We start from the raw sequence: 115343 nt of genomic DNA, 5'->3' as shown, positions 1-115343 counted from the left end.
ATAGTCTATTTTTCTGTCTCTGATTTCAGACCCTATAATTGCGTTTAAGTTGTGTTTTTCTCCAAAGGTTTTATCGACATTGAACTGCTGCCTGAAAACGTAGGAATTACTGAATTGATTTTCAGCATAATTGATGTTTCCGTAAGGGAGATTAAAAGTGGCAGTTCCGCCCGCATTTACAGAGACAAAACTGTTTACCCGGTTTCGTACATAATAAGAATTTTTATCATTCAATTGCTCAAGTCTCCTGGTTGAATATTCGTATTGGAAGGTTGATTTATAAGAAAGCCAATCAGTAATTTTTGCCCCAAGCCTGATAAATGACCTATTGGTGAAATTCTTTGTTTTGCCAAGGTTCATTGCCTGCTCATCCAATGGAGTAATGTCCATATTGTATAAACGGTTGTTATTGATTATCGCCATGGTATTCGCAGATAAACGTGATGCTGCAGTAGAAGTAAAGTTACTTCCATCGGCATTCACCAAACGGTCGTAAGGTAAATAGGCATATCCTGGTGATAAGGTATTGTAGGGCTGGGTAGTTCCATTAGCATAAGACAGGAAAGTACTCAGTTCCATACTCAACCACTTGGTGAGCTGAGTGGTGTTGTTGATGTTAATACCAAGGGATTCATCGCCCGCAAATTTATCCTGTGTTTTATTGTTACGGTAGGTTACCGAAGAATATAAAGCATTTTTCTCGGTTGCGCTTGCGGCACTCAGGTTATATTGCTGATAAAATGGATTACGCTTGCTGTACTTTTCTACATCGTCATAGTACTGGTATCCACCAGCCGCCAGTTGCTCCAATTTTGCGTTAAGATCTGCCTGTGAAAGGGTGCCTGCAGCATTTCTTAAAATTGCATTTATCCCTTGGCTTGGGTAGGCCATATTCTGCAGTACGTTTGCTGCGTAAGTGGCCGCATTTGCACCGCGTAAATTCGGGTTATTAGCAGCCCATTCTTTTTCCAGCGCTACGATATCCGATGAATTAGTCAGGTTATCGGTGTAAAATCTGTATGGGGATAGGGTGAATGTACTGGAGGCAGAAATTTGCGGCTTGCCAATTTTTGCTTTCTTGGTCACAATAACAATTACACCGTTAGCAGCACGCGCACCATAAATAGAAGCCGCAGCAGCATCTTTTAATACCGTAATGCTTGCGATATCCTCAAGATTTAACCCTAGTATGCCTTCAGCTACATTTTTGTTATTTGGATTTAAGTTCAGGTTTTCTACAGGAAAGCCATCGATCACATATAAAGGCTGCACCAATCCATTCATAGAAGTGGTACCTCTAATTAAACCATTATTGTAACCTGGTATTCTACCTTCAAGCAGCGACTGTAAACTGCTTAAACGCTGTTGATCCAGTTGTTTGGACGATACCGTAGAAAATGATCCGGTAACGCGCTCTTTCGAAAGGGTTTGGTATCCTGTGGAAACGGTCACTTCATCCAACTGACTGGTTTGAATGGTGAGGATAATATTGCCAAGATTTTGTGAGGCCTTAATTTCCCTGGTCTGATAGCCCAGATAGGCAACGACAAGTATGGCATCTTCATCCACATTTTCCAATTTAAACTCGCCATCACTATTGGTCAATACCTGTTTTTTCAATCCCTTTACACTTACAGTAGCTCCGGGAAGAGGTATGTTCTTTTCGCTGAGCACTCTACCAGAGATATCGATCGACTGAAATTGCCTGAGTATTTTATCAAATAATGCAGGCTCTTTCTTTTTTACAAGTACAGATTTATTGGTAATCGTAAATTCCAGCGATTGATTTTTGAATATCTGATCAAGAACGTCGTTCAGTTCAGCATTTTTAACGTCTATCGAAACTTTTCTTGAATTCTTTAATACCGAATTTGTAATAACAAAATCGTAACCGGTCTGCTCGCTGATCTGATCAAAAATAGTGTATAGTCCGGCGTTTTTGGCCGATAAGGTAATTTTTTGTGCGTAGGTGCCCGCACTTACCTGCATAAATAAAGCAAGTATGAGTAAAGTGGTTAGCTTCATAACTCTCCATAGTTTGTGTTGCGCGCTAAAAAAGCGCACTGGTTTAGTGCAAATTTGGTACATTTGATAAGTTTGGTTGTAGCTTCAAGCCTTGTATTTCGAGTTCGCGGCTTTTAGCGGTTAGTTAACTGTTTGGTTGATTACCGGCCATTTTACCAGTTCGATTAGCGTCGGACTGGTACTTTAGTTTCATTCTATGTTACGGCCCCTAGTGGTTCGGGGGATGAACTTGAATATCCGATAGATTAAATAAAGTAGATTTCTATTGTATAACGGTCACCCTCCTTCCTTCAACTTTAAATTTTACATCATTGGAATAGCTGAGCATATTCAGTACTTCACTTATATTTTTATGAAGCGAAATGTTACCATTGAAGAGCTCACCAGATCCTTTCCCCGTATATACGACCTCAATATCGTACCACCGCATAATTTTTGACATCACCTCCTCAATCGGCTCATTTCTGAAACGGAAATAGCCATTTTTCCAGGCCATTACATTTTTAATGTCAGCAGGCGCAATGGCGATATCCTGCCCATTTTGCACTGTCGATTGCTCTCCAGGTTTAATGGTTTTTGTTTGTTGTGATAGATTTGATACCCGCACACTTCCTTCAACTAGCGTAGTTACTGCTTTATCATGATCTGGATAGCTGTTCACATTAAAATGTGTGCCTAGTACCTGTACTTCCTGAAGGTTTGTTTTTACTATAAAAGGATGTAATTTATCTTTTGCGATCTGAAAATAGGCTTCACCTGTAAGTTCTACCTCGCGCAATTTCGCCGATGCAAATGATGCCGGGAATTTAAGGGAGGAAGCCGAGTTCAACCATACCTCACTTTGATCTGGCAAACGGAGACGGTACGTTTCACCCCTTGCAGTAGATAGGGTATTAATATGTACACCTGTAGATGTTTGACCATCTTTCACGGAATAAATCAGTTGCCCATCGGCAGTTTTAGTGATCACAATCCCTGCTTCGCTGGCCAGCTGACCATTACCGGCAGCAGACAAGATGATCTTTTTACCGTTCTCTAAAGTAAGTGTAGCGGTATTTTTTCCAGGAGGAATATCATTTTTGATCATGTTGCCCAGATTTTGTGGCTGTTGTTGCTGCTGCTGATATCGGTAATAAATAACACTAATGCCGATAATAAATAAAACTGCCGCTGCGGCGATGCTGAACCAAAGTCTCCGCAGCTTACCATTACGCGGTAAAGTAGCTTTTGGCTCAATCTGCGCTTTTAATTCAGCCCATTTTGCATTGGTATTGGAAAATGAATAAGTTTTCAGTGCATCAGCAGATTCCTCCCTGAGGGCACGAAGCTCTGCTAAAAGTACCTGTTCATCGGCACTAAGGGCGTTTACCAACTTTTCATCTGCTTCCAGTTGATCTAAAAGCTTATTCCAGTCGGGAGTAAATGTGCTGATTTTTTTATCCATATTAAAACACTGTCGTATATATATGGAAAATGGGTGACAGCAAATGAGAAAATTTCTATTTTTTTTCTAAAATAAATTTAAAAATGCTCTGATAATGGATAAAAGAGATACAAATAAGAATTAAATGATTACGAAGTGCTGAATAGGCCCTGCTTAATTGTGTTTTAACCGTATTAATGGAGATATTTTGCTTCTTAGCAATTTCTGCGTAGCTCATTTTGTCTACCGCATGCATAATAAAAATATTTTGTCTGCTTTCAGGTAGTTTTTGAATTAATTCGACAATTTTTGTATAGCGCTGATGCCTGATTTCATTATTTTCCAACTCATCCGCATCCTCTTGTTCCTTTTCCAGAACGGCCAGCATCAAATTCCTTTTTTCAGTCACTGCACTTTTGCGCAGGAAATCAATACATTTATATTTTACTGCCCGGCGTGCGTAGGCTTCGAAACTTGTGGTTAGTTGAATAGTATTACGCCTCTGCCAGAAGTCTATGAAAAAGTCTTGCACCATATCTTCCGCTGTAAACTGATCATGAACGTATTGCATAGCCACAGCACACAGAAATTGATGGTTCCTGCGAAACATTGTTTCGAATTCGTTAATATGAAGTGTTTTACTAGCTTCTTCTTCCATTAAATAATTTAATGAATGACATAGTTAGTCAAAAGCTATGAATTTACGAAATGAAAGTACCGTCAAAAAAGCGTGTCTTATTTATCGTTGGGACGATCTTTTGATTGAATAGCCATGTACTTAATAATAAAGCGTATACCGTAGCGATAGTCACAGTACAAAAAAGTATTTCTTTGTCAAAAAAAAGACTGGCACAATCAGATAGAAAAACATTTAGATTCTAATCGCGACTGTCGCTACTTATTGTCACCATAGTAAGCACAGCTAATAAATACTCAAACACGATGGTTACCAGAATGGTAACAATTAATTTTCTGAAAATATCGTTTCTGCTAATAGCAGCTAATAAAACATAGGTCCAAATAATAAAAACACAAATAAATATTGGGCTTGAAGCAATGAAAAACAATCCTGCATATCCCGAATTATTTGGTAATGCCACAAAAGAAGCAATTAAAGCCACTAATGTTGTAAGTACAGCTATCAGTAATACCCGTTTAAATTTTATTTTCATTAAAAAAAGCTATTTATTTAGCCTGTTTTGTTCTATTAAGGTTAAACATCAATAATCTGCCCATTTACGGGAATTGAAATTTAGCCGGCATTTGCAATGTAAAGGCTTAGCTTTACAATTGCACTCATCATTAAGTTTGCAGTTAATATAAGTTAATTTTTTTCTTTTTCAGCGGCGTTCTGTGGATGTTACTGAAAGCGTTTCTGGGCTTTGCGATAGTAGGTAATAGAGACCTGTGAGCCTAACCCTTGCACAAAGCTTATTGGAATACCGAGCTTTGGACTTTGCACATCGGACCGCTATTGCCAAACCCCACTGGCCGTTCGCCTTTCTTATGCCTTTTTTGCTTGCTTTATTTCTTCAAAAGTCCGATTGTATTTATCGTAAATGACTTTCTCCCTTTGATAATTATTATTTGGTTTCCAATATTCTTCTGTCTTAATTGTATTGTTTTTAACTGTAGTTTTTGAACGTATCAATCTTGCTTCTCTATAATCTGCCGTCAGGTTGACTGGATTTGTATTTGCTAAATATGTTTGCAACTTCTCCGGAAGTTCCTGAAAATTCTTACAATCATCCATTATGGTAACTTGTTGCTTATTTCTTAACGCAAAAGGAAATATTCTATTTATCCATAACGGGTTTTCTGTCATCAATTGAATTGGGGGTTTTGTCAGATAGAAAATAAATTGTGCATTGTCGTCAGATTGATAGTTTGTGTAAACTACTGTTTCAATCGTTTTCCAGCCAATAAATTCGGTTGTATCAAAAAGTGGTAGTTTATAAATTATTCCATTATTATCAAATGATAGACTTTCTTGCGTTTCGGCTTGTTTCTTGATCGTTTTTTCAGAAATGCTAAAACCAAAAATCAATCCATATAAAATAATTCCCGGACCTAAAATAAAACTTGTTGATACTATATATGCTCCAATAATTTTCACGTCTTGTTTCATCATAAAAAGTGTTAACCCTAAGCCAACACTTATAAAAAGTATTAGAATTGATTTAATTATTATTAACGGATTTAACTTCATATTTCAATTCTGTTGGATTACGGTGGTTCTTAATATGACAGGCAATTTGTAAATATATACAATTGCCCATCATAAAATATGCCTCTTTTATATCTTAAGTGTCGTTTCTTTTACTAAAGTTCAGTATATAACCGGTTATGCATGCCTAGTTACGTTATTTACTATATGACTAAATTTAACTTCGAAAGCACCTATTCTCTGATCAATTAATAAAGGGAATAATGAGAATAAGTCATCATTCCATTAGCGCAACTTTAATCTTGTCGCTTAAAATGGATATGTTGTCTTGACTAAGATTATCATTAACAAGTATCATGATCCCCATTTTGTCTTCGGGATAGGCGATACAAAGTGTGCTAAATCCAATACCTGTTCGGCCACTGTGGTAAACAAAGCGTTTTCCATCATCATTGCCAATCATCCAACCTAAACCTACCCCCGTACCGTCTGTTTGGTGGTAAGTTTCCTTGTGTGATAATCTTATAGCTGGATTGGTTTCTTCAACATTAGCGATTACATATTTAAGCATATCTGCCATGGTTGAATTCATACTTGGCCCACCAGGGTAAAAAAAGTTAGTATTAATCTCATTTGTTTTTTTATTTGTGAGATCATACCATTGTACAGGACGTGATGCATCTTTATATCCCTGAATAAAACGGCTTAACTGGTTCACAGGAATTTTCGTTCTTGTATCGTAAAGACCAAGGTGATTTTTAAGGTAGTTTGTCACTAACAGCTCATATGGTTGATGATATATGCGTTCAAGTAAAAGAATAAGGATTGTCATGGCGTTGCCGTTATATTCGTACTTAGTACCGGGCAAGGTGTCAAGCTTGAATTTATGCATATCCTTCATTAAAGTATCTTGATTATACTTAACGAAGAAATCAAGCTGTTTAGGAAGACTAATGTTCTTTATGCTATCCATAATTTTTGCAGGAAAATTTCAGGATGATTTCGGTAGACCAGACGTATGATTGGCTATGTCAACCAATCTTACGGGGCGACCTTGGTATTGCAAGTTAGGATACTTTCCTGGGAGATATTTACGAATATCGTCTTGTAAGTTTGCTTTTTTATCTATTACAGCTTGTGCAAGCATAATTCCAATGAATGTCTTTGCTACAGAACCTAAATTAAATAATTGAGTTGCTTTAATTAGTTTGGCTGTCCCTTTTGTTGATTCGCCATAGTTGTAGATTGCACTGCGTCCATCTTGATAAATAGCGATTGAAAGACCAACCGTACCAGGATTAGCCATATAATCTGCAGCAGCTACCTGGACAGCCCTATCTAATTTGTCTCTGAGGGGATTATCTGTAAGCAATTTTTCTGTTTGTGACCAGCAAGGAATAGAAATTAAACAAAGCATTATAGCCCTGAATATAAAAAAGCATTTTTTCATGGTAAATATTTATGTTATGATGCATAAACATAGTGCCTTGTTACATAAAAGAATTTCATTAAGATAATGGATAGTTATCTATTATATAAAGAATTTTTCCTTCAATATCTTAGATATGCTGATATACTGGCGAGCGGGAATAATTGATTAACATTGTGCTTCAATAAAATTTAATCAACATTCACACGGTATTTAGGTTTATGTCATTCCAGATCCAAACAGATAGATTAAAATTGCTGCCGTTTACTATACAGATTTGCAAGGAAGCACTGTCTTGTTCAACTTCGTTTCTAGCAGATTTAGGTATTACACCCGGGTATGGATGGCCAGATTTGGAGACTTTGGATACTTTACCCAGAATTTTAAATCATTTGAATAAAGTAAAATATCCTTCTGGATTTGAGTCCTGGATGGTGCTCAATAAAAGCACAAATACATTAATTGGAGACATTGGATTTAAGGGGCTTCCTAATGAACATGGTGAAATTGATCTTAGGTATGGGATTATTAAAAGCGAAACTCAAAAAGGATATGCTAAGGAAGCAGCTTCAGGGCTAATAGATTGGGCATTTAAGCAAACCGGAATCAAAGCCATTACTGCGAGTTGTTCAAAGGAAAATTTGGCTTCACAACAAATATTAACCTTCCTTAATTTTAAGAAAGTTGGGGAAGATCAAGAGATGTTCTATTGGAAATTGATGAAGTAACCTTTTCACAGCTTACAGCCTATTGCTTTACAAATAAATAACTTGATCCCAACCGCCCTATTATGAGGCAAAATGTATTGTTTGTAATTCATTCAAAATTTTCCGACATGCTTTGTTATGTTTAACCCTCCATAAATCATCTTAAACATCCTTATCCTAGCACTAAGCCTTTCTTTTTAATACCAAAAAAGTAAACGTCCTTACCGCTTATTCCGTAAAGCCTGTTATCAACAATCTTTACTGAAAAGTTAGAAGGCTTTACACCAGCCAGCCTCTTTATGGCTTTGCCTATGGTATTTATAAAATAAACATTGTTTCGGTCGGCGGCATAATAAGTGTGGCTTTGGTTAAGATGATCAGCATCAAAACAGCCAGGTACGGTCTTAAAAGTTTCAACATCAACTTCAGGCACAATTATCCCCTTAAAAAACAGGCTTTTACTGTCCCGGGCAACATTCTGCCAGATAATGTTGAAGGTATTTGCATCAGCTCCTTCCACAATAGACGTAAGAAAATAGACTTTATCGCCTGCCCGAACATAATACTCATTATATTTTACCGCCTTGCTGTAATCATATGGCAGGCATGTGTCGTACCAATAATAATTGTTACCATCATAACCAATGCCATCTTCGGCATTTATAACTTTAAATGATTCAGGCTTTGCTCCCTCAATAACAGAAGCATTGCACATATAACTGGTGACATATACCCTATTTTTATCCCTGAAATAAAAATTTTTGTCCTCAAAAGCTTTGATCATCTCAAACGAATCGTAATCGATTGTCTTTTTAAGTCTGGTGAATTTTTCCGAATCATACAGATAAATGCTCCTGTCTACAAGGGTGAAGCCGTGTCCCATATCTTTCATACGTCAGGCATTTAAGTTAAACGCATACAAGTTACAAGGTTAAATTTTAAATATAACCTTCTTAAAAAAATTAAAGCAACGACAAGATACAAACACTTAAACTCACCTTGCAAAATTGCCACAAATCCTCCACTTAATATTTATTTCAGTAGCAATGACATCGTATTTATATGGTTTCCCGGCTATATATTCTTTGGGAAAGACTTTGATATCTTCAAAATTTAATGTTTTAATCCTTAAGATCCTCTGTTGCAGAACATAATCCTTGAAGTTCAAGAATGTTATCGTTTTACTGCTTAATTGAATCCTGCCTTTTTTTCCAGTTGCGGTCAAACTTCATTCCATTTGGCGCTACAGGCCACTTCTCCTGCTCGCGGGGCGTGTATTGTATAGCGCGGCTCAACATCGCAGCAATTGAATCACCACTATATTTTTTGATCAAATAAAGCGCGCCATCCATTCCGGAAGTAACACCGGAACATGTCATTACTTTTCCTTCATCTACATACCTTACATCTTTAACCAGTGTTAAAGCAGGAAACTGTGTCTGGAAATCATCTGCTACAAAATAATGGGTTGTTGCTTTATGATGATCTAATATGCCGGCTTTACCGAGCAGGTAAGATGCGGTACAAACAGACATCATCACATCCACTTGATTTTGATATTTTTTAAGCATGCCAATCACTTTAGGATCAAGGCACATTGTATCCATCAGTCCGATACTGCCACCAGGAATAACCAGGATATCCGGTTTTGGCATTTCACTTTCCAGATAGTCTGCGGTGAGTTTCAATCCATTTCCCTGCGTGCGGATTTGTCCCTGCTGCAAGGCAAACGTGTATACCTTATACTGACCCTTAGTTAGCCCGGCGGCTTTCAAAAAAACATCAGCCGGACCGTTCAGATCGCCCAGGCCAACACCCGGATAGATGTATAAGGCTACATTTAATTTTTTAACAGAGCTGGTTTCCTGCTGGGAAAAGGCTAATAAACAACATAAAAGAAAAGGTAATAAAAGTAATTTTTTCATGATTGATAGATTAAAATTTAACAGTTAAGCTGGCTACGAATCTGCGTAAACCGCCTGGGGTAATGATTCCGAAACCACCATTATAAAATCTTTTATTCGTCAAATTGTCTGCGTTCAGACCAAAACAATATCTAGCCTTGCTGTAGAATAAAGCCGCATTGAGCAATGCAAAATACGGCATACCTGCTGTCAGATTCGGCCGGGCATCCTAATACCCGAAAATCTCCTCCAGACTCAATTTAGTCACCTTGCCTAATTGCTGCAAATCTTCCATCTTAATATTTTTCTCAGCAGCGATTATGGCGTATTTATATGGTTTCCCGGCTACATGTTCTTTGTGGAAGACTTTGATATCTTCAAAGGTTAATGGTTTTAATCCCTCATACAGGTCGATTCTGGAATCGTGTGCTAAACCCCTTCTCTTATCCGTAAAATAGGCCGAAATCATCCGTTCGTCAGTTATCCTGCTGGTTTCAATCCCATTCAATACATTTCTTTTAGAAACTTCAAAAGATTGATCAACTTCAGGCAAATCAGCCAGCAACTCGTTCATACTTTTTACTGCATCGTTCATTTTATCTGCCTGACTTCCTACATAAGCCGTCATCACATTTAACCTGCCTTTTTGGTTTGAAGAGAGGTAATACGCATCGGTTGAATAAGCCAGTCCTTTGGATTCCCGGATAGACTGTGCGACGACCGACTCCATTCCCCCGCCAAAATAACTGTTAAACAAGTCAATCTTCGGCTGCAATTTCGAATCGTAGTTTTCACTATTGCGAAACCAGGAAACTTCAGCCTGCACCATTTCGTAATCGACAAAGTAAACCTCACTCGTATCGGTTGGAAGGGGAGCATATTTTCTGACTGCAGGTTCAGCAAGAAACGCTTTTGGCAAATGGTGAAATTTTGTTAAGCCGTCCCTCAATCCAGCCATCGATTTAGGTCCAAAATAGGTGATGGTATGTTTGTAATCGTTAAAACTATGCAGCAGGGACAGCAATTGTGCTGAACTGATTTTTCTTATCTCATCATTACTCAGGTTAGTGTTGAAAGGATTTTTGGGTCCATATTGTGAATAACTGTTGAGTCCCGCCTGGATATAATCTTTATCAGATTTGTTGTTTTCCCTTTCTTGCAAAATCGCATCTTTAAGCTCGGTTAAGGCTTGCTCATCGGCTTTGCAGCCTGCAAAAATTTGTTCGGTCAAAGTTATGGCTTTATCAAAATTCTCCTGCAGTCCGCTAATGGTGATGCTGGCATTTTCGGCGTCCACATTAAAGTTATAGTTACAGGCAATCGTATAAAATTGCTTTTTGATTTCCGCTGCACTATATTGATCTGTACTTAGAAATGGAAGGTATTGCGCGGCATAACTTAACAGGGGCAAATTCCAGCTACCGATATCAAATCTATAGGTTAACGTAAACAGGCTGTTGTCTTTATTTTGTACGGTAATTACATCTGCTATACCCGCTTTACCAAAATTGAGATCCTTTTTGTAATCCAGAAATTTTGGTAGAATGGGTTTAACAGGGAGGCCAGATAGTGCTTTAGCAAAGTCTGAGGAAGCCAGTGCGTTGGTTTTTACAGGCGTAATGAGCGGTTTTTCCACCTTCACGATATTTTTATCCACCCCCTGGTGTTTATAGGTTAGCACATAATTGTCGCGAAAGAATTGTTTTGCAAAATCTGTAACCTGCTTTTTTGTGGTGCCAGCCATGGCATCCAGGCTATTTAATGTATTGTCCCAATTAACACCCCGGCTCAGGATGAACTCACGCATAATGGCATTAACGCGGAAACGATTCTGGCTAGATTCTTTAAGCAACTCCAGCTTTTTGTTGGCAACTGTGGCCTTGATCAGGCTTTCATCAAAATCGCCATTTTTAAGAAGGGTAATTTGATCCAGCAACAATTGCCTGGCCTGGTCCAAAGTCTTGCCCTTTTTAGGCTGGGCAGATAAACTAAAAACCCCATAATCTTTCATCTGCCGATATTCCCCACCAGCGAACTGCACTTTTTGTTGCTGGTTCAGGTTGATGTCGGCCAAACCGGCATTTCCGTTAAAAAGAATGCTGGAAATTAAAGACAGCATCCTGCTTTCTGCTGTAGCCTGGGCAGCTCCGCGATAGGATATTTTCACACTTCCGGCACTCGGACCATATACATCAACCTGTTCAATTTTGGTAATTGGTTTTTCTGGCGCAGGATGGTATAGTTCCAGTGGCTTTGGCTGCATGTAGGCGAAGGAATGATTTATTTTTTTGATGAGTTCATCAGGTACAAAATCACCCGCGAAAACCAGAAGCATGTTATTTGGAACATAATACTTGTTGTAGTATTTTCTAATCTCAACCAGTGATGGGTTTTTCAAATGTGCGATGGTGCCGATAGTGGTTTGCTGCCCATAATTATGTGTCGGAAATAATTTTGCAGCAGATTGTTCCTCCACTTTACGCCCATCATCGTCAAGCCCACGGTTTTTCTCTTCATAAACAGCTTCCAGCTCAGTATGAAAAATACGAAATACCGGATTGCGGAACCGTTCGGCCTGCAGCGCTAGGAACGGGTCGACCGCATTGGAAGGAAAATCCTCATCATAAACAGTTTCTTCATGCCAGGTATGTGCATTACTATTTTTTCCTCCGATAGATTTCATCATTTTCCCATACTCGCCGGCAATAGAATAATTGGAAGCTTCGCCGGAAACCTGATCGATTTCGGCATAAATTGCTTTGCGTTTTAGCGGATCGGTTGTTTGACGATATTGTTCATACAACATTTCTATTCGGTCGAGCAGCGGTTTTTCCTTTGCATAATTTAGCGTACCAAACTTATCGGTACCTTTAAAAAGCATGTGTTCCAGGTAATGCGCCAGACCTGTAGCATTATTAGGATCTGTATTGCTGCCTGCTCTTACGGCTAGTTTAAATTCGATTTTCGGTACCTTTGTATTCTGCGACAGCACCACCGTGAGGCCATTCTTTAAAGTATAAAATCGTGATTTGGTCGGGTCGTTGCTCACATATTTATAAGCGTAACCACCTGAAGATCCGGTTTTCCATTGATAAGTTTTTTGAGCCTTCAGGCTGTTAGCCGTTATCAAAAGGACTAAAATCAGGCACAATTTGTATTTCGCAAGCATTACTATCTTAATCTAATATCCAAAAATCTGTTTCAGGCTCAGTGTAATTACCGGACCTGCTTTCTGCATTTCTTCCATTTTAACATTCTTCTCCGAGGCAACTACACAGTAGTAATAAGGTTTGTTGGCTACCTTTTGCTCATGGAATGCTTTAATGGATGAAAAGGTTAAATCTTTTAATCCGGCATACTCATCTATGCGGGAATCGTAATTAATGCCCAATTGCATATCCTTTAAATAGGCCTGGATGATTCCTTCTTTACTAATTCGGTTGGTCGCTATTTCATTTAAAGCATTGGCTTTAGCAAGTTCAAAAGTGTGACCTTCTTCGGGTAAATTGTTCAGCAATTCATTCATGCTATTGATGGCATCACCCATTTTATCTGCCTGGCAGGTGAGGAAGGCAAACATGGTATATGATTTAGCTTTTTTCTTAGGCGAAGAATATAATGCACCGGTAGAATAGGCCAGTGCTTTAGACCCCCTGATGGTTTGGAACACGACCGAACTCATTCCCTGACCAAAATAACTGTTGAATAAATTAATCTTCGCAGCCTGGGTGGGATCATAAGGTCCGCCATTATTGTGCACCCAGCAAACATCAGCCTGTAACATATCATAAGGTGCAAAATAAACCTGGGCTTTGTCTGCGATTGTATAGGTGAATTTTTTAGCCGGAGGATCTGCCGTGAACTGATTGGGCAAATGATGAAGTTTTCCAATATCAGTTGTAAAACCGGCCAGCGGCTTTGGCCCATAATAGGTAATGGTGTGCCTGTATTGATTAAAGTTATGCAATATAGAGAGCAGTTCTGCTGATGAAATCTTTTGTATCTCCTCATTGCTCAGGTTATCGTTAAAGGGATTGTTTGGGCCATACTGCGCATAGATGCTGATGCCCCTAAAGATGTTTTCTTTACTTAATTTATTGTTTTCCCTTTCTTTAATAACATCATTTTTTAGTTCAGCCAAAGCCTGCTCATTGGCTTTACAATTTGCTAAAATATATTCTACCAGATTTACGGCTTTATCGAAGTTCTCCTGTAAACCGCTTATAAAAATGGAAGCCGTTTCGTTTTCTACAGAAAAACTGTAATCGCATGCAATCTGGTAAAACTGCCGCTTAATTTCTTCTGAGGAATATTTATCCGTACTTAAAAAGTTAAGGTATTGTGCAGCGTAAGGCAGCAGCTTCAGGTTCCGGCTGCCAATATCAAATTTGTAAGACAAACTAAACAGGCTATTTTCTTCATTTTGAACGGTCACTACATCAGCTATTCCCACCTTAGCTAAATTCAAATCTTTTTTATAATCTAAAAACCTGGGCGCAATTGGTTTTAGGGGCATGGCATAAAGCTTTTTCGCAAATGCTGATACTGCTGAAGGATTGGTATGAATTGGTGTAATAATTGGCTTTTCAACTTTGATGGTTTCTTTATCTTCACCCAGGTGTTTATAGGTGACTACATAATTCTCTTTAAAGAATTTGTTGGCAAATTCAACAATTTGTCCTTTTGTAATTTTCCCCATCGCCTGAGGCATATTCAGGGTTTTGTCCCAGTTCAGCCCTCTGTTTAAAATAAATTCCGTTACAATTTTATTCACACGCATGCCGTTATCTCCAAATTCGTATAGTGAATTCAATTTGTCGTTGGCTACGATTGCGGGTATCAGGTTTGCATCGAAATTACCGCGTTTAAGTTGATCAATTTGTTCTAATAACAACCTTTGGGTTTCTTCCAGACTTTGTCCTTGTTTTGGCCCCGCATTTAAATTAAAAACACCATAGTCTTTCATCTGCTGGTAACTTGAACCAGAAGTTTGTACCTTTTGCTGCTGGTTCAAATTGATGTCTAACAGACCAGTTTTACCGTTCGAGAGCATGCTGGCAATCAGTTTAAGAAACAAGCTCTCCCTTGTGTTTTGCGCATAGCCGCGGTAGGAGATGCTTATATTTTCAGCACCCGGCCCATATACATCAATCTTTTGTACTGCGGTTAATGGCTTTTCAGGTGCTGGCTGGTAGAGTCGTATTGGCTTTGCCTTCATATAAGCGAAAGCGCGATCAACTTTCCTGATCATTTCGTCGGGATTGAAATCACCGGCAAAAGCAATTACCATGTTGTTAGGCACATAATACTTATTATAATAGTCCCTGATGGCAATTAATGACGGGTTTTTCAGGTGCGCTATGGTACCGATTACGGTTTGCTGCCCATAATTATGGGTAGGAAACAAGGCGGCTAAAACTTTTTCCCCGACTTTTGAGTAGTCATCATCTAAAAGGCTGTTTTTTTCTTCATAAACAGCCTCCAGTTCAGTATGAAAGAGACGAAATACCGGATTACGGAAACGTTCTGCCTGTAAAGCAAGAAACTGATCTACGGCGTTAGATGGAAAGTCTTCATTATATTCTGTTCCTTCATAGAGCGTATGTGCATTGGTGGTTTTACCACCAATTGATTTCATCATCCGGTCGTATTCATTGGCAATTGCATAATTGGAAGCCTCGTTCGAGATTTTGTCAATTTTTGCATAAATCTCTTTCCGTTTTACCGGATCTACTGTTCCCCGGTATTGTTCATACAGGGATTCAATTTCATCCAGCAGCGGTTTTTCTTTATCATAATCAAGGGTACCGAATTTATCGGTACCCTTAAAAAGTAAATGTTCAAGATAATGTGCTAAACCGGTCGCCGTTTTCGGGTCGGTATTGCTCCCCGCCCGTACGGCTAGCCTGAATTCTATAACAGGATTTTGCGCATTTTGTGACAAGACTACGGTAAGTCCATTCTTCAAAGTGTAAAATCGCGATTTCGTTGGGTCGTTGGTGAGGTATTTGTAGGTGTAACCACCTGACACCGAACTTTTCCATTGAAAGGCAGACTGTGCCATTAAACCCGTATGCATAAGAAATACAATTGAGAATACGGTTAATCGGTAGCTCATCAGCATCTTCTGTGTTTTGTTAATTAAAAATTTTAACTAGTTCTGCGTTTAGCTCTTCACCCCGGAGGTTCTTAGCTACAATCTTTCCACTCGGATCTAAAAGAAGATTTTGAGGAACTGATGTCACCCCATACAATCTGGCTACTGCATTTTTCCAGCCTTTTAAATCGCTTACCTGAATCCATGGCAATCCATCTGCTTCAATCGCTTTTAACCAGGGCTCTTTTTTATCATCGAGTGAAACGGAGATGATCTCAAAATTCCGGTCTTTAAATTTATTGTAAGCCTTTAATACAGATGGGTTTTCTTCCCGGCAAGGTGCACACCAGCTGGCCCAAAAATCGACCAGAACATACTTCCCTCTTAATCCAGATAGGGTTACTGGCTGTCCCTTTGTATCATTCTGCGTAAAATCCATCGCCTGCTGGCCAATACCAGTTTTTTCGGCCATGGCCAATCGTGCCAATAAATTCCTGCCTGTAGGCGTACTCTTCATTCTTGGGCTCAAAAGCTTCAAATCGCTTTTTAGTTTTGCCAGTTCAACCGCGCCTTCGTTTCTTTCATTAATCAAGTCTAAACTAACGTATGAATCGGGATGCTGCTGAATAAAGGCATTGTGTACCTTTCCGATTTCACTATATAATAGCTGTAGTTGCGGTGCAAATTTATTTGGCGCACCTTCACTTGTATCGCCTTCTTTTTTGTTTCTGAAACTGGCCATCACTTGTTCATTCAGGGCCATCTGTTTCGCTTCCAGGGATTTTAACCGGGATTTTAAAATCAGGTAATCTGCTTGTGCAGGTCCGCCTTTAATGGTGGCATTGGCGATTTGTGTACCTACAATGCTAATTTTGGTGTTTTCCAAGAAAAATGTCTGATAATTTCTGGCAGAAAAATCATCATTTATGGCCATTCCTTTTTTTTCTGCTGGTTTTAAATTCAAGTAGGCCTTTACAACGGCATTTACCTTCCCTTTAAAGGAAAAAGTACCGTTTTTAACCACAGCTGAATCTGTAACTTCTCTTTCGGCGGTGCGATATTCCAGCATCACCTTCTGTCCATCGTTTTTTGCTGATATCTTTCCGCTGATGGAAAAGCCAGTCTGTGCGTTTACAGAACAAGCGGACAGTCCAATTACTGCGGTAACTAGTATTTTTAACATTGTCTTTTTAGGATTATTAGTGATTAACTTTAAGGATTGTTTTCCATACCTGGATTTTCATTGATTACTTTCTGAGGAAAACGGAGCGCAAAACGGTTTGGCTTTAAGGTAAATGTATTAGTAACCGTACCTGTTGCCGAGTATAATGTATGGGTATAGGTATTGGAACTAAAGAGCGGATCGACAGAAAGCCTCCTCATGTCAAACCATCGGTAACCCATGGCTGAAAATTCTCTGATGCGTTCATCAAGGATATATTTCAACAAGGGCAGCTGCTGATTGGCAATGGAAGCCGGTACCTCGTAGCTGTCTGACGGCAATCTTCTGATACGCAGGTATTCCAAATCCGTTTTTGCGCCAGACAAATCGTTGGTACGTGCCTTACATTCTGCACTTAGAAGATACAAATCCGGAACAACCACCCCAAATTGAATCGTGCTTGGGCTGGTCCTTCTGAGAAAACCCTCCGGGTACGCAGGACCAAAGACGGCATTTGATGAATAAAAATTCAGCCTAAAATCTGATGATTGGTATAAATCGATGGTTTTTTTATCGATTACAAGCGCATTCCCAAAAGGCAGGTCGTTATAACACTGTTTTCCATATATGTTTTCCTGAATTCCATCCAGGTTTGGATATGGAACTCCGAAATCATCAATTGGCGTAAATTGTCCTCCCGGTGCGAATGTTACGTTATAATCATAAAGCCCTACCGGGATGGATGCATTGGCCAAACCTTGTATTGATGCATTTAAATGGGGTAAAGCATCACTGTATTTACCCATAAAAACGTATACTTTTCCAAGTATTCCTTCAGCTGCCGGCCTCGACATCCGGACGCGGGAACTTACTTTTTGAGGCAGGTTCGGAATGGCGCTAACCAGGTCGCTTATAATAAAATCATAGACTTCTTTTACCGTTGCTCTTGTAAACTTGGTCTGCGTTACATCTGGTGCAGTCACAATCGGAAAACCCGGATCGGTAGCAGAAGTGCTTGCATTGTAAGGTTTTCCAAAATAATTAATCAGTAGAAAATAAGTCCATGCCCTACCTGCCATAGCTTCAGCCTTTATGGACGATTTTTGCTGTTCGGTTCCATCTGTGGCATTGGGCAATTCGGTAATAATTTTATTATAGGTGTAAATGTTTTTTAACGGGGCAGAAAGTTCGCCCGCATCTTCATTCGGTTCGTAGGTTACATCATCCCATCTGAACAATCGTTGTGTTCTTAAACTTTGCCCGCTAAAATAAGGTTCAATGGCAACCATTTCATCGCCCAGGGTTATTTGTGCGTTTGAAGAAATTTGATTGACCAAATCCACATTATTCAGTAGCAAGTTATAATCTGATACCGTTTGTGCAATCAGCTTGCCTTTCGGAGTTACTTCCAGAAAGGACTTTTTACAGGATAAAAAAACGGTCGTAGTTAAGGCAAAAATAACCGCTATTCTTATATTTTTAGATGTCTTGTTCATGTTTTTAGAATTTTACGTTTAAACCAAATGATACGGAGCCTTGGTTAATCCGCAGGTTCCTGAAGGCTAAACTCGCTTCCTGAAATTCCGGATCAATACCGTCTTTATTCGCTTTCCATAACATCAGGTTAGAAACCTGCGCACGTAAAGTAACCTGATCGGCTTTCAGCTTTCTAATCCATAAGGAAGGCAGGCTGTAGGAAAGCGTAATGTCGCGCATTTTAATATAAGATGCACTCACCACATTAATGTCTGCACGGCTGTAATAAGTAACGTCTCTGCGACTTTGAGCATCAGATGAATTGGCATCATACGAAGGGACGTTGGTAAACTTTTCATCCCCTGGATTTCTCCAGCGATCGGCAAAGTCGGCCAGCAGGTTACCGGTTTTAAACCCAAACCCAGTTCCCGCTTCATTTACATGCGTAATTCTCCCGGAAAAGGACTCCGATACGTCTTTTCGCATCACATGCCCAAGGCTGTACACGATGTTTGCACTTAAACTCAAACCACCATAAGTGAATACGTTAGATAAGCCTCCGTTCCAAACGGGCTGGTAAGTACCCATAAATTTTACATCTTCCGGTTTTCCAACGTAAGGTGCTTTAGTTACCGTTCCATCCGCTAGCCTGATTTGAGGATCCCCCATGTTGTCCAGACCAGCATACTGATAAGCGAAAATGGCAAACGCAGGGTAACCAGCCACATAATCCTGAGCTACTCTATCGTTCGCAGACGTAATAGGATATTGTTCATTTAGATTGGTAATGGTATTTTTATTATAGGCAATATTAAACGAAGTAGACCAGCTGAAACGGCCTCTGAGGTTTGAGCTGTTGATGCTCAATTCTATACCCTTGTTCTGTAAATCGCCAAGGTTTCCGATAATACTGGTGTAACCCGTAAATGTATTCGTGGGCAGGTTACCCAGTAAATTGCTCGTTTTCTTTTGATAAGCATCTATTGAACCACTGATCCGGTTGTTCAAAATCGCAAAATCCATACCCAGGTTGATTGTCCTGGTACTCTCCCAGGTTAGTTTGGGATTGGATGCCGTTGCAATGATCAATCCGGTTCCGCCTGGTAACCAGGGGCTTTCATAGCCCTGTAGAATATCATACGAAGAAGCTGTGCCGGGAGAAGGCGCGTTCCCTGTTAATCCATAGGTTGCCCTGACCGCTAAAGAGTTTAACCAGGTGGCCGGAGCCATAAACTTTTCACCGCTTGCCAGCCATTTTCCGCCCACACTCCAAACCGGTTTATTCTGTGCTGATCTATCCAGACCAAACAAGTTACTCTTATCCATACGTAAGCTTCCGTTTACCGAGTATTTCCGGTCATAGGTATAAGCGATGTTTGAATAATAGGATGAAAACCTGCTTCGATATTCACCCTGGGTAAAATAGTCACTAGGCAAAATACTACCAAAATAATCGTTTGGCATCACAGTTCCGGAAATACCACTCCTGGAAAGGGTCGCATAATCAATTGGAACGGAAGTCAGCAGTTTATCATTATAACCCCTCACCTTGCTGCCGTTTGTCATCGTTAACTGTTCTTGTGCTTCCTGCCCAATTAAAACGTTTAATTGATGCATATCCTGGTTCCAGCTATTGCTGTAATTCAACTGGTTTCTAATGGTCCAGTCCTGCTGACTGGTATTTCCTATTGAATATATACCACCTGTATTTGGCAAATAATAAATCGGTGTATCATCTACAGTTGGTGCAACTGTAAACTGGACAACTTCACTTCTTGCTCTATAGCTTCTTGCATCATCATAAATTTCAGATTTGCTGTTGCCTTTGTTAAAGCTGTAAGTACCCTCAAATTTTAAACCCTTAATCAGGTTTACATTAAGGCCCAAAATGTTCCTGCTAAAAAAGCTGTTGTTTTTAGTGGTGCCATAATTGAATTCATCAAGCGGATTGTAATCCAGGTTAATGCGGCTCCTGTTTTGAAAGTCAGTCCTCACATCTTCGCTAAGCGCTTGCACGTAGGGCATGGAAATGTTTCTGCCTGCGCCATCCTGAAACAACTGATAAGGGTAAAATTTATTATTGATGTCTATGGTCCGTTTGGCACTACTGACGTTATTGTTCAAATCGGTAATTAAGCTTAGCTGAACACGCTTGCCAAGTGAAAATTCCTGGCGCACATTTATTTTATAACTATTGTTTTCTTCACCCGGGCGATTGCTCATGGTGTTGGTATAAGCCGCAGAGCCATAAAAAGCATAATTGGTACTGCCGCCGGATAAGGTAACTGTATGATTCATTAATGAAGCATTACGGTACCATAGGTCTTTAATTTGCTGGCGATTATCGATATTAGCAAGGCTATCCAAGCTCGCTGAGGCCTGACCTGCAGAGATCAGTCCACGGTATTTATTGTATAAAATCACTTCGTGTGGCGCAATTCCGGTACCCAATGGTGCATATGCGGTCACCGATTCCCAGGGATTTAACACGGGATCAAAATATTGAGTAGCGGCGTCTATAAACTGCCTGCTGTTTAACGTAGGCAGATAATTCAGGTCAGGCTTGCCCTGGAAGTTGAAAAATGCATCGTAAGTTATCCGTATGCGATCACCTTTCACGCCTTTTTTTGTGGTAATAACAATTACGCCATTGGATGCCCTTGCGCCCCAGATCGAAGCAGCAGTTGCATCTTTTAATACCGTTACATCAGCTACATCTTGCGGATTAATCGTTGATACATCATTCAATGGAATACCATCTACTACAAACAAAGGGTTACGGTTGGTGCCAACATAGGCATCATTGGTCTGGTTAGCATTGCCCGGAATACCAATCGTCGATAAACCACGTATTAAAAATGGACTCTGACGTGCGCCTGGTGAATTGTTTACGGTTAAACCCGGCACTAATCCATCCAGCCGTTGCAAAATATTCATGCTACCGGTACGGGCACTTACTACAGCCATATCGGGCTTAGCAAAAGACCCTGCACTGCGCTCTTTTGAAATGGTCTGATAACCGGTACTTACCGTAACATTAACTTCGGCCAGGTTTTTTGAGTCAGGTTCCAATCGTATTACGCCCAAATCTGCTGCTGCTTTGACAACCTTTGTCTTATATCCCATGTATGAAAAAATGAGGTAGGCATCCTCATCTATGCGTTTAACTGAAAATTCTCCGTCCGGGTCAGTTAAGGCTGCAACCGTTACACCCTTAAAATCACGAATGGGGTCGTCATTATCATGAAAATTGCCCTGCTTAATTGGAAAACCTGCAGAAATGGTTACGCCAATTACAGGAACTCCTCTTTCATCTACCACTTTCCCACTAACCGTGATACTGGAAAAATAATCAGCAAGACCACTGATTGCGGATTTTCTGTTCTTTTCCTTTAATGTGATGATTTTCCCCTCTATGGAATACTCCACATTTAGTTCTTTTAGAACTGCTGACAGGGCATTGTCCAAACTTTCGTTGTTTAGATTAACACTGACTTTTTGATTCTGGGAAAGTTTATTGAAGTCGTAATAGAAGTCGAATCCGCTTTGTTTTCTGATTTCCTTAAGAACAGCAGAAAGCGGTGCATTAGTTTTGTTTAAAGTAATGCGCTGGCCAAATGTTGCGGCACTGACCTGCATTAAGCTTGCTATTAATATAACGGTGGTTAAGCGCATAGTTAACAGAATTTTACGGTATAGCCTTTTAGGTATACCAAATTTTTTAGTAGAAATTTGATACATTTACGTTTAGTTTGGTTGTAGCAGTTTGCCTCTCGTCGTCGAAAACTATCGGCATGCTGCTGTTAGGAGTTGATTTCTTAATAAATTGTGCCAAACACAGACCAGGAGTAGCTATACTTCTGGTTTGCTTATTCCTTTAATTTTGCCGTCGTAAAAATAGATTCATGTTTGTTGGGTTTAAAACGAATGTGCCGATTGCGTGTCATCCGTTAGTGAATGAATTGTTAATTATTATATTTTAAGGTCTATTGTAATTGATAATTGAATTATTTTGTGATAAAAATCTGCTTTCCTTTTATAATGAAATGTACCTGACCCGACGCTTCAATGGATTTGAGGACTGCTGATAACGAATTCTTTCTCGAAACCCAGCCCCCCGAACGAACATTATCAGAAATAGCATCCTCATAAATTACCTCCACATTATACCACCTGGCGATTTTACGCATGGCGATTTTAAATTCCACCCCATCAAGGTTGAAATCGCCATTTTTCCAATCGATGCTGCTGTCCACGTCAATCTGGTTAACTTTGATGGTCTTCCCATCGTTTACAGATTGTTCACCCGGCTTGAGCATTTGTTCCTTTTTTCCAGTCCTCACTTTTACCGATCCCTGGAGCAAAGTTGTCGACACCGCAGCTTCATCGCTATAACTGTTGATGTTAAAATGAGTTCCCAGAACTTCTACTTCCTGTTTTTCTGTTTTTACAATAAACGGATGCTTCTTATCCTTGTGAATTTCAAAATAGCCTTCACCATGAAGGGTAACCACACGACGCCCATTTTCAATAAGAGAGGTGGCGTAAGTCAAACTTGACGCTGCATTTAAATAAACCATGGATCCATCTGGTAAGCGAACCTGGTAGGTTTCTCCATTTGCGGTAGATAAAGTATTTTTTGTTCCGGAAGGGGAAGTTCCATCTTTGATTTCATATACCAGACTGCCATTGGAAGATTTGGTAATGGTAACACCTGCCTCCTGGGCAAGCTTGCCGCTCGCAGCCCCCGCCAGTTGGATTTTTTTACCGTTTGCCAAAGTTAGTGTTGCACCGACCGTTCCGGGAGCCACATCATGCACAACCGCATTAGTATCCTTTACATCGACTCCCCGATTACGATTTAAAAAGTAAATTGCTAAAAATACAATGACAACAGATGCTGCAACAGTAAGAATACGCGGCCAAAGATTTGAGTGTTTTGCACCTGCCTCGTCGATCTGTTCCATCAAGTCTTCCCAACTTTTCATGCCAATACCATGAATACGGGTAGCATGGGCATCAGAAATATCTTTTTCTGACATTCTCGCCGAAGCTTTTCCATAGGATTGCTCCAATAAATTTCTTTCCTCGTAAGTCGCTTCTCCCGAAAGATATTTATCAATTAAGTGGTCTAGGTCTTGTTTGGAATTTTCCATAGTCTGGTTCTAATTACAAGACGCAAACATTTACCTCAGGGGGACATTTTTAATAAAGATTAATTAACAGAAAATTAACAACGAATAATTATGCTCTCCTAAATCCTGTGGTGTATCACTGAAATCAACGCCATTGAGATTCCGGCGTAATTTCCAAGCTTCAGTTTTAAGACCTTAATCGACCTGTGAATTTGCTTTTTTACGGCTTCTTCACTCATATTCAACTTCATGGCGATTTCTTTATTTGTCAGAAATTCTTTCCGGCTCAGGTTGAATACTTCTTTCATTTTTTTGGGTAGTTGCTCAATTTCCAGATCAATTAACCGGATTAATTCCCGTTCGTCGATGTGTTCGACTGTTGCATTATCCAATTGATTTAATTCTGTTATGAGAATGTCGACAAAATCAGGATTCGCCTTTTTCTTACGTATTAAACTAAAAATTCTATTCCGGACAGCAACAAAGAGATAACCATTTAAATTTGTTTTGATTTCTAAATCACTTGCTTTTGCCCAGATAGAGAAAAAAGTGTCCTGAACCAAATCTTTTGCTTCATCCTCATTTCCCAAAATTTTAAAAGCATGCAGGTAAAGTATGTGCCAGTTTCGCCTGTAAACTTCAGTAAACGCGAGTTTATCCCGTTCCTTTAATAAAAGAATTAATTCTTCATCAACAAGTTCGCTGTAATTATACATTTCATTCACACCCACGCTTAATTCGATTGGCTTTTATTCTTTGGTGATGGTTTCAGGATAAGTGTGGTTTAAAGTTAAACAAAATCTGCCACCAATGATAACCAATTCTTTTGTAATACTAGGTGTTATTCATATTTTGCACCATTTAACGGTTTTTGTATTGTCCAGATTGTGGCCGCACGTTAACTGGAAGTGCTTCTAAAGGCAGGCCCGGATATTATTATTACTACCATTGTAAGCCTCCATATAAAGCTAGGTTTAAAGCTGATGGAGTATAAAGACTTCGTTCGTGAGTTACAAAAATTTGTTCCGAAACCAGGAATGGCAGAATTATACAAACAAATGGTCTGTGATACCTTTGGTGATAATAAAAGAATTTTGATGAAAACAGAAAGCAACTAGTTGCCGAGATTGTAGATCAGAATAACATGCTGACCAAAATCAGGTCTTTGTTATTATTTGATGATATTGATGTGGCTGATTATAAAATCATGAAATCTAAGTGTGAAGAGAAGATTGTAAGACTTGAAGCACAGTTAAAAGGATTAAAAGATCAAGCCAATGCAAAAACAGAGGTAAGCAATATAGTTGATGAAGCTTTAAAAAGGTTCAAAAAGCTCGCTGAATTGTATTCAAACGGCGATATTGAAGCAAAACGTTATATTATCGGTTCGATCTTTCCCGAAAAATGGACTATTTCAGAAATAAAGGTCGAACCAGTAAGGCCAATCTTGCTGCGCAACTTATCTACCAGATTAACAACTGATTATCACATAAAAAAGCCGAAGTTAGAACTAACTCCGGCTTGGTACCCAGCGCCGGAGTCGAACCGGCACGGTTTCCCACAGGTGTTTGAGACCAGCGCGTCTACCAATTCCGCCAGCTGGGCATTCGTGTTGGACGGGGTTGCAAATGTAGATAACGAAAGCCTAAATCACAAAATTATTTTCAATTAATTTTAACTAACTGAAAAACAATTATTTTGGCCTCTCGTCTTTTAATTTTCGATCAACTACAAAGGGCATAAATGGTAAAAGTGATGCTAAAAAGATCAAAACAGCTTTACCAAACTTCCATTTCTGCTCTTGCCAGGCTAGAACTAAGGTAGCAGCATATAATACAAATAACAAGCCATGCGCCCATCCTGTATATTTTACATATAAAGGAAGGTTGACAAAGTATTTTAGCGGCATGGCTACAAATAATAAAAGCAGGTAAGATATTCCTTCTGCTACGGCCACTTTACGAAAAATAGAAAGGGAACTGTTCATTGATCTGATTGTTTTATCCGAAAGTAAAACAAAGCTTTTGCCTCACAAAAACTAAAAAATGATTTTACAATAGAGTGTTTTACATGATAGAGGTGAAAGGTTAGGGTTTTAGAGGTTAAGATTTCAACAGTAGCAATTCGAAATCTGTTAAGTATCTTTCTGCATCAACTACAGAGGCTGCAGAAGTAAAGACACAAAGGACACAGCGTCGTCATTCGGGTATTGCGACATATCTTCGGACCTCAGACCTCGCCCCCCTGACTTTCTAACCAGTCTCATTTTTTACCACAGAGCGCACTGAGTGAAAGCACAAAGGAAGCTGAGTTATCATTCAGGTATTGCAACATATCTTCGGACCTCAGACCTCGGATCCCGGACTTTCTAACCAGTCTCAGTTTTTACTACAGCGCGCACTGAGTGAAAGCACAAAGGAAGCTGAGTTATCATTCAGGTATTGCAACATATCTTCGGACCTCAGACCCCGGACTTTCTAACCAGTCTCATTTTTTACTACAGAGCGCACTGAGTGAAAGCACAAAGGAAGCTGAGTTATCATTCAGGTATTGCAACATATCTTCGGACCTCATACCTAGGACCCCTGACTTTAAATCATTACCCTTAAGCCAATTTCTCCCTGATTCGGTCGATATACTTCTGACGATAAAAATTATCCTTTATAGCAGGCAACAGCGCATCAGACTCCTCTGGATTACTGTCGAACTGCTTTGTGAGATCAAGTAATTCGTTAGTTAAATCCTTTTCTATCGCTTCAACATCGAGTTTTACCTGCGTGCTCTTTTCTACATCAGGCTCAAATTCCAAGTCCATTAAAGCTTCATTAATATCCATCATGTCCATTAAAAAAGATTGCGGCAATTGATAAGCTTCATCAGCTTCTACAATTCCTTTTAATTCCAATACATATTTTAAGCGTTTTTTAGCATTGCTCAACGTTTGGTAAGCCTTATTGTTCAATGTAGATAGATCCAATACTTCCTGCTGCTTCTCTGCGCTTTCATTGGCATAAAAATCGGGGTGAAACTGTTTGCTTAAAGCGTAAAACTTTGCTTTTACCGCATTTTGATCTGGATAAAATTGAACCGGTAATTCGTAAAAATCGAAATAGTTGGTATCTGATGCTGCTACACTCATGATGTATATTAAATTAAAAAGCCGCAGATGTACAGATCAACTAATCAGACCTGCGCATCTGCGGCAATAATATAAATTTGGTTTTACTTACCGAAAGATTTTAAAATATCATTACCAAAAGCAAACACCATTAAACAGATCAGGATCACAAAACCTACAATCTGTGCCTTTTCCAGTACTTTTTCGCTTACAGGTTTGCGTTGGATCATTTCAATTAAAAGAAATACAACATGGCCACCATCTAAACCAGGGATAGGCAATAAATTCATAAAAGCCAAAGCCATCGAGATCAATCCCGTCAATGTCCAGAATTTAACCCAGTCGAAAGTGCTGCCATATACTTTTGCAATACCAATCGGACTGCTGATGTTACGCGCACTTAATTTACCGGTAATCATTTTTCCAATACCTTTAGCATTATCTACAAAAGTACTCCAGGCCATGTTAGCGCCTACAGGAAACGATTCTATAAAGCCAAAATCTACATGTGCAGTTTCAGGCATTTTCAGGTTAGGAATAATTCCAATTGTACCGTCTTTACTTACTTTAAGATCGAACGTTACCTCTTTTCCCTTGCGTAATGCTTTAACAGTAATGGGTTTTAACTTATTTGTAGAAACCTCTTCCTTAAACTGATCGAAAAAAGTGATTGGTTTTCCATTAACTGATAAAATACTATCACCTGGTTTAATACCAGCTGAATAAGCCGGATATACTGGTTTCTCAAATTTTCTACCAAATAGATTATCAAAAAATGATGGTTTATCTGCTTTTTCATCGGGCGCACTTACCTTTTCCACACGCTCCATGATGTATCGTGGAGAGATAAAATTTTCCTTATCGTTTTTCGATATTTTATTTAGAATGGTATCGGGAACAGAAATATAAAGGGTTTTATTTTCTCTTAAAATAGTCAATTGCGCACCATCAAACAATACTTTGCTTGATATCGCATCTTCAAAACGGATCAGTTTATTGCCATTGATGGCCAAAATCTTGTCTCCGTTTTTCAGTCCTATTTCCTTACCAATTGTACCTACAGAAATACCATCGTTCAGTTTACTGTTAACGGTATAATTTTGCCCAATGTTGAAGGTTAACATCCAGAAGATGAAAATACCTACAATTACGTTTACGATAATCCCCCCGAGCATGACGATTAGACGTTGCCAGGCTGGTTTAGAACGGAATTCCCAAGGTTGCGCAGGCTGTGCCATTTGCTCGGTATCCATACTCTCATCAATCATCCCTGCAATTTTCACATAACCGCCAAGTGGCAACCATCCCACCCCATATTCAACATCACCTTTTTTGAAACTGAAAAGTTTGAAACCCCATGCATCAAAAAATAAATAAAACTTTTCTACTTTAATACCAAATGCTCTGGCTGCCAAGAAATGTCCTAATTCGTGTAATATTACCAATAAAGACAATCCGAGCAGCAGTTGCCCCGCCATAATCAATCCATTCATATTCGCTTATAAAATTTTTATGTTAGATGTTAAACTTTACTTTTTGTTACTAATCTGCCGGCTAAGATACGGCTATGTTTGTCAGTTTCTAAAAAATCGTTCAATTGTGGTTTTTCAACAAAACCGATTTCTTCCATACACTGTTCGATCACCTCGCTCATTTGCAGGAAACCAATTTTATCTTCCAAAAATGCCGCAACCACAATTTCATTTGCCGCATTTAAAATACAGGGCATATTCCCGCCCTTTCTTAAGGAAGTGAATGCCAGGTCTAGATTTCTGAATGTTGTCAGATCTGCCTTTTCAAAGCTGAAACTCGGATAATCTAAGAAGTTAAAACGCTTAAAATTGTTTTTTAGCCTATCGGGATAATTTAATGCGTACTGGATAGGCAATTTCATGTCAGGAACACCCATCTGTGCTTTCATAGAACCATCGGTAAACTGAACGATGGAGTGAATGATTGATTGAGGGTGGACAATTACATCAATCTGATCAACATCGAGGTTAAATAGCCATTTTGCCTCGATTACTTCCAAACCTTTATTCATTAACGATGCCGAATCGATCGTAATTTTTGCACCCATTACCCAGTTGGGATGTTTTAGAGCCTGTTCTTTTTTTACGTTTGAGAGGAAATCTTTTGTTTTACCTAAGAATGGTCCGCCGGAAGCCGTTAAATAAATTTTCTCGATCTCATTTTGCTCCTCGCCAACCAGACATTGAAATATGGCCGAGTGTTCAGAATCAACCGGTAAAATTTTAACCTGATGTTCAGCCGCCAGTTGCGTAATCAGTTCGCCTGCAACCACCAGGGTTTCTTTATTGGCTAAAGCAATGTTTTTCCCTGCTTTTATGGCTGCAATGGTTGGTTTTAATCCTACCGAACCCATTAATGCAGTAAGCACCACATCGCTATCCGGATAAGCTGCAACTTCAGCTAAAGCAGTTTCGCCAGCCAAAACTTTTATATCAAGGCCAAACAAAGCCTCTTTAACTTCGTTATATTTGCTTTCATCACAAATTACAACAATCGCAGGCTTAAATTCCTTCGCTTGCTGAATGAGTAATGCAGAATTCTTCAGTGCTGATAACACAGCTACTTTAAAAACTCCAGGATGATCCCTGACCACTTCAAGTGCTTGTGTACCTATGCTCCCTGTTGAACCTAATATGGTTATTCTTTTCAAATCTTTTTAATATCGTTTGCTTAATTAATTAAGCTTTATTTATCGCGCCATGGTTTGTGTCCTCACGAACCATTCTAGTTTCGTTTCGTGAGGACACGAACCGATGCGGTATTTATTTATTTTATTGAACTTCTATTTCTGTCATTCTGAACGCAGTGAAGAACCCGGAGGCTCTGCGAAGCAAATCTTTAATCAATAAAAGTCCTTTACTGCTGCCATGGTTCGTGTCCTCACGAACCACTATTCGCATTTCGTTTCGTGAGGACACGAATCGAGGCAGTTGAGATCTATCTAGATAGATTTCTCGACTGCGTTACACTTCGCCCGAAATGACTACTCGTTGTTAAACAATATATTTCTCCAACCCATCCACCAGTTTCCTATCATTACTCAATCGCGGCACTTTATTCTGTCCACCTAGTTTCCCTTCACTTTTCATATAATTTACAAAGGCATCTTTTTGCAAAGTACGTATAATCAACGGCTGCAAGATATTTCCTTCAATCAGGTCAAAGTAATAAATATTTTTCTTTTGCAAAGCCTCATCCACCTTTTTACTAAAATTGGTCAGATTTTTCGGTGGAGATGAAAACTCCACAAACCATTCGTGATAAGGCAGTTGACCTTCTTCGGGATTAACCTGTGGCGCTACGGTAAATTCTGTAATTTCTACCTGCTCATCATTGGCCACACTCAAAATGGCCTGTTCCACCTCTTCCCCTATTACATGCTCGCCAAAAGCAGAAATAAAATGTTTAATCCGCCCGGTAACTACGATTTTATATGGATTTTTTGAAACAAACTTAACGGTATCACCAATACTATAACCCCACAAACCGGCATTCGTATTTAAAATTAGGGCGTAGTTGGTATCCAGCTCAATCTCTGCAAGCGATAACCTTGTTGCCTGATCATTATAATATTCATCTGCTGGTACAAATTCGTAGAAAATACCTGCATCAGCCAATAACAATAAACCTTTATCTTTTTGCGAATCCTGATAAGCGATAAATCCCTCTGAGGCGGGATAGGTTTCGATGGCATCAACTTTTCTACCGATACTCTGCTCAATTTTTGCCCGGTAAGGCTCAAAATTCACTCCACCGTAAATAAAGAGACTAAAATTCCTGAATATTTCAGAAATTTTCTTTCCTCCCGATTTTTCTGAAAGCTTATCGAAATACATCTGTACCCAGGGTGGAATACCAGAAATCAGGGTCATGTTTTCATTGATGGTTTCCTCTACAATGGCATCTACCTTTTGTTCCCAATCTTCAATGATATTGGTTTCATAAGAAGGTAACCGGTTTTTTTGCAGATATGCAGGTACATGGTGCGCTACAATACCTGATAAACGGCCCACATTGATTCCATTTTTCACGCTCAACACCGGACTTCCTTGCAAAAAGATCATCTTTCCGTTTACAAAATCAGCCTTCCCGGTCTCATTGATATAGGTTAAAATGGCATTCCGGGCAGCTTTGATATGCTCAGGCATCGATTCTTTAGAAAGCGGAATATATTTTACACCTGACGTAGTACCTGATGTTTTGGCAAAATAAAGTGGCTTGCCTTTCCAAAGCACATCGGCTTCACCGGCTACCACCCGGTCTACATAGGTCTTTAATCCTTCATAATCCTGAACCGGGACATATTTTTTAAAATCAGCATAAGTTTTGATATCAACAAAATGATGATCTTTCCCAAACGCCGTATTTTCAGCCGCTTTAACGAGCCGCCTTAATATTTTATTTTGAGCATCAACGGCATTATATTTCCATTTGCTGATCTGCCAGACTGCAAATGCCGCAAAGGGTTTACTTAACGCTGCTTTTAATCCCATTTTTATTTACTTAATCTTAAAGTTGTCGTTTTTAATAATAATCTGATATGCTTCTTCACTTAATTTATCATTTTTAAATGAAAATTTAGCAAATGCTTCGATAAATCTATAGAAATTGGATTGGTAAGATTGAACATCTAAGCCTACCAGTGTCATCACATTTTGATTTTCGCCTTTAATCCCGGTATATATAAAATCAACTCTATCAAAATAAAAATGATAAAAAGCTACATTTTTAAAGTTCTCATTAAAATTGATTTCAACATTGACCTTTGAAATTTCTAATCCGTCTTGTTCTAAGAATCTGGTGACAACCCTATTAGGAGACTGCTTTGGACTATCTAAAAACAATACAATTAAGTTTGTTTTGTAACCGGCCTTTTTTGCTATCTCTATAAAAGTTTTGAATGAAGAATTATTAAAAACAGTTTCGAATACGATATTTTTACGTTCAATGATTGCCTGATCGAATACACTTTTAGTTCTATCTTTATAGACATCGGTCATAATTACCTCAAATCCTGCGAAATCATTCAACCTAGATCTTATGAAACTAGATTTTCCAGCTGCATTCGGACCGGTAATTACAAAAAATTCAGGTTGGGGCATATTTAAGAAATCCTTTCCTGAAAAGTATCTACGATTTTTATTGGATGCCCATCCTGATCGTATTTAACTTCGAAAAGCACTAAAAAAGTTTCTCCTGTAGGCATTTCCTTTCTCCAGTATTCACTGTCATTCGCCGCTTGATAATAATATGGATTACCAAGCTCAAATGCTTTTTGCCTACCTAAATCGGCAAAATTGTTTAGATTACTTAGTATTTTATCTATTAGCATATCTCTCAGTTTAAACTATATTATGTAAAATATCAGGATGCTGATCGCCTTTATATTCGCTTGAGATTTTGCGATATGCAACCGTTAAAGCCACACTAGAAAGTGGAACAATAATAAATGAACTTAAAATATTCACAATAAAGGCAATTAAAGGCCATTGCAAATAGTTTAATAATAGGTAAATTAGATATCCTCCACCTAAAACAACCAATAACAGTAATATCTTAGTGAAGTTTCCTTTGGTAGTGGCCAAACTCAATTTAATCGAATCAAATGGCGTAGCACCTTTATCGATAATAAAAAATGGAAAAAATGAAATCCTTAACCAGGTGATAAAAATGGCAATAATGCCCACAGAAATGGCGACATTTTTAACAATCGATAAATTAATTCCGGTGTAAATAAAAGGAAAAGCAACCAAAATTACGACCAGATAAACACCTAAAATACAACCTACAAAATAAAGGGTAGCAACCAGAAACCTGATAATCTGTTGTCTGGTTGGAAGTGTATCAACAATCTTGACATCATTTTCTTCATCGTCCATTAAATGGAAGATATACTTAAACAGCGAAAGATTTATGGTGAAATAAAGCAACACGAAAATAATCACCATGATCACGCTTAAAGCCTTGCTCACATCCTTAATAAAGAAGGCCATCAAACTTGATGCGCTAGCAGTGATAAACATCAGAAAACATAATGTAGCAATCGAGAAATAGTGTTTTCTGGTAATGCCCCATGCTTTTTGTATGACATCGTTAACGGCAAAAGTACTTTCTTTTAAATAATTGATCATTGTTATTTGAATACCACACGTTTAAATAAATCCTGTATAAATCCTAAACCATAAGCAGTTAATTGGATAAACGAAGATATAATGCTCAAAAATGCAACTTTTAACGATTTATTTACAGACCATGAATGAAAAAATATCAACATAAAGTAAATCAATAAGAAGAAGTTACAAACATATGCCAATGGAGGATAGATAAAGTTACATAAAATAGTGAAACCAAAACCCAAAGTAAACAAGGCAGGAAAAAAGTGGACAGGTTTTAATTCTTTAGGAAAGTGTTTATAAATATTGATTCTGGCCCTGCCAAAAAAGTGCAGTTGTTTATAAAACTGGCTGAAACTCGTTCTACGTTTATGGTAAACCTTTGCATCTGGAATTAGCCCGATTTTAAAACCATTTTCATGGATGCGGATGCTGTATTCAATATCTTCGCCCAAACGGGTTAAAATAAAGCCACCAACCTTTTCCCAGGCCTGGCGTGAAACGCCCATGTTAAAGCTGCGCGGATGGAACTGCCCCACATGTTGTTTGTTTCCACGGATGCCGCCGGTGGTGAAAGGTGAAGTCATGGCATAGCTGATTGCTTTTTGCACAGGCGTAAAACTATCATGTGCCGCATCTGGACCACCATAAGCATCTAAATGGTGCTCATACAGATAGTTTTTAACAATCTCTAAGTAATTAGCCGGAACGAGAATGTCTGAATCAAAGATAACGAAATAATCACCTTTGGCCCTTTCAAAACCAAAGTTACGGGCGAAACCTTGTCCGGCATTTTCCTTGAAATAATATTTAACATCCAGTTTATCTGCATAAGAAGCCACAATTGCCTTTGCATCGTTTTTCGAACCATCTTCAATCACCAACACTTCAAACTGTAAATAAGTCTGTTTGGTTAAGGTGTTTAACAGTTCGTCAATTTCCTGTGGACGATTGTAAAGGGGAATAATGATGGAGAAAAACATGCTTTGGAGGTTGAAGGTTGAGGGTTTAACGGTTTAGGGTTTAGGGCGTATAATAAAACCTTACGCCTTAGATCTTTCGCCTTATACCTTCTTTTCTATCAAATATTGATTTCTTTCTGGCGCATTGCGGGTTACCAATTCGGCGACAAAACCTGTTAAGAACATTTGAGAGCCTACTATAATAGCAACCAATGCAATATAAAATAACGGTTGGTCAGTAATTTCTCTCTTGTAAGGAACGTGAGCAGCAAGGTGATAGAGTTTTTCACCGATCATCCATAGCGCCATAAAAGTACCAATAAGAAAACTTAAAACACCCAGCGAGCCAAAAAAGTGCATCGGGCGTTTACCAAATTTACCCACAAAGAAAATCGAGAGTAAATCTAAAAAGCCATTGATAAACCTGCTGAAACCAAATTTGGTTGTGCCATATTTACGTGCACGGTGCTCAACCACCTGCTCGGCTATTTTGCTAAATCCGGCCCATTTGGCAATTACCGGGATGTAGCGGTGCATTTCGCCATATACCTCTATGGTTTTAATTACATCGCTCCGGTAAGCCTTTAAACCACAGTTAAAATCGTTCAGTTCGATACCACTCATTTTACGTGTAGCAGCGTTGAAGAGTTTAGTCGGTATGGTTTTGGTAATCGGATCGTAACGTTTTTTCTTCCAGCCCGAAATGAGGTCTAACTTTTCTTCTTTAATGCGGCGGTATAATTCCGGAATTTCATCAGGGCTATCCTGAAGATCGGCATCCATGGTAATGACCACATTGCCCTGCGTAGCCTCGAAACCCACGTTCAAAGCTGCTGATTTGCCGTAGTTACGCCTAAATTTGATGCCTTTTATAGCAGAGTTTTGAAGCCTTAATTCTTCAATTACCGCCCAGGATCTATCGGTGCTACCATCATCAACCAAAATAATCTCATAGCTGAAATTATTTTCGTTCATCACTTTATCAATCCAGGCCGTTAATTCCGGCAGGGATTCATCTTCATTAAATAAGGGTACTACAACTGATATATCCATTTAGTGATTTGAGACTTGAGATTTGAGATTTGAGATTTTCCCAACCAAATCCTTTACAAAATTAAAACGTGCAAATTTCATCAAATTAAATGATAAAACCTGCACGTTAAAAATTTTACAGAAGAAATTAGTCTTCTTTTGGAAACGAGTTTAATGTAACTGGTGATTTTCTTTTTAAAATAGCAGCCAGTATTAGCGAAAGTACGCCATACAACGCAAGTGAAACACCAAAACTGGTAAATATATTTTTAAAAGTCGGCTCAAGTTTTTCCTGCATATTACCTGCTTTAGCCATCGCTTCATCAATTTGTTCGCTGGCCATTCCAAATTTCTCCATCATTGCTCTTTGTGCAGTTTCAATAGCATCTGCAGCCTTCGCCGGAAGATCAGGATCAATAAATTTCATTAATACTACGTTGTAAAGTGTAGCCGTTAATGCCAAAATTAATGAAACGATTAAAAAAGCTTTGAAAGCTTCACCAAATGTCCAAAAACCACCAATTTCTTTACGAATGTTAATTCCTACTACAACCAACAAGGCAATAAACAAAACAAATATTAATATTTGCGCCACAAAACTGGTGTAAATTAATACGGGATCGATAAAATGTAAGGTTAAAGATAAAATGATTGAAACCGCAGCCAGCATCAATCCATTTTTCAAAGCAAGTTTGGTAATAAGAGCACTCTTGTCCATTTTTTTTGTTTTTTTAGTTATTGATTGTTGTGATCAATGTATAAGATGCAGCATCGAAAGCTTTGTTACGGCTAAACTGAATTAATTCTTTTTCAGTTTCCTTACTACCTTCTACATCCAGGAAGAAAGCCATAAAAGGCACAAACAATTCCTGCATTTCTTCGCTGATATTTAATTTTTCAGCCGCTTTACAAATCTCTTCCACACTACTTTCGGCCAGTTGCTGGTTGCTGATCAGTTCTTCGTAAATTTCAAATTCATCCTGAAACTCATCGTCTTCTACCAACAAAAATTCTTTTAAGAAATCGCCCAGTTCAGGATCTAAATCTTCATCCTTGCACTCTTTAATATAAAGCAAAAGATTTAAAAGTTCGGTTCCCCTATCGATAGTTTCTTCTTCAATATTTGCCCATTCATCGCTCTCCAGATAGTCATCTTCCAGTTTCTGTACATCGCTACTGAAGAAATTCACCATCAGTAAATCGAAAAATACTTCGCGTAACTCTTCAAATTTCGGATGAGAATCGAAAACCGCATCAAAAGCAGTAGCCTTATCTAAAAAGTTAACATCAAGCTCAAAAGCAGCCAGTAATTCTGTTTCAAAACCTTCCACATTGATGGCAGAAACCTCAGCATATTTATTAATTGAAGCGCTTAGCGCTTGTTTTACTCTATTATCCATGATTAAGATTTTTAAGATTATGGGATTTTAAGATCATTAAATCAATCCGTCATGCTGATCCGATAGCTATCGGATTTATTTCAGCATCTATATACAATAGCAGTTAAGCTCTTTTCAGTTAACTTTCCGAATACTGATTATTATTACAAACCAATTTTACCTTACCGGTAAGTTTCGTACCCAATAACGGATTATTTGCCGATTTAGAATAGTTGCTGGCTGAATTATACAACCATTTTTCGCTTGTATTTACTACCGTGAAATTAGCCTCTGCCCCCTCTTCGATTACCGGAACGGTTAAATTTAACAATTTACGTGGATTAATGGATAATTTCTCTGCAATTAAGGCAATATCCAATCCGGCTTTTAACAACAATGGCAATACGGTTTGCAAAGCAATAATGCCATAATGGGCAATTTCGAACTCTACATTTTTAAATTCTATCTCCTCTGGACGGTGCTGAGAAGTAATGGCATCAATAGTTCCATCTTTTAAACCGGCAATTAATGCTTTTACATCTGCTTTTCCACGCAATGGCGGTTTAACCTTATAATTGCTGTCAAAATCGCTTAAAAGTTCTTCTGTAAACACCAGGTGATGCGCGGTTACATCGCATGAAACCTGTACACCATCTTTCTTTGCCTTACGGATTAAAGCCACAGCACCTGCAGTTGAAATATTGCTGATGTGGATTTTGGTTTCGTTATAGGAAGCCAGGAAAATATCGCGTGCGATGTGCATTTCTTCGGCTAATGCCGGCAAACCTTTCATCCCCAGAAGCACTGAATTTTTACTTTCGTTAATCTGCGATTTACCTGCGATTGATTTATTTTCGGGATAAACCATTAACAAGGCATCAAATACTTTAGCATATTGTAAGGCCCTGCTCATAAAACCATCGTCCTGCAAGGCTTTATCGCCATCAGAAAAGGCCACGGCACCTGCTTGCTGCATATCGAAAAGTTCAGCCAGTTCTTTTGCCTCCCGGTTCTGACTAATGGCTCCAACCGGAAAAACATCAACCAGATTGTTTTTGGCTTTGTTTACGATATATTCTACCTGAGATTTCGACTGCACCACCGGACTGGTTTGCGGTAATAAGGCCAAACCTGTAAAACCGCCGGCTTTTGCGGTTTGAGTTAACGTTTCTATATCTTCCTTCGTCTCAAAACCCGGATCGCCTGCTACACAGTTTAAATCGAAAAACCCAGGTGTTAAAAAAGCATCCTGACCATCAAAAACGGTTTCATCTTTATTGGCAGTTAATTTACCTATGTTTTTAATTTTACCATTTTCTACCCTGACATCGCATTGTTGACTGTTAAATTTACTTTGCGGATCGGCAATGGTCACATTTTTAACCAGGAGATTCATATTGTTTTTTTTGTGTTGTTAAAAAATCGGATGAGCAAAATTTCTGCTGCAATAAAAATCAGCGACAAAATTAGACAAAGTTTCCATAAAGTTTGTCCGATTTTATGGCTACCGGCAATTAATTTAACGGCGTCTTTATCGGTATCAAATATTTTCAGATTACTTTTACCAGCTAATTGTTCCAATTCTGATTTGCTTAAGTAATGTAAATCAGATTCGGTACGTCCATTGTTAAAGCTATAAACCGCAAGCAGCGAATCTGCAAGTTTTAAATTGTAAAAGCCAGCATTTTTAATCTGATCGGCAATATAGATCAATGTTTTGCCATCTGCCTGACGTATTTCAGGGATCGCTTCAAAATAATCAGCTGTAATTTTTAAACTCTGGTTTTTACCTATAGCGATTTTTTTACTGGCTAATGTATTATCGTTGCCAATATGATAATATAGCGGTACTTCATTTCCCGCACTTAGGGCTAAACGATAAACTAAAGGAACAAAAACCGGGTGACGTGCCAGATTTCCATCATTAGCATTCAAGCCAGTGGCTGATAAATAAACCTGACCGTTTCCTACCCCATATTTAGAGAAAAAAGCCTTTCTGCCCGGCAACAACATGATATCTTCTTTGTTCGATGTATTTTTCTCCACAAAAGAATAATAACGAGAAACAGTTGGGAGATCCAGATTTTTGGGAATGTCTTCAAAAACAGTTTTGAAAATCGGGTTTTGCAGGTCAATATGGTCAACCTTATTTGGAGTAGTATTTAAACCTTGGATAGTAGGAAGCGATAATCCGCTCAAAAATGAATTATAAGTCTGAATATCGGCATCTAAATCGGGAAAAAGCACTACTGTACCACCTGCGTTTAGATAGGTCTTTAGCTGTTGTGCCAATCCGCTTGAAGGATTTTTTAATCCATTCAATACAATTAAGCCATAATTACTAAAATTATTGTAGTTGACGTTGCTTTCGGCATTTTCAGCTAATTGATAGTATGCGTCGGCCGCAAATAAGGCTTTAATGTAATGACCAGCATTTGGTCCGTTAATACTTAAAACCGGGAAATTTTTATCTACTTTAAAACTGAACGAAAGGGTATCATCAAAGGTTACCGGAAAATCCTTAATGCTCACCAAACCTTTTTGCCATCCGGCATTAAGTCCTGAGAAATTTAAGGTATCTTTCACTGTTTTACCTGCAGGAATGGACACGGAACCCAATCCTTTTTGCTGGTTATTAATGCTTAGTTTTAAGGGAATATTTATAGCTTCTTCTTCTGAATAATTTTTTAGCTGTACCACTAAACGTTCATTCGCACCAGGCTGATGATTTGGTGACAGTGTCCAAACGCTGTCTACCGCAACATTCGGTAAGGTATTGGCATTCAATTTCAAAAATGAATATTGAATATCGGCTTTGGTTTCGAGTTTTTTGGTGGAGGAAATATTTTTTTGAAAATCGGAGATGAGGAAGCTGTATTTATTTTCGCCCCCAGATAAAACATTTCCCTGCCTGTTTAAGATCTGTTGGAGATTTCGGTTTGCTGCTGAGATTTTTACATCATCCAGTGCCTTTAAAAATCCTTCTTCATTTAATAAACGTTGTTGTTTCCCTTCAAAATCGTTCGTCAACAGCTGAAAACGGTCGGTCATCCCGAAACCTCTAACCAGTTCCTTTGCCTTACGTTTGGCCTCGTCTAACAGACTGCCATCTTTATTAACGGCCTCCATACTGTAAGAGTTATCAATATAAATACTGACGATATTATTTAAAGCCGTAGTTTTTTGGTTGTGTGCAGGAATGTATGGCTGAGCAAATGCCAGCGCCAAAAAAATGATCGCCAAAATCCGCGATGCAAGAATAAGCAGGTTTTTAAGTTTTTCTTTTGAAGAATTTTGCTGTTCTACTTCCTTTAGGAGCTGAACGTTAGAGAAATAAACCTTTTTAAATTTTCTGAAATTGAATAAATGAATGATAACCGGAATGGCAACCGATATTAGTGCAAAAAGAAAGCCCGGATAAAGGAAATTCATTAAAAACCAAAGATAGAAAAATTATGGAATTGGGTATAATATTCTGCATTTATTATCAAGTTGTATCATCTCGACTGGAACACCGCGAAATGCCTGCCCGTACAGGCGGGGATAGATCTAATGAGATAGATTTCTCGACTGCGTTGCACTCCGCTCGAAATGACGTCACTTACGAGCGTTTATGGGATTAACTATCCCTTAAGATGAAGTTTCGTGGAATAAAATATTCTTAACTTTTTAACCTAATAACTAAACCCCGGAAATTCGATATTTACAATTTTCCAACTGCCATTATATAGCGCGAAATACAGCTTAAAAGGTCCGCTTACAATTTTAGATTGTTTTTGAATCACATCCCGGTAACCGGCAACGCCTTCTACGAAGCCCATACCCTTACCATCATCAAATAATTCAAAATTAACATCTATAATATCATAACGGCCGCCCACATACTCATCAGATTTACCGAATATACCTTTCAACCGCCCAATGATCACGTCTTTGCCGATAATTTTATTTCCAGGCAGAATAAAAAAATCGTTCAGCTCACTCGTAATTGCCTTCGATTGTTTAAACCATGCGTTCATAAATCTAATGGCACTATTTACGATATCGGCCTGATGGTTAAAAGTAGGTGTTTCCTGCATTTTTTGATGTCTTTAATTAATTGAGGTGTACCTAAAAACTAATGTCACGTTGAGCCTGTCGAAACGTGTTTATTTACCTTCGACAGGCTCAGGATGACAGTTTGAGATCATGATACAGTCTCAAAAACCTGGCGAAGTTAACTATTCTTTAGTCTTTCTCTAATTTCGGCAAGAGAATAATCGATTAACAGCTTGCCATCTCTGAAAACTTCTTTTAATTCACCTTGTGCTTCTTCTTCCCAGGTACATTGATCTTTGAGTTCATATTCTCCTTCTGCATTTTTAAAAATCTGCAGTAAACCTTTTGCCGATTTTTTGGTGCCATCATCGGTAATGGGATCTTTAAATATTTCACGACCTACGCCATCCACTTCGCCGTAAGTCGCTTTCATCGCGAAACCGAAGGTATCACGCGTATTGTATTGGTAGGTGAAAGATCCGATACCGAACACGACATTGGTAGAAGCGAAACCTTTTGCTTTTAAACGCTCACAGATCTGTGTAGCCCTTTCGGTAGTGATGCTATCACCATAAATGGCACCAATCTGTGGAACCAGTTCTTTAAAACCCTTATCGTTGGTTTTTCCACCAAAAACATCCCAAAGCAGCTCAATTACACCCTTTTTCTCATTTTCGTTTTTGCCATTGGGGTTTCCGCAAATGATATCAACAGGATCTCCAGAATCAGGCCTGATAACTACCTTACCAGCACGGGCAACAATATCATCTTTCAAAACAGGCAGATATTCTGTTAATACTTTCCATAAATCCCAGGTATCAGAAACGATAGAAACTATCCCTTTTGGATAAACCTCGAGAATGAGACGTTTAAAAGTTTCGAGTTCTCCGGTATTCGTCCCCATACACATTACCGAATGTTCTGTAGCCGCTACAGAGCCGCCAATTAATTCCTGATCTGAATCTGCTTTATAATATTCTTCCAAAAAATCGATCGCCGGAATGGTATCTGTACCGGCAAAACTCAGTAAGTGACCAGCTGCTGAAGTTACTGCTGCTTCTATCCCACCCATGCCGCGCATAGAAAAATCGTGACCTTGCCAATCTACAAATTCTGGAACAGATGAAGTTTCTGCTGCATATTGATCTAAAATGATACGGTACTGTTTGGCAATGGTGGCCGAATTACATGGCAACCAAACAACAGCCGACAGTAAAGTTTCAAAATAATTGGTTAACCAGAAAAATTCAGGTTTGGTATTGTACATGGTAAACATCGGCACGCGCAATGGTACTTCAGCACCTTCCGGAAGCGATTTAAAAACCATCGGAATATAACCCAGATCGTGTAAATCAGCAATGTGCTGCGTACCCACCAGGTTTTCGCCGAGGTAATTATTAATTCTACGCGCATATTTCTTCAAAATTTCATCTTTAGGCTGTTTGAAGAAATTTTGGTTAAAATCTTCCATAATGTATTTTTTAATAAAATACTGCAAACCAAAAAGCACTATATGGTTTACGTTTTTTAGCCTGCTTTTTCTTGGTGTCCAGTTAGAATAAACCAATGTGGTATTTTCAGGGTACTGTCTACGGTGGTCAACTTTATAACCGTCTGTTAATAATAATGGATTCATGGTTTTGATGTATTTAAATATTATTTATTTCTTCCTTTTTCGTTTGGATACAGGCTTTGTAAGGTATCACTTTGCCAGAATTGTTTAGTTTCAATATCCAAACAGCTTAATTTTCCGGTAAATGCAGCACCGGTGTCAATATTCCAAACATTACAGCCCTGCATGGGCAAGTCTGTGTTATAATAGAGCGTTGGCGTATGGCCGATGTAGATTTCGTGATAGAGCAATAAACGTTTCGGATAAATTGCCGCATCTTTTTTAATCCGGTTATCCATGGTCAAGGCCATTTCCCAAAGCGTGCGGTCCCAAGAATAATTTGATGAATAAGGTTCCCTCTCTGGTCCGTGCATGGATGAAAAACCGGCATGGATAAAAAGATTGTTCTGCCCGTCCACATCATAATCTCTCATTCGTTTAAAGAAATTTAAGTGTTCTTCCTTTGCCTCATCAGCTAAATTTTGATAGCTCTCCATGGTTGATTTACCTCCATGTACAAACCAAACGTCATTTACAATGCCTTTTTCGAGCCAATCTATACACCAGGCATCATGATTGCCTTTGATAAAGATGCATTGATGACTTTCATCCAGGCGCATAAGGTAATCAATTACCTGTGCCGATTCACTCCAACCATCTACATAATCACCAAGAAAGATGAGCTTATCTTCCGTTGAAACCTCTGCACGCTCGAATAACTGGATCAGGCCTTTTAATCCGCCATGAATATCGCCTATTACTAATGTTCTGCCCATTTTAAAACGTTATATATTCAGCAGGCACAACAGCTGTAAGCCATACATTGTTGGCCGATAAATAAAATTTAAATCCAGCCTGGTGCATCGTTGCGCTGTTAATGATGAGGATAATCGGTTTTCCCCTTCTCCCACCTACTTTATTCGCCGTTTCCCTGTCGGCACTTAAATGCACATGCTGTCTGCCCATCTTTTGCAATCCCTGCGTTTTAATGTCTGGCAGAAATTTTTCAACTGTACCATGATACAGGTATGCTGGCGGTTCCGCCTCATCAAGGTTTAGTTCTATTGAAATGGAATGTCCTTGATTCGCCCTTATTTTCGTTTTATCTGCGTTAAATGCAAACCTTTTTTTGTCATTATTTTCAACCACGTATTCAAGCAGCTCAAAATCTAATTCTAGATCATAAAGGTCGAATTTAGCAATCAGCTCATTCACATCTGCCCAGCCATTTGCATCAAGTTCTAGCTTTATCGTTTCCGGCGAATGCCTTAAAATATAGCTGAGCAATTTACTTATGCCTTTTGTTACTTTAGTGTCCATAACTATTAAGTTATTACCTCCCCAATCTTTGTAGGTATAAATCGTAATTCTCCTCGTCAAAACAAACGAAGATTACTTTTTCTATTCTTTCTTTCTGAGCAAAATTATTTACCGTATTAATGGCAATATCTGCTGCTTTATCTTTAGGAAAATGATAAATACCGGTGCTGATGTTCGGGAAAGCAATGATTTTAACATCATTTTCTATTGCTAGGATTAGGCTATTTCGGTAACAATCTGCAAGCAATGCACTATTTTGCTCACTTTCACCGGTCCAAACCGGCCCAACAGTGTGGATCACATATTTTGCCGGTAAATTGCCTGCCGTAGTGATCACTGCATTTCCGGTTTTGCATTGCCCTTGTTTATTCCTGATGGCTACACATGCCGCTAGAATTGCTTTACCACCTTTCCGGTGTATAGCACCATCAACCCCACCACCACCTAATAACGAACTATTCGCAGCATTAACAATAGCATCTGCTTTAATTGTTGTGATATCGCCTTTAATTAATTCTATGGTCATTTTTTAAATTTTTATTTATAAACTGTTTCAATGCTAACAAAATGCGGTCCTTAAGCTTATTGATCAGCATCTTTTCTGTAACAGACCCCGAAGTAAATCCGATAACTATCGGATCAGGGTGATGGCTGCAAGAAAGATTAATAAATCTATCTCTCTGACAGCTCATCCCTGACTTCCATTAATGCAAATCCTAAAAGATTTAAGCCCTTCCAATACTTTGGTGTTTTTGCATCAAAATGGTCTTCTGCCAAACCGATTCCCCAAATTCCATCAGCAGGACTGGCCTCTACCAGTATTTTACTCTTGGTTTGCAAAAGGAATGCTTTCAACGCTTTATTCTGAGAGAATTTAAGCAGGTTTCCCTGTTTTACCATGTCAAATTTATGAGCATCCCATTTTTTTACATCAAAACTTTTGATCTGCCTGCCCAAATCTTTTACATCTTTCGGCGATTCTGTTGTTAATATTTTTTCAAAAACCTCCTGATCATTAAACAACAGTGCTTTTTTTGCCATCATATAATGTTCTGCCGTTTGGTAGGTAATGTCATCTTCTACGAAAGTAGATGGCCACCACTGACTTAAACAAGCCTTAGTCAGAATTTCCTTTTTCGGAGAATGATGTCCCCAAAAGAATAAAAATTCATCATTTTCATTTAAATCGGCAATATTATACCGCTGCTTTTTAATCAGTACAGCATTCATTTTTTCACAAAGTTTTTCAATTTCAACTTTCTTTACAATAGAGTTGACCCAATTTTCAGGAATAGATTCCAAACCATAGATTAAGCCGGCTAACCCACCGGTAATTGCACCTGTTGTATCTGTATCATCACCCAAATTAACCGCTTTTAGAACAGCATCTTTATAAGATCCAGTTGTTAGGATAGACCATAAGCTCGCTTCTAAGCTATGCAAAACATAACCAGAAGAGTAAATATCATTTTCACTAACAGCTGAAATATCATCTATCAAAATCCTCTCAAACAAATCAATTTCCTTTTGTTCAAAATCATGATCTGCAATAAAATCTTTAAGTGTAAGCTGCATATTAGCGTAAGCTTCTCTTTTATCAATTCCTTTTAATAATTCTAAACCATAAACAATATAGATAAAGCAGGAAAAAACTGAACGGAAATGTGCATGGGTTATAGATGAAACCTCTTTTACGGATTTAAAAACAATCTTCAGATCTTTTTCATCCTTCAGATAAAACAATAAGGGCAAAATCCTCATTAAAGACCCGTTTCCATTATCCATTTCTGATGCCCCACCACATAAAACGGGATCTGTCCCATGCTTTATCATCTTAATTGCCTCAGTCGTCGCAATTCCTATATCAAAAACTTCTCTATGAGGCGTCCAAATTTCAGCATTAAACCATTGAAGAAATTTTTGTGAGATATCTTTCAAATCATAACCATCGCAAAGGCTATCGGCCAAACAAAGCGTTAGCGAACTATCATCGCTCCAGGTGCCTGCGGGCTGATGATGCGTACCATAGCCCATCATATCCACAACTGGATTCAGTTTTAAATATGCCCTACTTTTAAATTCGACCGGCACACCTAACGCATCGCCAACTACCAGTCCGAACATTGCGTTATGAATAATCATGTCTTTCATCTTTTTTTGCTTTTATTTACTTTCTACCAAATCTTTAAGCTTTGCGATTACGGCAGCACTAAGTTCATCGAATGTGCGGTACTGATGTATTTCTTTTCTTTTGCAAACGATATCGATATTGCCCTTTCTCCAAAACCCCTCCTCACAGCAGACCATTAGCTTTCCTGAATCGGCAAATAACCCCAGCTCCATCATCGAAATGGGTGATTTGGAATTGGCTTCCAGAAATAACAAAATCACATCAGCACTTTCCATCGCGTCCAGTTCCCAGTTTACCTGCTCGCTGAACCATATATTTTCGATCGACTGCGTCCAGTTATGATCCCAGGATTTTCTTCGTGGATTGAAAACAACTACATCATCTAAGGTTTCTTCCTTATTTGCCTGATTGATGAATGTTTGTTGCCAATCAACCGAATGCCCCATATCGATGGTTCCGGCAAGGAATACTGATACATCAGATGGTAAAATAATCTCTGGCGGAAGTATCGTTCTCATCGTGTTCTATAAAATATCCATTAATTTAATCTGCGTTACACCGGCATGATCAACGTCTTTGATCGAATCTGTTGTAAATATCTGCTCAAAATACTGATCAAACACTTCAAAGCCTTTGCTGAATATGCCATGACTAATCGCCAGATATAATTTTCCTGCATTTTTAGCCTTTAACGCTTCGGCCAAACCGATAAATGTTCCACCACCATCACAGATATCATCTACAATTAAACAGTCGGCACCAGCCAGATCTTCGCTATACACCTTAAATCCGGATAGTTTTCCCGTTTTTACATCACGGCTTTTTGAGCATTCTACCACTTCGGCTCCACCTAAAAATTCAGAAACTTTATAAATTTTCTTTAAAGCCCCTCCATCCGGAGAAATCAGCTTTACCTCATTTCCAATTTTTGCGATAACCTGTTTTATAAATTCGTGATTAGAAATGGTAAAACAGTTATTCAGTAATGCGGGTGTTACTTCACTATGTGGATCGAAAATGGTCACACTTGCCAAAGACAAGGCATTAATCATATCTGCATATACTTTTACTGATAGTGGCTCGCCAGGAACCATCACCCGATCTTGCCTGGCTGCAGGGAAATATGGAATAAAAAGATTAATTTCCTTTGCGTCCATTCTTTTCAAAGCATCAACGGTAATGCAGATCAGTCCTAAATCATTAAAGGAATTTATTCGATGTGTAATGGTAACCGGTTTGGTAACGTTAAAATTATTTGAAATTTTTATATGCGGTTCGCCACCTGCAAATAAGAAAGATTTGTGCTCGATTAAGTTATTCTCGCCTAGCGGAGTGAAACTTGGATTAAGATTTAACATATATTTGCGTATTATTTACACAAATATAAAAATCATTTTTGAAATGCAAAGAATAATTTGTGTTTATTTTACGCAAACCTAATATCAAACTGGAAGTTTTCCTTTAAAAGTTGGTGATATTTTGGTTTATCAAACACGAAAAGCTTTCCTGGACGGCCACTAGAACCTATTTTAACCACTTTATCCGTTTCTTTAACAATTCCAAAACTTAATATTTTTTTCCTAAAATTCCTTCTGTCAATATCCCGTTCTAAAATAGAACAGTATAAATTCTCAAGATCTGAAAAGAGAAATTCATGGTCCAAGAGATCGAAACCAATGGGCTGATAGGTAAGTTTACTTTTTAAACGTTGATGAGCCAATTTAACCATTTCATTATGGTCGTAACCCAATGTCGGCACCTGTGCTACCGGGAACCATTTTGCATCTTTGGCATCAGTATCTGCTTTCAATACAAAATTCTTAGGATTTACCAGGGCAAAATATGCTACCGAGATGACCCTAAACCGATCATCGCGCTTAATGTCATCTCCAAAAGTTGCTAATTGTTCCAGATAACTGACTGTAATCCCTGCCTCTTCCTTAAGCTCGCGCTCTACAGCAGTTATTAACGGTTCATCATCCAAAATAAATCCGCCGGGCAACACCCACCGGTCGGCCAGTTTACCAAAGCGCTGTTGAACGGCCAATACGTAGAGTGTTCCTTTTTCATAGCCAAATACAATGGCATCAACAGCAATTTTAATATTTTGATCGATCATTCTTTAATTTGTGTAAAAACAACACAAAATTAATGCTTTTAAGCTAAAAGATTAAATATTACAGCTTAATTTCTTATCTAAACTTCTTCATTGCAGCCCAAAGTTTTTCATCCATTCCATAGATATCAGGCCGGTATTCGATTTTATCATTTTGAGACCAGGCCGTTATATAGGTAATAATTAATGGAACAGGTTTCTTGGGTCCGAACCAGGCTGGTTTTAATTGAAAGGCCTTGGTTGTATCTGCCTTTTGCGCCATGCGTTTTTTATACCATTTTATATGTGTACTATCTATTGGCGGCAAATCTACCTCTGCCCTAAGCTTATCATAGGTGTAAGAATCTTTCACCAAAAGTTTAGCGAAGTCAAGTGGTTTTTCAATGCGTACACAACCATGGCTGATAGCCCTATTGGTTAAATTAAATCCGTTCTTGTTATTGGTATCGTGCAGGTAAATACTCGAGCTATTATCGAAGATAAATTTAAACTTTCCTAAGGCATTTCCACCACCCGATCCCTGCTTAAATTTAAAAGGTAATTTATCACGGGAATACCTGTTCCAATTGATGGTATCCGGCTCACCAATCAGCTTATCTTTATAGTACACTTTAATGTTACTGTTCGACAAATAAAAGGGATCTTTTCTGGCCATCCAATAGATCTCACTTTGGGCAATACTTACCGGAATATTCCACACCGGATTGGCCTGAATGGAATTGATTTTACTGAACAATAATGGCGTCTCATGGTTCTTCGGTTTATCATCTAAATTACCCGATTTTGCGAACGCTTTAAGTTTTGCTTCGTAACCATTTTCACGCTTACCACCTACACAAACTTTCATCGCAATTACGGTATCTTTTTTATCAAACCAGGTTAATCTAAAATCCGGAATATTTACCTGCACATAATTGTCTCCAGTCTCCGGCATTTGCCAACGGAAACGTTCCATGTTTAATGATAAAATCCGCTTTTCACTTTCAGAACCTGCATGTAAGTAGGCCGCTTGCAAAGCCTTGTATTGAGCAGACTTTGGCTGAACGGATCTTAAGGTATCTGAAAGGCTTTTACCATTTAAAAGATTAATCATTCCTACACTATCCGGTCGCTTAACTTTAATATAATAACGCGAAAAAATTGACCTGGGATTTATTACTCCATGTTTGAGGTAATTATTATAATTTAGGTAAGCATTTGCAGATAACAGCTCCAATTTGGCTATTATAGGATAACTTTCCGCTACTTTCTTAAACTTATTGGCTGTTAATACTGCCAGCAAACCTTTAATTTCATCTCCTTTAAAGATTTTTGGATTAAAACCATGCACCTCGCTTTGATCTAAATAACTCACTAACGTATCTAACTGGCCATTGATGTAGAATTGGGTAACCAATTTAGGTTGGGCATTATTATTCGCATAAAACGCTTTTATGGTTTTAGGATTTACGAATTTACCCGAAAGACTGTCCATTGTTTTCACAAAAACACTATCGTAAGCTACAGTATCAAAGTCTTTATAGATTTTATTCTTAAAATGTTCAGATAGTACTTTGCCAATCTCGGGTGGGCTTTTAAACCACCCACAAGCAGATATAAATAAAATAAAGGGTAGAATAAGAAACTGAAACTTTTTCAAAAGCGTAAAATTTTAATATAAAATAATAGTTAATGATAATAAAAACAGCATAATGGCAAATTAAGTGCCATTATTTTTTGTTTTCCCAAATCAAACACTATATTTGCCAGCGCTTATCAGCTAAAGTATTGATATTGGCAGAAATAATTTATGAATTTAACTTTGAACCATCACTTACATTTACACCATCGCCGATAGGCGATATGATATGTTTGTTTTGTACTTCAAAACTTTTTTCCGTAAAATAATTTCTTGTTCACTCTATATTCAATACTTTGAAAACACTTAAAATCGCTATCCAGAAGTCGGGTAGGTTAAACGAAAAATCTGTAGAAATACTAAAAAACTGTGGTTTATCTTTCGAAAACTACAAAAGTTCCCTGATCTCCACCGTTACCAATTTTCCTTTAGAAATCCTTTTTCTGCGGGACGATGATATCCCCGAATATGTACAGGATGGCATTGCCGACCTGGGTATAGTTGGTGAAAATGTGATTGTAGAAACCAAAGCCGAAGTAGATTATCTACAAAAATTGGGTTTCGGAAAATGCACCTTAAAAATTGCTGTTCAGGCCACCAGTAACATCCAAAAATTGGAAGAGTTAAATGGTAAAGCAATTGCAACTTCTTATCCGGTAATCCTCGAAAAATTTTTACGGGAAAAAGGCATAAAGTCGGACATCAGAACCATTTCAGGATCGGTAGAAATTGGACCGGGTTTAGGATTAAGTGATGCTATTTTTGATATCGTTTCAACAGGCGGAACATTAAAAAGTAATGGGCTAAAACCATTTGCCGATGTGATGCAATCTGAAGCCGTTTTAATCGGAAACAAATCTATAGCCGACAATCCGGAGGTAGCAGAATTATTGCAACGCATCCGCTCTGTACTTAGCGCAAAATCAAACAAATACGTGGTACTAAATGTATCGAAAGATAACCTCCAAAAAGTAGTTAATTTATTGCCTGGCGTTAAAAGCCCTACGGTAGTTCCACTCTTCGAACCGAACTGGGTAGCCGTTCATTCTGTAATTGCTGAAGAAGATTTCTGGGACAAAATAAACAGTTTGAAAGCAGCCGGAGCCGAGGGTATTTTGGTGATGCCAATTGAGAAAATAATCAAATAAATTCGTAAAATCACATATTAACTATTAGTTAATTTTAAAACATAAGACATTGAAAATCTACAATTATACAGATTTATCTAAATCAAAAATTGAAGAACTTTGTTCAAGACAGATTGAAGACGATAAATTGGTTGAAAGCCGGGTTGCTGACATTATAAAATCAGTAAAAACGGATGGAGACAAAGCCCTTTTTGATTTCGCCAAAACCTTTGATAAAGTTGAACTGGAAAAACTTTTTTTAGACGGGGAAGAGTTAAAAACTATTGCAGCAACTATCCCGGCTGAAGCAAAAAAAGCGATTGATATCGCGTATGAAAACATCAAAAATTTTCACCTGTCGCAACTAAACAAAGAAGATAAAATAGAGACGATGCCAGGTGTAGTTTGCTGGCGCGAAAGCAGGGCAATTGAGAAGGTTGGACTTTATATCCCGGGAGGAACCGCAGTATTACCAAGCACCTTTCTAATGCTGGCAACACCGGCACGTATTGCAGGCTGTAAAGAGATTATAGTATGCTCGCCTCCGCAAAGTGATGCACGCCTGCCGGACGGGCAGGGTAAAACCAATTGTTACCTGGCTTACTGTGCAGTACTATTGGGCATTGAAAAAGTATTCCTGATTGGAGGTGCACAGGCTGTAGCTGCCATGGCTTTCGGAACGGAAAGCGTACCACAGGTATATAAGATCTTCGGCCCCGGCAACCGCTATGTAACTACAGCTAAGACTATGGTTCAAAATAAAGTAGCAATAGATATGCCTGCCGGGCCATCAGAAGTATTGGTTATCGCAGACGAGACTGCCAATCCGTCATTTATTGCTGCCGACCTACTTGCACAGGCAGAACATGGAACTGATAGTCAGGCTATTTTGGTTTCTACCTCTAATCATATCATAACTGAAACCTTAAAAGAAATTGATAATCAACTAGCTATTCTTCCTAGAAAAGACATTGCAGCTAAAGCCATAGCCAATTCTTATGCCGTATTAGCTAAAAACCTGGACGAGGCTATGCAGTTTTCAAATGAGTATGCACCAGAACATTTAATATTGGCTACTGAAAACTTCGAAAGCCTTATTCCATTGATAATCAATGCAGGATCGGTATTTTTAGGCAATCTCACACCAGAAAGTGTGGGCGATTATGCCTCTGGAACTAACCATACCTTACCAACCAGTGGCTTCGCAAAAGCTTATTCAGGCGTATCAACCGATGCTTTTTTGAAAAAAATCACTTTTCAGCATTTATCTCGGGAAGGTTTAAACAATATTGGCGCCACAGTTGAAATACTTGCTGCTGCCGAAGGTTTAGAAGCACATAAAAATGCAGTGAGTATTAGATTGAATTTTGAGTCAGAAGACTGAAGTCAGAAGATAAATAGGCATACAACAAAACCGAAAATAAGATTAAATCATATCAATAAATCCTGTAGAAAGTATAACGTCTAAAGCTTTAGGCTACTCGCCAATCCCTTTTACCTTTACCTTTTACCTTTTACCTCAAACAATGGACATTAACGATTTAGTAAGAGAAAATATAAAAAACCTTCGCCCCTACTCTACCGCAAGGGACGAATTTAAAGGTCAGGCATCTATTTTTTTGGATGCTAACGAGAACAGCTATGGCTCACCTTTACCTGCCAATTATAACCGCTACCCGGATCCTTTACAGCTGGACTTGAAAGATGCCATCAGTAAAATAAAAGGTGTGCCGATTGAGAATACTTTTTTAGGAAATGGCAGCGATGAAGCAATAGATCTGTTATTCCGCGCTTTCTGTAATCCTGGAAAAGACAACGTAATTGTACTGCCTCCAACCTATGGAATGTATGAAGTTTCTGCCAATATAAATGATGTAGAAATACGCAAAGTAAGCCTGCTTCCAAACTTCCAGCTGGACATGGAAAAGATCGCAGAAACGATTGACAAAAACACCAAATTAATCTTCATTTGCTCGCCAAATAATCCAACTGGGAATTCGATAAACCGGGAAGATATTGAAACCATTTTAGCCAACTTTAATGGTATCGTTGCAGTGGATGAAGCTTACATTAATTACGCCCGTCAGAAGACCTTTATCCAGGAGCTAACCGAGTACGCAAACCTCGTAGTTTTGCAAACTTTTTCGAAGGCCTGGGGACTCGCCGCTTTACGTTTAGGCATGGCTTTTTCTTCAACAAAAGTGATCGATGTTTTGAACAAAATAAAGCCTCCTTACAACATCAATCAGGCCACTCAGGATTTAGCATTTGAAGCCCTAAAAAACATCGCTCAGGTGAACGATTGGATTAAAGAATCTGTAGCAGAAAGAGACCGTTTAAGTAAGGCATTAAATGCAATAAATATCGTAAAAAAAGTATATCCTTCTGATGCGAATTTTATTCTCACAGAAGTTACTGATGCCGTAAAAATTTATGATACTTTAGTAGCGCAAGGTATCATTGTAAGAGACCGTTCTAAAGTAACTTTGTGCGAAGGTTGTTTACGCATTACCGTGGGCACAAAAGAAGAAAACGACAAGCTGTTAAATGTTCTAGAAAAATTTTAAGATGAAAAAAGTATTATTTATAGATCGGGACGGCACTTTAAATATTGAGCCTGATGATGAACAGGTAGATAGTTTTGCAAAGCTTAAATTTTATCCGCGTTCGTTATATTATTTATCGAAAATTGCAGCCGAACTGGATTACGAATTCGTAATGGTTACCAATCAGGATGGATTAGGCACGCTTTCAAATCCGGAAGAAAATTTCTGGCCAATCCATAATTTCATGTTGGATACTTTTGCAGGTGAAGGGGTAAATTTTAGCGAGATTGTGATCGACAGAACGTTTGCCAAAGACAATGCGCCAACACGTAAACCTGGCACAGCTTTATTGACGAAATATTTTAGCGAAGATTATGACCTCAAAAACTCTTTCGTCATCGGCGATCGTTTGAATGATGTGGTATTGGCCAAAAATTTAGGGGCGAAAGCAATCTTTCTTCGCCAGAATGATGCATTAGGTTCAACAGAAGCACTGGATAAGCATGAAACCTTATTGGATGTAATTATTCTGGAAACCAGGAAATGGGAAGATATCTACAACTTACTTAAAGCAGGAAGCCGGAAAATTCATCATGAGCGCAAGACCAATGAAACCGACATCACCATTAACCTTGACCTGGATGGAACAGGAAAGACAAAAATCGAAACCGGTTTAAACTTTTTTGATCATATGCTTGATCAGATCGCCAGACATGGAAGCGTAGATTTAGAGATAACTGCAAAAGGTGATTTACATATTGATGAACACCACACGATAGAAGATACCGGTATTGCACTGGGAGAAGCCTTTGCTAAAGGATTAGGCAATAAACTAGGTATTGAAAGGTATGGTTTTTGCTTACCCATGGACGATTGCTTGGCACAGGTAGCCATTGATTTTGGAGGAAGAAACTGGATAGTTTGGGATGCTGAATTTAAACGCGAAAAAGTTGGCGATATGCCAACAGAGATGTTTTATCATTTCTTTAAGTCGTTTAGTGATGCTGCAAAATGCAATTTGAACATAAAAGCTGAAGGGGATAACGAACACCATAAAATTGAAGCCATTTTTAAAGCATTTGCCAAAGCCATTAAAATGGCCATTAAACGCGACGCAGAGAAAATGGTATTGCCGAGCACCAAAGGAATGTTGTAATAAAGGTGGAAGGCTGAAAGGTTTAAGGCGGAGGGTTTTAACGCCCATCCGCTGTTAAATAAACCCGATAGAGCGGAATAGCCCGCAGCGTAGCGAGGACTATAAGCGATAGCGGGACTACAGGCCCGATGAAAAACTGACTTTCATTTTCAAACCTATAAAAAAGAAATCTGAACTATTAAACTATGGTTGGAATTATAAACTACGGAGCAGGCAATATTTTCTCTCTTACCGCAGCATTAGACCGCTTAAACGTAACCTACGGCATGGTAAATACAGAAAATGACCTCGAAAAATATAGCCATATCATCATCCCGGGTGTTGGCCATGCCGGTGCTGCCATGGAAAAACTAAAGGGAACAGGCCTTGTTGAAGCGATAAAAAAATTAACTAAACCAGTTCTTGGTATCTGTGTGGGCATGCAGCTCATTACTGAACATTCTGAAGAGGGAGACGCCGCATTATTGAATATTGTTCCCGTGAAAACCAAAAAATTCGACAAGTCACTGAATATCAAGATTCCACACATGGGCTGGAACGCTGTGAAACCAAAAAACAATTCATTATTTGAAGGTGTTGAAGATAATACACAATTTTACTTCGTGCATTCGTACTTTATTGAATATAACCCTACTTTTGATATTGCATCTGCTGATTATGGTTTAAAGTTTTCGGCAGCGGTACAAAAAGATAATTTTTACGGCGTTCAATTTCATCCCGAAAAATCGGGAAAAGCCGGTGAAATAGTATTAAAAAATTTTTCAAACTTAAGCTTATAAAATGTACATAATACCTGCTATTGATATTTTGGATGGAAAAGTTGTCCGTCTTCGTGAAGGCGATTACAACCAAAAAACGGAATATGATGTTTCCATTTCTGAAATGATTGAAAAATACCGTTCAAATGGTACAGATTTTATCCATATTATCGATTTAAATGGAGCTAAAGGTGATTTTAGCAATCAAAAAGCACTCTTCGAGATTATTAAAAAAACCGATATGAAAGTGCAGTATGGTGGTGGGATCAGAACCATTGAGCAGGTTAACAATTTGCTTGATGCCGGTATACACCGTGTAATTGTAGGCACGCAAGCCATTACCAATCCTGATTTTTTATCTCAATTAAGCGAGACTTTTGCAAAAAAAGATGACTACGCCAACCGTATAGTTATTGCTATCGACGTTTTAGATGAAGTAATCAAATATTCGGGCTGGATGGAAAGTTCGCCGATTAAACTGATGGATTACGTGGATAAATGCCTTTCATTGGGATTTTTCCGTTTCTTATGCACCGATATCAGCAAGGATGGAAAATTAGGTGGCGCAGCGATTGAATTATATCAAAAACTACTGGAACACTCACCAATGATCAAGTTAATTGCTTCTGGTGGTGTAAGTTCAATGGAAGATATTTACGAACTGGCTAAATATCCAATTAGAAGTGTAGTGGTGGGCAAAGCCATTTACGAAGACCGGATTACCATCGAAGAAATTAAAGAATGGAATTTGAAAGCCTTGTCTAGTATCTAACCCCCCAGCCCCCTAAAGGGGGGGCTTAGCGTAATTAAATATGACCTATAAAATAAATGAGGATGATTTGATCTTTTAAAAGTCAATGAACCTAATATGTTTTATGGTGCATCGAATATAATTTTTGAAAATGCTAAGCGCCTAAGAAACAATGTCACAGAGGCAGAAAATTTGCTATGGCAAGTTATCAGTAATAAGCAATTAGGATTAAAATTTAGAAGGCAACACCCAATTTCATGTTTTATCGCTGACTTTTACTGTCATGAAGCAAATTAATTATCGAATTAGATGGGAGCATTCATGATCTACCAGAGGTTATTAATAATGATATTGAAAGACAAAAAGTTCTCGAAGGATTTGGATTAAGATAATGAGATTCAAAAACACTGAACTTTACAATAATTTAGACTCAGTTTTGGAAAAGATAAAAGAAGCCATACAGGCTAAGCAGTTTGCATCTCCCCCTTTAGGGGGCAGAGGGCTTTCAAAAAGAATAATTCCTTGTTTAGACGTTAAAGACGGCCGTACGGTAAAAGGTGTAAATTTTGTTGATTTACGCGATGCGGGCGATCCTGTGGAGTTGGCTGCACAATATGCACAGCAAGGCGCGGACGAATTGGTATTTCTGGATATTACGGCCACGCACGAGCGTCGGAAGACTATGATTGTAATGGTGAAATCGGTTGCGCGGCAGTTAAACATTCCATTTACCATTGGTGGTGGAATAACAGAAATTGCCGATGCTGAGGCACTTCTAAATGCTGGTGCCGATAAAATCAGCATTAACTCTGCAGCCGTGCGCAATCCTAAACTGATTGAAGAACTGGCCAAAGCTTTTGGTGTACAGTTTGTGGTTTTAGCTGTTGACACCAAAAATGTAGACGGCAAAAATATGGTCCATTTAAATGGTGGAAGGTTAATTACTGAACTGGAAACAGAAAATTGGATCAAGCAGGCAGAAGATTTAGGTGCTGGTGAGATTTTGTTAACCTCTATGGACCACGATGGTACTAAAGCTGGCTTTGACTGCAGATTATTGGAAAAAGTAAACCAAATGATCAATATCCCGATTATTGCATCTGGTGGCGCCGGCAATATGGATCATTTTACAGAAGTTTTTCATAAAGCCAATGTTGATGCCGCACTCGCAGCCTCGGTATTTCATTATGGCGAAATCCTGATTCCGGATTTAAAACAAGAATTGAAAAGGAATAATATTCCGGTAAGAATATAACCCCTAAATCCCTAAAGGGGACTTAAAATAAAATACTTAAATGATTAAAAAAAATATAGATGTTAGCCAAATTGACTTTGGCAAAACTCCCCCTTCAGGGGGCTGGGGGGTCCCGGTAGTTATTCAAGATTACAAAACTTTAGAGGTTTTAATGCTGGGTTATATGAATGCTGAAGCACTGGAGAAAACACAGGCAGAAGGTAAAGTAACTTTCTTTTCGCGTTCCAAAAACCGCCTTTGGACCAAAGGAGAAACCAGCAACAACTTTCTGTTTGTTAAAGAAATTTTTGTAGACTGTGACAACGATACCATTCTGATCAAAGCTGATGCTGTTGGTCCAACCTGCCATACCGGTAGTCGTAGCTGTTTTAAAACAGATTTCAACCAGAATTTCATTTTCGAACTCGAAAATATCATTAATGATCGTTATGAAAACCCGGTTGAAGGTTCGTACATTAACAAAATGCGTAACAAGGGGCTCAATAAAATTGCGCAAAAAGTTGGCGAAGAGGGTGTTGAAACCGTAATCGCTGCATTGGCAGAATCAGAAGAAGAACTTATTGGCGAAGCATCAGATCTTATCTTCCATCTTTTATTTTTATTAAAAGAAAAGGGATTATCTATTGAAGATATTGCAAAAAATTTAGAAAAAAGGCATAAATAAGGTAGAAGGCTGGAAGGATTTAAGTTCAAGTATCAACACCTTCCATCCAACCTTCCTCCCATCCAACCTCCCCTCATGCTCAAACACTTACACACCTTCCCCGGACATCAAAACCCTGTTTATGCTCTTGCCCACTCGGATCAGGAGGAATTATTTTTTAGTGCGGGTAACGACAAGGGTATTGTAGAATGGTCTTTAGCCAAAATGGCCTTTGTAAAGGTTAAAATGCCGGTACAAAGTTCTGTTTATTGTCTGCATTATTATAACCATCAATTATTTGTTGGCGAAAGAAGTGGTGCTTTTAGTGTTTACGACCTGAAAGAACAAAAGGTAATTATTAGGGTTAATGCACATACCAAACCTATTTTCGATATACAAACAGTAAAAAGTAAAAATGAGCTTTTAACCACGGGCGAAGATGGAACCGTTGCAGTTTGGTCGTTAACTGATTTTAAAGAGATTTACCGCTTTCAGGCAGCTTATGATACCGTGAGGACCATTGCCATCTCTCCGGATGAGACAGAAATTGCATTTGGCTGTAAAGACCACCTGATTAAAATTTACAACCTAAGCGATTATAGCCTGAAGCAAAACCTTGAAGGACATAAACTTCCGGTTACGGCTCTGGCCTATCACCCAACAGGTAAATATTTAATCTCGGGCAGTAGAGATGCGCAGCTAAAAATATGGGATCTTCCCAATTATGCATTGAGGGAAACTGTTCCTGCCCATATGTTTACCGTGTATAATATTGCGTTCCACCCTACCCTGCCCTATTTTGCCACCAGCAGCCAGGATAAAAGTATTAAACTCTGGGATGCAGAAAGTTTTAAACTCTATAAAATATTAAGTCTGGAGAAGGCTGGAATTGGCCACACCCATTCCATTAATAAAATTATATGGAGCCACGATGGCAAATACCTCATTTCTACAGGAGATGACCGGCAGGTAATCGTCTGGGAAATGGAGTAATTTAAGATGTATTTATGTTGGTCATTAATTGTTGTCGTCACCCTGATCCGATAGTTATCGGATTTATTTCAGGGTCTATCTCACAGAAAAGATGCTGAAACAAGTTCAGCAAGACGATTGCAGGGTAATTAAAGCAAAGCGCATCTTGTTTGAATAATATACATTTCGGAAAATTATTCCACAAAACGTTTAATAATTCTCAATTTATGTGAGTATTTACCCAGCTCTTTATTAAAAATCCCCTGGTCATCAATTGGATCAATCTTTACTTTTGCTGAGGAATGAATGATTTCATTCGGGCTCAGCATAATGCCCACGTGAGTGATCCGGCCTTCATCGTTATCAAAAAAGGCGACATCACCGGCTTTGCACTCGGAAAGGAAACCAACAAGTTCACCCTGTTCAGCCTGCTGAGCAGCATCACGGTTTAATTTAATTCCCAGCATTTTAAATACGGTTTGTACAAAACCAGAGCAATCTAAGCCAAACAAATGCCTTCCTCCCCATAAATATGGGATATTTTGAAAAAATTTTGCTGTTTCGGTAACTTTGTCTATAAAATCAACAGCAAGATTATCGTATGCTTCAAAGTTTAATTTAAACTTTTCTTCACCGGCATAACAATATCCATCTTTAAAAAAGGGAAGATTACTTGCCGGACTTAAATGATATAAACTGCCATCATTAGCGGTTAACACATTATTGAAACTTAAAGGGGCTAATAATTTACAATCGTGCATTTCTACAAATTGATCCTGACTGATTGGAGATAACTGCCTGAAATCCATCCAGCCTTCATAACCATCATAACCATTCTGAATCAGCCACCACCGGTCTTCTTTCTGAATAATTTCGACGTGATCGCCGAATAAAAGTTGCGAAACAATTTCAGCTTTATCTGATGCATCAGCTCTTAAGGGGGCTACCGCGACTCTACAAATACCGTATTGATTTTCCATTTAAATCTGCTCGTGAAACTATTGTAAAACTAATAAAATACATCCAATGCCTAACATTTTGAACACAAATTTGTTATTTTTATGCTATTCATTTTTAAATAAACCTGCCATGAATTTTAAAAAAATATTAATTGCCGTTGATAACAGTACTTGCTCGGAAAAAGCAGCAAAAGCCGGTTACGATATGGCTGAAAAATTTGATGCAGAAGTTGCGTTGGTTAACATTATCGAACCTATTCCAGCTAATGTAAACCCTGACTTAACACTGGCCCCGGTTTTCTTAGAAACTTATGATAACAGTGAAGAAAACAGCCACATTTTACTAAAAGAGATAGAGACCAAATACGGAAAAGGGATAACCACCACTTATTTGAGCGTTGTTGATACCGCAGCACATGGTATCATCCAGCAATCAGACGAATGGGGATCTGATCTAATTGTAATAGGTACTTATGGACGTACGGGTTTGTACCACTTTCTAATGGGAAGCGTTGCCGAACATGTGGCCCGAAAATCGGCTTGTCCTGTTTTGATAATCCCTAATAAGAGTGAGGTAGATTAGTTTATTGGTTCAATAGTTAGTGGTTAGCATGATGCAAAATATATCCGTGATAGAAATTATTGGTCAATGAACCGCTATTTTGCTGGTTAATCGATTAACTGTTTAAATTGGTTAATCGTTACAAAAACGCCAATATCAACACCGTTGTCTCGAAGTATTGTCATTTCGACCGAGACAGAAATGTGCTAAATAGATTTCTCCATTCCGCTGAGTTACCGTCGAAATGACGAAACTTAGGATGAGACATCGGTTTTATTTGTGTCTGAAACTTGTTACTTTGTAATTGAAAACTGTCAACTGAAATCCTTTTTAAACAAAAAAGTCTCACTTTAAGTAAGACTTCAATTCTAATATATAGTAAAGGCCTATCCTTCCTGGTGTAACCAGGCTTTCTTAGCCAATAATTCTTCTTCTGTTTCGCGGATATCTTCGTCGTCTACACAACAATCAACCGGACAAACGGCGGCACACTGAGGCTCGTCATGAAAACCTTTACACTCCGTACACTTATCGGATACAATATAATATACCTCATCAGAAACTGCTTCCTGAGCGGCATCAGCTTCTATCTGTTGATTACCAAAATCAATGATACCATTTAAATTCGTACCATCAGAAAAACGCCATGCAGTTCCGGCATCGTAAATTGCGTTATTTGGACATTCTGGTTCGCATGCCCCACAATTTATACACTCATCTGTTATTTTAATTGCCATGTTTTCGTCTAATTCTTTTGCTTAGTTTACCTTTGCGCTGCAAATATAAGATATAATCCATTAATAATAATTCTAAATATGTCAGCATTAACTCAAGAAAAAGCAATAATCGCATTTGGTGAACTCGGCAGAAAGCTTATAAACCCTACTGACATACTAGGAAATACACTTTATAGTGCAGAAAGTGCCAATGCGTGGTTTACTCAGGAAAATATTAAAAAATCTATCTTATCATTTGCCGAGATGCTAAATCAAACTGATTTAGCCCTTTGGTTTCAATCGGTAAAGCTTAGTACATCGCCTAAAAAAGTTGGTTTAATCCTGGCAGGAAACATTCCTTTGGTAGGCTTACACGATGTTTTATGCGTTTTAGCGACAGGAAACATAGCCTTGATCAAGCTTTCTTCATCAGATGACAAACTGATTAAAACTGTTCTGGCCGAATTGATTACTATTGAACCAGCTTTTGCAGATAAAATTGAATATGTAGAACGTTTAAAAGACTTCGATGCTGTAATTGCAACCGGAAGTAACAATTCATCCAGGTATTTTGATTATTATTTCAGTAAAGTACCTAACATTATCCGCAAAAACAGGAATAGTGTGGCCGTGCTAGATGGTTCTGAAAGTTTTGAGGATATCCAAAACCTGGGCAACGATATTTTTGATTATTTTGGCTTGGGCTGTAGAAATGTTTCTAAAATATATCTTCCAAAAGGGTATGACATTGCTAATTTCTATGAAGGTATAGAAAGTTTTCAGCCCATTATTAATCATTTTAAGTACCAGAACAATTACGATTATAATAAATCCATTTACCTGGTTAATGCTGCCAAACATTTTGATAATGGCTTTTTATTGTTAAAAGAAGATGAAAGCTTTACATCGCCCCTGGCTGTCCTATTTTATGAGGAATACAATGATCTTCAGGAAGTAAAAGATAAGTTAGCGGATAAATCGGAAAGTATCCAATGTATCATTACGAAAGCTCCCGTGCATTTAACTACATTCAGCTTTGGCCAAAGCCAGCATCCAAAACTTTGGGATTATGCTGATAATGTAAATACAGTTGATTTCTTAAACAGTCTTAATTAAATTTCTCCACTTTAGTCTTTCAGCTTTCTCCTTTGGTCTTTCAGCTTAAATAGCTATTTTTGGGCACAATGTATATCGTAAAAGTTAAAGGCATAGCCAAAATTCCAGATTACGTACAGTTAAGAGATGACAAGTTTACACTTTTAGCTTATTTTAGGGTAGACAGACCCGATAAATCGCTGGAAAAACTCGGACTTGGCGACAAGCAAGAATACATTATGGAAATGGTTAAAGATTTGCCTTTCGGGCAGATTGCAAAATTAGAAATATAATATGGCAGGCAATTCAGTAATTCATTTAAGCAATGTTGATGTTTTTCAACAGAAACATTTAGTCCTCTCCAATGTAAATTTACACATCGAAAAAGACGAATTTGTATTCCTAATCGGCCAAACTGGGTCAGGTAAGAGCAGCTTGCTTAAAATATTATATGGCGACTTGCATATTGGGAATGGCGATGGCAATATTGCCGGCTTCGACCTTAAAAATCTAAAAGAAAGTCAGGTGCCGTTTTTGCGCCGTAAATTGGGGGTGGTTTTTCAGGATTTTCAATTGCTTACCGATAGGACGATAGAAAAAAACCTCGAGTTTGTGCTTAAAGCAACGGGCTGGAAAGACGAAAAGCTGATTAATGAGCGTATCAAAGATGTTTTAGATAAAGTGGGTTTGCGCTCGAAGATCAAAAAAATGCCACACGAAATTTCGGGTGGCGAGCAGCAGCGTATTGTAATTGCAAGGGCTTTGCTTAACGATCCTGAAATTATCCTGGCAGATGAGCCAACGGGTAACTTAGATCCTGAAACTTCTGAAGAAATTGTAACCCTCCTTAAGCAGATCAGTCAAGCCGGAACGGCAGTTTTAATGGCCACACATGATTACCACATCATCCGTACTTTTCCATCGCGCATTATCAAATGTGAAAATGGCATCGTTCACGAAGATGCACAAATAGCATAAAAATTCTGACATCCGTCAGCTAATCAGCCAATCTGTTCAGATAATCATTCATAAATCTGACAGCTTGGCTGATTTACGTTTATGGCAAAATAGTTGAGATTAACACAAAAAATTCAGCCTTATATTATGTTTAATAAGAAGAAAAATCACGATAAAGAAGAAAATATAATGAATCCTGAAAACACATCAGAAAACACTACTGAAAACGTAGAAAATGCTGATGCCACTGCAAATGAGACTGAGCAAGCACCGGAATTAACTGCCGAAGAGAAATTGCAGGCAGAGGTTCAACAGCTTAACGATAAATATCTGCGTTTATATGCAGAATTCGACAATTACAAACGCCGTACGCAAAAAGAGCGTGTAGAGTTATTACAAACTGCTGGTAAAGATGTGATTGTTTCACTTTTACCGGTTTTAGATGATTTTGACCGTGCGTTAAAAGCAATGGAAAGCGCTACTGAAGTGGCCCCGGTTAAAGAAGGTATTTTATTAGTAAGCAATAAATTAAAAAATACTTTAGCACAAAAAGGTTTAAAAGATGTAGAAAGCATCAACCAGCCTTTTAACACTGATTTCCACGAGGCTATTACCAATATTCCGGCCCCTACCGAAGATTTAAAGGGTAAGGTTATAGACGAGGTTGAAAAAGGTTATACCTTAAATGAGAATGTGATCCGCTTCGCTAAAGTGGTTGTTGGAGCGTAAAAATAATTATTGAATGATTGAATTTTGAATGATTGAATTGATATTCTTTCATCCCATCACTCAATCACGCAATCATTTTATAAAAAAAGATGAGTAAAAGAGATTATTACGACGTATTGGGCGTAACCAAAAGCGCAGGTGCTGACGAGATTAAGAAAGCGTACCGTAAGATGGCGATCAAATATCACCCAGATAAAAATCCGGGAGATAAAGCGGCTGAAGATCAATTTAAAGAAGCTGCCGAAGCTTACGAAGTTTTAAGCAGTCCCGAAAAGAAACAGCGTTACGATCAGTTCGGCCATGCCGGTGTAGGTAGTAGTGCATCAGGTGGCTATGGTGGTGGCAATATGAACATGGATGATATCTTCAGTAATTTTGGAGATATTTTTGGTGGACACAACCCATTCGAAAGCTTTTTTGGCGGCGGTGGTGGTGGCCAGCAACGTGGCGGCCGTCGTGTGGCTAAAGGTACCAACCTACGTATAAAAGTTAAATTAACCCTCGAAGAAATTGCACATGGTGCTGAAAAGAAAATCAAGGTTAATAAACTAATTGTTTGTAAAACCTGTGATGGTTCCGGAGCAAAAGATAAATCATCAGTAAGTACCTGTGGTACCTGTGGTGGTAGCGGCCAGGTACGCCGGGTAACGAATACTATTTTAGGCCAGATGCAAACCGCATCTACCTGCCCTACCTGTAACGGAAGCGGTCAGCAAATTACTGCAAAATGTAATGTATGCCATGGCGATGGTGTTGTGCGCGGCGAAGAAACCATCACCATCAATATTCCTGCAGGTGTAAGTGAAGGTATGCAATTAAGCATGAGCGGCAAAGGAAATGCAGCACCTAACGGAGGCATTCCGGGTGATTTAATTATCTTAATTGAAGAGACTCCGCACGAAACTTTAAAACGTGAAGGCAATAACGTAGTTTACGATTTGCATTTAAGTTTTGTTGATGCTGCTTTAGGGATGAGCATTGAAGTACCAACAATTGATGGTAAAGCTAAAATCAAAATTGAGCCAGGTACGCAAAGTGGAAAATTATTGCGCTTAAAGGGCAAAGGTTTACCAGAGGTAAATTCTTACCATAGAGGTGATGAAATTATCCACATCAACATTTGGACACCAAAAGCTTTAAGTAGCGACGAACGTAATGTTTTGGAGAAATTGCGCGAATCTCCGAACTTTAAGCCTCAACCAGGTAAAAACGATAAGAGCTTTTTCGAAAGAATGAAAGAATACTTTGAGTAAGTAATTCAATATAATTGAAAAGCCGATGTTTTTGACATCGGCTTTTTTGCTTATCATATTAATCTACAAAATTGTTGTAGGCAGAACGCATATTATCTTGGTGGCGAACCAATTCTTCAATATTATAATCAGTTAGTTTACCAGATGTAGAAGCATCCCGCATCATTTTTCTTGCAGCAATTAAATAATCATTTAACCTTTCGTTGAAATTTTTAAAATAGCCGTCTTTGCCAGGATATTTAGTTGCATCTGGTGCAGCCATAGCTTCGTGCTTATGATGCTGATCTTCCAGGGCTTGATAAGCAGCTTTAGCTTTAGCCTCTATTGATTTATAATTTTTATTACTGGCCATTAATTTGGTAAATGCAGCGGTTGCGCTACGGTCATCTTTTAGCGCAAATATGTATTCCTTTAAAGGATGTGTCTTCAAAATTACACGTTCCGCATCATCTCCAATGAGGTTTAATTTGGCCAAAACCAAATCATCATGCGTATAGTATTTTTTACCCATACTATAAATAGAATCTATCAACGCTTTTCCTTTAGTTCCCTTATCATCCTTCCAGTCTTCTGCCTTGATATATTCATCTAAAGATTTATACGTTTCCTTGATTTTATCCAATAAACCAGTCATTGCGGTTACATTCTCCTTAAAAAATTTCTGATCATCTTTATTTAAAGCGTTAGGTGGGGTATCAGGCTTTAGCCCGCTTCTATTAATTGCAGGTATCGAAAAAGGTTGGATTAAACCAATAAAAGCAAAATGATCATTTGGATTTTGTAGTCCTTTTTCAATTTTAATGATGTTATCCTCAATACGTTTGATATAATCGTTGTTTTTATCCGTAAAACCGACCATCACATTATTATATTCAATAATGGTATTTACATCTTTTTCATCTGCTTCGGCATAAGCAGTTTTAGCGTTATCGTCTTTTTTCTTATCGTTTTTACATGCCGTAAAAGATAGTGTAAGCGCAAGGGCCGTTAATTTTAAGATAGTTTTCATAGTATAATAATTTTCATCAATCTGATCTCCGATCAGAGCAATTTTTAAACCAAAAAGTTGTAGCGAGTAAAGTGCTTTATGATTTTGACATCTTTTTAGATGCCTACCAATTAGTCAAATGAATGAAATTAAGGTTACCAAAACGATCAGAGCATATTAACTAATATGGAAGAATTCTTCAAAGCCTTTAAAAAGCATCCCATTGCCTGGACGATATTTATAATTTTTATTGTTGGATGGGCCTTAGCCAGCATTATTTTTTTTTGATGCAGCATCAGAAAAGCCTGCGCATCAAAAAGGTCAACACTCCCCAACTATGGGATTATTTATACTCTCCGTATTTTATTTCCTTATTAATCTTACCTTAGGCTTTACAGGTAAAAGAAATAATATTTATTTAAAGCTATCCGCTTATATTGGTATTTCTCTGATCCTTTTTATAGCTATCTCTAATGGCTCATAAACCTTTCTTCCTAATGCCTGTTTCCTATATATGAAATGGAGAATTGGTTGTTCAGGTTTCTATTACCGGGAATGGAAAGAGGTCTTTTATCCGAAAGGCTTGGCGCAAAAAGATTGGTTCAAATACTATTGCGAACATTTTAACACCATAGAAATTAATTCTACCTTTTACAAAATGCCAACTCAAAAATCGTTCGATAAGTGGTATGATGAGAGTCCGGATGATTTCTTATTTACCATTAAGGCGCCACGGCTTATTACGCATTATAAACAGTTTCACGAATGTGAGCAACTTATAGATGATTTTTATAAGACTATTCAAATCGGATTAAAGGAAAAATTAGGTTGTGTTCTTTTTCAGTTTCCACCGAAGTTTGATTACAGTACTGAAAAGTTAAATCTATTGATTGAAAATTTAAAACCCGATTTCAAAAATGTTGTAGAATTTCGTCACATCAGCTGGTTTGACGAAGAGATTTATAAAACATTGGCTAAAAACAACATCACCTTTAGCGGACAAAGTTATCCTTCCGATCTACCTGATGATGTAATTAGGAATACAGAAACTATTTATTACCGTTTTCATGGAAAACCTATATTGTATAAATCTGAATACGATTTGAAAACGATTCGGAATTTCAAAAATCTGATTGAAGACAGTAAGGAGGTATTTGTTTATTTTAATAATACCTGGGGCGTTGGTGCATTGCATAATGCAAAACAATTGCACGAATTGGAAAAACTTTAATTGGTTGCAATTTTGCAGAAAAGCAATTGCAGTGATTATTTGAATGTTAGCCGGGCTATACGCTGTAGTCCCGATGAAAATTCGGGAGCTGCCGCTACTATCCCGTTTATTAACAGCGGCTTGTTCTACTATTTTGGATCGCAGAACCATATTAGTGCAGAAGACGTTACCATCTGACTACTTTTGGCATTTTAACAAAATGTAAGATGGTTATCTTTGATTTTTCTTCATGTCAGATGATAACATCCGACACCATGGGAATTTTCTTAACCCTTCGCTATCTTGCCAAAACCTACTAACGTAAAAAATAAACCTGATCGCAATGATATTTCGGTACACTAAATTAATTTAGCACTAACATTAACGAAATTTAATGGATAGCAGGACTGCAGCTCCCGAAGCAATACTGTATCTGCTTTCCCAAAAAACATAAAACGAAAAATATGCGTGTTGCCGTTATCGATCTTGGAACCAATACCTTCCACTTACTTATTGCTGAAACAGCAGGAAACCAGCCAGAAATCTTATATAAAACCAATGTACCTGTTAAATTGGGAGAAGGAAGGATTAATGATAACATGATCATTCCGGCAGCCTTTGAAAGAGGAATTAATTGTCTGAAAGATTTTGGCAAAACCATCACTGACTATCAGGTTGATGTGGTTAGGGCCACTGCAACTTCAGCTGTTAGGAGTGCAGAAAATGGGAAAGATTTCGTAAATGCAGTAAATGAAAGAACCGGAATAAAGATCGAAACCATTAGTGGTGATGAGGAAGCTGAACTGATTTATCGGGGTGTGAAATTGAGCGGTGCTATACAGGAACCATCATTAATTATGGATATTGGTGGCGGCAGTGTGGAATTTATCCTTTGCGACACCGAAAAATTAATCTGGAAGAAAAGTTATAACATAGGTGCAGCACGGTTAATGCAAAAATTCTTTAAATCTGATCCGCTTTCCGATTCCGAAAAACAGAACATGCTTTTTCACATCCAAGAACAGTTAGAAGATCTTTTCGAAATCTGTGAAAAATATAAACCACAAATCTTGATTGGCTCGGCTGGTGCATTCGAAACATTTGCCGAATTGGTTACCGGAAAGCATCACCAGAATATAGCCATTGAACAGCTAAAAATGTACCTGTTTAACTATGATGATTATATTGACGTTGCATTGAAACTGATCAATTCTACACACCAGCAGCGCGTAGAAATGCCAGGCATTATTCCGTTACGGGTTGATATGATTGTGATTGCCGCCTTAATTACAAACTACGTATTAGGAAGAGTGAAAATAAACCGGTTAATGCTCTCTACTTATGATTTAAAAATGGGCGTTTTGGCCAGCCTGATGTAAAATAAGGCCGTATCATAAAATGTAATTCCTTTGCATTTGTCACGTTGAGCCTGTCGAAAAGCTATGTAAGACATTTAAAACTGTTCTTTCGACAAACTCAAGGATGACAATTCTATATCATGATACTGCTTCATATAGACCTTGCCTATATTCATTTGAAAATTACTTCTTTTTTGGTGCAATCAACATCCTACCCATAATCATAGGCTCAACTTGCTTAAGCTCAAGGTTATTTTGTTTTTCTTTAGAAAAATCGAGGGTCAAAAATGCTGAATAACGGAGGCTCTCTACCATCAGTTGGTTTTTACTGATATCAAACTTATTATCCAGAACAATTTCGTATCGGCCATTTTTATCAGTTAAGGCAGCATATTTTGTATCTAAAATAGATAACCTAATTCCTGCAACTGGCTTTTTATCTACCCCTATAATATAGCCAAATATTCTTTTAGGTATAATCGGTTTTTTATGGTCTGTTTTAGTGACTATGTTTTTATTTATTTCAATCGGCTCCCTGAAATTTTCAGCCTTGGCATCCATCATAAAAATGCTCATACCGATAGCCAGTACGCCGAGGTATTTCATCCAGTTTCTATTATTTGTTGGCACAATAGTTAAATGATAGTTCAGCTGGTTTAACTGGCTTTGGCTCATTCGACCGCATACAGCAGAACCTGCATTTGCCAATACGTTAATGATTTGGGCATTGGTATAGCCAGAAAAATCGATTACCTTTTTACTGCAAGCTGTACAGAAATTAAAGCCTTCGCCCTTTATCATTTCATCCCAGTTTTGTGCACAGGGTTCGGCTATAGTCACTTCGTTAATTTTATTTTTCATCAGGCTAATTTTCTTAGATGATGAAACTTTCAGCGGGATTCCACAAGAAGCTTTAAATAAACTTCAGCAACTCGTTATAAAGCTTTTCTGTTGGTAAGCCCATTACGTTTGTATAAGAACCTTCTATGCGCTCTACCACAACAATACCCCACCAATCTTGCACACCATAGCTACCTGCCTTGTCAAAGGGTTTATAGTTATCAATATAGAAATCAATTTCTGCTGCTGTAACCGCCTTGCAATAAACAACGGTACGATCATAAAATGAATGTACCTGATCTCCCCTGGCAAGCGTTACCCCTGTAAAAACCTCGTGTTTACTCCCCGATAGCTTTTTCAACATTTCCTGTGCATGTTTCCGATCTTCTGGTTTACCTAAAATTTCTCCGTTTAATGCCACAATGGTATCAGCAGTAATCACTATTTCGCCATCAGCAGTAAAGGCCCTGGCCTTTTTTTCTGAAATATAAACTGCTATTTCTGCCGGACTTAAATCGGATGGATAACTTTCATCCACATCTTTCAACTCGACTTTAAAAGCTAAGCCCATAAGGTTTAAAAGTTCTTGTCGACGGGGCGATTTAGAGGCTAAAATAATGGGAGGAAAATTGGCTGGCATATTTTATTTTTTTGCTAAAATAAGAAAAGCGACATAAAGCCGCTTTCTTATTTTTTATTTTAACAGGATTAGTTATTTCCACCACCCTGTCTACGTTTTTCCATCTCCGCACGTTGCTCTTTTTGCCAAGCTTCGTAAGCTTTTTTCTGATCGTCTGTTAATATTGCAGTTACTTTGGCATCATTATCGGCACGCATTTTTTGTATTTTCTCTCTCATCGCATCTCTATCCCCCCCACCTTGCATCTCTTCACGCATTTTTTTCATGGTTTCGGCCTGTTCGGTAAAAACGGTAGTTAGTTTTGTTTTCTGATCATCAGATAACTTTAATTTTTCGTCTAACAGTTTTACTCTTTCTTCAGGTTTCATCATCATTCTACCTTGTCCACCACCTTGCTGCGCGTTAGCGAAACCAGCTAAGCCTAGCATTAATCCGCAAATCATCATTAACTTTTTCATGTTTTTCTTTGTTGTTTTTGGTCAAAATTGAGTTTGTTGGAGTGCAAAAAGAAATGAAAGTTTAACGTTGCCGTGTAACTTAGCTGTTGCAGAATAAAATAGATCAATCTTTTAATAATAACACCGGAACATGCGATTTAATGGTTAACCTTTGGGATACACTTTCGTGCAGTAAGCGTTCAAAAAAACTATATTTCTTTGGAAGTGCGATAATTAACTGGGCTTCTTCATTTTTGGCAAATTTTACAATTCCTTTAATGGTATCAGGATGATCGACGTAATGATATGAAGGTAAAAAATCTTTGAGCATTTCGTGTAAAATCTGCTCCTCCTGTTGGTTAACTGCATGACCCGAATTGATATTGAGCACCAAAAGTGTTAAAGCGTGTTTGCTTAAAATATTTTTAAGTGCATGCACGGGAATCACCTCCTTAACCTTTTTAAAATCGCAGGCTAAAATAGCTTTACGGATAGATTGATAATCGGCCTTTGGTGGAACAACTAAAACAGGAACCGGACTTGATTTAGAAATTTTAATCGCATTAGAACCAATATCACTTTCGTCTTTTGCTTTTTTACCATTACTACCGATAATAATAACTTCAATCTCTTCCCTGTTTACGCGATCGATGATTGATCTTAATAAGGTTTCCCTACTTAAAGCAACCTCTATTTCGGCCATGGGGTTGATCTCCAACATTTTTGACTTTAGTTTTTCGAGTGCTTCCAGCCTCCTCGTAACTTCATCGGCGATTTGGGCATCTGTGGTAACAATTAAATCGGGTGTTGGCAGGATACTCTCGTATTCTGAAACGTAGTAGGCATTAAGCAGTATAATTTTTGAGTTCGTCATTGCAAAACTCAACCTGGCCGCATATTTCGCTGCATGATCAGCTGTTTTAGAAAAATCGACAGGCACAAGATATGTACTCATATGATTAATATTATGTTTTTTACATCAACAAATTAATCAATCGATTGATTAATTTGTTGATGTAAATTTCGTATATAATTTGATGTATTGCAAATTTTGGAGGCGGAGATTTATAACGTGAACGTCATTCTGGTATGGAGTAACATAGCTAAGATTCTTCGACTACGCTACCATTGACGTTATTTCAAAATCACTTATTAATGATCGACTTATCGAACTATGCATTTCCATCCAGCTAGGCCATGTCACCGAATCTACGTTCTACTTAAATCCGGCCTAATAAATTTTTCGGGTCCCACTGACCAGGCCTTGCCACTGGCTTTGAAAGAAAACGGCGAAGCCTTCATGAATGCCGCTGAAAATGTAACATCCAATGAATAAATTTTCAGCCGGCAGTTTATTAATGGTTGTTGTCTATTGTTTTATTTGTATTAATGAGCTCGGTAATGCCTCGGTTTTGTTACTTTTTGATGTCAAAAAGTAAGAGCCCTTCGGCGGCGAGCAGAGGCAAGACTGCGCCGTAGAACAAAAGAACACAATTGTACGTCACTCATATTGATTTTTACACCATAAATTATCGATCAGGATTGACACTTGTGGTAAGCAAATAACCAATGCTCAATTTGCAACGACCAAGTGGAGAAATCTACGACTAAATTATTTCTTAAAATACTTGTAGAAAGATCTCTCGACTACGCTCAGGATTGACAGCTCGAGAGAAGGAATGAACAATATTCTACTAGCCATACCAATAAACTAATGACAAGTGAACCAATAAACCTATTTCCCAGAATCTGCAGCATTTGGGTTTTCGTCGAACCATCTGCCCTGAACTTTCATTACCTTCTCGATAATATCACGCACAGCAGTTTTGCCCCCGTTATATGGAGAAATGAATGTAGATATCGCTTTTATTTCTTCTACGGCATCGGCTGGGCATGTTGGAAGCCCTACAAGTTTCATCACTTTTAAATCGGGAATATCGTCGCCCATGTAAAGCACTTCTCCTGCAGTGATATTCTTATCCTGAAGATATTGATTAAAAATGGCCACCTTATCTCCTGTTCCCAGGAAAACATCGGTTATACCCAGATTAAAGAAACGCTTCCCCATCGCAATACCATCTCCGCCAGATATAATACAAATATTATAGCCTTTTTTAACCGCCAATTGCATGGCATAACCATCTTTAATGTTAAAAGTGCGCAAAGACTGACCACTATCAGTAACTTGTACCGATCCATCAGTAAGCACACCATCTACATCAAAAATGAACGTGGAAATTTCTTTTAATTTCTGAAGAAACATATTTAGCTGGGAGTTTGGGGTTTGGAGTTGAGAGTAGAATGGAGCCTTTAAACTCCAAACTCTTTACTCCAAACTAAAATTACTGGTTATCTCTCCATTCGTAAACCCAGGCAGATTGAATTTGCTCCAAGTGGCCTTCATTGCTTTCCTCACGGGTTCCTTTAAAATTAGGCAATGATAAAACCCATTCTAAAAGTTCGGTAAAGCGAACGCGGTAGATTTTGGCTTCTGTAAAATCATCGCCAAATTTCTCATATAAAGACATGGCAATATCTTCATAATCGTTCCAGTAAAAAGGTAATGCAAATTTATCGTTATTCATGTTTTGTTGTTGGTTAATTGTTTGAATTGGTTAATCGGTTAACTGTTTAAATCGGCTAATCGACTCCAGACTGAAGACTTCGGACTCCAGACTAACTAGTGGCCCATAAAACCAGACTGATCCGGAATGGTCACTTCGATATCGCCGTTGATTACCACACACTGGCAACCTAAACGCGAAGTAATTTTCGGACGCACAGCCCTATCGATAAAATCTTCTTCTTTATCAGAAATCTCTTCGATATTATCCATCCCCTTGGTTACATATACATGGCAGGTACTGCAACCACAAACACCTCCGCAGTTGTGTTGCAATTCGATTCCATTATCCAGGCAAACATCTAATACAGATTCACCAGCTGCTATTGGCAATTCAATAGATTCGTGATCTGCCTCTTCAAAATTTATTTTTAGTTTAAAAATGCTCATAATTATTTTGCAAAAGTAATAAGCAAAAGCCGTAATTACGCTATTTCAGCGTTAATTTTATGCTATTGCTCAATGTTTGATAAATGTTCTGCAATTCGGGCATATCGGTTAACATGCTCAAATGCGTAGTTAAAGTATTTTCATCAGCCCTGATTGCTGGACCGGTTTGCACATTTTCGGGCAGGTTACTCATTACCTTATCGGCTGTCTCTGCAATTAAAGGCCTGATGATGTCGAAATCTAAACCATTCTGATTTAAAATTTTATTGGCCAAAGCGTACAGGTGATTCGGAAAATTACAGGCAAATACGGCTGCAAGATGTAGTATTTTGCGCTTCTCACCATTTAGCTCATGCACCTTCCGACTCATTTTGGCAGCGAGATTTTTTAAAATCGCTAATTGAATTTCACCGTTTGCTTCGATGCAAATTGGAATATTTTCAAATGAAACCTCTTTATCTTTTGAAAAAGTTTGCAAAGGATAAAAAACGCCTGCTTTCCTAACTTGTGATGATAAAATGTTAATATCGGTAGTGCCAGAAGTATGTACCACCAGACCAGTTACATTGCTTAATGATCTAGCAATGCTTTCAATGGCATCATCCTTTACAGAGATGATATATAAATCAGCATATTGTTCAACTTCATTAAGATCGTTTATACCATCAGCTTCAATCGCTCCAGCCAATAATTTTGCATGATTTAAATTTGGACTGTATACCTGTACCACATCTTCACCTTCGACTTTTAATGCTTTTGCTAAATGTGTGGCAACATTACCCGACCCCAATAAAACGATCTTCATGATTTATGCGGTTTTAGCCTCTTTTCTCCTTCTAAAAATTGAAAGTAAGAAACCCACAACCATTACGATGGTACCAGCCCAGTATAAATTGATGAAAGGAAATTCAATTGCTTTAAAAACTACCCAATCTTTAGCTTGTTGAGGTTTTTCAAAAATCTGAAGCTCTACTTTTTTCTCATCTGGTAAAACCCTAGAAAAGCGGAATTTCAGATCTAATTCATCTATTTTACGAGCAAAATCGAAAGTATTGTTTCCTTTAATTAAGAAAATAGGTTCTGTGTTATAAACTTTACCTGCAGCATTCACCTCTAATGGTAAACCCACAGCATAATCTCCCTGAGCCAGGGCTAAATCTTTGGCGGTAGGTTTTCTATCTAAATCTTTAACGGTGACCACACCGCTTGAAGTATGAATGGTATCGCCTACTGAAACCTTAACAATGCGTGGTGCTTTATAATTTTCATCATCAGAATGTCCTTCATGATCGTCATGAGCGGTTTGTTTAACTGCAGCACTGGTAATATGCGTGTACACATCGTAAGTAAGGTAATGTTTAGTATCAGGAGAAGCAATTAAACCCATTTTTTCATTATCCTGAGTATGAGGGTGCAAATTGAAATCTTCTTTAACCTTACCGTCTTTATCTACAACCTTGAAATTAAGCGTATAAAAAGTATTCGGGGCCTGAGTAGTATCGCTCACATAAGTTACCGTGTACTTACCCATTTGTTTAGGCTCATTTTTATACAACATGATGTTTTCGCCAGGCTTCTCTGTTTTCTCGAAGTCTTTTACCGGGATAAAATTATTTGCATTAATAGATAAAGGTTTGTTGGTAGCGGCAGAAATTAAAGCACCTAAAACTAAGAAAGCAAAACCGATGTGCGCAATTGCCGATCCGGCCAATTTTACCTTTCCGCCAAAAGCCTGGTACAATACGCTGGCATTTGAAAGCACTGCAAACAAACAACTGAAAGTAATCAGGATGTACATGGTATTGGTATAAATATGAGTAACATATACCAAACCTGCTGTTAATACGGTTGTAAAGATAATTACAGATATCAGGCTGCTATAAAATTTGCGCGGATCTGTTCTTTTGTATTTTAAATATTGAGAGAAACCCGAGATCAGGGTGATTAATACGGCAAAAGGTGCCTGCCATTGATTATAGTATTTTACAGCATCGATTGGAGGAGAAAAGTTGGTTCCAAAGGCTTTGTTAAATACAGGAACCGAAGTGGAGAAGATCACCTGGATACAAGCGATGGTTACGACTAAAGCACCAATAAACATCCAGAATTCACGCGAATAGGTTTCTTCATCTTTGGTTGTGATCGGCAATTCTTTCCATCGCTTGATAATCAAAGCAACAGCCAATACCGCGAATACTACATTATATAAAATCAAGTGTCCAAACATGCCCATATCGGTAAATGAGTGAACAGATGTATCACCCAGAATACCACTACGGGTTAAGAATGATGCATAAAGCACCAATAAGAAACTTAAGAATACCAAAGCGATTGCGGTAAAATAAGCATGACCAGTATTTTTATAGGCAATCATCACGTGTACGGCACCAATTAAGGTTAACCACGGAATTAGAGAAGCATTTTCTACCGGATCCCAGGCCCAGAAACCGCCAAAATTTAGTGCCTCGTAAGCCCAGAACGAACCCATGATAATACCGGTACCCAAAACCATTACCGCAAAAAGCGTCCATGGCATAGCAGGCTTAATCCACTCTTTATATCTTTTCTGCCACAAAGCCGCAATCCCGTAAGCAAAAGGAACCACCATACTGGCAAAACCTAAAAACAAGGTTGGTGGGTGAATGACCATCCAATAGTTTTGCAACAACGGATTTAAACCTTTTCCATCGGTTATGAACTTCAGGTAATTTTTGTAATTTTCTGGATTTGCAAAAACAACTGGTGCCTGTGCCTTTAAATCCATTGCATCTCTTAACAGGATAAATGGAGAACTTCCGATGCGCTCGCCAAAAATTTCTACACCTAAAAGCATAGAGGTTAAAAACACCTGAGAGAAGGCCACAACCGTCATCACAGGGCTTTCCCATGATTTAGCTTTCCAGATCAATAATGCACCTAAAAAAGATTGCCAGAAAGCCCAAAGCCAAAAGCTTCCTTCCTGTCCTTCCCAAAATGCGGATATGATATAGTATACCGGAAGTTGTTTCGAAGAATGGGATTGAACGTAATAGTATTCAAAATAATGACCAAGTACGAGGTAGAACAAAATGGCACCAATGCCAATAATACTGGCAAAGTTAACCAGGTATCCAATCCGGCCTAGGTTACGCCAGGATTTATCTTCTAGATTTTTATCGCGACTGGCAAAAAAATACGATATGGTTGATAGTAATGATGCACTAAAAGCCAGAACAATAAAAAACTGTCCGATTTTACCTGGTAACAGGTGTTCGCCTACAAATTGAATATCCATTAAAATTAGTTATATTTTTTCTCGCCGTACTTACCTACAGTATCTACTTTGCCATCTTTATTAATCTCTACCAGATTATCATTATACTTAGAAGGGCATTTCATTAAAATTTTCGATGCGTAGAATTTATCGTTATCCATTTTACCAATAAGCACCAATTTTTCTGATTTTTCGAAATCCTGTGGTTTGGTACCTGCATAAATAACCTCTCTCACTTCTCCTTTTTCGTCTTTCATATGGAATGAAAAATGGTTCGCATCTTTTACGGCATCATAATAAGTACCCATTGATTTTACCCAATAGCCCATAACATGCTCCTCCTTTTCAGAAAGGGTGGCCTGTTTAAAATTAGAATAGGTGTCTGTATTTGCATTTAAGCTAAATAAAATTCCTACAGAAATTGCGATGGTAATTAATCCAATGATTGCACTTTTCTTCATGGTTTATACTTGTTGTAAAAGCTGGCAACAAAGATAGAAAAATAGGCTTAGCCAGCATTCTTTTACATTTTTCTTGTCTTTATATTGACAATCATCTGATTTTTGAAGCGATATATTTTTTCCAAAGCCCATATTTATAATTAATCTAATGAAACTTTTAAATCATTTAAAAGTTTATATTGAAATTATTAAGTTTGGTCATTCAGATAACCATTCCTTTTATTTTCCACAGTAAAACATAAACCGGATTAATATGAACTTGAAACAGTTTTATAAGCTTTTGTTATTTATCGTTTTAATACCTGTTTTAAGCTCCTGCTTTGAGGTAATTGAAGAAATTTCAATGAAAAATGATGGTACAGGCGATGTTACGCTAACTATAAACCTAAGTCAAAGTAAAACCAAAGTAGCTTCAGTAATGCTGTTGGATAGCGTACAAGGTTATAAAGTACCTAGTAAACAGAAAATACAGCAAGAATTAAACGAAGCTGTGGCTTATTTGAGAAAATCAGAGGGTATTTCCAATGTAAAAAGTACAAGCGATTTTACTAACTACATCGCAACCATTAGCTTTTCTTTTAAAGATGTTTCCAATATCAATAACATCACCAAAAACATTCTTGCCCGGCAAAAAATAAGGGCAACCAATAGTTCATCTTATACCTATAATAAAACAACAAAGACCTTTAGCCGGAAATATCAGTCGATAGGTACTGCCAAAACAGAGTTCAACAAATTAAAAGCCAAAGACAAAGCGGTTTTTAACGGCGCAACCTATACCAGCATCTATCGTTTCGAATCTGTTGTAACAAGTAGTAGCAATCCGGCATCAAATGTATCAAAATCTAAAAAAGCAGTGATGTTAAAAAGCAGCATCACAGATCTTATTAACGGCAAAATTAACGTATCTAATACTATACAACTATCTAAATAATAATCACAGCTGATCCGCAACTCCACAGGTTGCATAGCGCATAGCACAAATTACCCATGAAAAAAATTCTATTTTCCTTCTCACTCCTGCTATCATTTAATTTAGCCAAAGCACAAGATTTGGTAAAAAAAATACCTGCAGATGCTTTTACCGTTGCCACCATTAAGGGCGATAATATTTTTAAACTCATGTTTGTAAAAGATTTTAATGAATCTTTTCTGGGCAAGAAATTACTGACCGAAACTTCAAAATCGCTTGATAAAAATTTTACCAGCATAGAAGATTTTGGAATTAACCTGGAGAAAAACATGTATTACTTTAACCAGTTAAGTGATAGTATTACCTACAACTGTTTTCTGATTCCGATAAAAGATGCTAACAAATTTGAAAGCCTGATTGAAAATAAACAGAAAAAATTTACGCAACAAGGCGATATCCGTACGATGATTATGCCAGATAGCACGAGCATAATTAAATGGAACAATAACATGCTGTATTTTGTAACGGGAAGCATTAGCAGTTCTTTTTTTGCCGATTCTGCCAAATCTGCCCGTTATGGAATTAAGGATGTCAGGTTTCTGCGTGATGATGCCATGGTTACTGATAGTGTGGCTATTGATTCAGCTTATGCGATAACAGATGCACCTATGGTCGAGGTAATTGATGCACCACCAGTAGTTGAAAAAGTAAAAGTGCAGAAAAAGCCTGTTAAAAAAAACACTAAAAAATCTGTTAGAACAAAAAAAGCAGGCAAAAAGAAAACGACCAAAAAAGCTAAAAAAACCCAGGATGACACAGATTTTGATCAGCCTGTAGCGTTAGCAACAGATACGGCAGGCAACATGGCTCCTGATGATGTGGATGAACAATACGATACCTATCAGCAAGAACGTACAGAACAGGATGCCAAGAAAAAAAGGCTGGCTTTAGTTTGGATGACCGCCCAGGCCGATCAAATTTTTAGTGGGAATTATAGGTCTATCGAAACCAATAAGTCATACACGGAAAGTTTAGATAACAAAGCTATTGCAGAACTTTGGGTTTCCAGCCTTCAAGATGCTTATAATGCAATTTCTCCAACCTTCGGCAGCTATGGTAAAGCAGGCTTAATGAAAGGTTATGGCAGCTTAAATGCAAAACTTTTTATGGACAATAAAAGTTTCCGCATCTCAACAGGTATGGAATTATCGCAGGAACAAGCAGATTCCTATAAAAAAATCTTAAATAGAAAGTTAAACAAAAAGTTTTTAAAATATGTGAACAGCGAAAAAGCACTTGGCTTTATGAGCTATTCTATTGATACCAAAGCTTATCTGGAAGAATTCCCTAAATTATTAAAACAAACTTATGGTTCTTTTATGGGGGCTAAAATGGATGAAGAAATGGACCTGGGCGCTGATCTGATTTCACTTTTGTTAGATGAAGAAGCAGTTAGCAAAGTTATTAAGGGCGACGCCTTGTTTGTAATTAACGGGTTAAATACAAAAGAAGTTACGTATACCTCTTATGACTACGATGACGATTACAATCAGAAAGAAGTAACAAAAACAAAAAATGAAACTTTACCTGATTTCCTTTTCATGTTTTCTTCCGAAGATACCAGATTGATCAATAAACTGATTAAATATGGTGTAAACAAAAACCTGGTAAGTGCAGATGGCAACATTTATAAAGTAATGGAAAAGAAAAGTCCGATCGACATTTACTTCCAGATTAAAGATGGCATTGTGTTTTTTGGCAATTCATTAGCTGAAATGCAGGGCATTCAGAACAATCAATACAGCAGCAATAAACTAAGTAAAATGCACAAGCAACTATTGAGCAAAAACAATTTCAGCTTTTTATTTAATGCTCAAAACCTCGTAGGCAAAGTGCCTGCATCTGAAATTGGCGGTGAGGAAACTGCTAAAAAGTTCAATAGCACCTTAGAAAAAATGGGTAATGTATACATGAAATCGAACCCGATTAAGGGCAGATTGGTTTCAGCAGATATTAGTGCAGAAATTCCGAACGGACATGAAAATGCATTGAAATATTTGTTTTCGTTAATTGAAAATGCGGCAAAGTAGTTCCGTTAGCAGTTTTTAGTTGGCAATTGCAGTTAACTGACAGAAACAATTAACAGATAATAATTAGTTTTCAATCAACAGTTGGCAACCAGCAGTTAACCGATTTAAACCCTTAACCGATTAACCTTATTATGGTGAAATTTTTAAAAATAACAGCAGCGATACTTGTATTGCTGCTTCTTTTTTACTTTGGCTTTTTTAAATACAGGCAAATCCAGGCCAATAAAGTATTAATTCCTGCAACTACTGAAACTTTATTAAAAATAAATGTGGATGAGTTATACAAAACCATTGCGGTTAGTTACCTCAAACACCCCAGTCAATATGATGAAGCAGACAAGAAAGGAATTAAAGAAAAGGTTAATGATTTAAATACAGGCTTAAAAATTCCTGCCAACATTTATATCTACGCTTTAAAAGGAACGATTCAACATACTTTTTTTACGCGTTTAGAAATAACAGATAGTTTGGCCTTTAACCGCTTTGTACTGAAAAAACTCTCCTTAATAAAAAAAGACAGTAATTTCTTTCAATCAGCCGACTCAACAATTTGCCTCTTGTTGAATAAAAAAACGGTAGCACTAGCATTTACGCCTAAAAAACAATCTGTAAAAAAGGTTTTGGAAGAAATATTGGCTCAGAAAAACATGGTTAAAATTAGCGATAGCAAATTTGAGCAACTGGCAGGATTTTCCGATCACTTGTCTTTTCAAAATGCAGAAAATTTGAGCAGGATTAATTTTAATGATGGAAAAATTGCTTTGCATAGTGAAATGGTAAACAAGTGGTTCGAACCTGCTGCTCAGCCTAAACACCGGATTTTAAATTCAGAAAGTACGGTGAATATGTGGTTAAACGGAAAATTTAAACCTGATTTATCTAAAAAGAACACTGCGGTTAGCTCATCTCCATTTTCAAAAGACAACTTTTTGAAGTTTTATAAAGGTTATCTGGATTTTGAATGGACAAACACCATTACGCAAGTAGATACCATTGTCGGCTATGAATATAATGATGACTTTGAGCAGGTGGAAAAAAAAATACTTCAAGACCGTAAGATTCCGTCAATTACGATAAATTTAAATGCCGACGATAAAGCAGTGAGTAATTATCTTAAATCGCTAGGCGCATTAGATCAATCTACCGGAAAGATTAGCAGCGCAATGATTCCTTTATACCAGTTCTATTTCAATGGCAGTAATGGTAATGTTCAATTAAGTACGATTAAAAGCGCTAGACCCGATTTAAAAAGGGCATCATCTGAAGAATTCTTCTATTTTAAAGTTGACTTTAAAAAATTGATCAATCAAACATCAATACCCTTAATTGCAGATAAGCTGGGTACTTTTAGTCAACTGGAGATCAAAGCAAAAAATTCAGGAAAAGATAAAATTAAGTTAGAGTCGGAACTTTTATTTTTAAATGAGGACAGTAACGCCTTGATCCAACTTTTAAAGGTGTTTAAAAATGGATTCAAAAGTTCGTTAAATTTTAATTTCAATGTTGATATTCCGGCAAGCAGCAAGTAAGTATTTCCCGCAGATTCAAGGTGGTTTACGCAGATAACTGTCCATTGTACCTAAACCTGATGGGACGGATGCCAATTCCTTCAATTGGCAGGAGGTACAGCAGGAGTAACCCACCCCTATGCAATACAGGCTATTCGTTTCCAAAACAAAAAAAGCTGGAAATGGCTTACGTAGCCAGTGAAAGATTCAGATCGGATTTGTGATGACGAACTTATTCACAAAAAAGCCTTGCAGTTTAATTCTGCAAGGCTTCATAAATGACAATTGGTTGATTACGGCCAAACACCCAAGTTCATGTAAGAAACCGCAATTTTATCGATCGAATTAACGAAAGCAGCAGTTCTTAAGGTTTGTGTACCTGGTTTGGTCATTAAAGTTTCGCGGATTTCGTGGTACGAATGAATCATCGTATCTTCTAAACCAGAGTTAACCAGTTCCATTTCAGATGCGCCTTTCACAATCATTAAACGGTGCTCCGGAAGGATCGTTTTACCGGTTAGGTTTTCTAAAGTATTGATTAGATTAGCATTTGAATTAGCGGCATAACGATTTTCCATACGGCCAAAAGCCACATGTGAAAGGTTTTTCAACCATTCGAAATAAGAAACCGTAACACCACCTGCATTGCAATACATATCAGGAATGATAATACCACCCATTTCGGTAAAAATGGCTTCAGCTTCTGGCGTAGTTGGTCCGTTTGCACCTTCAGCAATAATTTTTGCTTTGATATTGCGAATATTCAGTTCTGTAAACTGGTTTTCTAAAGCTGCCGGAACAATGATATCACAATCTTGCTCCAAACCTTCCATTGAATTTTTAAAGCTGGTAGCTCCAGGGAAATCTAAAATTGAACCCGTGTTTTTACGGTGTGCAAAAACCTCGTCAACATTTAATCCGTTAGGGTTGTAAATAGCACCCTCAAACTCGCAAAGGCCAACAATGGTAGCACCAAATTCAGCTAAAAATTTAGCAGAGTGATAACCCACATTACCTAAACCCTGAACAATTACTCTTTTATCGCCTAAACCCGCTTTAAAGCCAATTTTAGCCATATCTTCTGCAACATCAACACATTCACGTACAGCATAAGCTACACCACGGCCTGTAGCCTCTTTACGACCACGGATACCGTGTAAAGCAATTGGCTTACCAGTAACACAACCCAATGCATCGAGCTGACCTGGGTTCATAGTCATATAAGTATCGGCAATCCAGCTCATTTCGCGTTCTCCAGATCCATAATCAGGAGCGGGAACATCAATACCAGGGCCAATAAAGTTTTTCTTAATTAATTCTGTAGTATAACGACGGGTAATGGTTTCTAACTCCGCAACACTATATTGTTTAGTGTTGATTTTAATACCGCCTTTTGCACCACCAAATGGAACGTTAACTATGGCACATTTGTAAGTCATTAGGGCAGCAAGCGCCATAACCTCATCCTCGTTTACCATTTCACTGTAACGGATACCACCTTTTGTTGGGCTCATGTGGTGAGAGTGCTCTACTCGCCAGGCATCAATTACTTCAAAACCATTTCCACGGCGGATTGGGAACTGGAAACGATATACACTATTACATGTTTTAATCTGGTTCAATAAACCTTCTGGATGATTGGTAAATTGAGCCGCACTGTCAAAGTTTTTACAAACATCTGCAAAGAACTTGTTCTCGTCTGCTAGATTAGCCATTATTTATTTTTTATATTGAATAAGTTTTCGGTGCAAAATTGCCTAAAAAAAATGCACATATCCAAATGCAAAAACACTTAGTGTACAGCTAACACCACCTTCTAAAGCAAATGCATAAGGCTTTATACCGATTATGCAAATCTGTTCAAAAACAACTTTGAAACAGGTTTAAACGCGGATATATCCATCCGTTAGCAGGAATAAAACGACTAGTTTGATAGGTTTTATTATGACCAAATCTGATTAAAAAAAATTATAAAAAAAATATCCACACGGCCATTTTATTACGATACTGATCAATCCAAGGTTAAAAACATCATACCAATTACGAATATCATAATTTTACAGCATAAAAAAGGAGATCAATATAATTGATCTCCTGTAAAAAATTTTCCGGGCTATCGCCGTCCGACCTTTATTTACTTATCGATGTGATTTTCTTTTTCGATTTTCTTCAATTTTTTATCTATCGAGAAAAGATAAGCAAGTAAACCAACCAGTATAATTACGATACAGATGACCACAACATAAATTTTTCCGTTACTGCGTAGGCTATCAGCCATTTCAACGCCATTATCCTGTGCAAATAACTGCAAGGTAGCCATCATCAATATCAGGGAGAAAAGTATCTTTTTCATTTTAGTTATGTTGTTGTTTGTTTTCTATTGAACGTATTCTGAAACGAATGGTATATACCCAGTAGCCGATTAAAATCCAGCCTAAACATGCAGGGTAAAATACCATGCGCATGCGGCTATCTAAATCGTAACTGTTGAAACCTGGATTACCGCCATTGCCTGGGTGTAAAGAATCTTTTAAGCGGGGTAAAACAAAAAGTAATACCACCATCATTGGGAAAGCAAAAATATTGTAAATGGCCGAAATCTTTGCTCTTTTTTGTTCCTCATCAATTGCATTCCTTAAAATTAAGTAAGCAAAATAAAGCAATATAGAAATGGCGGCAAAATTTTGTTTAGGATCGAAACTCCAAAACTGTCCCCAGGTAAATTTCGCCCAGATGGCACCAGTTACTAAACCTAAAAGACCAAAAACAATACCGGCATTTACGCTCTCTACAGCCTTTATATCATCAATTTCACTTTTGGTGCTCAATGATTTTACGCTGTAAAAAACAGAGATCGAAAACAGTACAATCATCGCAAACCACATGGGAACGTGGAAATAAAGATTTCTAATTGTTTCATTTAATATCGGTAAACGGGGTACGCCAAGCAACAATCCTGCAATCGCAGTATAAATTACCAGAACTGAACCTAAAATTTTCCACCAGGTTTTATGCATACATATATAATTTTGAATGATTGAGTTTTGAATGAGAGAATGGTCTTTTCTTCTTAATTAATAATCCTAAAGGATTTCTCGTTCAAAACGCAATCATTCTTTCATTCAATCATTTCTTTAATCCCTCCAAAGGTAAGGAAATAACAATAAAGACGTGGCTACCATAAGTACATTCACCACCAGTAACATTGCAATTTCATCATAACTATTTTCCCATGGCAAGCCATCAACAGCATTTTTAGCCAGTTTAATTAATAAAATCAATACCGGAATAATAATAGGAAAGCTCAAGATGGCCATTAACATCCCGCCATTACCGGCCTTGCTTGCAATAGCCGATACCATAGTAAATACGGTAGAGAAACTGATACTGCCCAGTACCACAGCGACATAATATAGCAACAAATCGGGCGGCGTAAAAGAATCAAAAACTAATGTATAAAAGCCTAAGGCGATTGTGGTCAATACCAGCATCAGAAGGATATTATACACGGTTTTAGAAATTAAAACCGCAGCCGGACTGGCCAAAACATAACTATACAACTGCTGACCTTTGGTTTCTTGCAAAAAACTTTTCGATACGCCATTAATGGAAGCAAAAAGCATAATGATCCAAAACAACGCATTCCAGGTTAATTTATCACCCAGGCTAACAAAAGAGAGGTAACAGGTAAAAATAGTAGAAACCACATAAAGCAACACACCGTTAATGGTATATTTGGAGCGCCACTCTAACAATACTTCCTTGTGAATTAAATATTTAACCTCTTTGGCCAATTGCATAACCGCAAAGATACTTTTATTGCTAAATATTGCATGCCAAAATTGTTGTATTGTTGTAATTTTGTTTGGCAACTCATTTAGCCACGAAGACGCGAAAAGAGATTTAACCACGGATGAAAAGGATAAATACAGGTATATTTTTAAAGCAGTATAATCGGGATTAATGGCATTAAAATTTTATTTGCCATGGAGGCACAGAAGACACGGAGAAAGACTATTAACCACAGATGATAAGGAAAAACACAGATGCTATTTTTTCGAAGTAGCATAAACAAAGTTAAAGGCATTTAAAATTTAATTAAACACGTAGACTCACAAAAATAATATGCATAAAAATCTGTGTTCATCCATGTAAATCTGTGGTAAAATAGAAATATGAACTACGCATCAGTTATAGAAACACCTATTGGTAAATTAATCATCCTGGCTGATGAGGATTTTGTGCATGCCGTTACTTTTGAAGAAAAGGATATTGCTGATTTGACAGAAAACGAACTGACCGTAAAAGTTGCCAACCAATTAAAAGAATATTTTAATGGAAATCTTCGGGATTTCGATTTCGCGATAAAACAGAAAGGAACTGAATTTCAGCACGAGGTTTGGCAGGATTTATTGAACATACCGTTTGGCGAAACCACCACTTACGCTAAATTTTCTGCGCACAATCCATTAGCGATAAGGGCTATTGCCGCAGCAAACGGAAAAAATAACATTGCCATCGTGGTGCCGTGCCACAGGGTAATTGGCAGTAACGGCAAACTAGTAGGCTATGCAGGTGGTTTATGGCGTAAGCAATGGCTGCTACAATACGAGCGTGAAGTTGCCCAAAAAGGACAAACCGAATTAAAATTTTAAAACCATATTTTTGAAGATGAATACGAGTCAAGCCGGAACACCAAACAATTACCTGAAAGCAATTCGTTTAATTAACGTTGAAGGAGATCAATGCGCCTTCGAGATTGGCAAAATCCCTATCCGTCAACACATTAATGCCAATTATTTTTTTGCCCAAACTGATGTATCTACTTTAGAAAACATCCCACATCCGGCCCCCCGCCGTCAATATGTGATTACATTGAAAGGTAAACTCCGTTTTACTGTAAGCAATGGCGAATCTTTTATCATTGAGCCGGGGATTTTACTCATCGCAAATGATATTGCCGGAGTGGGCCATACCTGGGAAATTATAGATGGCAGTGAATGGGAAAGAATCTATATTCCGTTAGATGAACATACAGAAGATTATTTTATAGCTGATTAAGATCATTCAAAACCAACATTAAGTCATTTCGTAAGTCATATTAAACCCGATGATACGATGAAAATGATCTGCTCCCTACTTTTAGTTCTTTTCGCCTATTTACCTGTGGAAAAAAATGTTCCGGTAGCCAAATTAGATTTAAAAAAATATGCAGGAATCTGGTATTCGTTATATGCTATCCCTACCATGTTTGATAAAGGGAGCCGCGAAACCACTACTAAATATACCTTAAATAAGGATGGCTACTATAATATGATCACTACTTATAAAAAAATTGGGGATGATAAGGTTTATTCCAGAAGTTCGAAAATGTTCCCGTCAGAAGATGGATATCACGGTGAGTTACAGGCACAATTTATCTGGCCAATAAAGGTCGACTATTGAATTATCGAACTGGCGGATGATTATTCTGATGTTGTTGTAGGCCATCCTGATCATAAATTTTTATTCATCATGAGCCGCAACCAGACAATGCCGAAGAAAACCCATGATGAAATTGTAGCCAGATGCAAAGCTAAAGGATACGATATAGCTAAATTAACCCCGCAGTGGTGTGAGAAAGCTTAAGCTACTATTTTTTCGCCACGTTTAACGCTGAAAAGCATAAATATAACACCAACCAAAAATACAATCCAGCCCCATTGGAAATGAACAACTTTGCCGATCAGTTTATTGGCGAAGCCATATTTAGTATAATTATTTGCAGTAAAATAAACAGCAATAACAGCTAAAATATACCAGATAGCCATAATAAAACTCATAAAGCGGAATGCTCCAACCTTTCTGATAAACAGAAACAGCACAGAGATAGCGATAATGGCATAGGTGATTAAAAATAAACGCGCATCAGATTGATATAAGTTCCAATTGCCTTTAATGGGCACTTTTAGCATGGGGCAGAAACCTGCAATAACGCATAACAAAATGCCTAACCAAGCCCTGAATTTGTTTAATACTAACATAGTTAAAAATGATTACACTGATTTTAACGATTCCACTGATTGGTAATTGTTTATAATGGAAATTAATGGTTTAATCGCTAACTTACCTGGTATTTTTTAATGACTAATGACTAATGACTAATGACTAATGACTAATGACTAATGACTAATGACCAACCTACTGCCCTTCAATAATCCCCATCTTATCTGCAAAGTGAGCACAATAGTCGCGCAAATCTTCGACAATCAGTGTTTCGCCAGTTGCTTTTAAAAAGCTATCGCCCATGGTTTGAAGCGTTTCATAGAAAAAACGTTTCATTTCATCAACAGGCATATCTTTTGTCCAAAGATCTATTTTTAATGTATTCTTATAATTATGATCCCAAACTGATAAAAATAAAGCCTTTGCAGGCACTTTATCCGCATTTCCAGAATCTGTACTCTCCCAAAGTATGTTATCCGGGTTGTTGCCTTCATCTAACTCAACCGTTAGTTTTATTTCTGCTTTTTTCATTTTTAATATTGATTTCATCGATTTAACAGATTACTCCGATTTAGAACGACTAATTTTTACGGATGCAAAGATGCTTAATATTAATTTTACTTCATCGCAGCTTTAAACTACTTTTTGTAATATTACCATCAAGATTGCCGCAATAACGATAAATATCAATTCTACTATCCAAATACGCTTAATGTCTTTCAAAGTGAAGCGAAAAATCATATCTGTAATAAAGGTTACAAGAATAAGGCAACCTAAAACAAGAAGGTAAAAACCATCCATATTTACATGACGTGGTGCTGTACTTTTCTCCGAAAAGAGATTTACAACCACCAAGCCTAAACCAACGGCACTTACAATATTTAAAGGCGTAATCCTAAAGTTCATCTGTGTTTATTTATTTGTTTTCAATTGTCAGATGGAGCCTTTGACAATTGAAATAATTATTTAGAAATTAATAATTATTTTAATTGTGTCGGGTTCATTACTTTTTCTTATCGAATTTTTTGCCTTTTTTAAAGCTCTTTACTTGTTTACCTGCCTTTGCTTTGGCTTTCTCTCTCACCTTTTTCTCTATTGCTGCAGCATGCTTTTTCTCGTGGAAAGCCCCTTGAAAATCAGGATCTTCCTTACGTTTTTGCAAATCAATTTCTTTAGCTATCTGCTGGCGCTCCTCATAAGCGGTTTCTTCAATAAAGACACCCTGTGGTACTTCTTCCACCGGGATTGATTGACGGATTAGTTTTTCAATTTTACGGATATAATATTTTTCACCATCGGTAGCAAAAGTTATTGCATCGCCCTTAGCAAAAGCTCTACCAGTACGGCCAATGCGGTGAACATAATCTTCAATAATAATGGGTACATCAAAATTGATCACGTGGCTTACATCACTCACATCAATACCCCTACTCGCCACGTCTGTAGCCACTAAAACCCTAATATTTCCTTCTTTAAAGCTATTGATAGAATTGATTCTGGTATTCTGACCTTTATTGGCATGGATTACACGAACATTCTCGGCACCATATCTGCGTTCAATGAAACTAAAAATATTATCGGCAACTGTTTTAGTTTTACAGAAAATGATCAGACGCGTAAATGCCTCATCATCCTTGAGTAAATGTTGCAGCAGATTCAGTTTGGTTTTAAAATTCGGAACATAATACAGCGTTTGCGTTACGTTTGCTGCCGGGGTTGCCTGTTCTGAAGTTTCAATAATAGTTGGATTTTTCAGGAAATCGCCTGCTATTTTCTGCACCAGATCGCTCATTGTTGCAGAAAATAATAGATTCTGGCGTTTGCGGGGAACAATTTCCAATATTCTATGGATAGAGCCGATAAAGCCCATATCCATCATTTTATCGGCCTCATCCAGCACCAAAAACTTTAAGCTTTGGGTATTAATATCACCCGTTAAATATAAATCAAGGAAGCGGCCTGGTGTAGCAATCAGGATATCAACACCTTTTGCCAGCTGCTCTTTCTGTGTTTTAGGTCCAATACCTCCAAAAATAACCAGCGAGCGCAGGTCGGTATAAGTAGAAAACAGTTTTACCTGTTCTTCAATCTGCATCGCGAGTTCGCGAGTTGGCGATAAGATCAAAGCACGTATGTTTTCACCTTGCGCATATTTCAGCTGCATTAAAATAGGCAATACAAAAGCAGCCGTTTTTCCGGTTCCGGTTTCGGCAATTCCAAAAAGATCCTGTCCGGATAATATGGGTGCAATTGCTTTTTCCTGTATCGGCGTTGCAACGGTGTAACCTGCATCGGCCACAGCATTTAAAATTTGCCTGTTTAACTTAAAGTCTTCGAACGATTTTGCCATAGCGCACAAAGATAGTTTATTTGAGCCGAAAAGGCTCAATTTAGTCCAGAGTTCGGAGTCTGAAGTCCGGAGTCTAGCGTTCATTTAAAATTTAAAGCTGTAAATCCATTATTTCAATTCAATAATTTGCAGTTACCAATTCAAAAAGTTAACTCATATTACCAATCTTCACCACCTAAACAGCCTAATTTCTTGGATCTCATATCTAACTTCTCAAATCTATTTTTACCTTTGAAACCATGAATACTTACCTGATAAAAGCTGCTACAATTGTAAACGAAGGACAAAAAATTGTAGCCGACGTTTTAATTAAAGATGGATTTATTGCCAAAATAGGCCAGAACCTTACCGCACCCGGGGCACAGGAAATTAACGCTGAGGGGCAGTATCTTTTACCAGGGATGATTGATGACCAGGTGCATTTCCGCGAACCAGGTTTAACCCACAAAGCCGATATTTTTACCGAAAGTATGGCTGCTGTTGCCGGTGGCATTACATCTTTCATGGAAATGCCCAATACGGTTCCCAATACTTTAACACAAGATTTATTGGCAGACAAGTATGCAATCGCCGCCGAAACTTCGTTGGCTAATTATTCGTTTTATATGGGCGCCAGCAACGATAATATTGAGGAGGTTTTAAAAACTGATCCTAAAAATGTGTGTGGTATTAAGGTTTTTATGGGCTCATCAACAGGGAATATGCTGGTTGATAATGAAAAAACTTTAGAAAATATCTTCAGCAAAGCGCCGATATTGGTGGCTACACATTGTGAAGATGAGGCGACTATCCGCCACAATCTGGCTGAGTATAAAGCTAAATATGGTGACGACTTAACTATTGAGATGCACCCATTGATTCGCAGCGCTGAAGCTTGCTATAAATCATCTTCACTGGCAGTAGAACTGGCCAAAAGTTATCAAACGCGTTTACACATCCTCCACATTTCTACTGCTAAAGAAATTGCCCTATTTGACAATATTACTCCGCTAAAGGATAAAAAAATTACAGCCGAAGCTTGTGTGCATCACCTTTGGTTTAATGATAAAGATTATGTCCAAAAAGGCAATTTTATTAAATGGAACCCTGCGGTAAAAACTGAAGATGATCAGAAAGGAGTACTTAAAGGGGTTTTGGAAGATTATATCGATGTGATTGCAACCGATCATGCCCCACACACCTTAGCAGAAAAGCAGCAGCCTTATGCCCAGGCTCCATCTGGTGGCCCCTTGGTACAACATGCCTTACCGGCTTTATTGGAAATCCATCTGCAGGGTAAAATCTCTTTAGAAAAAATTGCAGAAAAAACCGCACATAACCTCGCCATTTGCTTTGATATCGAAAAACGCGGCTTTATTCGTGAAGGTTATTGGGCCGATTTGGTGCTGGTTGATTTAAACGATCCTTGGAAGGTGACTAAGTTGAACAATTTTTACAAATGTGGCTGGAGCCCTTTTGATGGCGATACCTTTAAGGCCAGTATTACGCACACTTTTGTATCTGGTAACCTCGCTTATGTTAAAGGCAAATTCACTACCGACCAGATTGGCAAGCGATTAACATTTACTAGATAGATTTGTTATATTTGTTTTTAGCGTAAACAATATGGAAACATTAATTGCACATCCCAAAAATGAAGAACAAGCCACTGCTTTAAAAGCGGTGATGAAAGCTTTGAAAATTGATTTCGAAACGGAAGAAAATCCATATAATCCAGAATTTGTAAAGGATATTTTGCAAGCGCGGGAAGACATCAAAAATGGCAAGGGCGTAAAAATTGCTTTAGAAGATTTATGGAAGTAATATATGCTCCAAAAGCTATTGAGCATTTAAACTATTGGAAAAAGTCTGGTAACAAAGCTATTCAAAAAAAAATTGAGCAGTTAATTATAGCGATTCAAGGAAATCCTTTTGAGGGAATAGGAAAACCTGAACCATTAAAGTATGAATTGTCTGGTTCCTGGTCTAGGAGAATAAACGAAGAACATCGAATTATTTATGAAATTCATGATGATGGCATCATTATTATTCTGGAAATCCAATCTTTAAAAGGCCATTATTAGTCGTGCTTAAACGTTCAGTATATAAAGCACTTTTTATATTAATCAGCTTAGCCATGCTGATTTTTCTTTTCGGCTTCTTCCCTTCCCTTGTCCAAAAATATTATTCCACAGGTTTTTATCCTTACGTCTCTTCGGCTTTAAGGTTTATATCCGGTATTTTCCCTTTTGCTATCGGCGACCTAATTTATATTTTACTTATTGGCTTTATACTGTATAAAATTATTAGATTTTACAAAAGGCGTAAATCCTTAAAAAAACAGGATATAATTATTATTTCCTTACAGATTTTAAACTTTTGTTTAATACTCTATATCGTTTTCAAAATAGTTTGGGGTTTAAACTATAGCCGGCAAAGCATAAGTGAAGAATTGGGAATTGGCAATGAAAAGTATAATATTAAAGAACTGGTCGTTCTGGGCAATTATTTCGTTGATAAAACCAACAGCTTAAAACTGATGCAGGTTAAAGTGCCTGCTTACACGATTAATGAGCTCGAATCTAAATCTGCAGCAGCGTATTCACTTATGGCGAAAAGAAACAAGGTATTCAGGTATAATAATCCTTGTTTAAAGGCCGTTTTAAATTCATGGATAATCAGTAAAATTGGCATTGAGGGTTATTATGCCCCCCTTTCAGGCGAAGCCAATATGAACATGAACTTGCCTGATTTTGTGAAACCTTATGTTAGCTGCCATGAAATTGGGCATCAATTAGGTATTGCCTATGAGGATGAAGCTAATCTGCTAGGCTACCTTACAGCAAGAAATAGCCCTGATTTAAATTACCAGTATTCAGCCAATTACGAAATGCTCAGGTATATCTTATTTGAGATCAGAATGAAATCGCCTGATGATTACAAATTATTATACGACAAGCTTTTACCACAGGTATTGGCTGATTTTAAAACGGAAAAAGAATTCTGGCGAAAATACAATGGCGATATGTTCGGTTACATGGATGCCGCTTTCGATCGTTTCTTAAAACTCAACAACCAGAAGAAAGGTATAGATAGCTACCAAGACATTGTGATCTGGCTGTGGAATATTTATAAGTCAGAAAGTCTGACGTCCGAAAGCCCGACGACCAAGCGCTAAAAGGCATTCCCTTTTTATCAGTTTCAGTGAACAGGCATCATTCAAACATTCCAATTAAAACTGTAATTGAACATTGCCAACTGAAAACTGATCTATCCATGTATCGCTTCTTTTGTGCCAAAACTTTGAATCAATTCCCCTTCAAAATCCAGCCATTCTTTCCAGCGTTTATCTACATCTACATCAGTACTGTATTTGCGGGCGAAATTTAAAAACGTAGTATAGTGTCCGGCTTCCGAAACCATTAATTCATGGTAAAATTTAGCCAGTTCTTTGTCTTGAATATTTAAAGAGAGTACACGGAAACGTTCGCAGCTTCGGGCTTCAATCATTGCGGCGAACAAAAGCCTGTCGATAAAAGCCTGGTTACGGCTGCCATCTTTTTTGCTGAATTTCACCAGTCGCCCTACATAATCATCCTTACGTTCGCGGCTTAAAATATAGCCACGCGCTTTAATAATGTCAATCACCATCTGGAAATGCTGCATTTCTTCAATCGCAATTGCCGTTAATTCATCAACAAGATCCTGGTGTTCAGAATTTTGTGTAATTAAGGTAATGGCATTACTAGCGGCTTTTTGTTCACACCAGGCATGGTCAGATAAAATTTCTTCTAAATTCGATTCCGCAATATTTGCCCAACGCGGGTCTGTCAATAATTTTAATCCTAACATCTGATGCTTTGTAACTGAGCTACAAAATTAGAAATAATCGGCACGGTTTTAAAATTGTGAGCTAAAAACCATTTATTTTGCAGAAAATTAAATCATGATCCCTAAGCAATTATTAATTATTGGATTGGTTTGGCCTGAGCCCGCATCTTCGGCAGCAGGCACCAGAATGGTCCAATTGGTTGATTTATTTCTGGCTAGCGGTTATCAGGTCACTTTTGCTTCGGCGGCATCGAAAAGCGAATTCAGCTACGATTTTAGTCATACCACGGTTGTTGAACAGGAGATTAAGTTAAATGACGAAAGCTTCAATACTTTTCTAAAAGCGCTAAATCCTGATATCGTGTTGTTTGATCGTTTTATGATTGAAGAACAATACGGTTGGCGGGTACAGCAGGAATGCCCAGGTACCCTGCGGATTTTAGACACTGAAGATTTACACTTTTTACGGCAGGCCCGACAACAAAGCACTAAAAAGCAGGAAGCACTCAACCTGTTTTCTGATACCGCTAAGCGAGAAATTGCTGCCATCCTTCGTTGCGATCTGTCTCTGATTATTTCTGAAGCAGAAGTAAAGCTGCTTAAAGAGCAATTTAAAATTGATGATAGTTTATTATATTATCTTCCCTTTTTAGAGCAGGAAATCAAAACAGATACCATCCAAAAATGGATTCCATTTGCAGATAGAGCAGATTTCGTTTTCATCGGCAACTTTCTTCACGAACCTAACTGGCACACTGTACAAACCCTAAAAACAAAAATATGGCCTTTGCTCCGCAAAAAACTGCCTGGAGCCAGCTTGAATATTTATGGAGCTTATCCCTCGCAAAAGGTCTTGCAGCTCGAAAATAAAGCAGAACGGTTTTTCATTAAAGGCAGAGCCGCAAATGCTCAGGATACAATTGCCAAACACAAAATTTTACTTGCACCGATCCAGTTTGGCGCAGGTGTTAAAGGCAAATTTATTGATGCCATGTTAACCGGTACACCATCTGTAACCACTACTATTGGCGCCGAAGCCATGAAAGGAGACCTACCCTGGAATGGCATTATTGAAGATGATTTAACTGCTTTTGCCGAGCAGGCTGTTCAACTATACCAGCATGAAGCCGGATGGTGGGCGGCACAGCAACATGGCATTAAAATTATCAATGAACGTTATGCTATTACTGTTTTTGCTGAACCTTTTATACTGAAGGTCAAGGAATTATTATCAGCTTTAGTTAAACACCGTCAGAATAACTTTTTCGGACAGATTTTAAATCACCATACCGCTCAAAGCACAAAGTACATGAGCCTTTGGATTGAAGAGAAGAATAAATAGAGTCAGAGGTCGGAAAGTCAGAGGTCCGAAGATGTCGCGGCATAAAACTTCAACTTAAAACTCCTAACTAATAACACACCCGATCTTCCGACTTCGATCTCCGGAATTCCGACTAAAAACTATTGACTTTTAAAAAACATTCGGGTTCTGAAAGCTAGGAACAATATTGTAAATTTGCGCCTATGGCAAAAATATCAATTAACCTTGCTACAGGTTCGTTTCAAAAGGAAGAAATTATCGTTGGAATAGATTTAGGCACGACCAATAGCTTGGTTGCATTTATTAATCCGGATAAAAATCCGCAAGTAATTAACGATTCGGGCAAGGGCGTATTGGTGCCATCAGTAGTTTATTTTAATAACCAGAACGAAGCCATTGTAGGTAACGAGGCTAAAGAATTTTTAACTACTGACCCATCGAACACCATATTTTCAGTAAAAAGATTATTAGGTCGTTCGTATAAAGATGTAGCCGATCACGCCGCTACCTTTTCTTATAAAATTATTGATGATGATACTGATGCACTGGTAAAAATCCAGGCTGGGAACCGTTTCTATACGCCGATAGAATTATCTGCAGAAATATTAAAAGAGCTAAAAGCAAGAGCCGAACATGCCTTAAAAACACCAGTTAACAGGGCCGTAATCACTGTTCCAGCTTATTTTAATGATAGTCAGCGCCAGGCTACCCGCGATGCAGGGAAACTGGCAGGTTTAGATGTGATGCGTATTGTTAACGAGCCTACTGCCGCCAGTTTGGCTTACGGCATCGGTTTAGATCCTACGCAACAGAAAACCATAGCCGTTTACGATTTAGGTGGAGGTACTTTCGACGTTTCTATCCTACAGATTCAAAACGGGATTTTTGAAGTGTTGGCCACCAACGGAAATACCTACTTGGGCGGTGATGATTTTGACCGTGCAATTTTAGAATACTGGATTGCTCAGAACAAACTTGATGTAACTGACTTGGCTCAAAATAATATATTGATGCAAACGCTGAGGTTACAAGCTGAAGCAGCGAAAAAAGCATTATCAAGCCAGAATTTATACAATGAAAAAGTTGGCGAAATCTGGTGTACACTTGATAAGCAAACTTTTGAGCAATTGATTGCTGCAAAAGTAGAAGAAACCATTACTGCCTGTAAAAACGCACTTAAAGACGCAGATTTGTCTGCCACCGATATAGATGAAGTCATTTTAGTAGGAGGTTCTACCCGTACACCCTATGTAAAGCAGGCTGTAGAAAATTTCTTCGGCAAAAAACCTCAGGATAACATTAACCCCGATGAAGTGGTAGCTCTAGGCGCAGCCATCCAGGCTGATGTATTGGCCGGAAACCGCTCGGATATTTTACTACTGGATGTAACCCCACTTTCTTTAGGTATTGAAACGATGGGCGGCTTAATGGATGTTATTATTGCACGTAACAGCAAAGTGCCGACCAAAGCAGGCCGGCAGTACACCACATCAGTTGATGGGCAGGTAAACATGAAAATTTCTGTTTACCAGGGCGAACGCGATCTGGTTAAAGAAAACCGTAAACTTGCCGAGTTCGATTTAAAGGGAATCCCGGCTATGCCTGCAGGTTTACCTAAAGTAGATATCAATTTCCTGCTTAATGCCGATGGGATTTTAACCGTACAGGCAATTGAATTACGTTCTGGCGTAAAACAAGAGATCGAAATCACGCCAAGCTACGGTTTAAGTGACGATACCGTTGAAAAAATGCTTTTGGACAGCATTGAGCACGCACAGAGTGATGTACAACAGAGGATGTTGATCGAAGCCAGAAGCGAGGGGGAGCAATTGCAATATACCGCAGAGCGCTTCATCGAAAAACATGCTGAGCATTTGACCGAAGCAGAAATATTGGAAACTAAAACACATATTGAAGCACTTAAAACAGCTTTGGCAAGTCAGGATAAGGATACAATCCTTAAAAAAGCAGATGAGCTGAACGAGTTTACCCGCCCTTTTGCCGAGCGCGTAATGGATGCTGCGATTTCTACCGCGATGAAAGGTAAGAAGATAGAGTAGTTTTCAGTAGACAGTTTCTGAGCAAATCTTTGGGCGCAGCGAGTAAGCGTCATTTCGAGCGAAGTGCAGCGCAGTGCTTCAGGAGACTAAGACGCTTTTGGAGAACCCCGTTCAAATGATGTTTAAAAAAAGTTAGCATAAGTAACCAACTTAAGTGCTTTGTTAACAAACTAAATTGTAAATGTGATCTTCGTTTATGCATTACAATTTTAATATTTTGATTAGCTTTAAGATGAGCAAAGTAATTGATGAAGTTATAATAGATTGATTTCTTTGAAGCCGCAATAAATATTCTCTGGATATGCTTAAATCGATCAAAGTTAAAGACAATGGAAACATATTCATTATGATTTATATCTTCAGCATGTTCCCATTGTTCTTTGTTGCACCAATATTTATGTTTGATCTAAGTTGTGCTCAATCAGCTATAATTTCGATGTCTGTATTAATTGTATTTTTTATTTTCTACTTTAAAAACTTAATTGCTAAGCAGGATGAATACGCAATTATTGCAGATGAAAATGAAATCACCTTATTAAATCTAGGAACCTTTAAATGGACTGAAATTCGGCTTATAAAGGCATTTGATGAGTCGTTTGGACGCAGAAGATATTCTTACATCAATATCATTTTAGAAAATGGCAGAAAATTTAAAATAGAATCCACAAACTTTGATTATCCCAATCAAGAGCTCGAAACCATTTTAAATGCTTTGGGCAAATTAACAGGTTAATTTCCAATTCAATCTTTTTCTTACCATACATCAAAAACCGGCAAACACAAACACCTTACTTTTGTTAAAAAATATTTAACAATATGGAATTAGGTATCGGTATGTTTGGCGATTTGCAGATCAATGCAAAAGGAGAAATTCAACCCGCACAACAAAGACTTCAGGAAATTATAGCAGAAATAAAACTCATGGACGAAGTGGGTTTAGATTTCTACGGTATTGGCGAACATCATCGCCCTGATTATGCCGTATCCAGTCCTGAAATTATACTGGCCGCTGCCGCCACGGTAACCAAAAACATTAAATTAAGCAGTGCCGTTTCGGTTTTAAGTTCATCTGATCCGGTTAAATTATATCAGAACTTTGCCACCATAGATTTAATTTCGAATGGAAGAGCCGAATTAATGGCTGGTCGTGGAAGTTTTATCGAATCTTTTCCCCTGTTCGGTTATAACCTACAAGATTATGATGAACTTTATGAAGAAAAACTCGAATTACTCCTTAAAATAAATAAGGAGCCCAAAATTAGCTGGAAAGGTAAATTCAGGTCAGAACTGAAAAACCAGGAAGTTTTGCCCAGAGCGGTAAACGATAATTTAAAAATCTGGGTAGCCGTTGGTGGAACACCAGAATCAGTAGAACGTGCCGGCAGATTAGGATTACCGGTCATGTTTGCCATTATTGGAGGCCAGCCTATACAATTTAAACCATTGTTTGATTATTACAAAAAGGTGTACCAAGCGTACGGACATGATATGAATAAGTTCGACGTAGGTGTTCACATGCATTCCTTATTTGGCGAAAACAGTAACGAAGTTGCAGATTACTATTATCCCCTTTATTCTGCCCAAATGAACAGGATTGGTAAATCTCGCGGTTGGCCGCCTTATCAACGCAATCAGTTTGATGGAGGCAGAAGCAGTAGCGGAGCTTTAATCATCGGCGATGCAAATGAATCGGTAGATAAAATTCTGGCCATGCAAGAAACCTTTGGATTAACCCGTTTTTCTGCTCATATGGATGTTGGCGGACCATCTCATGCCGCAATGATGAAATCAATAGAGATTTTTGGGACAAAAATTGCCCCAGAAGTGAGAAAAGCGCTGAATAAATAAAAACTGATTGCCTGGAACTAAAATATCCCTTCCTAAACTTAACAGATTAAAATGAAAGATAATGTTAAGCCCCTCCTTGACAAGGAGGGGAGTTAATTCATCTAGTAAATTTATACAGCAACGATGCGTAACAACAGCTGAACACAATTCTTGAATAAATAGTAAAGGTATTCTCTGTAAAATGTATCCCCAAAGGATTCCATGCCAAAAACTTTAATATTCGTAGCTTATTTTGCCACAGCAATTCCTACTCCCCTCCTGTTTAGGAAGAAAAGGTGGTTATAAAAGAGTTCACCAACTCATTCACCAAATTTTACCCACGCTTGTAAAAATACATTCTTATATTTATTAACTAAAGATAAGGACTTTAAAATACAGAATGGATAAATCCGAAAAATTAAACCTGCTATTAATTAAGCTGGAAAACCTTTTGCTGAGACAGCAGGGCTTTGAAGCAGAAATACAAGCATTAAGAAACGAGGTTAGGGCTCTACAATCGCTTGGGTCAGTAACCATGCCCTCAGCAATAAATCCTGAGCCTACAACTATCCCACCAATTAGAAATACGGTACCGGGCGCTGTTATACAAACTTCGGCTATACCACAACCCAGAACTGCACCTATATCGCCTTCGGCAAGCCAAAATCAGCCTAATTTAGCTGAAAGATTTAAGCGCGAAAACATGGTTAAATCTGATTTTGAGAAGTTCATAGGAGAAAATCTGATCAGCAAAATTGGTATCCTGATTTTAATTATCGGAGTAGCAATTGGTGCCAAATATGCCATTGATCATGATATGATTAGCCCACTTACCAGAATTGTATTGGGTTACGCAGTTGGAGTAGGTTTAATGGCTTTTGCTATTAAGCTTAAAGTCAAATATGAAAATTTTTCGGCTGTATTGGTTAGTGGCGCAATTGCCATTATGTATTTTATTACCTATGCTGCTTACGATTTCTATGCCTTAATTCCACAGGCATTAGCTTTTGCCCTAATGATTGTATTCACCTCGTTTACCGTTGTAGCAGCAATTAAATATAATAAACAGGTTATTGCGCACATTGGCCTGGTTGGTGCTTACGCTATTCCTTTCCTGTTAAGCGATGGTTCGGGCAAAGTAGGTGTATTATTTACTTATATGGCCATTATCAATATTGGTATACTTGTGCTTAGTTTCAAAAAATATTGGAAGCCATTATTTTATGCATCATTTGGTTTAACATGGCTCATTTTTGTTTCCTGGAGGCTCGATTTAAGTAGTTCTTATAATTATTTCGGATTGGCTTTATTATTCTCTTCTCTATTTTTCCTTACTTTTTACATCACCAACCTGGCTTATAAGGTAAGCAAAAAAGAAGTTTTTGGCTTTAGCGATGTAATTATTTTACTTTTAAATTCATTTGTATACTACGGGATAGGTTATTTAATATTATCAGATAATAAAAACAGCGCTGAGCTGCTGGGCTTATTTACATTGGCAAATGCCGTGATCCATTTTGTGGTATGCCTGGTTATTTACAAGAAAAATCTTGCAGATAAAAACCTGTTTTACCTTATTCTGGCCATGGTAATTACCTTTATTACAATGGCTGTTCCCGTTCAGTTAGATGGCGGGTGGGTAACTGTTTCCTGGGTGGTAGAGGCAGCGGTATTGTTCTATTTAGCACGCATAAAAAAGATTGCCATTTATGAAAAACTATCCTTTCCATTAATATTTCTGGCCTTTTTTAGTCTGCTGGAAGATTGGATAACTTATTATGATTTCTACAACGGAAATACAATCGTAATCACACCGGTATTTAATGTAGGTTTTTTAACGGCAAGCATATTTATTACCTGCTTTTTCTGGATGTTCAGCATTAGCAAAAAAGAAAATGAAGCGCCTGTACAGTTGATCTGGATGAGTAAGATCCTCCGTTATTCTATTCCTGCTATTCTGATTTTTGCAATCTATTTTACCTTTAGGATCGAGATTTCCAAATACTTTAACAATCTGCTCCAATTGAGCAAAATTAACCTTAACCCCAAAACAAAGCTTGATTACCCTAGCAGTGAATACAACTATAATTACCTGACTTTAAAAACAGCTTGGATTTATATTTATACCCTGTTTTTTGCTTCAATATTAAGTTATCTGAACATTAAAAAACTAAAAAATGGCGAATTTGCTATCGCCAACCTTATTATTAACCTCCTGGTTATCATCTTGTTTCTAACATTAGGACTGTATAACTTAAGCGAGCTTAGGGATACCTATTTAATTCCTGAAAGTAAATATTTTACTATCAGCTCATTTAATATCACGACCAGGTACGTGGCGATTGCTTTTTTTGCCTTACTGATTGTGCAGTGTCACTGGCTGCAGCGTTCCGGGCTGTTGAAAAAGGATCTGAAAACAATGTTCGATTTTCTGCTATATCTTTCTCTGTTATGGATCATCAGCAGCGAATTGATTAACATTTTAGAATTATCGCATTCAGCGGATAGTTACAAACTAGGATTAAGCATCCTTTGGGGCATATTCTCCCTATTCTTAATCAGCATGGGGCTGGCCAAAAACAAAAAACACTTGCGCATCGGTGCAATGGTGTTATTTGGAATAACTTTGATCAAACTTTTCTTTTATGATATCTATTCCCTGAGCACAATCGCCAAAACCATCGTTTTTGTGTCGTTAGGCGTATTGTTACTCATCATTTCTTTCCTTTACAACAAATACAAACATTTAATTATAGATGATGCTAAAGTTGAAAATTAACTTATTTACCTTTCTTTTGCTTTGCACCACCATCGCAAATGCACAAACCAATACCTATAAATTTAAGCGGAATATCTCTGGCGTTAATTCAGTATGGCACAAAATGGTATTGCCAGATGATCTCTATAAAAAAGCTAATGCCGGTTTCGAAGATTTAAGAATTTTTGGCATTAACGGAAAAGATACCATAGAGGTTCCATACTTGTTAAAGCAGCGTGTAGATAAGGTATCGTCAAATGATATTACCTTTAAACAGATTAACCAAAGTGTTAATCAAAACGGTTACTATTATACTTTTCAATCGCCAGAAATAAGTTTAATCAATCAGATTAAGCTGGCTTTTAAACAAGAAAATTTCGATTGGGAAGTTACCCTCGAGGGCAGTAATGATAACAAAGAATGGTTTAACATCTTATCTAATTATCGAATTCTATCCATCAAAAATAACGATACAGATTACCAGTTTACCAGGTTGAATTTTCCTGATGCTAAATATCAATATTTTAGACTTCTGGTTAAAAGCCCTATACAGCCAGAATTATTGGAAGCGAAAATTTTGAAAACAGATACCATACCAGGAACATTTAAAGTAGTTAAATATCAATCATTCGATCTTAAAAATGATGCATCCAAAAAAGAAACCGTTGTTGATGTAACCTTAACTAATCAGGTTCCGCTATCCTATCTAAAATTGAATGCACAAAGCGATTTCGATTTCTACCGTCCGATTAAAATAGAATATGCAACAGATAGTTTTAAAACTGATAAGGGGATCCAGTACAATTATGCTAATCTTTATGAAGGCACAATAAGTTCTCTGGTAGAAGCTGCATTTAATTTTGAAAATACGATTACTTCCAGGTTAAAAATTACTATCCAGAATAACGACAATATGCCATTGCGTTTAAGTGGCTTACAGTTAAAAGGTAACATCTACGAAATTATTGCACGGTTTGATCAGCCCAAAAATGAATATGCCCTATATTATGGCAATGAAAAAGCAATTAGCCCCGTTTATGAAATTGAAAAATTCGAAAGTAAAATTCCGGTTAATTTAACCACCGTAACTATTGGCGCCGAAGCGAAAAACCCGGCTTACTCCATTGAAACAGCAAAACCATTATTCGAAAATAAACCCTGGCTCTGGGCACTGATGGTCGTGATTATTGCATTACTAGGCTGGTTCTCATTTAAAATGTTAAAAAATTAAGATTTAGATTAAAGATGAGTTTATTAAAAAAACTGTTTACAAAAAAAGAAAAGCCTGTAAAATCAAATGAAGATTTCTGGATTTGGTTCAGGAAATATGAAAAGGATTTTTTTAAGGTCGTTAAAACAAATGGAGATTTTGAAAAAGATTTTTTCGATAAGCTTTCGCCAAAATTAGCCGAATTGAAAGAGGGTTATTTCTTTTTAACAGGAATGATCAACGAAAGTACTGCTGAACTGGTGCTTACGGCCGACGGGAATATTAAAAATATTGCTTTTGTAGAAGAGCTTGTTGCTGCCGCACCAAATATCGAAGGTTGGGCCATTACGGCATTAAAACAACCCTTAACTATAGAAAACGTAAATATAAGTATGGGCAATTACGAGTTTAATAGCAAAAATTTAAACTTTTATTATACAGTACATCCAAATTTACCTGATGAAATAGATCTGACCATTGTTCATGAAGACTTTAACGAACAGAATGCCAATGCTATTACCAATGGGGTGTATATTTTTCTTGATAATTATTTGGGTGAACTGAATTTTGCCACAACCATAGATCGTTTAAGGATTGTTGGAAAGGAACAACTGGAAAAAGAGCTCATTCCTATAGATAAATTAAAAGATTTTCTGATCTGGCGTGAAAAGGAATTTATAGAAAAGTACGAAGATATAAGCCATAATACAGAGAATGATAGCTATAATATGCTGGAAGCAACATTAGAAAATAGCAATCCATTAATTGCCGTTGTAAATACCGAATTGTTATCCTGGGAGGATAAAGCGTCCCACCCATGGATTTTAAATATTGAAGTTAAATTTTCACCGAACGAGAATGGCCTGCCTAATAAAGATTCATATAATCAGCTAAATGAGCTTGAAGATGAAGTTTTAACATTTTTAACAGATACCGACGGATACTTAAACATCGGCAGAGAGACGGCCAATGGCATGAGAGAGATCTTTTTCGCTTGCAAAGAATTTAGGAAACCATCGAAAATAATGTACGAAATCAGTAAGAAATATAGCAATAGATTTCAGATATCTTTTGACATTTACAGAGATAAGTATTGGCAATCATTCAACAGATTTTTAGGAAATTAAACAAATATTAGGAAGGGTTTACAATCCGCAGTAATTAGCAAAGTTATTGAAAGAAAGCGTGATGGCATTATCCGAATCAAAATTTCGAGATAAAAACTGGAAGATGCATAATTTTACTTCTTTCCCTTAGGAGTTTTAATGGAAGTTGTTTATCTTAGGGTATATGAAAAGATTAACGATTTTAGCTGCGTTAATCATCCCTATATTTCTTTGTACCTCCTGGGGTTTCTTTGCTCATCAAAGAATAAACAACCTTGCTGTCTTCACTTTGCCGGCAGACATGATCGGTTTTTATAAAAGAAATATCAAATATATTACCGAACATGCCGTTGATGCAGATAAACGCAGATATGCGGATACACTTGAGGCGCCAAGGCACTACCTGGATGTAGAAAACTATGAGCAAAATATCGATAGCATTCCAGAAAAATGGGACGATGCCCTGGCTAAATATGGCCTGAAAAAGCTAAATACGGATGGCATCATTCCATGGCAGATACAACGCAGTTATTATGGTTTGGTAAAAGCCTTTAAAATGCGCGATTCGGTAAAAATCCTAAAATATTCTGCAGATCTGGGTCATTACATTGGTGATGCGCATGTTCCTTTACATACTACAGCCAATCACAACGGACAACTCACCAATCAGGTCGGTATCCATGCTTTTTGGGAAAGCCGTTTGCCCGAATTGTTTTCAACTCAATACAACTTTGTTGTAGGCCAGGCTCATTATATTGAAAACCCATTGCAAGAAATCTGGAAAGTACTTAAACATACCCATAGTTTGGTTGATACTGTTCTAAACTTTGAAGCGGAGTTAAATGCATCATTTCCATCCAGGGAGAAGTATAGTTTCTCAGAGCGGAACAATACCGTACTTAAACAATACTCCAGGGAATATGCAAAAGCCTATCACAATAAGATGAACAATATGGTCGAAAAACAAATGCGCGCTGCTATATTAACCACAGGTTCGTTTTGGTATTCGGCCTGGGTAGATGCCGGACAACCAGTGCTTAAAAACCTGGTTAAAACCGAAATATTGCCAGAAGAACAAAAAGAAGAAAAAGAAATCGAGAAGAAATACCAAAAGGGAATACTTCTCGGCAGGGAACTTTAGTTATGCGTTAGGATCCTCACCTTCAATAATTTTCTCCACTTTTTTAGGTTCCAGGCGGCTTCTAACAGCAGCCCAAATGGCAGGAACAAATGTGACTACGGCAATAAAAATGATAACGAGTTCGAAGTTATTTTTAATTGCAGGAATCTGCCCTAACAGGTAACCACCAATTAATAAGGCAAAAATCCAGGCAACCCCACCAATAATATTATAATAGGTAAAACGACCGAAAGGCATTTTAGCTATACCGGCAACAAAAGGGGCAATTGTTCTGAAAATTGGCAAAAACCGGCTCAGCATAATGGCTTTACCACCATGTTTTTCAAAAAATTCGTGAGATTGATGATAATATTTGAGTTTTAAGATTTTATTTTTCTCTTTAAATACTCCAGCCCCTAAAACACTTCCCAATTTATAATTAACTGTATTTCCCAAGATTGCGGCAACAATTAATATCAAGAGCATTACCCATACATTTAAACCTGTTTCATGCTCGCCGGCAATTAAAGCCCCCATTGCAAAAAGCAACGAATCGCCGGGAAGGAATGGTGTGACCACAAAACCAGTTTCGGCAAAAATGATCAGGAATAAAATAAGATAGGTCCAGGTACGATATTCGTTAACAATTTGGGCTAAATGAACATCTATGTGGAGAATAAAATCTAAAAGCTGCTGTAGTAATTCCAATTTATCTGATTTTGGGCAAAAGTATGAATATGAAACCGATTAAGTGCTAGAAAAATGCAATATATTTAGTTCGCAGAAACCAAACGCATCTGTAGCTCTCCTTTTTTCGTTCCATCGAGCAAAACAGTATACACCAACCCTTTGGTAATGGCCAATGATGTTGCTGGATTGGTATTAGTGGCAGTCGTTGCAAGTGAATCCAATGTATTTAATATAGGCTGGGTGGATATAGGATTTGTTAGCGTAAAAGAAATTTTTGTAGTCTTGTTTACATTAACAGCTTTGCTCACGGTATCTCCATATTTCATCGTAAACTGTGGAAAAGCGGGTGTAGTAGCTTCGTCTTTAACAATTACATCAGAACCTAAGGTATAACCCAAATTTAAAAAAGTCAGTTTAGCCACATTCAAATTCTGCCTTACATCGTCCTGATAAACTTTTAATACAGGCGGGCTTGTAGTAGTTGCTCGCGTATAATAAATTGAATAGTTAGCTCCAATTTCGAATTTATGTATGGCTCTGGCCGTATCAATCCCCGTATTTATATTTCTGGAGGTAATGGTATATGTAGAATCTCCGGCTACTACGATGTAATTACTATTTGAGCCATAAGTTATAGAAGCACCAGATTGAATACCTTTCAGATAAAAATTCTGTGTGGTATCGGTTATAGCGGACTGAAAGTACCTGATTTTTGCATCCCCCTTAATAAAATTATTGTTTTTGATGCAGGAGCTTATTAAAAAGGCGCATACAATAAGAAAGAATATTCTGGAAAACAATACTGTATTTTTCATATAAATTACCAATGCTAATAAAACGTAAAGATAGCAGAAAGCGTACTAAACTATGAAATTAATTATCAGTAATGATATGTGCCGTTAAGGTTGCCGCAGTAGCACCACTGAACCAAATGGTATAAATTTTACCCCCCTCTAAGCTTTTGGAATCAATGGTTTTGATACTACCAGAACCTACTACTGAATACCTTAAATTTACTTCAGGATCAACTGTAAAATAATTCGAGGCCTCTTTAAAAGCCAAACCATTAACAAATTGTGTACCGCCCTGCACCATCACATTTATACCCGTAGAAAAAATGGGAGTAAGATTAATCAATTTAATCTTTGCCTTAGTTGATTCTGAATTGCTTAGATTATCTTCGTAATTAACAATTTCCAGTTCGTTTTTTTTATTGGTAACCAAAAAAGCGGTATAGGTAATAGATGGTGTAAAGTTTAACGAGGTATCTATGCTCCTGTTATTGGTGGTGGTATAAGAAACATTTCTATTGCCTGAAGGAATTTTCACATATTCGCTTGTTTCGCCAAAAGCTAGAGCCGAAGAGGTTAGTTTTTCATCATCCAGATAGACATCCTGATTCACATCAGATAATGAAGCATTAACGATTTTTAACCTGGCCTGCCCTTTCACCACTTCATCTGGATTATTCTTTTTACACGATGAAAAGCCTATACTACATAAGGTAATCAGCAAAAAAAATAATTTAGAGCGGTAGTTATAGACTTTCATTGGCTTGTGCTGGTTAGTAGTTGGTTGAAAACAAAAATAGCCTGGTCAAAAACCAAGCCATTTTCACACAAAAAACTAATAAATTAGTTTTTATTAATAACTATTATTCAGCATTACAGGCATTACCAACATTAAAACGTCTTCATTTTCATCATTGGTTTGCGGAATTAAAAGCCCGGCCCTATTCGGTGTAGAAAGTTCTAAAGTAACTTCATCACCACTTAAATTACTCAACATTTCGATTAAAAAACGTGCATTGAAACCTATTTCAAGGTCTTCGCCATCATATTGGCAACTTAAACGCTCATGAGCCTCATTAGCAAAATCCAAATCCTCAGATGAGATGTTTAATTCACTTCCGCTAATTTTTAACCTTACCTGATGCGTTGTTTTATTGGCAAAAATTACAACCCTACGAAGCGTATTTAAAAATAAACTTCTATCAATAATTAATTTATTAGGATTATTGGTTGGAATTACTGCCTCATAATCTGGATAGCGTTCGTCTATTAAACGACACACTAAGTTAATATTTTCGAACTTGAAGAAAGCGCTGGTTGCATTATAATCTACTGATACATTAATATCATTTGAAGGCAAAGCAGCTTTTAAAAGTGTCAAAGCTTTTTTAGGGAGAATAAATGAGGTTGCTTTATCTGCCTTGCTATCCATGCGGCGGTATCTTACCAATTTATGTGCATCAGTAGCTACAAAAGTGATGTGCTGAGGAGATAATTGACAAAATACACCTGTCATTGCCGGGCGTAACTCATCATTACTTACCGCAAAAATAGTTTTTGTAATGGCTTCTGTTAAAACTGATGCCGGCAAATTTACAGAAGAAGCATTTTCCACTACCGGGATCTTTGGAAAATCATCACCATTTTCACCACTCAATTTATATTTACCATCACCAGCGCTAATCTCAATCGCAAAAGTACTATCGTCGATATTAAATGCAATTGGTTGGTCTGGTAATGTTTTAAGCGTATCTAATAAAATTTTAGATGGAACAGCCACTTTACCTTCTTCCTTTGATTCTACAGTCAAAGCAGTTGTCATGCTGGTTTGCAGATCGGTAGCAGAGATAGTTAAGTTTCCGTCTTTAATTTCGAAGAGAAAATTTTCTAATATAGGTAAAACCGTACTGCTGCTCGATGCACCATTTACAGTTTGTAAGTGTTTTAACAGCGTTGATGTGGATACAATAAATCTCATGATATCATTTAGTCTTCTTCAAAAATATAAAAATTATTTAGCGTACTTGTATTTGCGGTAATAATGTTGAAAAATTGCAAAGAATATTAACAATAGCAAGGGCGCCACCACATTTATAAATTGCCACTTTATTTTTTCGAGCTTAATTTTGGCTTTATCCAGCAACCTAATTTTCACTTCTTTATTCCGCAGCGCAATTAAGTTATCGTTATCCGTAAAATAATCAACAATATTAAGCAATAAGGCTTTGTTGCCAAAAGTACGTTGCGAATAACGGTCGAAACCTAACGGAAATGGCGTTCCGTTTTGCTCAGATACCTGGTTTTTAAAAATATCACCATCTCCTATCACAATCATTTTAGCCGGTTTGCTGATGTTTGCTAAAGTATAAGCCTGTGTTATGGTAGCTGGTAAAGGACGCCCGGCAAAAACCGATAGAAAGTTACCTTCCAACATCAAACCTACATGTTGCGGTTTACTTTGAAAAGAACGTGGGTCTAACTGTTCGCCTACCATCTGCAAACTAAACAATTTTGGCACATTATATACTTTGTTATAAGGAGATGTACCTAAAATGTAGGATTTCTTTACACTTTTAACCCCAATCGTATCTACCGTACTTGGAAATTCAGATTTTACGCCATCCAGCTTTTTCACTACACTTACGGCAGTATCTGGCAATAAAATCGGGTAGTAAATCCAGGGAACCAACTGCATTTGGTTTTGTCCGCCTACAACTCCTGTTGAAACCGGAATTTCGGCACTGTTGGCCGGATCAGCAATGATATCATAATTAACCCTTGCGCCATACATAAAAAGCATATCATCCAGGTTTAGATTGCTATTAATAGCCATTTGTCCACTTCTTCCACGCAAACTATCCAATTCTGCATTTACCTGATCGATACTCCACAATACTCTGCCTCCGTTCATTACAAAATAGTTGATTTTGTATTTCTCAGCTTCTGTAAAAGGTTTCTTAGGCTTGGCTATGATGAGCATCTTTAATTTATCAAGCCCTGCTTTATCAATGCTATTTAAATCAATACGGCCAACCAGATAACTGTTGGATAGGGTGTGAATGGCATCAGCCAGTTGCAAATCAGAAAGTTCGCCATTTGATTCAGAAAAACCGATCCGGGGGTTATCACCTGATATTACCTTCTTTAAACCCGAAGTAAAAATGTACTCTAGATTTTCGATCGCGCGGTTGATATTGTCTTCGTAATTTCCGCGGGTATCTAAATTCTGAAAAAGTTTAATTGGAAATTCCTTTCCTTCGCTTTCCACCATCGCCATCGGAAATACGAGTTTCTGCGTTAAACCACTTTCTGTTTTTACACTTAAATTGGTTGCTTCTATGCCTCTTTCATACAAATTGTTGATCACCGTATCCTGATCGGCCTGATTAAGTCCTGCTAAAGGGTCGACAAAAACCACCTTAACTTCCTTTTGAGCATAGGCTTTATAATCTGATAAAATATCAGACACAGCAGCTTGCAGGCGCTTAAATGCAGGTGGTAACTCTCCAGCTAAAAATACGGTAATAATGACTGGTTTTTCATTTTGCTGCAGCAAAGTTTTTGTTTTATCGCTCAACGTGAAACGCTTATCGGCCGTAAAATCAAAACGATAGAAAACGTACTGGCCTAAAATATTTATAATAACCAGTGCAGTTATGAAGATGATAAGATTAATCCATTTATGTTTCAGCTTCATTATCGTTTCCCCCCTATGATTAATTTGGTGAGCCATAAAAAAACTGCTGAAAAGGAAATAAAGTAAATCAAATCTCTGGTATCTAATACACCACGGCTGATGGAAGTGTAATGTTGATTAATACCTAAGTTACGGACGATATTTTCAATGCTTTGCAATGCAGCTAGCTGACTGCTGTAATCGAAGCCTAAAAAAGCAAAGGCACACAAGGCCGCGCTGATGACAAAGGCAATAACCTGATTTTTGGTTAATGCAGAGGAGAAGATACCAATTGATGTAAAGGCAGCCCCTAACAAAAACAAACCGATATAAGAACCAATAACTGCTCCTGAATCGATATTTCCTTCAGGAAAACCCAATTTTGAGATGCTGTAATAATAAACCAAGGTTGGGACCAAAGCAAATAATACCAAAACCAGACTTGCTAAATATTTCGCTACGATAATCTGCCAGATCTGGATGGGCCGGGTAATTAAAAGCTCGAAGGTACCTTCTCTCCTTTCTTCGGCAAAAGAACGCATCGTAATGGCTGGAATAAGAAACATAAAAAGATAAGGCGCTAAACTAAAAAAGCCACCGAGTTCGGCATAACCATAATCAAGTATCGATGTATCAGGAAAAAACCAAAGTAACAGGCCAGAAACCAATAGAAAAATACCAATGGTAATGTAAGCTACCATTGAATTTAAGAAACTGAATAACTCGCGTTTAAAAACTGCGTACATAGTTAAATTTAAATGCCGAAGTTAAGAATTATTTTTCCGTTAGCTTACCTGTGTTAGCAGCGTTGAGCCTAATTTACCATCCAAAAACATAAGCAAACCTAACGCCAACAAATCCTTTGGTATTGGTTTTATTAAGGCCAACAACATCATTTTTACCCGTCCAGCCTTCGTATCTGATTCCCAGATCAAGTTTATTTTCACCAGATAATTTAAACTGGTTTCCAATACCCGGAGACCAAACGAATAGTGATTTTTGTTCTTTATTTAAGGGCAATGCGGCTCCAAATTGACCTTCGGCATAAAAACTTTCGCTCAAATGGTATTTTAATCCGGCTTTTGCAGGAATGTAAGTTAAATCCGGCACATTAAACAATTGGTTTTTTTTACCAAAAAAATTCATAAAACCCACATTCAAGGTGATTGCGAAATTTTCTGCAACCGGAAGATCTGCTTTTACTGAAGCGCCTAAGCCAATTGCAGATAGGTTAGTGAAATTACCTGATGGCAAACCAAATTCTGCTGCAACCCCAATACCGGCACTATTTTGAGCTTTTAAAAGTACCGGACTCAAAAATAAAAGAACTATAAGTACAATTTTGATCCTAATGTTGTGCATGAGTTTAAGCGGTAAGTTTCCTGAAAATATCTTCTAATGACTGTTGCTGATGTACTTTTTTAAGTCCCTCTAGTGAATCGTTTGCCACTATTTTCCCTTTGTTGATAATGATAATGTCATCACAGATGGCTTCGACCTCTTGCATAATGTGGGTAGAAATAACAACCGTTTTAGCTGCACCTAATGTTTTGATGAGTTGCCTAATGTCTACCAGTTGGTTCGGATCGAGGCCGGAAGTAGGCTCATCCAAAATTAAAACTTCCGGATTATGGATAATGGCCTGGGCCAGTCCTACCCTTTGACGATAGCCTTTAGATAACATACCGATTTTTTTATGCTGCTCTGGTGTTAAGCCTACCATTTTGATCACTTCTTCAATCCGCGCAGGTAAATTGATCATTTTATAGGTTTGACCAACAAAACTTAAAAATTCCTTTACATACATATCAGCATACAGGGGCGTATTTTCGGGTAGGTAACCAATATGCTTCTTTGCTTCAATGACATCCCTGAGAATGCTTTTACCAGAAATTTCAGCTTCACCCGATGTAGGCACCAGATAACCGGTAAGCATCCGCATGGTAGTCGATTTACCAGCTCCATTTGGCCCCAAAAATCCCAAAATACGCCCTGGCTTAACTTCAAAACTAATGGCATCTACTGCTTTTTGCTTATCGTAATGTTTGGAAAGATTTTTAACAGAAATACTCATATGATGTCTTTTTCACTACAGATTTCCACAGATAAAAACTTCTTTAAGCTAACTAAAATCTATGGTTTCCCCTTTTATCTGTGATTAATTGATATGCGCTGAACTTAATTTTTTATTATACCTGAACTTATCCAATTCTTCTGCTGCCTGTGGTAAATTATCTCCAGATAAAATGTCTGCACCGTTATTAATCAAATGATAATAAACATTTTTTACCGGGCTGGCTATCGCACTTTTATCAATATTTCCCATCGTTCCTAAAATAGTGGTAATACCCTTATTGTGCAGGTATTGGTATAATTCTTTATTAGGGGCCGTAACACCAACAAAAGCTACAATACGGTTATTTGGAATGCCCATGTTATTTAACCGTTTCAATTCTGCTTTCTTTTGAACAGATGCAGAAATCATTAAATCAGGCGCCAATTGATGCACTTCTTTTGCCTGATCTGCAGTATAGGTAATGATAATGGAGTTACTTTCTGCCTTATACTGCCTTACTTTTTCGATCACTTTTGCATAAGAAACACCTTTTTTCAAATCGATGGTTAACAAAACTTTTCCTTTGCTCCAGTTCAGCACGCTATCTAAAGTAGGAATTTTAAATTTTGTTTCCTTGCCATTATCATCTATAAGGTTAAAGGCTTTTAACTCTTCATAGGTATAATTTCCAATTGGTCCTTTCCCTGTAGAAGTACGGTCGAGCTGATCATCGTGCATAATTACCATTACCGAATCTTTACTGTATGCAATATCAAATTCAATTACGACCGGATTATAAGTAGTGGCATTATCGAAGGTTTCGATACAATTTTCAGGATAGCCTGGCATCGGGCCTCCGCGGTGCGCACTGATGAGTGGAAAACGGTTCTCTGGTGTCCATTTTAAGAATTGATATAATTCCGTAAGGGTATTGAATTTAATATAGTGATGTTTTTGCTCCTTTGGTTTGCATGAGGTAAACATGATAACTATCACCAGGAATAACAAATGATGGAATTTCATGTTTCAAAAGTATGAAAAAATGGAAGATGGAAGCGGTAAAATGGAATGTTAAATATCTACTGGGTTAAATGGATAACTATTGAAGGGTTAATTGCTTAATTGTTGAAATCGGTTGTTTGGATTACCCTTTCACCCATTGATAAAATTAGTATTGCATTTAATGATAACGATCTTTTGTAGTTCATATCTAGAAATCATGGTCACAAATTGGCCATCTAAACCTGATTGCAGCGGGCACGAGTGTAACGAAGTAATGCGGAAAGCAGGAAGCCAGAAACCGATTAGCATTGACCTTGCTTTCCTAAACCGTTAAACCGTATAAGTGATTTAAGAAAATATAAGCTAACTGTTCAAACATTTGACTCACTTCCTTAAAGAAATCGGGTCAGCATCATGATAGAGTTGGTTTTTGGGTTGATCAAAAACCTTCAGCCTTATACCTTTAAACCCTCCGCCTTTTTATTATATTTGCTGCATTATGGCTCAAAAGAATAACGACGAACAATTTAAAAATGTAATATCACACGCTAAAGAATACGGTTTCGTATTTCAGAGCAGCGAAATATATGATGGCTTAAGTGCTGTTTACGATTATGGCCAGTTGGGTGCCGAATTAAAAAACAACATTAAAACCTATTGGTGGAAAGCCATGGTGCAAATGCACGAAAACATTGTAGGGATTGACTCTGCAATTTTTATGCACCCTAAGGTTTGGAAAGCCAGCGGACACGTGGATGGCTTTAACGACCCTATGATTGATAATAAGGACTCGAAAAAACGTTACCGTGCCGATCAGTTACTGGAAAATAAAATTGATGAGCTGTATGCTGAACTGGCCAATTTTAGTACAGATAACAAAGCCAAATTTGAAGCATTTCAACAAGAGATACTGGGTTTAAGCGACGAAGGACAAGCTGCATGGATTCCAGGTTTTAAAGATGAAGAAACAATTTTAGACAATGCCAAATATCCATTTGTTGATGAGGCCAGCTGGAGATTTGTAAGAAAAGGTTTAGCACTTGAAGTAGAAATGAACCTGGCACTTAAATCTGAAAACTTAGCACAATTAAAAGATTTAATCGTAAATTATAAAGTAATCTGCCCAATCTCTAAAACTTCAAACTGGACCGACGTACGTCAGTTTAACCTGATGTTCAGCACACAATTTGGTGCCATGGCAGAAGGAAGTGATGAGGTTTATCTTCGACCGGAAACTGCTCAGGGTATTTTTGTTAACTTTTTAAATGTTCAAAAATCGGGCAGGATGAAAATTCCTTTCGGTATTGCACAGATTGGTAAAGCTTTCAGGAATGAAGTAATTGCCCGTCAGTTTATTATGCGTATGCGCGAATTTGAACAGATGGAAATGCAATTTTTCGTTCGCCCGGGTGAAGACACAAAATGGTTCGAATACTGGAAAGAAGCCCGTTTAAAATGGCATAAGGCTTTAGGCACTAATCCTGAAAAATACCGTTACCACGACCACATGAAACTGGCCCATTATGCCAATGCAGCAACTGATATCGAATTCGAATTCCCGTTTGGATTTAAAGAAGTGGAAGGAATCCACAGTCGTACCGATTTCGATTTAAAGCAGCACCAGGAGTTTTCTGGTAAGAAAATGCAGTATTTTGATAACGATTTAAATGAAGAAGGTAAACCTTATGGCAATTACATTCCTTATGTAATCGAAACCTCAATCGGTTTAGACCGTATGTTTTTGTTAACCATGATCAATGCTTTTGAAGAACAGGATTTAAGCACCGAAGACAAACAGGATAGCCGTACGTTATTGCGTTTACACCCTGCTTTGGCACCATATAAGGTGGCTATTTTCCCTCTGACTAAAAAAGACGGGCTACCAGAAAAAGCACGCGAAATTATGGATGATCTCAAATTCGATTTCAACTGTATTTATGAGGAGAAAGATGCGATTGGTAAACGTTATCGCCGTCAGGATGCAGTAGGAACGCCATTCTGTATCACAGTTGATCACCAAAGTTTAGAAGACAATACGGTTACGATCCGTCATCGTGATAGCATGGAGCAAGAGCGTGTAGCTATTGCAGATTTAGCTGGTATTATTGGTCAGGCAACCAGCTGGAAGGCATTGTTGGCTTAAAAATACCGATCCGTCATCTCGAGCGAAGAGCAATGAAGCCGAGAGATCTGTCTCGAGATAGATCTTTCCGCGCCTTTCGGCACAGGCGGGCACTCCGTGATGCCTCGGTCGTATTCTAGGTTTACCACAATTGCAAATTTATTTTAAGAAAAACTCTTTTTTGGAGTTTTTCTTATTTTTTATGATGCTCTCCTATAATTCTCGACATACATTTCTCCTCTCTTGACAAGTGAGAACATTCTTAAAATCAG

Annotated in this window: 106 protein-coding genes, 1 tRNA gene and 3 pseudogenes (1 of these 110 running past the window's edge); 39 read left to right on the top strand and 71 right to left on the bottom strand. The window is 37.8% G+C overall.

Going from position 1 to position 115343, the window contains the following annotated elements:
- The 6 genes and pseudogenes from BLR60_RS10835 to BLR60_RS10810 form a co-directional block, all read right to left on the bottom strand.
- Nucleotides 1-2025, bottom strand: partial view of a SusC/RagA family TonB-linked outer membrane protein gene (locus BLR60_RS10835; protein WP_090499637.1) — the 5' portion only. Its footprint begins 1479 nt before the window's first position; the window shows 2025 of its 3504 coding nt (coding positions 1-2025); its start codon is at nt 2023-2025; the stop codon falls past the left edge of the window.
- Between the two features lie 262 nt (nt 2026-2287).
- Nucleotides 2288-3469, bottom strand: a complete 1182-nt coding sequence (locus tag BLR60_RS10830; protein ID WP_090499635.1) for a FecR family protein — start codon at nt 3467-3469, stop codon at nt 2288-2290.
- A 55-nt stretch (nt 3470-3524) separates the two neighbouring features.
- The gene (locus tag BLR60_RS10825) at nt 3525-4106 is read right to left on the bottom strand and encodes an RNA polymerase sigma-70 factor (RefSeq protein ID WP_090499633.1); all 582 of its coding nucleotides are present in this window, start codon (nt 4104-4106) and stop codon (nt 3525-3527) included.
- Nucleotides 4107-4326: 220 nt separating this feature from the next.
- Nucleotides 4327-4620, bottom strand: coding sequence for a hypothetical protein (locus BLR60_RS10820; protein WP_090499631.1), 294 nt, complete (start codon nt 4618-4620; stop codon nt 4327-4329).
- 332 nt (nt 4621-4952) lie between these two features.
- Nucleotides 4953-5579 (bottom strand): hypothetical protein, encoded by a 627-nt coding sequence (locus tag BLR60_RS10815; RefSeq protein ID WP_143009062.1) that lies wholly within the window; start codon nt 5577-5579, stop codon nt 4953-4955.
- A 313-nt stretch (nt 5580-5892) separates the two neighbouring features.
- A pseudogene (locus BLR60_RS10810) lies at nt 5893-6921 on the bottom strand (serine hydrolase domain-containing protein).
- A 344-nt stretch (nt 6922-7265) separates the two neighbouring features.
- On the opposite strand from BLR60_RS10810, the gene BLR60_RS10800 reads away from it, so the two are divergent.
- Nucleotides 7266-7772 carry a GNAT family N-acetyltransferase gene (locus tag BLR60_RS10800; protein WP_090499623.1) on the top strand — a complete coding sequence of 169 codons (507 nt, stop codon included), beginning with the start codon at nt 7266-7268 and terminating at the stop codon, nt 7770-7772.
- A 151-nt stretch (nt 7773-7923) separates the two neighbouring features.
- On the opposite strand, the gene BLR60_RS10795 is transcribed toward BLR60_RS10800, so the two are convergent.
- The 9 genes from BLR60_RS10795 to BLR60_RS10755 form a co-directional block, all read right to left on the bottom strand.
- The gene (locus tag BLR60_RS10795; protein ID WP_090499621.1) at nt 7924-8643 is read right to left on the bottom strand and encodes a DKNYY domain-containing protein; all 720 of its coding nucleotides are present in this window, start codon (nt 8641-8643) and stop codon (nt 7924-7926) included.
- 289 nt (nt 8644-8932) lie between these two features.
- Nucleotides 8933-9676, bottom strand: coding sequence for a DJ-1/PfpI family protein (locus tag BLR60_RS10790; RefSeq protein ID WP_090499619.1), 744 nt, complete (start codon nt 9674-9676; stop codon nt 8933-8935).
- 208 nt (nt 9677-9884) lie between these two features.
- On the bottom strand, nt 9885-12824 hold the full coding sequence (locus tag BLR60_RS10785; protein ID WP_090499617.1) for a M16 family metallopeptidase: 2940 nt from the start codon (nt 12822-12824) through the stop codon (nt 9885-9887).
- A 12-nt stretch (nt 12825-12836) separates the two neighbouring features.
- The gene (locus BLR60_RS10780) at nt 12837-15773 is read right to left on the bottom strand and encodes a M16 family metallopeptidase (protein WP_208600622.1); all 2937 of its coding nucleotides are present in this window, start codon (nt 15771-15773) and stop codon (nt 12837-12839) included.
- Between the two features lie 19 nt (nt 15774-15792).
- On the bottom strand, nt 15793-16935 hold the full coding sequence (locus tag BLR60_RS10775) for a TlpA disulfide reductase family protein (protein WP_090499612.1): 1143 nt from the start codon (nt 16933-16935) through the stop codon (nt 15793-15795).
- Nucleotides 16936-16964: 29 nt separating this feature from the next.
- On the bottom strand, nt 16965-18410 hold the full coding sequence (locus tag BLR60_RS10770) for a RagB/SusD family nutrient uptake outer membrane protein (protein ID WP_090499610.1): 1446 nt from the start codon (nt 18408-18410) through the stop codon (nt 16965-16967).
- Nucleotides 18411-18414: 4 nt separating this feature from the next.
- On the bottom strand, nt 18415-22131 hold the full coding sequence (locus BLR60_RS10765; RefSeq protein WP_090499608.1) for a SusC/RagA family TonB-linked outer membrane protein: 3717 nt from the start codon (nt 22129-22131) through the stop codon (nt 18415-18417).
- Between the two features lie 266 nt (nt 22132-22397).
- Nucleotides 22398-23546: a FecR family protein gene (locus BLR60_RS10760; RefSeq protein WP_090499607.1), complete on the bottom strand. Its 1149-nt coding sequence runs from the start codon at nt 23544-23546 to the stop codon at nt 22398-22400.
- A gap of 98 nt (nt 23547-23644) precedes the next feature.
- Nucleotides 23645-24241, bottom strand: coding sequence for an RNA polymerase sigma factor (locus BLR60_RS10755; RefSeq protein ID WP_090499605.1), 597 nt, complete (start codon nt 24239-24241; stop codon nt 23645-23647).
- Between the two features lie 155 nt (nt 24242-24396).
- On the opposite strand from BLR60_RS10755, the gene BLR60_RS25440 reads away from it, so the two are divergent.
- Nucleotides 24397-24519: a recombinase zinc beta ribbon domain-containing protein gene (locus tag BLR60_RS25440; RefSeq protein ID WP_090499603.1), complete on the top strand. Its 123-nt coding sequence runs from the start codon at nt 24397-24399 to the stop codon at nt 24517-24519.
- A 528-nt stretch (nt 24520-25047) separates the two neighbouring features.
- Here BLR60_RS25440 and BLR60_RS10745 read toward each other — a convergent pair.
- From BLR60_RS10745 to BLR60_RS10625, 25 genes are all read right to left on the bottom strand, one after another.
- Nucleotides 25048-25130: transfer RNA gene (locus BLR60_RS10745), tRNA-Leu, on the bottom strand.
- A gap of 88 nt (nt 25131-25218) precedes the next feature.
- Nucleotides 25219-25512, bottom strand: a complete 294-nt coding sequence (locus BLR60_RS10740; RefSeq protein ID WP_090499601.1) for a DUF3817 domain-containing protein — start codon at nt 25510-25512, stop codon at nt 25219-25221.
- Nucleotides 25513-26130: 618 nt separating this feature from the next.
- Nucleotides 26131-26664, bottom strand: coding sequence for an iron-sulfur cluster co-chaperone HscB C-terminal domain-containing protein (locus tag BLR60_RS10735; RefSeq protein ID WP_090499599.1), 534 nt, complete (start codon nt 26662-26664; stop codon nt 26131-26133).
- A gap of 83 nt (nt 26665-26747) precedes the next feature.
- On the bottom strand, nt 26748-28136 hold the full coding sequence (rseP, locus tag BLR60_RS10730) for an RIP metalloprotease RseP (protein ID WP_090499597.1): 1389 nt from the start codon (nt 28134-28136) through the stop codon (nt 26748-26750).
- 29 nt (nt 28137-28165) lie between these two features.
- Nucleotides 28166-29326, bottom strand: coding sequence for a 1-deoxy-D-xylulose-5-phosphate reductoisomerase (locus BLR60_RS10725; protein ID WP_090499595.1), 1161 nt, complete (start codon nt 29324-29326; stop codon nt 28166-28168).
- Nucleotides 29327-29669: 343 nt separating this feature from the next.
- Complete coding sequence (locus BLR60_RS10720; protein ID WP_090499593.1) at nt 29670-31169, bottom strand: GH3 auxin-responsive promoter family protein; 1500 nt, start codon at nt 31167-31169, stop codon at nt 29670-29672.
- A gap of 6 nt (nt 31170-31175) precedes the next feature.
- A complete protein-coding gene (locus tag BLR60_RS10715) occupies nt 31176-31778 on the bottom strand; it encodes a zeta toxin family protein (RefSeq protein WP_090499591.1) in 603 nt (200 codons plus the stop codon).
- Nucleotides 31779-31780: 2 nt separating this feature from the next.
- Nucleotides 31781-32008 carry a hypothetical protein gene (locus BLR60_RS10710; protein WP_090499589.1) on the bottom strand — a complete coding sequence of 76 codons (228 nt, stop codon included), beginning with the start codon at nt 32006-32008 and terminating at the stop codon, nt 31781-31783.
- Between the two features lie 10 nt (nt 32009-32018).
- Nucleotides 32019-32807 (bottom strand): hypothetical protein, encoded by a 789-nt coding sequence (locus BLR60_RS10705; RefSeq protein ID WP_090499587.1) that lies wholly within the window; start codon nt 32805-32807, stop codon nt 32019-32021.
- Between the two features lie 2 nt (nt 32808-32809).
- Nucleotides 32810-33772: a glycosyltransferase family 2 protein gene (locus BLR60_RS10700; RefSeq protein ID WP_090499585.1), complete on the bottom strand. Its 963-nt coding sequence runs from the start codon at nt 33770-33772 to the stop codon at nt 32810-32812.
- Nucleotides 33773-33853: 81 nt separating this feature from the next.
- Nucleotides 33854-34804 (bottom strand): glycosyltransferase family 2 protein, encoded by a 951-nt coding sequence (locus BLR60_RS10695; protein WP_090499582.1) that lies wholly within the window; start codon nt 34802-34804, stop codon nt 33854-33856.
- Between the two features lie 127 nt (nt 34805-34931).
- Entirely contained in the window at nt 34932-35501 is a 570-nt protein-coding gene (locus BLR60_RS10690; RefSeq protein WP_090499580.1) for a DUF4199 domain-containing protein, read from the bottom strand.
- Nucleotides 35502-35514: 13 nt separating this feature from the next.
- Nucleotides 35515-36183: a hypothetical protein gene (locus BLR60_RS10685; RefSeq protein ID WP_090499578.1), complete on the bottom strand. Its 669-nt coding sequence runs from the start codon at nt 36181-36183 to the stop codon at nt 35515-35517.
- Between the two features lie 118 nt (nt 36184-36301).
- Entirely contained in the window at nt 36302-37558 is a 1257-nt protein-coding gene (locus BLR60_RS10680) for a dihydroorotase (protein ID WP_090499576.1), read from the bottom strand.
- Nucleotides 37555-39594 carry a BatA domain-containing protein gene (locus tag BLR60_RS10675; protein ID WP_090499574.1) on the bottom strand — a complete coding sequence of 680 codons (2040 nt, stop codon included), beginning with the start codon at nt 39592-39594 and terminating at the stop codon, nt 37555-37557. Before BLR60_RS10675 ends, BLR60_RS10680 begins: the two co-directional genes overlap by 4 nt.
- Before the next feature lie 242 nt (nt 39595-39836).
- Nucleotides 39837-40241 carry a hypothetical protein gene (locus tag BLR60_RS10670; protein ID WP_090499572.1) on the bottom strand — a complete coding sequence of 135 codons (405 nt, stop codon included), beginning with the start codon at nt 40239-40241 and terminating at the stop codon, nt 39837-39839.
- Between the two features lie 137 nt (nt 40242-40378).
- A complete protein-coding gene (locus BLR60_RS10665) occupies nt 40379-41836 on the bottom strand; it encodes a nicotinate phosphoribosyltransferase (RefSeq protein ID WP_090499570.1) in 1458 nt (485 codons plus the stop codon).
- A 20-nt stretch (nt 41837-41856) separates the two neighbouring features.
- Entirely contained in the window at nt 41857-42588 is a 732-nt protein-coding gene (locus BLR60_RS10660) for a metallophosphoesterase family protein (RefSeq protein WP_090499569.1), read from the bottom strand.
- A 1-nt stretch (nt 42589) separates the two neighbouring features.
- Nucleotides 42590-43132 carry an RNA 2'-phosphotransferase gene (locus BLR60_RS10655; RefSeq protein WP_090499567.1) on the bottom strand — a complete coding sequence of 181 codons (543 nt, stop codon included), beginning with the start codon at nt 43130-43132 and terminating at the stop codon, nt 42590-42592.
- A gap of 13 nt (nt 43133-43145) precedes the next feature.
- Nucleotides 43146-43658 (bottom strand): O-acetyl-ADP-ribose deacetylase, encoded by a 513-nt coding sequence (locus BLR60_RS10650; protein WP_090499565.1) that lies wholly within the window; start codon nt 43656-43658, stop codon nt 43146-43148.
- Nucleotides 43659-43804: 146 nt separating this feature from the next.
- The gene (locus BLR60_RS25205; protein WP_244155636.1) at nt 43805-45283 is read right to left on the bottom strand and encodes an ADP-ribosylglycohydrolase family protein; all 1479 of its coding nucleotides are present in this window, start codon (nt 45281-45283) and stop codon (nt 43805-43807) included.
- Nucleotides 45284-45295: 12 nt separating this feature from the next.
- Nucleotides 45296-45781: a nucleoside 2-deoxyribosyltransferase domain-containing protein gene (locus tag BLR60_RS10640; protein ID WP_090499563.1), complete on the bottom strand. Its 486-nt coding sequence runs from the start codon at nt 45779-45781 to the stop codon at nt 45296-45298.
- A gap of 6 nt (nt 45782-45787) precedes the next feature.
- Nucleotides 45788-46621, bottom strand: coding sequence for a ribose-phosphate diphosphokinase (gene prs, locus BLR60_RS10635; protein ID WP_090499561.1), 834 nt, complete (start codon nt 46619-46621; stop codon nt 45788-45790).
- A gap of 68 nt (nt 46622-46689) precedes the next feature.
- Nucleotides 46690-47382: an NUDIX hydrolase gene (locus BLR60_RS10630; protein ID WP_208600621.1), complete on the bottom strand. Its 693-nt coding sequence runs from the start codon at nt 47380-47382 to the stop codon at nt 46690-46692.
- Nucleotides 47383-47455: 73 nt separating this feature from the next.
- The gene (locus BLR60_RS10625) at nt 47456-49018 is read right to left on the bottom strand and encodes a L,D-transpeptidase family protein (RefSeq protein ID WP_090499559.1); all 1563 of its coding nucleotides are present in this window, start codon (nt 49016-49018) and stop codon (nt 47456-47458) included.
- A gap of 275 nt (nt 49019-49293) precedes the next feature.
- Between BLR60_RS10625 and hisG the strand changes: the two genes are divergently transcribed.
- From hisG to BLR60_RS10580, 10 genes and pseudogenes are all read left to right on the top strand, one after another.
- Nucleotides 49294-50145 (top strand): ATP phosphoribosyltransferase, encoded by an 852-nt coding sequence (gene hisG / locus BLR60_RS10620; protein ID WP_090499557.1) that lies wholly within the window; start codon nt 49294-49296, stop codon nt 50143-50145.
- A gap of 49 nt (nt 50146-50194) precedes the next feature.
- Nucleotides 50195-51508 carry a histidinol dehydrogenase gene (gene hisD, locus BLR60_RS10615; protein ID WP_090499555.1) on the top strand — a complete coding sequence of 438 codons (1314 nt, stop codon included), beginning with the start codon at nt 50195-50197 and terminating at the stop codon, nt 51506-51508.
- Between the two features lie 142 nt (nt 51509-51650).
- Nucleotides 51651-52691, top strand: a complete 1041-nt coding sequence (gene hisC, locus BLR60_RS10610) for a histidinol-phosphate transaminase (RefSeq protein ID WP_090499554.1) — start codon at nt 51651-51653, stop codon at nt 52689-52691.
- Nucleotide 52692: 1 nt separating this feature from the next.
- A complete protein-coding gene (hisB, locus tag BLR60_RS10605; RefSeq protein ID WP_090499552.1) occupies nt 52693-53826 on the top strand; it encodes a bifunctional histidinol-phosphatase/imidazoleglycerol-phosphate dehydratase HisB in 1134 nt (377 codons plus the stop codon).
- Between the two features lie 185 nt (nt 53827-54011).
- Entirely contained in the window at nt 54012-54605 is a 594-nt protein-coding gene (gene hisH / locus BLR60_RS10600; RefSeq protein WP_090499550.1) for an imidazole glycerol phosphate synthase subunit HisH, read from the top strand.
- A 1-nt stretch (nt 54606) separates the two neighbouring features.
- Nucleotides 54607-55356 (top strand): 1-(5-phosphoribosyl)-5-[(5-phosphoribosylamino)methylideneamino]imidazole-4-carboxamide isomerase, encoded by a 750-nt coding sequence (gene hisA, locus BLR60_RS10595; protein WP_090499548.1) that lies wholly within the window; start codon nt 54607-54609, stop codon nt 55354-55356.
- 96 nt (nt 55357-55452) lie between these two features.
- A pseudogene (locus BLR60_RS24660) lies at nt 55453-55727 on the top strand (endonuclease domain-containing protein).
- A complete protein-coding gene (gene hisF, locus BLR60_RS10590) occupies nt 55727-56590 on the top strand; it encodes an imidazole glycerol phosphate synthase subunit HisF (RefSeq protein ID WP_090499882.1) in 864 nt (287 codons plus the stop codon). The pseudogene BLR60_RS24660 and the gene hisF overlap by 1 nt, the downstream one beginning before the upstream one ends.
- 40 nt (nt 56591-56630) lie before the next feature.
- Nucleotides 56631-57254, top strand: coding sequence for a bifunctional phosphoribosyl-AMP cyclohydrolase/phosphoribosyl-ATP diphosphatase HisIE (gene hisIE / locus BLR60_RS10585; RefSeq protein ID WP_090499546.1), 624 nt, complete (start codon nt 56631-56633; stop codon nt 57252-57254).
- Nucleotides 57255-57329: 75 nt separating this feature from the next.
- Complete coding sequence (locus tag BLR60_RS10580; protein ID WP_090499544.1) at nt 57330-58226, top strand: WD40 repeat domain-containing protein; 897 nt, start codon at nt 57330-57332, stop codon at nt 58224-58226.
- A gap of 173 nt (nt 58227-58399) precedes the next feature.
- Here BLR60_RS10580 and BLR60_RS10575 read toward each other — a convergent pair whose 3' ends face one another.
- On the bottom strand, nt 58400-59185 hold the full coding sequence (locus BLR60_RS10575; protein ID WP_090499541.1) for a C40 family peptidase: 786 nt from the start codon (nt 59183-59185) through the stop codon (nt 58400-58402).
- 109 nt (nt 59186-59294) lie between these two features.
- On the opposite strand from BLR60_RS10575, the gene BLR60_RS10570 reads away from it, so the two are divergent.
- The gene (locus BLR60_RS10570) at nt 59295-59747 is read left to right on the top strand and encodes a universal stress protein (RefSeq protein WP_090499881.1); all 453 of its coding nucleotides are present in this window, start codon (nt 59295-59297) and stop codon (nt 59745-59747) included.
- A 365-nt stretch (nt 59748-60112) separates the two neighbouring features.
- On the opposite strand, the gene BLR60_RS10565 is transcribed toward BLR60_RS10570, so the two are convergent.
- Complete coding sequence (locus tag BLR60_RS10565) at nt 60113-60463, bottom strand: 4Fe-4S dicluster domain-containing protein (RefSeq protein ID WP_025143125.1); 351 nt, start codon at nt 60461-60463, stop codon at nt 60113-60115.
- A gap of 78 nt (nt 60464-60541) precedes the next feature.
- Between BLR60_RS10565 and BLR60_RS10560 the strand changes: the two genes are divergently transcribed.
- The 5 genes from BLR60_RS10560 to dnaJ all read left to right on the top strand — a co-directional run bounded on the left by BLR60_RS10560 (nt 60542) and on the right by dnaJ (nt 64476).
- Nucleotides 60542-61558 carry an acyl-CoA reductase gene (locus tag BLR60_RS10560; RefSeq protein ID WP_090499539.1) on the top strand — a complete coding sequence of 339 codons (1017 nt, stop codon included), beginning with the start codon at nt 60542-60544 and terminating at the stop codon, nt 61556-61558.
- Nucleotides 61559-61626: 68 nt separating this feature from the next.
- Nucleotides 61627-61830 (top strand): hypothetical protein, encoded by a 204-nt coding sequence (locus tag BLR60_RS10555; RefSeq protein WP_057932355.1) that lies wholly within the window; start codon nt 61627-61629, stop codon nt 61828-61830.
- Nucleotide 61831: 1 nt separating this feature from the next.
- Complete coding sequence (locus BLR60_RS10550; RefSeq protein ID WP_090499537.1) at nt 61832-62515, top strand: cell division ATP-binding protein FtsE; 684 nt, start codon at nt 61832-61834, stop codon at nt 62513-62515.
- A 126-nt stretch (nt 62516-62641) separates the two neighbouring features.
- Nucleotides 62642-63223, top strand: coding sequence for a nucleotide exchange factor GrpE (locus BLR60_RS10545; protein ID WP_090499878.1), 582 nt, complete (start codon nt 62642-62644; stop codon nt 63221-63223).
- An 89-nt stretch (nt 63224-63312) separates the two neighbouring features.
- On the top strand, nt 63313-64476 hold the full coding sequence (gene dnaJ / locus BLR60_RS10540; protein WP_090499535.1) for a molecular chaperone DnaJ: 1164 nt from the start codon (nt 63313-63315) through the stop codon (nt 64474-64476).
- Nucleotides 64477-64534: 58 nt separating this feature from the next.
- Here the strand turns inward: dnaJ and BLR60_RS10535 are convergent, their stop codons facing one another.
- Complete coding sequence (locus BLR60_RS10535; RefSeq protein WP_090499533.1) at nt 64535-65485, bottom strand: YiiG family protein; 951 nt, start codon at nt 65483-65485, stop codon at nt 64535-64537.
- Nucleotides 65486-65978: 493 nt separating this feature from the next.
- Here BLR60_RS10535 and BLR60_RS10530 point away from each other — a divergent pair, with 493 nt between their 5' ends.
- A complete protein-coding gene (locus BLR60_RS10530; RefSeq protein WP_090499531.1) occupies nt 65979-66695 on the top strand; it encodes a DUF72 domain-containing protein in 717 nt (238 codons plus the stop codon).
- A 443-nt stretch (nt 66696-67138) separates the two neighbouring features.
- Nucleotides 67139-68053: a Ppx/GppA phosphatase family protein gene (locus BLR60_RS10525; protein WP_090499529.1), complete on the top strand. Its 915-nt coding sequence runs from the start codon at nt 67139-67141 to the stop codon at nt 68051-68053.
- A 162-nt stretch (nt 68054-68215) separates the two neighbouring features.
- On the opposite strand, the gene BLR60_RS10520 is transcribed toward BLR60_RS10525, so the two are convergent.
- The 10 genes from BLR60_RS10520 to BLR60_RS10475 form a co-directional block, all read right to left on the bottom strand.
- Complete coding sequence (locus tag BLR60_RS10520; protein ID WP_090499527.1) at nt 68216-68893, bottom strand: hypothetical protein; 678 nt, start codon at nt 68891-68893, stop codon at nt 68216-68218.
- A gap of 52 nt (nt 68894-68945) precedes the next feature.
- Nucleotides 68946-69512, bottom strand: a complete 567-nt coding sequence (locus tag BLR60_RS10515) for a Maf family protein (protein WP_090499525.1) — start codon at nt 69510-69512, stop codon at nt 68946-68948.
- Between the two features lie 68 nt (nt 69513-69580).
- A complete protein-coding gene (locus BLR60_RS10510; RefSeq protein WP_090499523.1) occupies nt 69581-69970 on the bottom strand; it encodes a Spy/CpxP family protein refolding chaperone in 390 nt (129 codons plus the stop codon).
- A 103-nt stretch (nt 69971-70073) separates the two neighbouring features.
- On the bottom strand, nt 70074-70904 hold the full coding sequence (locus BLR60_RS10505; RefSeq protein ID WP_090499521.1) for a universal stress protein: 831 nt from the start codon (nt 70902-70904) through the stop codon (nt 70074-70076).
- 780 nt (nt 70905-71684) lie between these two features.
- Nucleotides 71685-72212 (bottom strand): KdsC family phosphatase, encoded by a 528-nt coding sequence (locus BLR60_RS10500; RefSeq protein WP_090499520.1) that lies wholly within the window; start codon nt 72210-72212, stop codon nt 71685-71687.
- 79 nt (nt 72213-72291) lie between these two features.
- Entirely contained in the window at nt 72292-72534 is a 243-nt protein-coding gene (gene iscX / locus BLR60_RS10495; protein WP_090499518.1) for a Fe-S cluster assembly protein IscX, read from the bottom strand.
- A 95-nt stretch (nt 72535-72629) separates the two neighbouring features.
- The gene (locus BLR60_RS10490; RefSeq protein ID WP_025143142.1) at nt 72630-72962 is read right to left on the bottom strand and encodes a 2Fe-2S iron-sulfur cluster-binding protein; all 333 of its coding nucleotides are present in this window, start codon (nt 72960-72962) and stop codon (nt 72630-72632) included.
- Nucleotides 72963-73002: 40 nt separating this feature from the next.
- Nucleotides 73003-73767, bottom strand: coding sequence for a Rossmann-like and DUF2520 domain-containing protein (locus BLR60_RS10485; RefSeq protein WP_090499516.1), 765 nt, complete (start codon nt 73765-73767; stop codon nt 73003-73005).
- Between the two features lie 3 nt (nt 73768-73770).
- Complete coding sequence (locus BLR60_RS10480; protein WP_090499514.1) at nt 73771-76236, bottom strand: heme lyase CcmF/NrfE family subunit; 2466 nt, start codon at nt 76234-76236, stop codon at nt 73771-73773.
- A gap of 5 nt (nt 76237-76241) precedes the next feature.
- Complete coding sequence (locus tag BLR60_RS10475) at nt 76242-76676, bottom strand: cytochrome c maturation protein CcmE domain-containing protein (RefSeq protein ID WP_090499512.1); 435 nt, start codon at nt 76674-76676, stop codon at nt 76242-76244.
- A gap of 253 nt (nt 76677-76929) precedes the next feature.
- Here BLR60_RS10475 and BLR60_RS10470 point away from each other — a divergent pair, with 253 nt between their 5' ends.
- The 3 genes from BLR60_RS10470 to BLR60_RS10460 all read left to right on the top strand — a co-directional run bounded on the left by BLR60_RS10470 (nt 76930) and on the right by BLR60_RS10460 (nt 81208).
- Complete coding sequence (locus BLR60_RS10470; RefSeq protein ID WP_090499510.1) at nt 76930-77610, top strand: hypothetical protein; 681 nt, start codon at nt 76930-76932, stop codon at nt 77608-77610.
- A 56-nt stretch (nt 77611-77666) separates the two neighbouring features.
- The gene (locus tag BLR60_RS10465) at nt 77667-79679 is read left to right on the top strand and encodes a hypothetical protein (protein WP_090499509.1); all 2013 of its coding nucleotides are present in this window, start codon (nt 77667-77669) and stop codon (nt 79677-79679) included.
- 131 nt (nt 79680-79810) lie between these two features.
- A complete protein-coding gene (locus BLR60_RS10460; RefSeq protein ID WP_090499507.1) occupies nt 79811-81208 on the top strand; it encodes a hypothetical protein in 1398 nt (465 codons plus the stop codon).
- A gap of 272 nt (nt 81209-81480) precedes the next feature.
- On the opposite strand, the gene BLR60_RS10455 is transcribed toward BLR60_RS10460, so the two are convergent.
- The 4 genes from BLR60_RS10455 to BLR60_RS10440 all read right to left on the bottom strand — a co-directional run bounded on the left by BLR60_RS10455 (nt 81481) and on the right by BLR60_RS10440 (nt 84987).
- Nucleotides 81481-82902 (bottom strand): Glu/Leu/Phe/Val family dehydrogenase, encoded by a 1422-nt coding sequence (locus tag BLR60_RS10455; protein WP_090499505.1) that lies wholly within the window; start codon nt 82900-82902, stop codon nt 81481-81483.
- A 419-nt stretch (nt 82903-83321) separates the two neighbouring features.
- The gene (locus BLR60_RS10450; RefSeq protein ID WP_167354720.1) at nt 83322-83540 is read right to left on the bottom strand and encodes a CcmD family protein; all 219 of its coding nucleotides are present in this window, start codon (nt 83538-83540) and stop codon (nt 83322-83324) included.
- Between the two features lies 1 nt (nt 83541).
- Complete coding sequence (gene ccsA, locus BLR60_RS10445; RefSeq protein WP_090499501.1) at nt 83542-84204, bottom strand: cytochrome c biogenesis protein CcsA; 663 nt, start codon at nt 84202-84204, stop codon at nt 83542-83544.
- A 117-nt stretch (nt 84205-84321) separates the two neighbouring features.
- Nucleotides 84322-84987, bottom strand: a complete 666-nt coding sequence (locus BLR60_RS10440; protein ID WP_090499499.1) for a heme exporter protein CcmB — start codon at nt 84985-84987, stop codon at nt 84322-84324.
- A gap of 375 nt (nt 84988-85362) precedes the next feature.
- Here BLR60_RS10440 and BLR60_RS10435 point away from each other — a divergent pair, with 375 nt between their 5' ends.
- The 3 genes and pseudogenes from BLR60_RS10435 to BLR60_RS10425 all read left to right on the top strand — a co-directional run bounded on the left by BLR60_RS10435 (nt 85363) and on the right by BLR60_RS10425 (nt 86815).
- On the top strand, nt 85363-85842 hold the full coding sequence (locus BLR60_RS10435; RefSeq protein ID WP_090499497.1) for a methylated-DNA--[protein]-cysteine S-methyltransferase: 480 nt from the start codon (nt 85363-85365) through the stop codon (nt 85840-85842).
- A gap of 16 nt (nt 85843-85858) precedes the next feature.
- Nucleotides 85859-86248 (top strand): cupin domain-containing protein, encoded by a 390-nt coding sequence (locus tag BLR60_RS10430; RefSeq protein ID WP_090499495.1) that lies wholly within the window; start codon nt 85859-85861, stop codon nt 86246-86248.
- 57 nt (nt 86249-86305) lie between these two features.
- Nucleotides 86306-86815 (top strand): annotated as a pseudogene (locus BLR60_RS10425) (lipocalin family protein).
- Here BLR60_RS10425 and BLR60_RS10420 read toward each other — a convergent pair.
- From BLR60_RS10420 to BLR60_RS10405, 4 genes are all read right to left on the bottom strand, one after another.
- Nucleotides 86812-87210: a hypothetical protein gene (locus BLR60_RS10420; protein ID WP_090499493.1), complete on the bottom strand. Its 399-nt coding sequence runs from the start codon at nt 87208-87210 to the stop codon at nt 86812-86814. The pseudogene BLR60_RS10425 and the gene BLR60_RS10420 overlap by 4 nt on opposite strands.
- Before the next feature lie 157 nt (nt 87211-87367).
- The gene (gene gldC, locus BLR60_RS10415; RefSeq protein WP_090499491.1) at nt 87368-87703 is read right to left on the bottom strand and encodes a gliding motility protein GldC; all 336 of its coding nucleotides are present in this window, start codon (nt 87701-87703) and stop codon (nt 87368-87370) included.
- A gap of 102 nt (nt 87704-87805) precedes the next feature.
- Complete coding sequence (locus tag BLR60_RS10410) at nt 87806-88078, bottom strand: hypothetical protein (protein WP_090499490.1); 273 nt, start codon at nt 88076-88078, stop codon at nt 87806-87808.
- 97 nt (nt 88079-88175) lie between these two features.
- Entirely contained in the window at nt 88176-89522 is a 1347-nt protein-coding gene (locus BLR60_RS10405) for a DEAD/DEAH box helicase (RefSeq protein WP_090499488.1), read from the bottom strand.
- Nucleotides 89523-89761: 239 nt separating this feature from the next.
- Here BLR60_RS10405 and BLR60_RS10400 point away from each other — a divergent pair, with 239 nt between their 5' ends.
- The 4 genes from BLR60_RS10400 to BLR60_RS10385 are packed head-to-tail and all read left to right on the top strand — an operon-like array spanning nt 89762 to nt 92679.
- On the top strand, nt 89762-91096 hold the full coding sequence (locus tag BLR60_RS10400) for a dihydroorotase (RefSeq protein WP_090499486.1): 1335 nt from the start codon (nt 89762-89764) through the stop codon (nt 91094-91096).
- A 31-nt stretch (nt 91097-91127) separates the two neighbouring features.
- Nucleotides 91128-91325 carry a DUF2683 family protein gene (locus tag BLR60_RS10395; protein ID WP_090499485.1) on the top strand — a complete coding sequence of 66 codons (198 nt, stop codon included), beginning with the start codon at nt 91128-91130 and terminating at the stop codon, nt 91323-91325.
- The gene (locus BLR60_RS10390) at nt 91316-91585 is read left to right on the top strand and encodes a Txe/YoeB family addiction module toxin (protein WP_090499483.1); all 270 of its coding nucleotides are present in this window, start codon (nt 91316-91318) and stop codon (nt 91583-91585) included. The genes BLR60_RS10395 and BLR60_RS10390 overlap by 10 nt, the downstream gene beginning before the upstream one ends.
- Before the next feature lie 53 nt (nt 91586-91638).
- Complete coding sequence (locus BLR60_RS10385) at nt 91639-92679, top strand: DUF3810 domain-containing protein (protein WP_090499876.1); 1041 nt, start codon at nt 91639-91641, stop codon at nt 92677-92679.
- 92 nt (nt 92680-92771) lie between these two features.
- Here BLR60_RS10385 and miaE read toward each other — a convergent pair whose 3' ends face one another.
- The gene (gene miaE / locus BLR60_RS10380) at nt 92772-93353 is read right to left on the bottom strand and encodes a MiaE family protein (protein ID WP_090499481.1); all 582 of its coding nucleotides are present in this window, start codon (nt 93351-93353) and stop codon (nt 92772-92774) included.
- A gap of 94 nt (nt 93354-93447) precedes the next feature.
- Here miaE and BLR60_RS10375 point away from each other — a divergent pair, with 94 nt between their 5' ends.
- The 8 genes from BLR60_RS10375 to BLR60_RS10340 all read left to right on the top strand — a co-directional run bounded on the left by BLR60_RS10375 (nt 93448) and on the right by BLR60_RS10340 (nt 104755).
- On the top strand, nt 93448-94674 hold the full coding sequence (locus tag BLR60_RS10375) for a glycosyltransferase (RefSeq protein ID WP_090499480.1): 1227 nt from the start codon (nt 93448-93450) through the stop codon (nt 94672-94674).
- Between the two features lie 182 nt (nt 94675-94856).
- Nucleotides 94857-96713: a molecular chaperone DnaK gene (gene dnaK / locus BLR60_RS10370; RefSeq protein ID WP_090499478.1), complete on the top strand. Its 1857-nt coding sequence runs from the start codon at nt 94857-94859 to the stop codon at nt 96711-96713.
- A 301-nt stretch (nt 96714-97014) separates the two neighbouring features.
- On the top strand, nt 97015-97446 hold the full coding sequence (locus BLR60_RS10365; protein ID WP_090499476.1) for a hypothetical protein: 432 nt from the start codon (nt 97015-97017) through the stop codon (nt 97444-97446).
- Nucleotides 97447-97529: 83 nt separating this feature from the next.
- Complete coding sequence (locus BLR60_RS10360) at nt 97530-98561, top strand: Atu2307/SP_0267 family LLM class monooxygenase (RefSeq protein ID WP_090499475.1); 1032 nt, start codon at nt 97530-97532, stop codon at nt 98559-98561.
- A 379-nt stretch (nt 98562-98940) separates the two neighbouring features.
- Nucleotides 98941-101319 (top strand): DUF2339 domain-containing protein, encoded by a 2379-nt coding sequence (locus BLR60_RS10355; RefSeq protein WP_090499473.1) that lies wholly within the window; start codon nt 98941-98943, stop codon nt 101317-101319.
- Nucleotides 101309-102529 (top strand): DUF3999 family protein, encoded by a 1221-nt coding sequence (locus BLR60_RS10350; RefSeq protein ID WP_167354719.1) that lies wholly within the window; start codon nt 101309-101311, stop codon nt 102527-102529. Before BLR60_RS10355 ends, BLR60_RS10350 begins: the two co-directional genes overlap by 11 nt.
- Before the next feature lie 14 nt (nt 102530-102543).
- Complete coding sequence (locus tag BLR60_RS10345; RefSeq protein ID WP_090499469.1) at nt 102544-103635, top strand: DUF695 domain-containing protein; 1092 nt, start codon at nt 102544-102546, stop codon at nt 103633-103635.
- Nucleotides 103636-103798: 163 nt separating this feature from the next.
- The gene (locus BLR60_RS10340; protein ID WP_090499467.1) at nt 103799-104755 is read left to right on the top strand and encodes a zinc dependent phospholipase C family protein; all 957 of its coding nucleotides are present in this window, start codon (nt 103799-103801) and stop codon (nt 104753-104755) included.
- On the opposite strand, the gene BLR60_RS10335 is transcribed toward BLR60_RS10340, so the two are convergent.
- The 9 genes from BLR60_RS10335 to BLR60_RS10295 form a co-directional block, all read right to left on the bottom strand.
- Nucleotides 104756-105442 (bottom strand): DedA family protein, encoded by a 687-nt coding sequence (locus BLR60_RS10335; protein ID WP_090499465.1) that lies wholly within the window; start codon nt 105440-105442, stop codon nt 104756-104758.
- A 65-nt stretch (nt 105443-105507) separates the two neighbouring features.
- On the bottom strand, nt 105508-106239 hold the full coding sequence (locus BLR60_RS10330; RefSeq protein WP_090499463.1) for a hypothetical protein: 732 nt from the start codon (nt 106237-106239) through the stop codon (nt 105508-105510).
- A gap of 58 nt (nt 106240-106297) precedes the next feature.
- A complete protein-coding gene (locus BLR60_RS10325) occupies nt 106298-106975 on the bottom strand; it encodes a DUF4397 domain-containing protein (protein ID WP_090499461.1) in 678 nt (225 codons plus the stop codon).
- A 93-nt stretch (nt 106976-107068) separates the two neighbouring features.
- Entirely contained in the window at nt 107069-108193 is a 1125-nt protein-coding gene (gene dnaN, locus BLR60_RS10320) for a DNA polymerase III subunit beta (protein WP_090499459.1), read from the bottom strand.
- A gap of 33 nt (nt 108194-108226) precedes the next feature.
- Nucleotides 108227-109912 carry a gliding motility-associated ABC transporter substrate-binding protein GldG gene (gene gldG / locus BLR60_RS10315; protein WP_090499457.1) on the bottom strand — a complete coding sequence of 562 codons (1686 nt, stop codon included), beginning with the start codon at nt 109910-109912 and terminating at the stop codon, nt 108227-108229.
- Nucleotides 109912-110637, bottom strand: a complete 726-nt coding sequence (gene gldF / locus BLR60_RS10310; RefSeq protein ID WP_090499455.1) for a gliding motility-associated ABC transporter permease subunit GldF — start codon at nt 110635-110637, stop codon at nt 109912-109914. The genes gldG and gldF overlap by 1 nt, the downstream gene beginning before the upstream one ends.
- A 73-nt stretch (nt 110638-110710) precedes the next feature.
- Entirely contained in the window at nt 110711-111253 is a 543-nt protein-coding gene (locus tag BLR60_RS10305; RefSeq protein WP_090499453.1) for a hypothetical protein, read from the bottom strand.
- A 4-nt stretch (nt 111254-111257) separates the two neighbouring features.
- Nucleotides 111258-111965 (bottom strand): ATP-binding cassette domain-containing protein, encoded by a 708-nt coding sequence (locus BLR60_RS10300; protein WP_090499452.1) that lies wholly within the window; start codon nt 111963-111965, stop codon nt 111258-111260.
- Between the two features lie 84 nt (nt 111966-112049).
- Nucleotides 112050-112970 (bottom strand): glycerophosphodiester phosphodiesterase family protein, encoded by a 921-nt coding sequence (locus BLR60_RS10295; protein WP_090499451.1) that lies wholly within the window; start codon nt 112968-112970, stop codon nt 112050-112052.
- Nucleotides 112971-113448: 478 nt separating this feature from the next.
- Between BLR60_RS10295 and BLR60_RS10290 the strand changes: the two genes are divergently transcribed.
- Complete coding sequence (locus BLR60_RS10290) at nt 113449-115092, top strand: glycine--tRNA ligase (RefSeq protein WP_090499449.1); 1644 nt, start codon at nt 113449-113451, stop codon at nt 115090-115092.
- Nucleotides 115093-115343: the final 251 nt, after the last annotated feature.

The organism is Pedobacter terrae (genome assembly GCF_900100705.1).
Taxonomy (GTDB): Bacteria; Bacteroidota; Bacteroidia; order Sphingobacteriales; family Sphingobacteriaceae; genus Pedobacter; species Pedobacter terrae.
This window is presented reverse-complemented; position numbering and strand designations above follow the sequence as displayed.

Coding starts and splice junctions, on each gene's coding strand:
- BLR60_RS10830 (WP_090499635.1), bottom strand. CDS start 3,469: ATGGATAAAAAAATCAGCACATTTACTCCCGACTGGAATAAGCTTTTA.
- BLR60_RS10825 (WP_090499633.1), bottom strand. CDS start 4,106: ATGGAAGAAGAAGCTAGTAAAACACTTCATATTAACGAATTCGAAACA.
- BLR60_RS10820 (WP_090499631.1), bottom strand. CDS start 4,620: ATGAAAATAAAATTTAAACGGGTATTACTGATAGCTGTACTTACAACA.
- BLR60_RS10815 (WP_143009062.1), bottom strand. CDS start 5,579: ATGATGAAACAAGACGTGAAAATTATTGGAGCATATATAGTATCAACA.
- BLR60_RS10800 (WP_090499623.1), top strand. CDS start 7,266: ATGTCATTCCAGATCCAAACAGATAGATTAAAATTGCTGCCGTTTACT.
- BLR60_RS10795 (WP_090499621.1), bottom strand. CDS start 8,643: ATGAAAGATATGGGACACGGCTTCACCCTTGTAGACAGGAGCATTTAT.
- BLR60_RS10790 (WP_090499619.1), bottom strand. CDS start 9,676: ATGAAAAAATTACTTTTATTACCTTTTCTTTTATGTTGTTTATTAGCC.
- BLR60_RS10785 (WP_090499617.1), bottom strand. CDS start 12,824: ATGCTTGCGAAATACAAATTGTGCCTGATTTTAGTCCTTTTGATAACG.
- BLR60_RS10780 (WP_208600622.1), bottom strand. CDS start 15,773: ATGAGCTACCGATTAACCGTATTCTCAATTGTATTTCTTATGCATACG.
- BLR60_RS10775 (WP_090499612.1), bottom strand. CDS start 16,935: ATGTTAAAAATACTAGTTACCGCAGTAATTGGACTGTCCGCTTGTTCT.
- BLR60_RS10770 (WP_090499610.1), bottom strand. CDS start 18,410: ATGAACAAGACATCTAAAAATATAAGAATAGCGGTTATTTTTGCCTTA.
- BLR60_RS10765 (WP_090499608.1), bottom strand. CDS start 22,131: ATGTATCAAATTTCTACTAAAAAATTTGGTATACCTAAAAGGCTATAC.
- BLR60_RS10760 (WP_090499607.1), bottom strand. CDS start 23,546: ATGGAAAATTCCAAACAAGACCTAGACCACTTAATTGATAAATATCTT.
- BLR60_RS10755 (WP_090499605.1), bottom strand. CDS start 24,241: ATGTATAATTACAGCGAACTTGTTGATGAAGAATTAATTCTTTTATTA.
- BLR60_RS10740 (WP_090499601.1), bottom strand. CDS start 25,512: ATGAACAGTTCCCTTTCTATTTTTCGTAAAGTGGCCGTAGCAGAAGGA.
- BLR60_RS10735 (WP_090499599.1), bottom strand. CDS start 26,664: ATGAGTGTAGCAGCATCAGATACCAACTATTTCGATTTTTACGAATTA.
- rseP (WP_090499597.1), bottom strand. CDS start 28,136: ATGAATGGATTGATTATGGCGGGGCAACTGCTGCTCGGATTGTCTTTA.
- BLR60_RS10720 (WP_090499593.1), bottom strand. CDS start 31,169: ATGGGATTAAAAGCAGCGTTAAGTAAACCCTTTGCGGCATTTGCAGTC.
- BLR60_RS10715 (WP_090499591.1), bottom strand. CDS start 31,778: ATGCCCCAACCTGAATTTTTTGTAATTACCGGTCCGAATGCAGCTGGA.
- BLR60_RS10710 (WP_090499589.1), bottom strand. CDS start 32,008: ATGCTAATAGATAAAATACTAAGTAATCTAAACAATTTTGCCGATTTA.
- BLR60_RS10705 (WP_090499587.1), bottom strand. CDS start 32,807: ATGATCAATTATTTAAAAGAAAGTACTTTTGCCGTTAACGATGTCATA.
- BLR60_RS10700 (WP_090499585.1), bottom strand. CDS start 33,772: ATGTTTTTCTCCATCATTATTCCCCTTTACAATCGTCCACAGGAAATT.
- BLR60_RS10695 (WP_090499582.1), bottom strand. CDS start 34,804: ATGGATATATCAGTTGTAGTACCCTTATTTAATGAAGATGAATCCCTG.
- BLR60_RS10690 (WP_090499580.1), bottom strand. CDS start 35,501: ATGGACAAGAGTGCTCTTATTACCAAACTTGCTTTGAAAAATGGATTG.
- BLR60_RS10685 (WP_090499578.1), bottom strand. CDS start 36,183: ATGGATAATAGAGTAAAACAAGCGCTAAGCGCTTCAATTAATAAATAT.
- BLR60_RS10680 (WP_090499576.1), bottom strand. CDS start 37,558: ATGAATCTCCTGGTTAAAAATGTGACCATTGCCGATCCGCAAAGTAAA.
- BLR60_RS10675 (WP_090499574.1), bottom strand. CDS start 39,594: ATGAATTTCCTTTATCCGGGCTTTCTTTTTGCACTAATATCGGTTGCC.
- BLR60_RS10670 (WP_090499572.1), bottom strand. CDS start 40,241: ATGCAGGAAACACCTACTTTTAACCATCAGGCCGATATCGTAAATAGT.
- BLR60_RS10665 (WP_090499570.1), bottom strand. CDS start 41,836: ATGAATCCATTATTATTAACAGACGGTTATAAAGTTGACCACCGTAGA.
- BLR60_RS10660 (WP_090499569.1), bottom strand. CDS start 42,588: ATGGGCAGAACATTAGTAATAGGCGATATTCATGGCGGATTAAAAGGC.
- BLR60_RS10655 (WP_090499567.1), bottom strand. CDS start 43,132: ATGGACACTAAAGTAACAAAAGGCATAAGTAAATTGCTCAGCTATATT.
- BLR60_RS10650 (WP_090499565.1), bottom strand. CDS start 43,658: ATGACCATAGAATTAATTAAAGGCGATATCACAACAATTAAAGCAGAT.
- BLR60_RS25205 (WP_244155636.1), bottom strand. CDS start 45,283: ATGAAAGACATGATTATTCATAACGCAATGTTCGGACTGGTAGTTGGC.
- BLR60_RS10640 (WP_090499563.1), bottom strand. CDS start 45,781: ATGAGAACGATACTTCCGCCAGAGATTATTTTACCATCTGATGTATCA.
- prs (WP_090499561.1), bottom strand. CDS start 46,621: ATGTTAAATCTTAATCCAAGTTTCACTCCGCTAGGCGAGAATAACTTA.
- BLR60_RS10630 (WP_208600621.1), bottom strand. CDS start 47,382: ATGATCGATCAAAATATTAAAATTGCTGTTGATGCCATTGTATTTGGC.
- hisC (WP_090499554.1), top strand. CDS start 51,651: ATGGACATTAACGATTTAGTAAGAGAAAATATAAAAAACCTTCGCCCC.
- hisB (WP_090499552.1), top strand. CDS start 52,693: ATGAAAAAAGTATTATTTATAGATCGGGACGGCACTTTAAATATTGAG.
- hisH (WP_090499550.1), top strand. CDS start 54,012: ATGGTTGGAATTATAAACTACGGAGCAGGCAATATTTTCTCTCTTACC.
- hisA (WP_090499548.1), top strand. CDS start 54,607: ATGTACATAATACCTGCTATTGATATTTTGGATGGAAAAGTTGTCCGT.
- hisF (WP_090499882.1), top strand. CDS start 55,727: ATGAGATTCAAAAACACTGAACTTTACAATAATTTAGACTCAGTTTTG.
- hisIE (WP_090499546.1), top strand. CDS start 56,631: ATGATTAAAAAAAATATAGATGTTAGCCAAATTGACTTTGGCAAAACT.
- BLR60_RS10580 (WP_090499544.1), top strand. CDS start 57,330: ATGCTCAAACACTTACACACCTTCCCCGGACATCAAAACCCTGTTTAT.
- BLR60_RS10575 (WP_090499541.1), bottom strand. CDS start 59,185: ATGGAAAATCAATACGGTATTTGTAGAGTCGCGGTAGCCCCCTTAAGA.
- BLR60_RS10570 (WP_090499881.1), top strand. CDS start 59,295: ATGAATTTTAAAAAAATATTAATTGCCGTTGATAACAGTACTTGCTCG.
- BLR60_RS10565 (WP_025143125.1), bottom strand. CDS start 60,463: ATGGCAATTAAAATAACAGATGAGTGTATAAATTGTGGGGCATGCGAA.
- BLR60_RS10560 (WP_090499539.1), top strand. CDS start 60,542: ATGTCAGCATTAACTCAAGAAAAAGCAATAATCGCATTTGGTGAACTC.
- BLR60_RS10555 (WP_057932355.1), top strand. CDS start 61,627: ATGTATATCGTAAAAGTTAAAGGCATAGCCAAAATTCCAGATTACGTA.
- BLR60_RS10550 (WP_090499537.1), top strand. CDS start 61,832: ATGGCAGGCAATTCAGTAATTCATTTAAGCAATGTTGATGTTTTTCAA.
- BLR60_RS10545 (WP_090499878.1), top strand. CDS start 62,642: ATGTTTAATAAGAAGAAAAATCACGATAAAGAAGAAAATATAATGAAT.
- dnaJ (WP_090499535.1), top strand. CDS start 63,313: ATGAGTAAAAGAGATTATTACGACGTATTGGGCGTAACCAAAAGCGCA.
- BLR60_RS10535 (WP_090499533.1), bottom strand. CDS start 65,485: ATGAAAACTATCTTAAAATTAACGGCCCTTGCGCTTACACTATCTTTT.
- BLR60_RS10530 (WP_090499531.1), top strand. CDS start 65,979: ATGAAATGGAGAATTGGTTGTTCAGGTTTCTATTACCGGGAATGGAAA.
- BLR60_RS10525 (WP_090499529.1), top strand. CDS start 67,139: ATGCGTGTTGCCGTTATCGATCTTGGAACCAATACCTTCCACTTACTT.
- BLR60_RS10520 (WP_090499527.1), bottom strand. CDS start 68,893: ATGAAAAATAAAATTAACGAAGTGACTATAGCCGAACCCTGTGCACAA.
- BLR60_RS10515 (WP_090499525.1), bottom strand. CDS start 69,512: ATGCCAGCCAATTTTCCTCCCATTATTTTAGCCTCTAAATCGCCCCGT.
- BLR60_RS10510 (WP_090499523.1), bottom strand. CDS start 69,970: ATGAAAAAGTTAATGATGATTTGCGGATTAATGCTAGGCTTAGCTGGT.
- BLR60_RS10505 (WP_090499521.1), bottom strand. CDS start 70,904: ATGAGTACATATCTTGTGCCTGTCGATTTTTCTAAAACAGCTGATCAT.
- BLR60_RS10500 (WP_090499520.1), bottom strand. CDS start 72,212: ATGTTTCTTCAGAAATTAAAAGAAATTTCCACGTTCATTTTTGATGTA.
- iscX (WP_090499518.1), bottom strand. CDS start 72,534: ATGAATAACGATAAATTTGCATTACCTTTTTACTGGAACGATTATGAA.
- BLR60_RS10490 (WP_025143142.1), bottom strand. CDS start 72,962: ATGAGCATTTTTAAACTAAAAATAAATTTTGAAGAGGCAGATCACGAA.
- BLR60_RS10485 (WP_090499516.1), bottom strand. CDS start 73,767: ATGAAGATCGTTTTATTGGGGTCGGGTAATGTTGCCACACATTTAGCA.
- BLR60_RS10480 (WP_090499514.1), bottom strand. CDS start 76,236: ATGGATATTCAATTTGTAGGCGAACACCTGTTACCAGGTAAAATCGGA.
- BLR60_RS10475 (WP_090499512.1), bottom strand. CDS start 76,676: ATGAAGAAAAGTGCAATCATTGGATTAATTACCATCGCAATTTCTGTA.
- BLR60_RS10470 (WP_090499510.1), top strand. CDS start 76,930: ATGAACTTGAAACAGTTTTATAAGCTTTTGTTATTTATCGTTTTAATA.
- BLR60_RS10465 (WP_090499509.1), top strand. CDS start 77,667: ATGAAAAAAATTCTATTTTCCTTCTCACTCCTGCTATCATTTAATTTA.
- BLR60_RS10460 (WP_090499507.1), top strand. CDS start 79,811: ATGGTGAAATTTTTAAAAATAACAGCAGCGATACTTGTATTGCTGCTT.
- BLR60_RS10455 (WP_090499505.1), bottom strand. CDS start 82,902: ATGGCTAATCTAGCAGACGAGAACAAGTTCTTTGCAGATGTTTGTAAA.
- BLR60_RS10450 (WP_167354720.1), bottom strand. CDS start 83,540: ATGAAAAAGATACTTTTCTCCCTGATATTGATGATGGCTACCTTGCAG.
- ccsA (WP_090499501.1), bottom strand. CDS start 84,204: ATGCATAAAACCTGGTGGAAAATTTTAGGTTCAGTTCTGGTAATTTAT.
- BLR60_RS10440 (WP_090499499.1), bottom strand. CDS start 84,987: ATGCAATTGGCCAAAGAGGTTAAATATTTAATTCACAAGGAAGTATTG.
- BLR60_RS10435 (WP_090499497.1), top strand. CDS start 85,363: ATGAACTACGCATCAGTTATAGAAACACCTATTGGTAAATTAATCATC.
- BLR60_RS10430 (WP_090499495.1), top strand. CDS start 85,859: ATGAATACGAGTCAAGCCGGAACACCAAACAATTACCTGAAAGCAATT.
- BLR60_RS10420 (WP_090499493.1), bottom strand. CDS start 87,210: ATGTTAGTATTAAACAAATTCAGGGCTTGGTTAGGCATTTTGTTATGC.
- gldC (WP_090499491.1), bottom strand. CDS start 87,703: ATGAAAAAAGCAGAAATAAAACTAACGGTTGAGTTAGATGAAGGCAAC.
- BLR60_RS10410 (WP_090499490.1), bottom strand. CDS start 88,078: ATGAACTTTAGGATTACGCCTTTAAATATTGTAAGTGCCGTTGGTTTA.
- BLR60_RS10405 (WP_090499488.1), bottom strand. CDS start 89,522: ATGGCAAAATCGTTCGAAGACTTTAAGTTAAACAGGCAAATTTTAAAT.
- BLR60_RS10400 (WP_090499486.1), top strand. CDS start 89,762: ATGAATACTTACCTGATAAAAGCTGCTACAATTGTAAACGAAGGACAA.
- BLR60_RS10395 (WP_090499485.1), top strand. CDS start 91,128: ATGGAAACATTAATTGCACATCCCAAAAATGAAGAACAAGCCACTGCT.
- BLR60_RS10390 (WP_090499483.1), top strand. CDS start 91,316: ATGGAAGTAATATATGCTCCAAAAGCTATTGAGCATTTAAACTATTGG.
- BLR60_RS10385 (WP_090499876.1), top strand. CDS start 91,639: ATGCTGATTTTTCTTTTCGGCTTCTTCCCTTCCCTTGTCCAAAAATAT.
- miaE (WP_090499481.1), bottom strand. CDS start 93,353: ATGTTAGGATTAAAATTATTGACAGACCCGCGTTGGGCAAATATTGCG.
- BLR60_RS10375 (WP_090499480.1), top strand. CDS start 93,448: ATGATCCCTAAGCAATTATTAATTATTGGATTGGTTTGGCCTGAGCCC.
- dnaK (WP_090499478.1), top strand. CDS start 94,857: ATGGCAAAAATATCAATTAACCTTGCTACAGGTTCGTTTCAAAAGGAA.
- BLR60_RS10365 (WP_090499476.1), top strand. CDS start 97,015: ATGCTTAAATCGATCAAAGTTAAAGACAATGGAAACATATTCATTATG.
- BLR60_RS10360 (WP_090499475.1), top strand. CDS start 97,530: ATGGAATTAGGTATCGGTATGTTTGGCGATTTGCAGATCAATGCAAAA.
- BLR60_RS10355 (WP_090499473.1), top strand. CDS start 98,941: ATGGATAAATCCGAAAAATTAAACCTGCTATTAATTAAGCTGGAAAAC.
- BLR60_RS10345 (WP_090499469.1), top strand. CDS start 102,544: ATGAGTTTATTAAAAAAACTGTTTACAAAAAAAGAAAAGCCTGTAAAA.
- BLR60_RS10340 (WP_090499467.1), top strand. CDS start 103,799: ATGAAAAGATTAACGATTTTAGCTGCGTTAATCATCCCTATATTTCTT.
- BLR60_RS10330 (WP_090499463.1), bottom strand. CDS start 106,239: ATGAAAAATACAGTATTGTTTTCCAGAATATTCTTTCTTATTGTATGC.
- BLR60_RS10325 (WP_090499461.1), bottom strand. CDS start 106,975: ATGAAAGTCTATAACTACCGCTCTAAATTATTTTTTTTGCTGATTACC.
- dnaN (WP_090499459.1), bottom strand. CDS start 108,193: ATGAGATTTATTGTATCCACATCAACGCTGTTAAAACACTTACAAACT.
- gldG (WP_090499457.1), bottom strand. CDS start 109,912: ATGAAGCTGAAACATAAATGGATTAATCTTATCATCTTCATAACTGCA.
- gldF (WP_090499455.1), bottom strand. CDS start 110,637: ATGTACGCAGTTTTTAAACGCGAGTTATTCAGTTTCTTAAATTCAATG.
- BLR60_RS10305 (WP_090499453.1), bottom strand. CDS start 111,253: ATGCACAACATTAGGATCAAAATTGTACTTATAGTTCTTTTATTTTTG.
- BLR60_RS10300 (WP_090499452.1), bottom strand. CDS start 111,965: ATGAGTATTTCTGTTAAAAATCTTTCCAAACATTACGATAAGCAAAAA.
- BLR60_RS10295 (WP_090499451.1), bottom strand. CDS start 112,970: ATGAAATTCCATCATTTGTTATTCCTGGTGATAGTTATCATGTTTACC.
- BLR60_RS10290 (WP_090499449.1), top strand. CDS start 113,449: ATGGCTCAAAAGAATAACGACGAACAATTTAAAAATGTAATATCACAC.